Origin of the sequence: Bacillus sp. 17RED48, from assembly GCF_019837545.1 — a bacterium.
Taxonomy (GTDB): Bacteria; Bacillota; Bacilli; order Bacillales; family Bacillaceae_G; genus Bacillus_A; species Bacillus_A wiedmannii.
Window position 1 is genome coordinate 862346 of record NZ_JADAXG010000002.1, and the last position, 113930, is coordinate 976275.

Genomic DNA, 113930 nt, shown 5'->3' on the forward strand with positions numbered 1-113930 from the left:
GCTACTGATACGGCAGCTGTACATAGCTCGTCTTTCTTTTGAAAATACGATTGATTGTACCCTACTGCTTGAACATGCCTTTTTCGTATGATTCCTGTATATTTGGCAAGGCCGCGGTATACCATGACTAATTGATTGTCTCGTATCAAATATCCGCCACTTTTATACCGAGCGTATGCAAGTAACGTAAATATGATAAATAGTGGGATTAAAGTAAATAACGCCATATTTTGCTTAAAATATATACTCGCACCGATGATCAGCACTGCGAGTATCGCACTTGTAATCCAGCCCATTATGACGTAACGACGTAATGCAGCCTTCGGTAAATGAACGATTTCCTCTTCCATTTCATACGGTAACTGCAAATATGTAAGTAACTGCTGGACATCTTTCTTTTTCATAAAAGGATGTAACATCACTTCATTTCCAGCTGCTTCTATACTTTGAATAACTTCTACTTCGACAGAGCAATAACCGAAAGGCTCGCGGAGAATTCCTTCTTTCACCGTAATTGCTTGAATGCGATGTAATTTTAAAACAAACTCTTTCTTATCAAATAACCCTTGCACGATGCGAACTTCATTTCCGTTTCGCTCTATTTTAAAGTTTGCATATTTTAACGCATAGCCAGCTGTCGAAACGACCCACGAAACCGCCATTAAAATCGCGGCCATAACGATTAATTCATATACACCGTTATCCATCACATACGCTTCCACTTTATTTATGAGCCATTCTGGAAGAAATTGATTAAACTCTGTGTAAATAAGAAGTAATCCTGAAAAAACTAATCCGAATCTACCAGACGTAATGGCAGCTGCTAAAATCTCTTTCATCGTTAACTGATAAATCGTCTTACTTTCTTCTGGCATGGGTACTTCTTCACTCGCAGCGCTTCTTTTTTTATTTAATAAAGCAATCAGTTCCTTCGCTTCATCTTCTTTAATACCAGCTAACATCACATCTGGCTCACTACCGCCGCCCGCTACTTCTATATTTAATTTCATCAGTCCGAGCACTTGATAAATGATGTTAGAAGACGTACTAATATTTTGCACACGTTCTTTATTTAAGTAGCTTTCTTTCTTAACGAACACACCATGCTTTATATGTACAATATTATTTTCAACCCAGTACACTTTGAAATACCATTTTATAGCTGAGAAAATTGCCATAATAAATAATACAAATAAAAGAACAAGATGTAAGAGATACCAAGGTTTCACTTGACCATCAGATTGAAATAAAACAAGAAAAATAAAAGGCAACAAAGTCGCAACTCGAATACCTAATAAAATTGTGATCGGATGTTGCCTCTTATACATCCTCATCACTCACTTTCGCAAGTTCTCCAATTTGTCTTTTCAGCTGCTCTGCTTCTTCCTTCGTTAAGCCTGGAATACTATGAGAAGTTGCCGCTGTTGAAATATGTAATTCTGCTAAATTATACTTTCTCATAATTGGGCCCTGTTCAATCGTTACGTGCTGCACACGCATCATCGGAATAAGTACGCGTTTTACAATGAACATTCCCTTTTGAATCTCAATCTCTTCTTCATTTAATCTGTAACTATAATAACGTTGACGTAAATTTGGAAACACAAAATAATCAAGCGGGATAAATGTAATAGCTCCTGTTACTAGCAAGCCAAACAACCAGCCCCACCAATTAAAATTGATCATAAAAAAGAAATACGCAATTACGACTGCTAGTATAACCGCCGCCCCAATTAAAGCGTGGATTCGCCACACTCTCAGCATATTAGAATGAATCTCCCTTTCTAACGGTTGCATTTCATCACTCCAATTATATGAATTTATTAATTATATATTAGTTGGTATATACATATTTGTAAAATTATAGTTTTTATATCGTATCGATTATTTCTTTAAAACTCCCTTCATTAATCGAATGCACTTGAAACTGAATGTAATCTATTTCATTCCTATTCGGACGGGCATATGGCAAAATGTTAAATTTAGAAGCAGATCTTCCTAACATATCTACAATCATTAGAGAAACGTCAATATATTCGAAATCTACACGGAATACTACTGCTTCTCCCGTAAATTCATAATCTTTAATCGCATCATAAGACTTATTCGCACTAATTAACATCACTTTTAATAGTTGGTTCAAATTTTCTGGTTTAAAATTAATCATATACGCAGCTCCTTTTTTAATAAAACACTATGAAAATAGTGTAATCTTACACTTTCATGGCTTTACACTTCAATTATATAAAAAATAAAGCTAGTTTTTTATAAATTTTTTGATATAATTACATACGGGAAACGGGAAGATATTTATCTTCCCTTGTGTTTTTATTTGCATCTAGTACTTTTGCTAGATGCCTTTTTTTATGCTAAAAAAGGTACCCTCACATACTTTGAGGATACCTTTTTCATCGATTTATTGCATTTCAATAATTGTACCATCTTCGAATACTTTCAATACGCCAGTAAATCCTGCTCCAGCTGCGCCTTCTATTTTATATGTCGTACGCACTCTAATTTGATAATACTTCTTTCCATTCTCTACTTGCGTATTCTCTAGCGTGTAATCATATTCTTCTTTATATTCATTTTTAATATATTCTTTCGCTTTCTCAAAAGTAAATGCATTTTGATTCTTTCCTGTCTCTACTTTTTGGTTCTTTTCTGCCTCAGTTTTTTGAGTCTTTTCTGTTGCTACTTTTTGATTCGTTACTACATTTGTTTTTTGTGCCTTCGCTGCCGCTTCACTCTTTGCAGTTTTTTCCTCTTCATTCATTTTAGTAACTAATCCTACCGCTTTTTTATTATATTCTTCAAGATTCTTGTTATCTTTTGTTTCTGCAACTAGCTTATTTACTATCTCTTTCGCTTCTGCATAATTTTTCTTACTTATTAACTCTTCACTTTTCGCCAATTGCTCACTATACTTCTTTTTTTGTTCTAATACAGCTAGTAATGCTGTTCGTTCTTCCTTTGCCTGCTTTATAAGTGTATTATTCCCATCCTTCATGTTCTCTACTTTTTCAAATGACTTGATTGATTCTTCTACCTTTGTTTCTTCTTTTAACTTCACTGCTTCAATCATTATTTTCGTTTGTTCTACAAGCACCATTACATCTGAATCGTCTTGTTTCTCATCTAGCGCTTTTTCAAATGATGATAAGGCATTTTTATATTCTTTATTCGTTAACGCGGTCTTCCCTGCATCCATTTCTTTTTCAAAATCTCCATTACTACATCCAGCTAACATTAAAAATGTAATTCCAATTACCGTTAATAACTTCTTCATTCTTTCTCCCCCTATATGTTCCTAAAACAATAACTTCATATGTATAAAGGTCTGTGTAGTAATTAGACTGAAAATAAAGATGTACTTTGTGTGTGGGAAAGGAAGTACATTTCATTTACTATCATTACTTAAAACTCCTAAATAGTTGGTAGTTGGTTTTCTTCTTTTAAGACAGAAAGGAATTTTAATCATGTGCGTAAAGTTCTCACCAGGCTCTTTACTACACACACTCTTATACACATAGAAAAACTATTTTTAGTTTGCTATTTTTTCAGCTTTACATATTCTTGGTTGATTGGATACGAACCACAATTCGTAACATACCGAAAAACAAAAGAAAAAAAACTGTAATATAAGTTACCTTTCGTAACTCCCCTGTAACATAAATGTAACATAAGGTTTTTATACATACAATAGTTTTTTTACATTATTTTCCCCTATCTACATTTTAAGGTGTTAATACAGTGCTAAAACGAGTTTCATCTCCCACCTGCTATTGGACTATCATCCTTTGAATACTTTAGGAAAAAGCCCTCTTTCTTAAAGTACTCAAATTAATTACATAGATAACTCTTTTTTCACCCAAACATTACGAAGACCTTTAACCTTTTACTTTCACATTAAATATATATAGCTAACTTTTTTGATATAACCGCATTAAGAAAATAGGACGAACTTTGTCTTCCTTTTTGTTTTTATTTGTATCGAGTTCTTTTGGTGCTACCCCTTATTGAAGAATTAGATTTTACACATCTGATATAGTACGTGAAATTATATAATAGGGGGCACTATACCTAAAAAAGAAAATTGTATGTTTAGACATAAAATTGACACCTTTTGATTTGTTCCCTGTAAGTTAAGGAATTAGTTTGTATATTTGAGGAGATGTACGAGACAGGTGTGAATTTAAGGGAATCCAATATTTTCTATTCAAATATGATAGAATAGAAGTATATCCAAAACGGAGGAACAACAAATGAACTCAAACACAAAACAGTTTATTTATGATATCCAGCAAAGAAAAAACAATTATATGGAAAATGTATTAAAGGCAATACAACACCCTAAAAAAGAGCATTCTGAACAGGTCATTCAAAATATAGTAGACAAGATGGATATGATGATCAGTTTAGTTATTACTTACATCGCTATTGAATCAGAATCTATAAAAGAATTAAAAGAACTTCAGGAAGAACTTATTCATGCCCAAGCATATATTCAAAAACGGAAATTTGAAGAAACACAGAGATAAAACACTGTGTTTTTATTTGGTCGTCTATGACGCCAATCTGTTATAAATCAAATTAAGGGATTGGGTACACTTACCATATTTTGTTCACTAAAGTCATTTCCCTCCAAATAACTCATTCTATAAGACTTCTTTCTCTTACTATATGATATAAATCTATAAATATGCTAGAAGGATAATTCATTATATGAACGAAAATAACATTTTAATAAGTTACGTTTTCTATTCCTAAATTATTTATATACGATTCTTTTTTTACTAGTTAATAGGTAATGATATAGGGATACTTTGCATGTACATCTAGGTTGTTCCTTTCAGGCTATGTATCATTTTAAATACGCCCTTTATTAGAATAGTGCTCATACTTTTTTTGAGATTCTTTCGTAATACGTGCGTTAAGTAAAATTGCTAACAACAAAAACACTCCATATGTTCCCCCTGTCGCTCCTATGATAACCACACTACTACAAACAAGTACAATTAGTAGTAGTAACGAAACTAAATAAATATGTTCATAGTTCTTTGACATCTTCTTGTATTTTATGCGTTCTTTCCTTGCATCCATCTAAATTCCTCCTTTACATTATCCATTTCACTATCAAATAAATCTCGCCCTTAAAAGGGAAAGAATATATCTTTTTAAATAATCAGCTTATTTTTTTATCAACTAATTTATATAACGTAAAAAGAAATCCTACCAATATTAAGCTTTCCACCATGATAATCCCGACCCTCTCCTTCCGTTTTAACTCCAGCACATCAGATAAAAGTAGCAAACAAAAAGGATCCTCCCTTCTTTTAAAGGTTGATCCTTTTCTTCATGCATTCAACTATTCTTGATTAATTAGAATAACAGCTGGTCCATCTACACGAATGCCACCAACTTCGATTTTTTCATAAGGCTCAACTGTAATAGAAATGATCCCTTCCCGCTTCTTTAATTCATTACTTAATTCTTTTGTTAACATTTTTTTCATGTGTGTACTCCTTTTTACTGCTTAATTTATTATTGTTATGTAAATGAAGTTAAAAATGGTTTCCTGGTCTGGAAACCATTTTTTTGTAGTTGACCATATGGTGTTACCAGTTCGTTTATCAATTTTACGTAAAGAAGAGATAAACAATTACCTATTCACTGTCTCAGTAGATATAAGGAATTCTTAAAGAGATAGCGGTGAGATCGATTGTTTTTTCTTCTAGAAATAATGACCTAGATAATATATTACCTAAAACAATGAAAGCCCTACCTCTCTTTCATCCTTACGGATCCTTGTCCGTGCCAGTGTGAATCAGGATTGCAAAAATCAAGTGACTATTTAATCGAGTTATTTGATGAAACTTCGAACGTTCGTAAAAGAAATTTAAAAATAAAAATGGATTAGATTGAAGTAATAACAAAAGAGGTTCCTACTCTAAAAGTGAGTTGAAGAAGTTGAATGTCTTTGAAATGATTTACTTTTAATAATCATCATATTCCCGAAAAATTCAGGATATTTTCGGGGGATGTAATACATTATCTATAATGAATCCTAACAGAAACTTTTTATTTGATTTTCAGTGATCCCTTTAATTAATCCTAGTTCACTAATCAAAAATTCATGTGCGTTATCCAACATTGTTTTTTCGCTTGTATTAAGTGCCTTTTCTTTCTTCATACGCATTAAATCACGTACAACTTCAGCACCTTCTTGTATTTCACCCGTTTTTATTTTGTCCGTGTTCACTTTATACCTTTGTTTCCACGTTAATAATCTATCTGATTCTCCATGCTGAAAAATGTGTATAATGTGTTTTAATGCAAGTATATCAGTAACCGGGCGTATACTCGAACTTAATATTTTCCCCATAGGAATCATGACTTTCATATTACTGATTGACATTTTTATAACATAATACTGTTGTTTTTTTCCTGAGAATTCTTTTTCTTCTATGGCTTCAATTATACCTGCTCCGTGCATTGGATAAACAATGTTATCGCCAATTTGAAACATATAATCCACCTCCATATATGGTAACCTTCTTAACTTTAACATATATGTGTTTTTTTATCAAATATTTAATAATATCACAAAGATATTTTTGTAGTCAACTACTTTTTAAAAAAATTAAATTAAGTAAAAAAGACCTCCAAAAATGATAGGGAGTGTGTCAGATTCCGCATAAAGGGAAGAGGAATTTCCCCGCTTATATTCTGAAATCTCTACATTTTATGTAGGGATTTTTCCATAAAGAAAAGACACCCTAAGGTGCCTTCCTCCGACTTGAACCACTTTAATTTTAATAATATGTATTGGACTCCCATCCAATTATTATTTTACCATGTTAAGTAATGTTGTGCATTGAGAAATACGGTACATTTCTTTATCTAAACGTAAAAAGCCCTAGAGGGGACTAGGACTTTTTGACAGAATGAAAATGATTCAAAAAAGGACTTATATAACGTAACATACGAATGTTTCATAAATGTATCGTAAAAGTGAACAAAATCTATATTTTGTTATTGGAGACGTTACTCCTAATTATAATACCAATTGCCGTTTACTTTTACTTTCACAATTTCCTTTTTCTTGCATGAGGTTAATTTGTTATAATTAAACTCACAAACTATATTGTACATACTGTCATAGTTCCACAAATAAGAGGGATGATTCTTTATATAATCTTTCCATTCATTACTATATGTACCTTGTTTTTTTAAATCTCCTTCTTCACCGAATGCTGCTGCAACTTCTTCGTAAGACATACCGCGACGTAAATTATTGAAAGTATCCATCATACGCTGCTGTCTAGCTTCTTCTTTTCGATTTTGTTCTTCTATCTTTTCTAACCTACTCTCTTCGGCAGCTAGCTGTTTGGCTTGTTCTTTTTCCATTTCTATAAGTTCTTTTTCGTAATCTGCATGAATTTGCGCACGTTCTTTTTCGTATTTGTAATCCGAATACTTATTCCATCCCATAACTCCAAAAGCAATTAAAATTAAACCACCTATTATAAAAATAGGCTTCCTCTTCTTTTTTACGATTCTCTTCTAATTTTTTCAGCTCATCAGCTTTTTGTTGTTCTTCTTTTTGTTTAGAAGCACCTTTTTTAGGTGTATCTTCTTTTTTCACCTCAGTGTTAGCGATTTTAGCTTCATTTTTATTGATTTCTTCTTTCGGAGACAGTGCGTAAAAAATCATCATTAACACAAAGCATGCTAATCCGGAAATGAAATACCTCTTTTTACTTTGGTTTTTCTTAGAAGCTTTAGTCATTAATATAAAAGAAACGACTGTAGCTATAAAGAATAATGACATTAATATTTGCATGTAATTACCTCTTTCGGTTGTTAAAATGTAAGATTTCTTATCTCATGGTAGTAAACAAGTTATTTGTATATTGTCATATTTTGTCGAATGAAAATAAAAATAGAGTCGCAGCTCTCAATGAAAATTAGAAGGATGCCTTTTTCTCTGATTTAAAGTTCAACTAGGATTTACAAATATTGAATAATGTTTTGTATCAAATCTATAGGAATATATGTTTTTACTGTGGATGGGAGCGTGTATCAAAAAGTGTACCTTTTGGGATTGTTGTTGAAGAGTATCCAATGTCATTATAAAAAGTGTATATTGGGGTAGCACCACATGCCCATCAAGCTAAGGATATCAAGAGGGTATATGTGAGTGTATTTTTTTGAAATTTCTACGGCTACACTAAAAATATGCATAACAAATAAACCTACCAAAAGGGTGTTTTGAAAAATATTATGCAACTTTGAAACCCTTTAACAACGTACACTCATACATAACGCCTAGGATATCAAAGACTGTTTTCTTTTCGTAACGGTGAGATTTCCGTCCGTTTTTCTCTAAAAGATTGAACAGACGTAGGAAAATCTTTGATAATTCTTGGGTGCCCTTTTGTAATCCTTGGTAAAACAATAGATAATAATTCTTTATCATATAAATGGATTTGTATTCACTTAACTCTTTCTTTTTCTTATTCAAGAGTAACTGACGCCTTTTAAACATGGTAGATGTACAGAGTAAAATGCTAATAAGTTGCCCATATAAATGGCATTCTAAGCGTTCTTTCTTAATTTCTTTACACTTGTGAATTTGAAAGAAAGATTTCCATGTTTTGAACAAAATTTCAATTTGCCAGCGTAAAGTTTCGCTAGAAATATAGTCTAGGATAAACAGTGTTTTTTCAATGCGTCCCATATATCCAGTTATATATATTCAAGTGGCTTTTTTCACAAAAGAATCATAAAAAACTCTATCTATAGATAGAGGGTATTCAAAAAAATCATCTTTCAGATAGATGTTCTAAAATATTAGGGATGTTACAATCCTCCAGTAAGTAAGCAAATAAACAATAAATTTATACTTTATGGGGGTTTTAATTTGAATACTCAAGCTTGGATAATGATTGGTGCATTTTTAACAATTGTATTATTAACACAAATCGGAAGGAAAGTATTTACAACCACAAAGGCTGTATTGCCATTTATTCTTTGTGGTATAAGTGTTTATTTATTCGTCGAGGAAATACCTACCTCAGGTTCAAATATGACCGCACTCATAATCATGACAATGGTCGGCATGATCATGGGAGGGCTAATGCTTTTTACAGTGAAAGTAGAATATGGTTCTGACAATAAAGCGTACGTAACTGCTGGTATTCCTTATTTATGTTTATGGATTATTGGACTTGGATGGCGTGTCGTATTAGCTTATGTAGCGACAGACTGGTATCCACAACAATTTGTAGATTTCATGGTATCGAATCATTTGGATTTTAATGTTATAGCCCCTGCTTTCGTATTTTTTACAATTGCGATGGTAGTTATTCGTACTATTGGAATTGTGATTAGGATACAAAGATATAGAAAAAATCTAAAGCAAATTAAAGAAATAGGTTAAGAAAAACAACTTCTTTTGCATAATGAAGTAGGTAAAACAAACACACTATACTAACTACTTCATTATTCTTTTAATTTCAGATTTTAGATGATATGCATTAAAGGAATTTAACTCATCTATGAACTATTATAATTGGGAGTTGTAAATTTCCAGCCTTTAAATCAAGAAATTGATATTCATCTATAGCCAAAAAATATAGAAACTAAACAGTAAGGTTGGGAGGGAATAAGTACATGGAAAAAGTATTTTTAAAAATTATTGATAGTCATGCAGGAAATGCGATAGGAATCATCTTATTATGCGTATTTTTTTATCAAGGTTTCGCACCTCATGGTACCTTTGCAATATGGGTTTGTAGCGTTTTTGTAACAATTTATCTATGGATGTTATATTCACCAAAATCTTGGTGGAATGCAAGGAAGTACGCTTTATTTACGAGTATATTAATAAGCATATCATGTGTATTATATTTTTCTCATCCAAATTTTCCGAATTATGCGTTATGGCCACTCATAGTTTTTCTTGCCGCTGCAGAACCAAAGTGGACACGAGTAACGACAATTTTAGTTGCTATAACAGGGATAGTTATTATTCTATTTATACATGCGAATACGTTTCCTTATCAAGAAACATTAATTATTATCGGCCTCTATGTCTCGATCCGAAGTACATCCAAGCTAAGAGACGCATATCAAAAAAATCAAAAACAACTAAAAGAATTAGACGAAGCACATGCTGAACTACAAGAAACAACGGTATTTTCTATGCGATATGCAGCTTTTACGGAAAGAACAAAATTAGCAAGAGAGATTCATGATGGACTTGGACATCAAATGACCTCACTTATTATTCAATTACAGGCTCTTAAGATTATGTTAAGGAAAGATCCTGTTGCTGCCCAAGTTCATGTTGAAGAACTTTTAAAGGTGGCACGAAAAGGAATGGAAGAAATCCGAGTTGCTGTTAGAGAATGGACAAGTGATGAAAAAGATCTCGGGCTTACTTCATTAAAAGGATTGATTTCACAGGTTCAAGCGAATTCTTTATTACAAATTGAGTTCATTCAAGCTGGAAATATAACAGAGTGGACGATGGAGGAAAGTACAATTCTGTATCGCATTCTACAAGAGTCTTTAACTAATGTCTTACGACATTCTAATGCAGATTCTGTTATTGTAAACGTAACAGAAATAGACGGAGTAGTAAAACTCACAATTGATGATAATGGTATATATACAGGGGATAAGCCATTAGAATATGGCTTTGGACTCAATGGTATGATAAAACGCTGTAAATCAGTTGGAGGTAATTGTTCCTTTTTTCTAAATGAACCAAAAGGACTTCGAGTTGAAGCCACTATTCCAATTCAGAAAAATGGAGGAGAAATATGACAGAAAAGATTCGTATTGTGCTAGCTGATGATGAACCATTTGTTCGAAAAGGCCTATGCTATATTATTGAAATGCAAGATGATATGGAGATAGTTGGGGAATGTAAAGATGGGAAGGAAGCAATTAAAGTTGCCTTAGAAACTGCACCAGATATGGTAATTATGGACATTCAAATGCCTGATTTATCAGGTATTATGGCTACCCAAAACATTATGAGTATATTACCAAATACAAAAGTTGTTCTATTGACGACTTTTGATGTACAACAGTATGTCTTAGACGGTATTCGAGCTGGTGCAGTGGGTTATATATTAAAAGATACTGAAACGGAGGAAATGTTAGATAGTATTCGATCTATGAATAAAGGGGCAATGATTTATAATAGCACGACAGCAAATCAAGCTTTTACACAATTTATAAAACACGATAATAATGATTATAATTTAGTTAGCGAAGAACTTGAACATACGGAAACTCTAACTAAGCGGGAGATTGATGTTTTACAATTATTAGCTTATGGAAAACAAAACCATGAAATAGCTAAAATCCTTTATGTTTCCGAAGGGACAGTCAAAACTCATATCCACAATATTCTTCAAAAACTAGATGTAACAGATCGTACACAAGCAGCTGTAATGGCAATTCGAAAAAAAATTGTAAAGTGATATCTGCTGTATGTAGTAAAAAGAATAAAATTTTAAATTAACATAGTGTTTTTCTAATTGAAATTAAACAGATCATAATAAAAAAGAAAGAGAGTATAGCATGGATAATACAACTGGTCTTATTATTTTAATTCTTATAATTCTCCTTCAACTAAAAGAAAGGGAATTGAAATTTCAACGAATGTGGATTGCTCCTGTATTAATCGCATACTATACATTTACTCATGTATTTAATGATCTCACATTAATCGAAACTGGTTTATTTGTAGTATTACTTGCTCTTGGAGGAATTGTAGGAGCTGTGCGTGGTTCTACAACTATAATACGAATCGATAAAAGTAATGGGAAGGTTTATGCTAAAAGTTCTTATATCGCCTTAGGTATATGGGTTGTTGTATTTATTTTACGTTTTATCGTAACGTATATTTTTAAAGGTTCAAGTCAGTATGCGCTAGGCTTAGTAACGAATGGTATTTTTTGCCTTATTGCGGCGAGTGCGTGTATAAAAAGAGTGATTCTATACTTAAAAGCAAAAAGTTTGATGCATTCAAAACATTAAGTATTGCTAAGGGTAATTTTTGTAGTGTAGCAAATTTCATTGTTTTTCTAACACCAACACATTGCTATCAAGCTAAGAAAAGCAAATACCCCAGAGCGAAAATTTTGTGCATTTTGCTCGTACTTATTGTTTTGGGGTAATTCGTACTTTTAGCTTGATGGGCATGTGCTGCTACCCCTTTTGCTAAATGTTTTTTTATGCCAAATAAAAAAGGTATCCTCCAATACTTTGAGGATACCTTTTTCATTTTTATTATCTCTGCTGTTTTCTACCTAATACGAGCAACCCAAAACTCATCATAATAAGAAGTGCTCCCATATATGGTTCCACAGGCATTTTCTGTCCTGTCTTCGGTAATTCTTTTTCAGGCTTCTCTGGATCTGTTGTTTCTGGTTTTTCTGGATCCGTTGTTACAGGTTTCTCTGGATCCGTCGTTTCTGGTTTCTCTGGATCCGTCGTTTCTGGTTTCTCTGGATCCGTTGTTTCTGGTTTTTCTGGATCCGTTGTTTCTGGTTTTTCTGGATCCGTTGTTTCTGGTTTTTCTGGATCCGTCGTTTCTGGTTTCTCTGGGCCTGGTGGTGCTAAAGAAGTCAATTTGTTTAATACTTCTAATTGAACTGGACTTATCATTCCTTTTGTAATTTCAAATGGAATTGGATTAGTTAATTTTTCATAACCCTTTGGTGCTTCTACTTCTACAAGTGTGTAGTGACCTACAGATAAGTCTGAGATTTTCGCTTTTCCTTCTTTATCTGTTTTTACTTTCGTTACTACTTTTCCTTTTTCGTCATGAACTTCAAACACTGCCCCTGATAATACATTCTTACTTTCAGCAGCCATTTTTGTAATTTCTACTGAACCTTTATCTAACTGTTCATTCTCTACTTTTAGTAATAAAACTTCTGTCATACCTTTTTTAATTTCGAATGATACTGGCTCTGTTAATTTTTTATAGCCTGGTAAATTCTCTACTTCTACTAGTTTGTAACTTCCTACAGATAGATCTGAAATGTTTGCTTTTCCTTCTTTATCTGTTGTCACTTTCGTTACTACTTTGCCTTGCTCATCTTGTACTTCGAAGACTACGCCTGCTAATGCTTTTTGACTATCTTTATCTACTTTTGTAATTTCTACTGAGCCTTTGTCTAACTGTTCATTCTCTACTTTCAATGATAAGACTTTTGTCATACCTTTTTTAATTTCGAATGATACTGGCTCTGTTAATTTTTTATAGCCTGGTAAATTCTCTACTTCTACTAGTTTGTAACTTCCTACAGATAGATCTGAAATGTTTGCTTTTCCTTCTTTATCTGTTGTCACTTTCGTTACTACTTTGCCTTGCTCATCTTGTACTTCGAAGACTACGCCTGCTAATGCTTTTTGACTATCTTTATCTACTTTTGTAATTTCTACTGAGCCTTTGTCTAACTGTTCATTCTCTACTTTCAATGATAAGACTTTTGTCATACCTTTTTTAATTTCGAATGATACTGGCTCTGTTAATTTTTTATAGCCTGGTAAATTCTCTACTTCTACTAGTTTGTAACTTCCTACAGATAGATCTGAAATGTTTGCTTTTCCTTCTTTATCTGTTGTCACTTTCGTTACTACTTTGCCTTGCTCATCTTGCACTTCGAATGTTACGCCTTCTAATAACGCGCCACTTTCTTTGTCTACTTTTATAATTTCTACTGAACCTTTATCTACTAATTCGTTCTCTACTTTTAGTGATAAAATTTCTGTCATACCTTTTTTAATTTCAAACGATACTGGTTTCGCTAGTTTTTTATATCCTGGTAAGCTCTCTACCTCTACTAGCTTATATTTCCCTACTGATAAATCTGAAACGTTTGCTTTTCCTTCTTTATCTGTTGTCACTTTCGTTACTACTTTGCCTTGCTCATCTTGCACTTCGAATGTTACGCCCGCTAATACTGCGCCACTTTCTTTATCCACTTTTGTAATCTCTACTGTTCCTTTATCTAACAGTTCGTTCTCTACTTTTAGTGATAAAACTTTCGTCATACCTTTTTTGATTTCAAACGATACTGGTTCTGTTAATTGTTTGTAACCTGGTAAGCTTTCTTTCTCTACTAATTTGTATTTTCCTACAGATAAATCTGCAATTGTTGCTTTTCCTTCTTTATCTGTTGTTACTGTCGTTACTACTTTTCCTTGCTCATCTTGTACTTCGAAGACTACGCCTGCTAATGCTTTTTGACTGTCTTTATCTACTTTTGTAATTTCTACGTTACCCTTGTCTAACATTTCATTTTCTACTGTTAAAGCAAGAGATTTTGTCATACCTTTTTCAATTTGGAAAGCAATCGGATCTACTAATTGCTTATATCCTTTTGGTGCTTTCACTTCTACTAGCTTATATGTTCCAACTGATAAATTAGTGACTTGTGCTTGTCCTTTTTTATCTGTCGTTATTTTAGCGACTACTTGTCCTGCTTCATCTTGAATATCAAATACTGCATCAGCTAAAGCATCTTTATTTTCTTTGTCTACTTTTGTAATTTCTACATTTCCTGTATCTACTAATTCATTTTCGACTGTTAGCTTTAATGCTGTTACTCTGCCCTTTTCAATTTCGAATGAAATTGGCTTTTCAAGTGGTTTGTATCCTACTGGTGTTCCTACTTCCACCAACTCATACTTTCCAATAGATAAATCTGAAACGTTTGCTTTTCCTTCTTTATCTGTTGTTACTTTTCTTACTACTTTTCCTTTTGAATCACGTACTTCAAATACAACATCTTTTAATGGTGCTTTACTATCTTTATCTATTTTTATTATCTCTACATTTCCAGTATCCATCATTTCATTTTCTACTTTTAATGATAGTATCTTGGTCATGCCCTTTGTAATTTCAAATGATACTGGTTTTTCTAGCTTTTTATAACCTGGTAAACTTTCTATCTCTACTAATTCATACTTGCCTACAGGTAAATCTGCAACATTTGCTTTTCCTTCTTTATCTGTCGTTACTTTTTTAACTTCGTTACCTTTTTCATCTTGGACAACGAACGTTACTCCCGCTAGCAGTGCTTTATTATCTTTGTCTATCTTTGTTATCTCTACATTCCCCGTATCTACCATTTCATTTTCTATTTTTAATGATAAGATCTCGGTCATGCCTTTTGTAATTTCAAACAATACTGGCTCTATTAATTTCTTATATCCTGGTAAGCTTTCTTTTTCTACTAATTTGTACTTTCCTACTGATAAATCTGAAATTGTTGCTTTTCCATCTTTATCTGTTGTTACTTCTTTTACTACTTTATCTTTTTCATCTTGTACTTCGAAGACTACACCTTTTAATACTTTCTGGCTGTCTTTATCTACTTTTGTAATTTCTATTGAACCTTTATCTAACTGTTCATTCTCTACTTTCAATGATAGGACTTTCGTCATACCTTTTGTAATTTCAAATGATACCGGTTCTTTTAGTTTCTTATAACCTGGTAAGCTTTTCGTCTCTACTAATTTGTATTTTCCTACTGAAAGATCTGAAACGTTCACTTTTCCTTCTTTATCTGTTGTTACTTCTTTTACTACTTTATCTTTTTCATCTCGTACTTCGAAAACTACGCCTTTTAATGCTTTCTGGCTGTCTTTATCTATTTTTGTAATTTCTACTGAACCTTTATCTAACTGTTCATTCTCTACTTTCAATGATAGGACTTTCGTCATACCTTTTGTAATTTCAAACGATACTGGCTCTGTTAGTTTCTTGTAACCTGGTAAGCTTTTCGTCTCTACTAATTTGTACTTTCCTACTGAAAGATCTGAAACGTTTGCCATTCCTTCTTTATCCGTCGTTACTTTTTTTACTACTTCACCTTTCTCATCTTGAACTTCAAATTCGACACCCGCTAATACTGAACCGTTTTCTTTGTCCACCTTTGTAATTTCTACATTACCTTTGTCTGTCATTGCATTTTTTACTGTTATTGGGAATATGCCGTCCCCTGTTACATTTACTTCGAACTCTGTTTCTTTTAATTGGTATCCTTCAGGCGCTTTCGTTTCTTTTAAAATATATTTCCCTGGCGCTAACGGTTTAGAGATTGCCTTACCATCTTTATCTGTAACAATATGCTCAACTACTACACTGTCTTTTACTATATCAAACTCTGCATTTGCTAATGGTTTTTCACCATTTTCCGAATCAATTTTCTTTAATTCGATTTGACCCTTTTGCAAAGTATTTTTGACTTCAATGGCTTTTGTTTCACCAGCTTGAAGCGTAACCTCTACTGGAATTGTTAATTTTTGATATCCTTCTGGTGCTACTGTTTCATAAATTTTATACGTCCCAGGAGCTAAAGTTTGAGGTATTGAAAAGCCGTTTTCGTCCGTTATCAGTTTTGCAACAACTTCATTTGCACTATTTCGAACTTCAAATTCAGCACCTTTCAACCCTTTGTTCGGATTCTCAGCATCTATTTTATGAATCGATACTGTACCTTCTTTTGGAGCTTCAGGCGGCGTAACAATTACTTCTTTCGATGTTAATGTTTTATCATCAAAATGTAATTCCGCTTTATTAGGAATCTTCTTATCTACGTAAGAAGATAAATCTGCATTAGCTTTAATTTTCGCCTTAATGCTGAGGTTAATTACCTGGTCTTCATATGACTTATAGTCAAAATTCTCACCAAACGTAAATGTTACTTCACTTCTTTGTTTATCTATATTTAACGTTCCTTTAGAAGTAATATCTTGACCATTTTGATCATATACTTTTGCCTCTAATACTTCTAAAACATCTTCTAAATCATCACTAATTACCATTGACGTATAATTAGGTGAATTTTTCGGTATATGTGTACCAACTTGGTATTGAATAGCTTGATCCATTTGTGTTAACTGCTGATTCTCTACAAGCTTACCATTCTCATCTACTATATTTTTTTCAATGCTAGGTGGATTATCGTCACCTGAACCGGTTCCTCCCCCACCACTTACGAATACTTCTCCCACTTTTTCTTCAGTTACAATATTTTTACCTTCTAATTTCACTGTATTTTTATGAGGCTTTGCAGCAGGATTAGTAATCTTTGTTTTATATCTTAAAATATAACCTTTTGAGCTGTCTGGAAATTCAATTGTAAATCCAGTTTTCATCGCATTAATTTTAATTTTAGATAAATCTGCTGGCTTAACATTTGTTGGTGCATAGCCATCTTCAAATACAGCCTCTTCTAATACTAAACTATTTGTAATTAATTCATGCCCAGGTCCTAATGTGTCTGTTAATTTAAGATCTTGCATTTCTGTTCCAGTTGCATTTACATATACCGTCCAGTCTGCAATTGAAGGGTCTTCCTGATTATAAGAACCCCATTTCAATAGATTATCTGTATTGGGCTGTGGCTTCGGTCTCTCTGTTGTATTATTTACACTTACTTCTTTATTTACGATTTGACCATCAACGTTAAATTCTAATGGGATTTTTTTAATACCATCATATGCTTCTAGACCAAAATAAAATTCTACGAATAAAGAACCTTTAATGTTATTCTTTCCTTCTACGTAATCACCCATAGTACATGTCAATAGACCCTTTTTCATCTCACATGTACCAACTGTTTTTCCTTCAGCATCTTTTAAAGGAAAACTCATATTCATAAGATCTTTTCTGAATTCTTTTGGCATATCAATTGTGAATTGATCTCCACTTTTTATTTTTTCTTTAGCTGACCACTTCACTTCTACTTTCATACCATCTGAGGCTTGATATGGTTCAGACGTTGTACCATCAGTACGGGAGATATTAATCTCGTCCACTGGATTTTTTATCACAGCGGCTTGAATAACTGGAGCCCACACATTTAGTACTGAAAATAATACTAGAAAAACTAATGAAACCATCGAAATATGCCTTTTAGTACTTTTCATTTGCATAATTCCCTCCTATTTTTTATATTTATATAACAAAAAAAGACCGTCCGGTTGCATCAAAAATGTGCAACCAGACGATCTTAGTAACCAATATGTATTACCGTAGACTCTAAGCTTTGCGGCCTATCCTTTCGAATAGTGTGCTAAAAATATTTTTTATTCTTTTTTTGTTTCATTTTCCTCTTAAACCAAATATTACTATACCGTCTGGACGGTTATAATTCAATACTCTATAAAATTGTTCTATTTTTCTAATAAAAAAAATAATTCACCAGTGCATTAAATAAGCAATGGTGAATTATTTTACATTATATAGTTCGTATATTCTATTTATACGAATTATAAATAAGAGCTTGAATCACTTTTTCTCTTAATTCGGGGCTTAGTCTTCCAACCCCTAAATATTCTGAATACCATAATCCATCTGCCGCTAATCTAATAATTGTGGCACAAACTGAATCTATCTCATCATTTTCTATTTTATTTTGCAGTTGCTGAAATGATTGTTGTAACGGTTCAAGTAATTCAGGTTTTAGCATTAATGCTGCCATCATACTACTACCTAGCTCTTCTACTCTTCTCTCATTACTTAATCTTTCCTCTACAAAAGAGCGTACCCACCTTCCTTTCTTCTCTAAGTCCTCCGCTACTTTATTGTGAATAGCATCTTGATACTCCTCCGTCCCTTTGAGTATCATGCCCTCTATTAAAGCTTCTTTAGTTGAAAAGTGATACAACAATCCACCTTTACTTATCCCCGCCTCTTTTGCTACCGCTTCTAAAGTTAACTTAGCAACCCCTTTACATTGCACAATTTGAGAAGCGGCTGCTAAAATCTTTTGCCTTGTTATACTTATACTCATTCCTTTTTAAAACCCCCATTTCTACTAAATTTATATAAATACGTATCTTATTTTTAATATTGCTGAGTAATAATAAATATTTTCTGTATACAACAAAGGCTTCACTACCTTTGAATTGTTCGTTGCTTCTTCTATTAAAAATTTCCATATCATTCAATATGATAACATCAAACACTCACAATTGACTATACATCTATACATTTATATTCGTTGAAAATATATCCATAAACAAGAAATGCATACAAATTGATTATCCTTATATATTTAATCTATAATTTAAAGAGGTTTATATTTTCATAAAAATAAAGTGAAATTTTATAAGGATGATTCCATTGAAAAAATTTTCTATTAGTTATTTAATATGCTTACTGGTTTTTTCTATCATTGTGAACGTTTTACAGTATACACTAGTTCCAAATTATGCTGACTCCTGGGGACCGATTTGGGTATCTATTATTATGTTTTCAATTCTTGGAAGCATCCCTGTTCTTATCGGTTGTTTATTAGGTGAATTTTGTTATAGAAAAATAAAAAGAAGTCACGAATTAAAGATTGGAATTCCTTTATTTATATTGTTAGGTATTTCCTACAGTCATTTATTCTTTATGTGGTTTAACGACAGAGATTTTCTATCCTTTACTTTAGAAACCTTTCTGAATACTGGCCTTCCTATTACTGTATCATCTTTAATGTTTTATCTTATAAGACGGTGTTAATTCTTTCATCATTGCATAAAAAAATGTTATTACTCCTGATAAATTGAGTAATAACATTTTCCTTACTAAATTTGCTTCCAACTAGCATCCTTCACATCTTCACTAGTCGGCTTTCTAACTGATTTCACAAAGTATTCCTCGCAAGCACCAAATGCAATGAAATTTTTCTGTGCTTGTCTTAACGAAACTATATTCGCCCCGCCTTCAAAATCAGGATCGTTAAACTGAACCTCATTATCTTCCCAATAACATATATTACAAATTTCATATGTACCTGGTGGTTCTTCTTCTATTGTTCTATACCCGCAGCACGGACATGTGTATTTCATTCTGTCACTCCATTATTCATTTCTTTTTTCTCCCATATATTCCGGCCCACAAAGAATGTAATAGCGCAAATCATAGTTATTCCCATGAAAGAAACATTAGAATCTTCATATGTAGTTGGAATCCCAACCGTTACGGAAACAATACTACAAGCTAAAAGTAAATATAGTAATAAAGATATAATATAGCTGAGTTTAAATCGTAAAATGATACCTCTAAACAATAACTCACCAAGTAGACAGCCACCTAAAATAATAGGTACTCCGAAATACAATGTAAGGACTCCCATTTGCGCAGTAGATTGAATTATCTTACCAATTATGTTCGGCGAAACCAGCTCACTATTGTTTCCCATCCTATCATATAAATCAAGTGCTGTTGCTGAAATAAAGAAACTTAATATAGAAAATGAATACGGAATTAAAAACTTGCTCACTCTCATTCACCTCGCTTTTTTGTTTCACATATATTATTCATTATTTTCACATGAAAAAATAGCCCTCTATGCTAAAACATAGAGGGCCGAATTTTTATATAATAACCTATACCTTATCCTGAAGTGCTCCCCATAAACAGAACATCTAAACTATCTGTGCCTTATATTCTTTAGGGGATAGGTGGTTATTAGAAAGTAGTGTCTTCTTTTTTATAATATTCTTTTGAAATCTCTTCATAAAATGCAGCTGATGTCGTGTAGAAATACGGTACTAACCATAAGAAACCGATTCCTACAGTAAGAATACTTAAAATGAACCAACCTAAGAAGCTTAAGCATAGTAAAAAGTAATCCATTTTATGTCCATTCATCATACGACGACTTTCAGTAATCGCTTGATTCGCTGTATATTCTGGATGATCATTCAAAATAAAATATGTCATAGAATAAGAAAATGATTTAATAATACCTGGAATAATAAGAAGTAATGTCCATAGAATCAAGTACACATTCATTAGTAAATATGTTAAAAACGATTTCATAAACTTACTTCCATCGTTAAACCATCTAAATATATGACCGATACGAGCATTAGTCCCACGAATTACATTTAAAACAAAATAAGAAGCACCCACTGTTAACGGACCGATAATAAACATTGCAATAATAGTTACTGTAAGTGACTCATTTGCTTCTTCCCAACCCCAAAACATCGAGAAAATACCTGTGGTTAGCATTTCAACAGCTCCAATAAGGATTCCGACTAATAAGGTTGCCCCTACCGCTAACCCCCATTTTCCTTTTAATGCATTAAGTGCTGCTCTTTTTAACTGACTTATCATATATAGCCTCCTAATATTTTTTCTATATTAGTATACCATTTATATGAAAAATTCCACAGATTTCCCTGAAATAGAAGTATACTACTTTTTCGATATATGTGCGCTGTAGCTGTACTAATATATGGATTAAGCCCCTCATTTTCCTATAATAAAAAAAGCCTGCCTTTCATAATAGGCAAGCTTTTTCAAGTTAATTCTCACTCATTCTCTTCTTATACCAATTCTGCATTCTCTCCGCATCTTCTACTCTCGTATGCTCTAGTTTATAATTCGATGATGCGTTAGAGAACTTATACGTACATAAATCCGCTCGGCGCTGGAAATATGATTGTGTTTTTTCCATTGATTGGACATGTCTTCTTCTAACAAGCCCTGTATATTTTCCGACGCTACGATATACAAGCGTAATTTGCTCCCCGTTTACACTGTAACCATTTGTTTTAAACGTTCCGTATCCAAGTGTAAAGATAAGGATCGCGAGTGGAATCAACGCCCACATGATGTAATACTTTTCAAAGTATATACTTATTCCAGTAAGCGGGATTGCTAGCATTGCGAAGAATATAAAACTATCAATTAAGTAACGACGTAATGCTGCTTTTGGTAATGAAATAATGTTTGTATTCAGTTCGTATGGTAATTGTAAATGTGCAAGTAACTGTTGTACGCGATCTTTTCGAATGATAGGATGCAGTGTAACTTTTTCTTTCTCGTCACCCAGTCCTTTACTTTGAATGACTTCTACTTGCACAGCACAATAACCGAATGGCTGACGTAAAATACTTTCTTTTATCGTAATACCTTGAATACGATGTAACTTTAGGACGAGTTCTTTTTTCTCAAGTAATCCTTGCAAAATGCGGACTTCATCATTTCTTCGATTCACTGTGAAATCTCCATGTTTTAACGCATAACCGATTGTGGATATCATCCAAGAAATGACAAGTAAAATAGCTACCATGTAAATCCAGCCGTATATATCATGATCCATTACATATGACTCTACTTTATTTTTTATCCATTTCGGAATGTATTCATCCACTTGATTATAAACGAAGAATATTAAAGAAAATAGCAATCCAAACTGCCCAGATGTAACAGATGCTAATAGAATTTCTTTCCAAGTTAATTTGTATTCTGTCGCTTGCTTTTCCTCTGTAACGATTTCTTTTTCTACTACTTCTTCTGATATTTCTTCTGCTTTCAATTCTCGAGTTGGCTCATTTAGCATTGCGATAAGCTCGGTTGCTTCTTCTACTGTAATGCCAGCTAAGCTAACTTCTGCATCATCGCCCCCACCAGCTGTTTCAATCTGAATTTTCTTTAAACCAAGCATTTGATATAGCACGTTAGAACTTGTATTAATCGTTTGCACACGTTCTTTATTTAAGTAGCTCTCCTTCTTCACAAAGAGCCCTTGTTTCACATGTAATACGTTATTTTCAACCCAATATGTTGTGTAATACCATTTTTCAAACGCTGAAAAGATGGTAAGTAAACCGAATGCAGCGGGAATTAAATACCAAAACGGGAACTTTCCGTTTAAACTAAACATGAAAATAATGAGTGGTATAAAATCTGTTATTTTTAATTCTAATAACATCGTAATGGGATGCTGCCTCTTATACATCCTCATCACTCACTTTCGCTAATTCTGCAATTTTCGTTTTCAACATTTCTGCTTCATACATCGTTAAGCCTGGGATGCTGTGAGAAGTTGCCGCTGTTGAAATGTGTAATTCTGCTAATCCATATTTCCTCATAATTGGCCCTTGTTCAATCGTCACGTGCTGCACACGAATCATCGGTACTAATACGCGCTTTACGACGAAAAGACCGTGCTGAATTTCAAGTTCTTCTTCATTTAGTTGATAGCTATAATAACGCTGACGAAGTTTCGGGAATACGAAGTACTCAAATGGTGCTAGTGCAACCGTTAAGCCGATTAACACGTACAAAATCCACGCCCACCAATCAAACTTTATCATGAGGAAAAGGTAAGCTAAAATGACAAGAATACCGATCCCTTCTTCAATTACAGCACGAACTTTCCACACCTTGACCATGTCAGGATGAATTTCATTTTTCAATGGATCCATGTAACCACTCCAAATCTAGTAATCTAATATACGAATACTCTCAAACTATATTTTACATAACTTTACAGAAAATTGTAATTTAATTATCTTTCTTCTCAGGGATAAAATATCCGAACCAAAGTAACCAAATGAAACCGATTAACTTCAGCCAACTTCCATCCGCTTGAAAAGCCTCTATTATACCTGGTATTTTATAAAGTGAAACTTTAATCAGTGGGGGTTTTGTTCATCCCCCACTGATTATTAGTTGAACCAATCAGGCTTTTACGGGCAGTTGATCCCCACCTAACTTCTTTGCTTTCGCTGAATTTTGAGGTGGGGGTCTTACTGCCCGTTAATGCGGGATAAAGCCCAATGAATCCAAGAAAACCGAGCCACCAGTTTTTTTGCATTTTCACTTTTATTCCTCCTTCATTACATTTTTCACATTTCGAATCCAAATTTCTTTATACTTTAACTGGAATCCCATTAACATGTAATTACTCATATTATCGATCACGAGCGCTAACGTATGTGCATTTTCTTCCGTTGCCTGTTGTGACACAACGTCAAGTTCCACACCTTTCTTCAATAAATCGTGGAAACCATTTAAAAAATCTTCTTGTATTTCAAATAAGCGTTTCTGATACTTTTCATTTCGCGATGCAGTTACGATGAATTCATTTATGACGCGTAGTATGCCTTCTTGTCCTTCATACTCAGAGAGCATATGTAAACCATCAGCGATTAACTTTTCTGCAAAATTTTCTTTCGTATATTGTTCTTTATTGAAATAACTCACGAAATGATACCCAGAAAAAATTTCTTCAAATAAAAAATCAACTAACGCTTCTTTAGAAGAAAAATGATAATAAATAGCCGGTTTTGAAATACCTACCTCTTTCGCAATCATGGAAAGGCTCATCTTCTCAATGCCGTGCTCTGCCATGAGTTTAAATGATGCTTCTACAATGTTTTGCGATGTTTGTAAATTCTTTGTCATACTGTACCCCACTTATTTTTACTTACCGGTCGGTAAATAAATTATAAAATGAAACGAAATGATTTGCAAGTTAGTTAGAGTAACAGAAGGGATTTATTGGTAAATGTAGAAAAGTATAAAGTAAAAGCAACCTATAACAATAAGGAGGATATTCCTATGGGAATTGGCGGTAAAGGCGGTAGTGGTGGCACTGGTGGCGGTGAAGCTGGACAAGATGGCAAGAGCGTTAGTAGTGGGTATATAGTACTCATTGTGCTCTTTATCGTATTGATTGTAGTCGGAGTTGGCTATAACGGCATTAACTTCTAAAAAAAAGCATCCTAAACCACAATTTAGGATGCTTTCTTTTTAATTTCTATTCAGTAATCGCATACGATAACAATTCATCGTCACTTCTCCGAGTCTTTGCAGTAGTTGATAGTTCGCATATGCGCCGACTGGGGCACCGATTATTGGTACGAGCTGAAGCATTTTTGCTAAATCGATATAGTCTCGGTACTCTGTTTGGAACTTTTCCCAGTCCATATGATTTTCTTCTTCTGTATCCCACGTTTCGATTGCTTTCCATATTTCTTTTCGGTAATCGTCACTTGAAAAAGCAAGTTGGAAAACGTGAAGGATAAAAAGGCGCTCTTCTTTATCGCTCGTATCAAATCCGTACAACGTTGCTGCATCGAATAAAAATTTAATTTTAATGCCAAGTAAAAGCGGAAAATCAGCAAGACCAAGGAGAATACCGCCAGCTCCCGTCCCTGCTCCTTCTGCCGCTGCTATTTTTTTGTACTCATCCATTTTTTTACGTACTTCGTCGTCTCTTCTTTGCAATGACCAGTTCGTCTCTTTTAATTTTGGCTTTATAAAGTTTGATCCGGCACTAATTGTTTGCACCATCATCCGAATCGTTTCTGTTAATACTTTTTGCACTTTCGCCGGAATAAGCTGTTGTACTTTCGTCTGCACTTTCTTAGAGAACCGTGTCATCATCGAAGAATCTTTCATGAATGTAGCTTTCCACTGTTCCAATTCTTTTATAACCTTCTCTTCGTATGTAATCATAGGTTCATTCCCTTCAATTTAAACGCTCAATACGTTTCACCCCGTATTGATAAACGAAACCGATACTAAATACTATGCTTACGACTAGTAAAATTCCCGTCATCATGAAATTTTTCGTCGCAAAGGCGAATATAACTGTAAATACAACGCTGCCGGTAATAAGGATCGTATTTAATAAGACAAGAAAATCTTTCTTCTTCTCTTCTCCCCCGACGGGATACAAATCAAGCCAAATCTTCATGCGGTGATGCTTCCATAAAGTTAATAGCTGATAACCGATTAAATATAGGAAAATAAGGCTTACGATAAATCGTCCATATAAAAATGGAATGAAGTAAAGAATAACTCCTCCAAGAGCGAGCAAACGCACATATAAACCGAAATAGTTACCAGATCGTAAAAACGTTCTTGTATATAAGTATAAATATGTACGCTTTTCACCAATCATTGAAAGAATGAAATCAAGCCATTTTCTACGTGCTACTCTTTCTTTTAATGCAGGTACATCAACGAACATATTCGCGATGCGGTACAGCAGCATCATCTTCTTACCTTCTTCAGAAATTAAATACTCCCAGTTTAGCGGCTTTCCCTTCACCATTTGATGTAGTACTACAAGGTATAACATCATGAGAAGGACGATTCCGCCAACAAAAATGACGGAAGTACGCTCTACAAGGAAGTATACAAATAATCCGTTTAAAATAAAACGAATGAACCAATCAGCTCTTTGTATATTTTGGTCTGTTAAAAATGATTTTTCCCACGCGACGAATAAGTTCCACGCTTTTACAATGACAAACGCGAGTACAATCCATATGTAAGCAGCTCCTGTTTGCTTCATTTGCTGGAAGTATAACGGGGCAAGCGCTGCCGCTACGATTGCGATTATGTATAACTGAATCATAAACGTAAAGAGAAATGCCTTTGTAAAATAAGGTTTTAACTTTTGTTCAACTGGCAGCAAGTAAACGAGATCCGCTTCTTTTAATAACGTTTGTATCGATCCGGCCGTTAATACGAGTCCAAGCAACACTGCCATAACGAGCGCTGTCGGAAACGACGGTGTTAACGTTTGTAACCATTGCTGGTAATAATACGCTCCGGCGCCGATGATGAATACGAAAATAAATTTCAAATGATCATTAAATACGTATTTACTATATGTACGAACTTCTTTTAGAAAGTGACGAAATCGTTCTTTCCATAATGCTGTGCTATTCATAATCTTCTTCCTTCGTTAATGCAATATAAATATCATCTAGCGTTGCACCTGGCATATTAAAATCGGATTGCAGTTCAGATAATGTCCCCTTCGCTCTTACTTCGCCTTGATGCAGAATAATAAACGAATCACAATAACGCTCTGCCGTCGCTAAAATATGTGTACTCATTAAGATTCCTGCACCGCTCTTTTTCATTTGATCCATCATTTGAAGAAGTGATTGAATCGCTAACGGATCAAGCCCAACGAAAGGTTCGTCCACAATATAAAGAGATGGTTCCACTAAAAACGCACTCATAATCATTACTTTTTGTTTCATCCCTTTTGAGAAATGAGATGGAAACCATTTTAAACGATTTTTCATGCGAAATTCTTGTAATAGTTGCCCTACACGTTCTTCATATTGTTTTTCATCGACACCGTACGCCATCGCTGTTAACTTCAAATGTTCTTCTAGCGTTAGCTCGTCATATAATACCGGTGTTTCTGGGATGAACGAAAAACTAGAACGGTACGCTGTCATATCATCACGAATTGTTTTCCCATTAATTGTGACAGTTCCTTTTTTCGGTTCCATTAAACCGATAATATGTTTAATCGTCGTACTCTTCCCGGCTCCATTTAAACCGATTAAGCCGACAAGTTCGCCTTTATTCACAGAGAACGAAACATCTTTTAGTACAGGTCGTTTCGTATATCCTCCTGTAACATTTTCTACACGCAATAACTCGCTCATACGACACCACTTTCTTCATTAGTATTCATTCTATATTCATCTTACCAAAAATAGCGCTGTACTACATAGTATCGATGCCCTCAAAAAAAATTTAAATTTGTTCGCATATATTTTTACGAAAGCGGACATCATAATTAGTGAAGAAGGAACACATTGAAAAAGCGACCACCAATTGATGAGTACAACAACATAGTGAAGTCATCATGAAATGGGGTGTCCATGTTGGACAAAGAAATTTACACATAACCAGATCATTTGTTTCATTTTAGAAACGGGGTGTCTCCGAAAGAGCATATACTGTTTTAAAAAATAAACAATTTCCTTTTATAAAGATTGCAATTCATTTCACTTGAAAATGGGGTGTCTACGGCAGAAACTTTAGCCGATTTACCGTGCATTTCTTAAATAAATGAGGTGTCTGCGAAACGTAAATTACGATAATGCTTTTTCAATCCCTCTTCAGAAAACAGGAAGCTGACTCAGCTTCCTGTTTTTCGTGTTTGTTCTCTTATATAATTATGGTAAAATACGGCTAAGGCTACTTGAAAGGATGAGATCAATGAACCATACAGCGGACAATTGTATTTTTTGTAAAATTATTGACGGGCAAATCCCTTGCTCAAAAGTATACGAAGATGAACATGTGCTTGCATTTTTAGATATTAGTCAAGTAACAAAAGGACATACTCTTGTTATTCCAAAAGTTCACAAACAAGACATTTTTGCGTTAACGCCAGAAATCGCATCACACATTTTTTCTGTCGTTCCGAAAATCGCAAATGCGATTAAAGCAGAGTTTAATCCAGTTGGCTTCAACCTACTTAACAATAACGGTGAAAAAGCTGGACAAACTGTGTTCCACTTCCACCTTCATTTAATTCCACGCTACGGTGAAAACGATGGTTTCGGTGCTGTTTGGAAATCACATCAAAATGAATACACAATGGAAAATTTACAAAACATCGCAAGTACAATTGCAAATAGTGTGAAATAATGACACTATAATAAGAAGTAATACATAACAAGCCACTTTCCTAAAGTGATTACATATTGCACGGCTTGTTTCTCCATTCAAGATACCAGGGAATGTGCATTGCACACTTTTCTTTCCCTCGTCTTAAAGATATGCATATTTTTTCACATCATGAATACGAACAAAAAATAAGGAGGTTTCCTTTTATGTCAAAAGCTAAATCCTTTATTACAGGTGTCATTTGCGGCGGAGCAGTTGCTGGATTAGCCGTTCTTTTCTCTACTCCTTCTTCTGGTAAAGCTATGCGCGGTAAGCTGAAAGAAAAAGGAACTGATATTAAAAAGACTTTAGCTGATATTACAGCTGATACAAAATTATTAAAACGTCAAATCGTTGAAACTGCTTCGGAAGGTAAAGAAGTGTTTCAAGAATTAAAAGAAGATATGCAAGACACGCTTTCTAACTGGAAGCAAGATATTTCTCAAAACAAACGACATATTGAGCAAGAAATTTTGGACATTCAAAAATCAATTGAGAAACTACAAGAAGCTGTTCCGGAAAAAGCGTAAACAAATTCCTGCTTAGTTTTTTGCATATAACAAATATTTTTTATATAAATTGACCTTAACACGGCATATCACACAGATATGCCGTGTTTTTATGCATTTACAATATATGTTATCACTTAACATGTAAGGACAACACATGTATTCACGACTCATAAAACGCTTCCATGCTTATGCATGATTTGTATAGAATGTCATTTTTCCGAAAAATTTTCACAATTCTCACAAAAAGACTTTATTAATTTTTACTTTACTGGCATAATAGATAGTAATGAAAAAGAATGTTAAAGTGGGTGAGTAAATGAAAAGTGGAGAAAAAGATTACTCGGTAAAAGAAGCGATGATTTTCAGCCAACGCATTGCTCAATTATCGAAAGCGTTATGGAAATGCGTAGAGAAAGATTGGCAACAGTGGATTAAGCCTTACGATTTAAACATTAATGAGCATCATATTTTGTCAATCGCTTATCATTTAAAAGGGGCTTCTATTTCTGAGATTGCTAAGTTTGGAGTTATGCACGTATCAACGGCGTTTAACTTCTCGAAAAAGCTAGAAGAACGCGGCTATCTTGTGTTCTCGAAAAAAGAAGATGATAAACGAAATACGTACATTGAGATTACAGACAAAGGGGAAGAATTACTACTTCGCTTAATGGAGGAGTATGATCCTGAAAATAACTCTGTATTTAATGGGGCTCTTGCACTTCGTAATTTCTATGGTAAGTTCCCAGAAAATATCGAACTTATCGCTATCTTGCGCAACATTTACGGACAAGACTTCATCGATATTTTTGAGAAATCATTAGAGAATATTGAGGAGAATTTTACGGAATCCGATCAGAAGTTAGTTAAGAAGTAACCTATTTATTTATTCTCAATCATGCTTAAGAATTCATTCATAAGCGGCTTAAATAAACCTTGTTTTGCTAGCGCTTCCGCAGTTTCGTGTACTTCGAGCTGATGTGGAAGCGCTTTTTCAAATTGCTCTAACAGCGCATCGAACAAAAGAAGCCCTTCTGCTTTCTCCACTACATATTGCTCGTTCAGCATTTCACAAAGATGTAGTATACGTTCAACATCTTTTTTGCGAGCTTTTTTCTTTATGATTAAAGAATAAAATGGACACTTTTCTTCATCAATCATTTTAAATAGTAGGTCTACGTAGTATTCAGCTTGTTCTAATCTTCTAACAACGTCCATTTTCTCCCTCACTTTCTAACACAAAGTCTTCTATTTCTGAATTTTATAACACGAACAAAATATCGTATGATACAATATATAAAGTATATGTATTTTAGCCAAAAGGAGGTCTCGCCTCATGACACTTATAACAGTTGTTTTTGTCGCATTCGCACTTCTTGTTATATTTTACACGAATTTTATGACACATACACTGTGTGAACGAAAACAAATAGCTGCGAGCCGCCAACCCGGTGTCTTTCGGGTTATCAATGTATGTATAACAATTTTATTAATTTCTAGTTATATAGAAATTATATTTCATGGAAAGTGAGGAAGGAAGCCCCTTCCTCACTTTTTTCCTCTATAAGCAAATTATACCTACTATAACCAATAAAATAAACAGTACAAGTAATAAAATAAGTTGAGAATTCATCCCCATCCCCTCCTCTTTTCTATATATGCGGCATGCGCCCAATACGGAACACCTTCAAAATCTGACACGTACTGGTTAAATTTTCTTTATCAATATGAAATTGAGTCGAAATATGATATATTAAATTTTGTACATATTGCTTATACTATGAAATAAATGACACGCATCTTAACTTTATCCTCAGCCTCGGTAAGCCCTGTTAAGCGCGCTTTACCAACGAAAAAAGCAAAAGTATCAGTGAGACTTAATCGGGCTCTTATGAACCAAAATTCATTGGTGTAGGATAAATTAAAAATACATAATAGTAGGAGTGTTTATCGAATGAAGAAAGCTATGCTTGCCTTAGCCGCAACAAGTGTAATCGCATTATCAGCATGTGGAACAGGATCATCATCAGACAAAATCGTTACATCTAAAGCTGGTGACATTACAAAAGACGAGTTCTACAATCAAATGAAGACACAAGCTGGTAAACAAGTACTAAACAACATGGTTATGGAAAAAGTACTTATTAAAAACTACAAAGTTGAAGACAAAGAAGTAGACAAAAAGTTCGATGAAATGAAAAAACAATACGGTGATCAATTCGATACACTATTAAAACAACAAGGTATTAAAGAAGAAACTTTAAAAACTGGTGTGCGTGCTCAATTAGCTCAAGAAAAAGCTATCGAGAAAACAATCACTGATAAAGAATTAAAAGATAACTACAAGCCTGAAGTTAAAGCAAGCCACATTCTTGTAAAAGATGAAGCGACTGCGAAAAAAGTTAAAGAGGAACTTGGACAAGGTAAATCTTTCGAAGAGTTAGCGAAACAATACTCTGAAGATACTGGTTCAAAAGAAAAAGGTGGCGACTTAGGATTCATCGAACATGGTAAAATGGTTAAAGAATTCGAAGATGCTACTTATAAACTGAAAAAAGATGAAGTAAGCGAACCTGTAAAAACACAATTCGGTTACCACATCATTAAAGTTACAGACATTAAAGAGCCAGAAAAACCATTCGAGCAATCAAAAGCTGACCTGAAAAAAGAGCTAGTTGCGAAGAAAGCACAAGACGCTGAATTCATGAACGATCTTATGATGAAAGAAATCAAAAAAGCTGACGTAAAAGTTGACGATAAAGATTTAAAAGATCTTTTCAAAGAGCAAAAAGCTGACGATAAGAAAGAAGAAAAGAAATAATGAAGTGAAAAAAGCTTGGGCTTCGGCCCAAGCTTTTTTTGTATGCTCTCTTCTCGTGATACATTACGTGTAGATTGGATAAATGAAATTATATGATTACTTCCCCGATTCTACAGAAAGGTTAACATCTTTTTCGTTTTATGGATCGTGTAAAATCTTAGTTACTTATATATTTACATAATCTTCGTTAACAGAAGTTGATTTTGTCATTCATTTAACTAAAACCATCTTTTATGCATTTCACTTAAAAACATTTCTGTGATTTTAAATCCAGAGCTTTCTCCGATAATAGCGTCAATCCCACAATGCGGACAAACTGCTGTGTTATCATCATCCCACCACTCTGTAATTTTGCCTGGATTGAAAATTTCCAAACAATAAAAACAACCACATACAACATCTTTTTCTAAATGTTTTCTATTACGAGAACAAAAGCGATGCGCTTCCTCAAAATGTTTTTCCATCAGTATCCCCTATTCCTCATTTTCTTTTATGCTTTACTTAAGTTCTCCTCGACAAAATTTCAATTCTTTCTTAAAGAAAAACCAAAAACCTTGATTCCATCACACACGGAACCAAGGTTTATCTTATTATCATTGATTAAATTAAAAAACTATGTTAAATTAGTACAGAAACACGCTTTAGAAAATACACAGAACGTATTTATCCGTATCTTAATTGTACACCAAAACACATCTTCAGTCAACCTCTATTTTTCACTTTTAAAGGAGTGCTTACCGTATGAACAAAAAACTTGATTTAGAGCAAAAACGATTGGATACCGTAATAGAAACGATTACGGCGCAAATTGATAAACTGGAAAACGAAACTGGCAGACGCCGGGCAGAAGTAATCCATATTCGTAAACACTTTTGGGATGACGTAAAAGTGAATACTGATACTTTTGATGATTATCTTGAAACAGTTATCAACTTAAGACAACAAGCTCAGTCACTAGCTGTCACACAAATTACCCATAAGCACACCTTTAATCGACTTGCTGCACTACGACGTATGCATAAAGCACCTTACTTTGGACGAATTGATTTCAAAGAAGAAGGAGAATCTGCTGCGGATCAAATTTATATCGGCGTAGCTACACTTACTGATGCAAGCGGAGAAAACTTCCTTATATATGACTGGCGCGCACCTATTTCGAGTGTGTACTACGATTATCCACCAGGACCGGCTGAATACAGTACACCAGGCGGCGTAATCCACGGTAATGTGGAGAAAAAATTACAATACATTATCCAAAATGGCGAGATTGATTCTATGTTCGATACGAGTCTTACAATTGGCGATGAAATTCTGCAACAAGCGCTCGGAAAAGGTACGAACAAACATATGCAAAGTATCGTTGCTACGATTCAGCGCGAGCAAAATGAAATTATTCGTCACGATGAAGGCCGACTACTTATCGTGCAAGGAGCTGCTGGTAGCGGGAAAACGTCAGCTGCCCTACAACGAATCGCCTACTTACTATATAAATATCGCGAATGGTTAAAAGCGGATCAAATTATTCTCTTCTCCCCTAACTCTATGTTCAACAGCTACGTTTCTAACGTACTACCTGAACTCGGTGAAGAAAATATGCAGCAAGTGACATTCCAAGAATATTTAAACCATAGACTAAGCAAGTCATTTGACGTTGAAGATCCTTATGAACAATTAGAATATATGTTAACTGAAACGGATAGCCCTACCTATAAAACGAGAAATGCGAGCATTCGATTTAAAGCATCCACCCAATTTTTCGAGATGATTCGAGCGTACAGACAATCTCTTGAATCTTCAGGCATGCTATTTAGAGGAATGAAATTTAGAGGAAAGTTAATTGCTTCTGCTAAAGAAATTACAGAGCAGTTTTACAATACTGACTCCTCCCTCCGCTTCCATAATCGAATTGAAAAGTTAACGGATTGGCTAAATAAACAAATAGATGCAATTGAAAAAACAGAACTGAAAAAGCCTTGGGTAGAAGAGGAAATTGAATTACTTAGTAAAGATGAATACCAAAAGGCTTATAAATATTTACAGAAAAAAGGCGAGTTTGACGACAACTCCTTTAATGATTTTGAGAAAGAAACGAAAGTACTTGGACGTATGATTGTCCGTAAAAAATTGAAGCCGCTTCGTAAAGGTGTTCAAACATTGCGCTTCATCAACTTCACAGGCATATATAAACAACTCTTCACAGATGCATCATGGGTTGCTGAGGAAAAACCGAAAGAGTGGGATGACATTTGCTCATTAACAGTAAACATGCTCGATGAAGGAAAGCTATATTATGAGGATGCGACTCCATTCTTACTTTTAAAAGAATTAATTGAAGGCTTCCAAACGAATAGATCGATTAAACATGTACTCGTAGACGAAGCACAAGATTATTCGCCGTTTCAATTTGAGTTTTTAAAACGTCTCTTCCCTGCTGCAAGAATGACTGTACTTGGAGACTTTAACCAAGCGATATTTGCCCATGCGAGTGAAGCAGTGAATTTCAATACACTTACTAGCTTATACGGACCAGATGAAACGAACGGTATCAACTTAACTCGTAGCTATCGCTCAACAAAACCGATTATTGAATTTACACGTGCTCTCGTACCGGAAGGAGAGAACATTCACGCCTTTGAACGTGACGGTGAGAAACCTACAGTGACGAAAGTATCGAATGACAGCGAACTGCACGAACATATTACTGCCAAAGTTGCTGAACTACAAAAAGAGCAGCATAATACGATCGCAATTATATGTAAATCTGCAGCTGAAAGCGCCGCTGCCTACGAAGCACTTAGTCATATCGAGAATATTAAACTCGTGAAAAGTAACTCAGCCGAGTATGAGCAAGGCATTGTCGTGATCCCTGCTTACTTAGCGAAAGGTATCGAATTTGATGCTGTCATTATTTACGATGCTTCTAAAGATGTGTACAGCGATGAGAGCGTTCGTAGATTGTTCTACACTGCTTGTACGCGCGCGATGCATGAACTGCAACTTTATAGCGTTGGCGAGGTTAGTCCTTTTATACTTCGGGCTGATTCGGAGAGTTTTGAGCTTATAACGAAAACACCTTGATAATTATCAAGGTGTTTTTCTCATGCTAAACGACATATCTTTACGTCGATATACACTTAACACGATCCCTATTAAAAGCGCATGGAATACAGTTGGTGTTAATCCATAACTAATAAAAGGCAACGATATAGAAGCAATCGGTAATAAACCTAAAATCATGCCCACGTTATAAATAAACTGGACTACGAAAAGAGTCATTCCTCCAACGAGAAGCAATTTACCATATCGGTCATTTATTTTATAAGATATGATTACTAATCTTGCTACAAAAAGAGAAAGAACGGAAACAAGAATTAGCGCAAGCACATACCCATAATAGTAAGTCAAACTTGCAAACACAAAATCAGTATCCGCAGCAGGGATGAACTTTGTATCTCCAGATGTACCAAACCAACCAGCCGACGACATTACCTCTTTTAAACGTATATACATAAATCCTGCGCCACCTGCATCACTCTCAGGATTTAAATACCCTAAAACTCTATCTAAGTGGTATCCTGAAGACCAGGATACCGATGCCTTAATAATAAATAAACAAATGGGTACAATCGTAATAATCAACGCCGTTTTCTTTCCTAACTTACTCCACCAAAGCATAACGAATACCATTGTCATATAAACAAAAATTGACGAAAGGGTGGATACAATTAAAAATAAATACAAAGAAAATAAATATAAAACCACAAGATGTATAACCTTTAGCCTATTATTATTGAAAAAAGAAGCCCAAGCTAGAAAAAAGAAAGGTACTGCCATTAAACAGTCAACTGCAATTGGACCAATTTTTATTAACGGTTCTCCAATCATTGAAGCGTTTGGAAAACAGTATAGCATTAACAGGACAACTACTCCGATTGTGTAAAACAACAATCCCATTCTCTCTAATTTCCGATAATCAAGTAACATCATCCCAATCGCTGTTATAACACCGAGAATAACAAATATCACCTTATTCATTATTACATCATTCGTATATTCAAAAGCTAAAACTGGCAAAAACCCTAACCCCATAGCAGCCACTAATAAAATAAGTAAGAACCAATCCACCTTTGGCTTATGTAGTTTGTTAAGCTCCTGCCCTAATTTAATCGGACTTCCCATTTGTTCCACAGCTTTATTTTCAGCGACTTCCTCACTTAATCCTTTTTCTATCCATGTGTTCTTCGCCTGTTTTAAGTGAAAGTCTAGTTCAGTTGCTACAAAGCTCTTTGCTTCTTTTGATTTAATATGGTTCGTAACTTCGCTTACAAAACGCTCCCCTTTTTTATTCAATTTCGCCTCACTCCTGTACTAAGCCTTTTAATATAAATTGTACCTTCGTAGCATTTTTCTCTGCCTTTCGCAGCATCTTTCTTCCTTTATCATTTAATTGATAATATTTCGCTCCTTCATGATCCCAACTTGATTGAATAAAACGATTCTGTTCTAGACGATGTAATACGGTATATAAAAACCCTTCATTTCCTTCGAATTTTCGAATCCCTCTCCCTCGTAGTAACTGTGACAATTCGTATCCTGTTTTTTCATTACTGAGGAGTTGTAAAATTGCTAAAGAGATGTCCTCTTCCTTTTCGTTTAAAGCATTGATTTTTTCGCGCACCTGCTTTCGATGTTGATCGGAAAAACTCAAATGTTTAAACGTTGTATTCTCCATTGATTTTCGCAGGCCTTTTAATCGATCTTCCATTTGATTACTCCTCCAATCCTTTCTTCAAAAGCTCCTTCGCTTTTTTCAGTCTCGTTTTTATCGTGTTTTCTTTCACGTCTATTACAATGGCAATATCTTTAATTGGTAATTCTTCATAATAAAATAGATAAATGACTTCTCGATATTTTATCGGTAAATTCATTACTGCAGAAGCGAGCTCACGGTCCTCCGCATTTTGAATGACAGTTTGTTCGACACTATCATTTTGAACCCCAATATAAGCCGATTCATCCTCTGTCACGATCACCTTTTTGTTATACCAACTTTTTACATAGTCCTTACATTGATTAATCGCAATTCTCCATAACCACGTTTTCACATTCGACTTCCCTTTGTATGTATGAAGAGATTTATAACATTTCACAAATATATCTTGCGTTACATCCTCAGCAACCTCTTTATTATTCACATATGAATACACAAGCTGTAAGACTTCTTGTCCATACTTATTCATGATTTCATCGATAAGGAGTTCCTTATCTTCTATTTCAAACGCTTCTACCGTTAATTCATCCACACCATTTCCTCCTCCCCATATATTAGACGACGCACCGTATGGAAAAGTTTTATTAATTTATAAAAAAATACGGATGATAGTGTCCGTATCGTTTTTTAACTTTAATTTTTCTTCACTAAGAGTAAACCTTTTATTGTGATACAACACTTTAATCGAGACTTTAGCACATTCATAATAAAACAAAAAACCACCTAAAGGCTCCCCTTCAGGTGGTTCTCTATTTTACGCTAATGCAGCTGCCTGCTCTTGTTGATCTACAGGAATTACAGCGTCTGTTAATGCTTTTTCTAGTTCAGCTGTGTATTTCATTTGCTCTTCTTTGCTCCAGCCTAGTTTCGCAGCCATGTAGTTGATTACTGCTTCTTTCCACTCATATACCCAGTGGATGTTGAAGAATACAGCGCCTCTACGTCGTACGAAGAAGTCAACTGGTTTTGCTGTCATTTCGTAATCCATTGCGTATACAAGTGGGATTAGAACGTCTAGTGGCATGTTGTATTCTTTCGCTTCGTCTTTATGTTTTTTCGCTAAGTCGAACAGTACGTCTACGTTAGAGCCGTAGAATTTCGCGAATTCTTCTGCTTGTGCTTTCGTTAAACCAGATTTCGTACCTTCGTCTGCTTTTTTCGCAACGAATGCTGGGAATCCGTGTGAACCACTTACATGTCCACCAGAGATTGGCATATGTTTCGTGTCGCTCTTCGGATATGCACTATGACCTTCTTTTTGTAATAGGTTTGTTACGTAGTCTACTACCATTTCAGCCATTTTACGGTATCCTGTTAATTTACCACCTGCGATTGTAATTAAGCCAGATTCAGAAGTCCAAATTTCATCTTTACGAGAAATTTCAGATGCATTCTTACCTTCTTCATAAATTAATGGACGTACACCAGCCCAGCTTGATTCTACATCTTTTTCTGTAATTTTTACACTTGGGAACATGTAGTTAATCGCATTAATGATATATGTGCGATCTTCTGTTGTCATGTGCGGTACAGCTGCGTCTTTATCATAGAACGTATCTGTTGTACCTACGTATGTTTTTCCGCCGCGAGGAATCGCGAACACCATACGTTTATCTGGTGTATCGAAGTAAATAGCTTGCCCTAACGGGAAACGTTTTTGGTCAATTACTAAGTGGACACCTTTTGATAACTGAAGTACTTTCCCTTTTTTCGAGTTATCTTTTTCACGAAGTGTATCTACCCAAGGGCCAGCTGCGTTTACAATTTTCTTACCGTACACTTCATATACTTCGCCATCTAGTAAATCGATTACACGTACACCGCATACTTTTCCATCTTTATATAAGAAACCGTCTACTTTTGCGTAGTTAACAGCTTTTGCACCGTGTTCAATTGCTTCTTTCATTACTTCAATTGTAAGACGAGCATCGTCTGTACGATATTCTACGTAGTAACCGCCGCCTTTTAATCCTTCTTTTTTCACAAGAGGCTCTTTGTTTAATGTTTCTTCACGGTTAAACATTTTTCTGCGCTCGCTTCGTTTTACGCCTGCTAAGAAGTCGTATACACGAAGACCAATTGATGTACTGAATGATCCGAACGTACCGCCTGTATGGAACGGAAGTAACATCCACTCTGGTGTTGTTACATGGGGACCGTTCTCATATACGATTGCACGCTCTTTCCCCACCTCTGCTACCATTTTCACTTCAAGTTGTTTTAAATAACGTAGACCACCGTGTACAAGCTTCGTTGAACGACTTGATGTACCTGCTGCAAAGTCCTGCATTTCAAACACAATTGTTGATAACCCGCGTGTTGCTCCATCTAATGCAATACCAGAACCAGTAATACCTCCACCAATTACGATCACATCTAACTCTTGTTTATTTACTCCGTTTAATACGTCTTTACGTTGTTTACTTGAAAATTTCATGGTAATTCCTCCCTTTGATAACGAAAAAAGAGACCACGAACTCCGCTATAGATTTCGCCTCTATAGCGTGTTGTGGTCTCTCCAAATCTCCTACCGAATTATTAACTTGTCACCATTATAACACTGTTTATGATTATTTGAAAGCTTTTGTTGCTTCAATTGCTTTTTTCCATCCAGCATATAGCTCTTCGCTTGTTTCCGCTTCCATCGTTGGTTCAAAGCGTTTGTCCATATGCCACTGTTCTTTAATTTCATCTTGGTTTTTCCAATATCCAACTGCAAGACCAGCTAAGTACGCTGCCCCTAAAGCTGTCGTTTCATTGATCACCGGACGCTCTACAGGAACATCTAAAATATCACTTTGGAACTTCATTAAGAAGTTATTTTTAACTGCTCCGCCATCAACGCGTAATGTTTTCAGTTCAATACCTGAATCTGCTTCCATTGCGCATAATACATCTTTCGTTTGGTATGCTAAAGATTCTAGCGTTGCACGAATGAAATGCTCTTTCGTCGTACCGCGCGTTACACCAAACATAGCGCCGCGTACTTCACTATCCCAGTACGGTGTACCTAAACCTACGAATGCTGGTACAACGTATACACCTTCAGTTGATGCAACGCGTGATGCGTATACTTCACTTTCGCTTGCATCTTTAAACATACGCATTCCGTCACGTAACCATTGAATTGCAGAACCTGCTACGAAAATACTTCCTTCTAATGCGTAGTTTACTTTACCATCTATTCCCCATGCAATTGTTGTTAATAGACCATGCTCAGAAGCTACTGCTTTTTCACCTGTGTTCATTAACATGAAGCAACCAGTTCCGTACGTGTTCTTCGCCATACCTTCACCGAAACAAGCTTGTCCAAATAATGCTGCTTGCTGGTCACCGGCTACGCCTGCAATCGGTATATTTTGACCGAAGAAGTGATAGTCGATTGTTTCGCCATAAACTTCAGATGATGGACGTACTTCTGGAAGCATGCTCTTTGGTACTGTTAACATGTCTAGAAGCTCATCATCCCACTGTAAGTCGTGAATATTAAACATTAATGTACGTGATGCATTTGAGTAATCCGTTACGTGCGCTTTTCCACCAGATAGTTTCCATACAAGCCACGTATCAATTGTTCCGAATAATAGATCGCCGTTTTCTGCTTTTTCTCTTGCACCTTCAACGTTATCTAAAATCCATTTTACTTTCGTACCAGAGAAGTATGCGTCAATTAAAAGACCTGTTTTTTCGCGAACCGTTTCGCTATAACCTTTTTCTTTCAACTCATCACAAATTTCAACTGTTTGACGAGATTGCCATACGATTGCGTTGTAAATTGGTTTTCCAGTCGTTTTATCCCAAACAACCGCTGTTTCACGTTGGTTCGTAATACCGATACCAGCGATTTGTTCTGGTTTTACATCAGCTTCGCTTAAGCAAGTTGCGATAACTGCTAAAATAGATCCCCAAATTTCTTGTGCATTATGCTCTACCCAACCTGGCTTTGGAAAATGTTGTGTAAACTCTTTTTGAGCTGAATGAACAATTTCACCTTTTTTATTGAACAGAATTGCGCGTGAGCTAGTTGTTCCTTGGTCTAAAGAAAGAATATATTTTTTCATATCGGTTTCCCCCTATGCTACTTTTCTACTATTTGTATTGCTTTCACTTTTTTTACTTGTCATATAAGAGATTGCTAGTACAATCACAGTTGCAATAATCATATAAATAAGTGCTACATTTTGTTTTCCTTCAAATACAACTTGATGGAATAATCCTGCAAGTGATCCACCTAAAATTGGACCGACTACTGGAATCCATGCATACTTCCAGTTTGAACCGCCTTTTCCTGCAATCGGAAGGAAGAAGTGTGCGATACGCGGACCTAAATCACGAGCCGGGTTAATCGCGTATCCTGTTGTTCCACCTAATGATAAACCAATACTTACGATTAAGAAACCTACGATAAATGGATTTAAACCATCTGCAAATTTATTTGCTCCAATTGCTAATATACCAAATACTAAAACGAATGTTCCAATCATTTCACTCAAAAGGTTTGTAAATGTGTTCGGAATTGCTGGACCTGTTGCAAATACACCTAATTTTGTTCCTGGATCTTCTGTTTCTTTCCAGTGTGGTAAGTAATGTAAATATACAAGAACTGCCCCGATAATTGCCCCAATCATTTGTGCTGCGATATAACCTGGTACGTCACTCCATGGGAACGCTCCCTTAAATGCTAGTCCTATCGTTAAAGCTGGATTCAAATGTGCCCCACTAATTGATCCAACCGCGTACGCTGCAACTGCTACCGCTAAGCCCCAGCCCATTGTAATGACAATCCAACCTGAATCTTTTGCAAACGACTTCTTTAAACTTACACCAGCGCAAACGCCGCCACCAAGTAAGATTAACAATGCAGTCCCTATTAACTCCCCTAAAAATGCTGACATAAAATCCCTCCACAATCAATTTAAATGCGTTCAAATGTGATAGAGGTAAAATGAATGGCCATTCGTTTTTTCAAAAGAAAAAGATCCACAGCTTACATGCTTCTATATAATATATAGAAACAATAAAATGTGGATCTCTTCTTTTCTCCGTCACGTTTATTAACTTGTCTATAATGTTAACCTTTCATGAAAGCGGTGTCAACAGAATTTTTTCACATTTTCGTCACTTTTTTTGGTAATGTTTCCATAGTTCTTTTTTTGATGTCGTAATTGCTGTCGCACCAGCATTTAAAGCTCTTTCAACATCTTCCACAGTACGAATGAAACCACCCGCTAAAATCGGGACACCAGTACGCTCTTTCACTTCAGCAATCACATCCGTTAGCGCACCAGGAAGCACCTCTATATAATCCGGCTTCGTCTTTTCTAGCAAATTACAGCTCTTTTCCATCGCGCTAGAATCAATTAAAAAGATGCGCTGAATAGAGACGACACCCTTTTGCTTCGCCTTCATAATCACGCTCGCCTTTGTCGAAAGTAACCCGTACGGTTTATATTCTTGGCATAAAAACTCCGTCGCATGCCCATCACTTTGTAATCCATGGATCAAATCAACATGTAAAAACACCTTTTTACTATGCTGCTTCGCAAGTGACACAACACTCTTCAATTGACCAACATGAATATCTAAAATAACAATATACTCATACGAACTATGTAATAGCTTTTCCAAATCTTTAATTTGCCTCACTGCCGGCAAAATCTTCTGTTCATGAAATTCCATTCTAAATGTCCCCTTCTTTATGTCATCCTATCCTTTATAGTACACAATTTGAGTAGAAAGAACAGCTAGTGCGGTGGAATTATTTCCTCTATCTATATATTTTCTTCAACTTATCAGAAGCCGTGCCACCTATAACCATTAGTATGAGGGGTAAAAAATTCATTACATATGGTGCATCTGCTACAAGTGTAATGCTTGCTCCGGCAAACTTATTTAACATCCATAAAACGATTTTTGTAATAAACAAAAATACGCCCATCATAAATAAACTATCGAAAAACACCTTCCATTTTGGATATGCTAACTGTTTACTATCTTCAATTACTTTCTGCGTCAACTCTTCGTCACTCCTTAATAATTCATCAATCGTAATACCGAACAGATCGCTTAAATGAATAATAATTTCAATGCTCGGATAGTTCTTTCCCGTCTCCCATTTCGAAACAGACTGCCTACTTACATGAATTTTTTCAGCCAAATCATTTTGCGACCAATTTCGTTTCTCTCGTTCTTGTTTTAAACGTTCACTAAAAATCATACTGTGTTTATCACCTCTCTACGTCTAGTATGGTCAAATAACTGATGAAGAGTAAAGCGAGTTGTCGTTGCGTTAGCTGTGCAACTTTTACGTTACAGGTTGTAATGGCGCTATGTAGTGTGTATATTTCATATGATATGCTCCTATAATAATTTCCCGAACAATAATATAACGAACAGATACTAGTTAAGACTAGATTAAGCATAAAAAATACGCCATCCTTTCTTATCATTCTCCAGAAAGAATAACGTACAGTTTCATTTTTAAACATTTTCATCACAAAGAAAAGAAGCTAACCATAAACTGTTAACTTCTCAGCTGAAAATAAAATATTATCTTTCCTTATCTTCTAATATCTAGGTTGTGATTGAATATTTGTAAGATGAACATCAAACATATCAATGATTTCAAGAAATCTATCAGCTTCACGGAAAACATGGTCTGCTAATAACGGATGAATGATACTCTTTATTTTACATTGCTCAATTAAATCACGCGCTGTTTTCTTAAAATCCCGAAGAGATGTAACCGACACACGATTTTGATCTAAAAATTGATCTAAAAGAGGGACTGTTTGGGATTGTGGCTTCATAGATTCTAAGTCAATTGCTTGATACATCAATTCATCAAAATCATTACTAAAATTCCGAGCTGTATCTACAAGCTTTCTTTCCGATGGATCAAGAAGATGACCAATAAATTTAGCGTGATCTGCCATAATCCTTAAAAAGAAAACATTTTCTTTAATAATAGCATCAGGAAGAGCATCTAATTTCCCTTCATTTAATTGTATTAAACGTTTTCTAAAATAATCAGCTTCCCTACTTGTATGGTCAACTAACAGTGGAAAGTTATTTTGTCCTGGCAATTTACACGTGAGAATTAACCCTAAAATTTTTCGTTTAAATCCCCAAATATTAGTTGCGGCTTGTTGTACTTCTGAATTAAATCTTTTTATTTGCTCAGGATCTGTTTCATTTGTATAGGAATGCGCTATTTGTTCGATATGTTCAAACAATCGATAAAATTGATTAGCCTCTTCGATTAGTTGCGTATCCTCACATCTAAACCCTAAGCGAAGAAAAAAAGAATGCTCCTTCATGATTCTAGACCAAAAACGAATTTCATTTAATGAACGCTCAACAAACATTACAGATGTAACACCTGTATCAGGATGTAATGTTGTTTCATCCCCATGCATTGTTAATCCCCCCTGTAGATACTGCGCTATTTCCATTCTTATGAGTGAACATATATATAAATACCATCAATAAAAGTTCATGATGAATATCATATACATGTAGAATTAAGCTTATATAAGCTTAGCTTGATGAACATATACTGCTCCAAAAAAAGAAAAAAGGCTACCACCTAGATGTAAAGTTCTCCTAGTTGGTAGCCTTTCAAAATGTCTATTAAAGCAATACCGAATCTTTATCACTATCCTGATTCCGTTTCTCTCGCTCTTCTTCTAAACGCTTCATATACACTTCGCCTTCTTTTTCGATAAACTCATTATCCATCTCTTGCTCTTTTTTTGAAGTATATAAAACCATGTAGCCACTTAATACGATCCCGACGATTACAAGATACACCCACCATGGTAAAGTTTCCACTGTACTTCATTCCTTTCCTTAGACAAGCCTTATTAGTTTCACTGTATGAGGAAAGAAGTGGATTTATGCTTAAAATTTATTGCGGATTCTTCGCGAAGAACGCTTGTACATATTCCATAAACTCTATTGGTTCCTGACGAAACGGTGCGTGGTATCCTTTTTCAATGATATGAAACGTACTATTTGCAAATAGCTCATGATACAGTTCACCATTTTTCCAAGAAACGCTCTTATCGTGTCGTCCCCATATAATTAAAGTCGGCACCTTAATTTTATCGGCTTCCATCGCAATGCGGCGCTCTCTCATTTTCGTCAGTTGATCATAATGCTCTTTATCATCGCGACTATTTTTCACTGCATTTTTATTATAATCTGTAATCTCTGTTACAGTTTGTAAGTCCGTTGATAGCGGTGGCACTTCATAGCTTTCTTTTTGCTGGAAAGACTCTATCCCTGTAGAATCCGCTAAAACGAGATGCGTTACTGCATCCGGATATAAATACGCTAAATTTAGAGACATCTCTCCGCCCATCGAATGACCCAGTACTGCGAATTGATCGTATCCGAGTTTCTTCATTAACTTATAATATAAATTCACTTGCGCAGGAAACGAATACTGAAAATCAACCGGCTTCGAAGAACGTCCAAATCCTAAAATATCAACCGCGATAATCGTATGGTCCTTTACAAGTTCCGGATAAATATCACTAAACCCATCTGAAGAACCACCAAACCCGTGAAGCATAAGTAAAGGCGGCTTCCCCTCACCAATTTGCTTAAAGTAAATCGTCTGCCCATCAATTTGCGCCATACTCTCTTTCGTATGCAGCTTCATCACAACAGTATTTTTCACTTCTCCAACCTTCGCAATCGGCTTATCAACGAAGTTACATACAATTAACAAAACGAGCACAATACCGCTAATGAAATAAAATTTAAACCGTTTCAAAATTCCCGTCTCCTTTCTCAAGTTGCTACTTAAAGTTTTTACATTATTTGGTTGTTTTATGATTATTTTTAACTGTAACCACGATAGTTACAATTATACTAAAAAAATATTACTCATTGCCATTAGTGATGGTTACTTCGTAACTATTATAGTTACATATTTAAAGTAAGTCAATTTTTTTTACGACCAAAAAGAAAAGGGACCTCGTTATGAGGTCCCTTCACTTTATTATTTAATTTAAAAATGGTCAGCGTGTGAGTCTTGCTTGCTAATACCGCCACCGTCACCTTTATTGAAGTTGGCCGGTGCTCCTCCATCGTCTCTATTATCTGCTGGTGCTCCACCTGTCTCTCCAATGTTAACGTAGTCTGGTCTTGCTGGTGCTGGAACATCACCGTGCTCCGCTTGTTGTACAAAAGAACTATTTAAACCGACAGATACAATACCAACTAACACTATACCAGTTACAGCCATACCTATTTTTTTTAACATTATTTTAATGCTCCTCTCTCTATCTTCTTCTCTTTTGCCTGTAATGCTTTGTAAAAATAATCACTTGCTTTCATGTAATTAGCATCCTCACGAAACTTTATTGCAAGTTTTTCCACATATTCCTGAGTGTAACTATATAAAGATTCTTTATCAAAATAAGTAATTCCTTTAAGGATAATCTGCTCTAATTCTTTAATAGGAACATTACCATTTACTGCTTTTAAAATACTAAAATGATGTATATACTCTTCATTTTCTAACTCCATACAAATATTTAATCCTCTATCAATTAATTCTTCAGCAATGTTTGTTTCTCCCAGTTTAAAATGTTCCCTAGCTTGTAGGAAAATCGCTTTGAAATGTGCTGGGAATTTCTCTGTTACTTCCGAAAGATGTCGAATAGCTAGTGCAGAAAGGTTTTGACTTGCGTATAGCCATCCTAAATTATGACGTACCCTTAAAAGCAATATAGCGTTATCCTGTTTTTGTAGAATATCTATCGCTGAATTTAGACACTCTTCTGCTTGTTCATATTGCTTTATTTGTATGGCAGTTAGTCCTAAAAGATTTTGAGATAAAGCAATATTCATATCTTGTCCTGATTGTTTTGAAAAAATTTCTTTAGCTTTATTTACATATTTCATTGTATTCATTGGTTGCCTTGTATTGTAGAAAAATGCAGAAAGACGATAACAGAATTCCCCATATTCTAATTCATCAGGAATATATTTTATTAGTGTTTTGGCCTTCTCATAACATCTACTTGCATCATTGTAATTTGATATTAGAGTTGCATGCATTGCCTTAAAAAAATAATAGTAATATGACAAACGATTTTCAGACGTTTTATAAATTTCATCAATTTTATCAAAACTATTTTTAGTAATTTGTAAGCCATCCGCCAGCACTTTATATCTAAAATCTAATAAAGAGTAATATAGCCATAAATCCCCATCCTCTTTTACATTAGAAAATTCACTCTCAATATCTTCCTTCATTTCCCTAGCTTTCTCTATATCTTGCTGCAACATTACACGATACCAATCATCTAAAGGATGTTTCATTTGCTCCCGTGTTACTACATCTGCTCCCATACACTCGCATCCCCTTTTCTCCAAACTTACAAAATTAGGATATTTATACAATTATTCAAATTGTATATCACCACCTCTTTTCTATGTATTGAAAAACAATTGTCAGAAAATTTATAATTTAAATGAATTATACCAAATATTTCTATTTATAAAATTTGAGAAACATTTTTCAGAAAATTTTATAGCCCAAATAAAAAAGCAAGCAGTTCCAGCGATCCGCTAAAACTACTTGCTCTCCTACTTATTATTTCTATTTTACTCTTTAATAAATTCCTTCGTACTTCTTACTGTATCAATTGGACGAACTAATTTTTCAATTTCTTCACGCTTTGGCTCTAGGAACGGAGGTAATGATAACTTTTCGCCAAGTGTTTCGTATGGCTCATCCCCCATAAATCCTGGGCCGTCTGTTGCAAATTCAAATAAAATTTGTGGTGCTACTCTTGCGTATAATGACTCGAAGAAGTGACGATCTACATATCCAGATGACGGAAGTTGGGCGCTACCGATTCTCTCAATCCACTCTTCTAATACAGCGCGATCTTCTACGCGGAATGCAGCATGGTGCACTGTACCAAAGCCTTGTTGTGCTTCCGGAAGAACCGTATTATGTTCTACAATGACAGAAGCACCGTTTCCGCCTTCGTTTACTTCAAATAAATAGAATTCTCCTTCTTGCGCAATCTCTTTAAATAATAGAACTTTTTCTAACACTTCTTTGAAGAAACTAAAGTTTGCGATACGAATAAATACAGGGCCTAAGCCAGTAATTGCATATTCTAATGGAACTGGACCGTTTTGCCATGGTGTACCTGATTCGATCCCTTTATCTAATTCATCAGAGATTAATTGATAGTGTTGATCATCGAAATCAACGAAAGAAAGAGTTTTCTTACCAAATTGCTCTTTAATGCCTGTATGTTCTACTTCAAGACGGTCAAAGCGTTTTACCCAATATGCTAACGCTGCATCAGTTGGCACTCGGAATGAAGTTTTTGAAATTTCATTTGTACCGTGTACTCCTTTTGGAATACCTGGGAAGTCAAAGAATGTCATATCTGTTCCTGCACTACCTTTATCATCTGCAAAGAATAAATGATACGTTTGAATATCATCTTGGTTTACTGTTTTTTTAACTAAACGCATTCCTAAAACGTGAGTGAAAAACTCATAGTTCTTTTCTGCACTACTTGTAATTGCTGTAACGTGGTGAATTCCTTTTAATTGGTTCATTTTATATTCCTCCAATGGTTTTTAATTTTATATTTTCTCTTCAATAGGTGCTAATTTCGCTTCAATTTCTGCTCGCTGATCTTCTAAGAACGGCGGTAAATCAAGTTTTCCTCCTAAATGTTCTACATCTCCATCAACTGTAAATCCTGGTCCATCTGTCGCAATTTCAAATAGGATTCCGTTTGATTCGCGGAAGTATAAGCTTTTAAAATAGAAACGATCGATAATGCCAGAAGAATGGAAACCTTTTTGTATCACCTGTTCTTCCCAATAAGCTAGCTCTGCATCGTTTTTTACACGAATTGCTAAATGGTGAATGCTACCGCGGCCCGGCTTTTCAGTAGGACCATCTAAATATTTCACAACGATTTCTCCGAAGGCTTCTCCTTTAATAGACTGGAAAACCGCTTCTTCATCGCTTCGGCTAACTTCTGTATAACCAAATATATCTGTTAATGTATTCGCCAGTTTATCAAGTCTACGCACTGTCATTTCCACAGAACCCATTCCTTGAATTTGATGCTGTGCAGGAACTTCGGATTTCTCCCACGTTTCCCAGTGCTCTACTTTTTCTCCGTTTGAAACGAGTAGTACGAGACGAAGACCTTCCGCATCCTCAAATTGCAAAGCAAGACGATTTGCATATGTTGTTATTTCACTATGTTCCACACCAAGTTTCTCAAATCGTTCTTTCCAGTAATGTAAGCTTTCCTCTGAAGGAACGAGTAATCCGATTCGAGTAATTGCATTCGTACCACGGTACGTTTTTCCTACTAAAGGCATTTCAAAAAATGATAGTTCCGTACCTGGACTTCCTGTTCTATCTCCGTAAAATAAGTGATACATGGATGGATCATCTTGGTTTACCGTCATTTTCACACGGCGTAAACCAAGTACGTTTTTATAAAAATGGTTATTCTCACTTCCGTTTTTTGTAACCATTGAAATGTGATGATGCCCTTTAATTTCATACATTGTTTATTCCTCCGTTTCATTTTACTAATCAAGTGATAACTAAAAAATAATATTTCCAACAAATAATATGGTTATTAACTTTTCAATTTATGCTTATTATGTTTTTGTAAATTCATCTTAGTTTTTACTGAATAAGTTACTTCGTTTTTTTAATCGAAAGCAATTGAGTGTATGTTTTTCATATGACTCAATCGCTTTCGTTACTATCACTTTACAACTCAAGTGATTAAAAAGCAAGTTATTTATCTCAAATTCGAGATATTTTTTATTGCATAAAATTTCGGACTAAAAACACAAGAAATTCTTGGTTTGGAGACATTATAAAATTCATAAGTTGATGGATGTAGGATATCGCCAGCATTCAAAAAACACGCTAAGAGTATGCAAGGTTTTTTACAGTTTTTCAGCTAATTCAGTAACAAACAGAAATCTTAAAATCCCCTTCAGGATAGAAATGTATAAAAAAATGTATAGATTCATAGAGCAGAAAAAGAGGGTTCCCTTGTGAGAGCAGGCTTCTCCTTTTTCCTTGCTACCGATAATGAGACGTTATGTTAACCTCATATGTATAGAATATACAGTTAACTAAAAATGAAAAGTTTACATTTGAAAATGAACAATAAAAAACAGTAGTGTATAAAATCACTACTGTTTTTTATTGTTTCTTATAAGTGAATTATTTGTATTCCTGTCTATATAATTTAAACGAATAAATAGCTCCAACGAAGAATACAAAGGCTTCAAATAATATAAAGATTTGACGGAAATTCTCGATATCTTTACCAACTAAAGAAATAAATATGCAATTCATTAGAATTTGAGTAGTAAACATACAAGAAATAATTTTAAAATAAATAGCATTTGTTCTTTCATCTGGTTTACCAATTTTTTTATAAATAATAATAAGTGCAATTACTGAACCCAAAAATAGAAGTGCTGTAAGTCCTACAACGATATTGAAATTGCCTGTACTTTCTAACATCCATTTGTTTAATAGATCAATCATTATTATCTTCCTTTCCTACATAAGAGAATATTTCGTTCTTCTTTTTCACTATAATAAAAAAAGAAAAAGGAAAACATCGAACTTTCTTACAAACATTCGTGTATTCTTACAGTTTTGTCATTTTGTAAATATATTCACCGCCTTGCCTTTCGCTAACTGGCGGTTCAGCTTGGCGAAAGCTAAAAACCCGCCGAAAATAAGAGCCAGGAAATGAAATTTATATTGCCTAATGCTTAAAACTACTTCCTATATCGAAAATTATGTAAATAAGCTGCCCATATGGGCAGCTTATTGTATTTTTTGCTTAGCATATTTTTCTGAAATGCTGGCGGTACTCACCTAAAAAGTTGCTATGCTCCCATTCTAGTGGCAAGATATGTTTTATTAGTTCTTCGTTACACCCATGCGTACTTCTTAACTATTTTATTTCATTTTCAATAAAAAACAGCCTCACTAAGCTTATTAACACTTAATGAGGCCATTTGATTCACATTATTAATTATGGAACGTCGGTTTATAGAACGAACGATTATCAAGTGCAAAGACACGCTCTGTGTATTCGCCTGGTTTTGTGCGTCCTAATGCGCGGTCCATCATGTTCATTTTTGCATCTAAGTTATCGATGTAGTGCAGAATTTCTGCTTCTTTTACTAATGGTGGTTTTGGGCTACCCCATTCTGCTTTTCCGTGGTGAGAAAGAACGATGTGTTGAAGAATTAATACTTCTTCTGCATCGATGTTCAGCTCATCTGCTGCTTTACCAATTTCGTTCACCATAATAGAAATGTGGCCTAATAAATTTCCTTCTAACGTGTATGTTGTGGAAATTGGACCAGATAATTCGATTACTTTACCAAGGTCGTGTAAAATAACGCCCGCATATAGTAAGTCTTTATCTAACGATGGGTATAAAGCCGCAATAGCTTTCGCTAAATCAAGCATCGATACGACGTGATAAGCTAGTCCAGATACGAACTCGTGATGGTTCTTTGTCGCTGCTGGATATTCTAAAAATTCGTTTTGGTGCTTATTTAACAAATGTCTTGTTAGACGCTGAATGTTTGGGTTTCTCATTTCAAATATGTATTGCGTAATTTTTTCGACCATATCTTCTTTTTTCACTGGTGCTTTTTCTACGAAATCTGAGATGTCCGTTACTTCATTTTCATTCGCAACTCGGATTTGTTTCACGCGTAATTGAATACGTCCTTTGTAGTTTAAAATATCACCAGCTACTTTAACGATTGTTTCTGCTACATATTGTTTCTCAACTTCTGGTGATACGTCCCATAGCTTCGCTTCAATATCTCCACTTGGATCTTGTAAGATTACTGTTAAAAACGGCTTTCCATTGCTTGCTAAACCTTTTGTCGCTGTTTTAATTAACAAGAAAACATCGACTTGTTCACCAACTTCATATTCTGCAATTTTCTTTTTCATTCGAATTCCTCCACCAAATCAATTACTTTTAGTATAGCATACTACAACTCATTTTCTTTACGCTTATGCGTTAATTTTATAATCTGTTTTTCTGTAAAATACGTTAGTAAATGCACATGGCATGTAAAGAAGATTACTTGTCTATCTTGCGCAATTTCCTTTATTAGTTCAATTGTGCGATTTGTCCTTACCCCATCAAAATGTACGAAACTATCATCAATAATAAACGGATAGTCATGCTCAAATGTTTTCGCTAATGCAAATCGTAACGATAAATATAACTGCTCCGCTGTCGCTTGGCTTAGTTCATGACTGTAAAAACGCATACCGTCGTTACGCTCAACGATGAACGGTTCCGCCTCTGACGGTGAAAAGATTTTACTATATCGTCCGCCTGTTAAATAGACGAAATACTCTTCTGATTTTTGTAAAATACGAGGAAGATGTACTTCATGATAATATTGCTTCGTTTTCGTTAACACTGTCTTTGCGGCCGCATACGCAGCCCACTTCTTCACTTGTTCACGTACTTGCGCTTTTTTCATTTCCCATTCATGCAATAAATCACCGTACGTACTACCTTCTTCTAAATTCGCAATTTCCATACGATGTTTCGCCATGCGCTCTGTCAGTTCTTTCTCTTTCGTAAGACAGTTTTGTGCAACTGTCAGTTCTTGCTTTAATTTTTCCTCATAACCGTCAGCCTCATAATGTTCAGCTAATGATAAACTCGTTAAACGCTGTTCTAACAAATCAATTTGCGGTAATAAACGCCCTACTTGCTTCTCAGCATCTTCACGTTTTTCCGATAGTTTACCTGCTTCTAAAAACATCTCTTCATCAGTTGAATGTGCGATATGCCATAAACTATCTCGCTCTACTAACAGTTGTTTCAATTGCTCTTGCATGAACTCATATTCTTCTTGCCATTCCGCCAGCTTCTCTTTTCTCTGCTTACAAGTTTGGCGCTTTTCTTTCTCATTTTGCATACGGCTTTGTGCCTCGTGCAGCTTACTATACTCCGCACTACCGATAACAGTTTCTAGTTTATGTTCAAATTGCGAAATCATTTCATATAATGAAGATTTACGAGCGCCTTGTTTCTCTAACTCACGATATAATTGCTGCATTTTTTCCATACGCTCAAACGCTGGCAATATGTGTGCATACGTATAAAATTCAGGGAACATATAGCGCATTTTATACACATCTACTTGTTCGCTAGTGCGGAACGTTTCTCTCTCCCATTCCTCATACGATGAAACGACTTTATCATACGCTCGTTCCATTTGTTGTAACTTATACGACTCGCGCTCAAATAGCTTCCGAATCTCTTCATCTTTTTCTAACTGATAGCGAACAGACATCGCTTCTTCACTTTGTCTCCCGCCAGCACTTTGCTGAAGAGTAAGAAACTCTTCTTGTAATCCACTTGACGGATCTTTATATAAAACGAGGGCCAGAACAATCCCTACAAAAATAATGACACTAATAAATAAGAGTAGGCGGTTATCTATAAATAAACTCGTGAATAAAACAAGCGTGTTAATAATAAGTAACAGAAGACAAACTCTTTGCCACTGCTTTTTCTTTTGCATAGCTGCTCCTGCTTTTTCCTCATACTTGCGCTTCATTCTCTCTGCGCCCATACCGATAAACGCCGCATCTTGGAACGACTTCTCTTTCTCCGCTAACGTATTTCGCTCTTCCTCCGCTAACATTTGTTGCTTAATCTGTCTTATGTTTTCTTCTTGTTCTTCTAATTGCTCCTGCGCCACTTTAAAACGGTCATCGAGCTGCGCTTTTTGCGTTTCTAGTTCGCGCGCCTTTTGCACTGCTTGGGTAATTAACTCTTTCGTTGCCAAACTCATATCAAACGAAAGAACTGTTTCTTTTTCAAAAGTAGCACCGATTTGTTGCTCTAGCTCCGTAAGTTCTTCTTTTATATTCGTAATCGTTCCTGTCATATCACGCATTTCTTGGCGTGCATTTTCGTAAGACATGTGCTGCATACGAAGTTCTTCTACATAACTTTCTTTTTGTAAAAACTCTTCATCTATTTGAATCGATTCCATTTCCGATTGCACATTCTCTATTTTTTTATAGAGCGAATCAACTTGTAATTGGAGCGGCTCCATCTTCGCCTTAATCGCTTCATAACGCGCCATCCCGTTTACAGGAAATTGCCCGCTCTCGTTTTGTAACACTTTCTCATGCGCACGCTTTTCAATAACGAGAGGCTCAAGCGCAGCTAATATTTCATAATCTTGCTTTCGCTTTTCTGCACTCTCTTTTTCCACGCGAACAGCAGCAAGTTTCTCTTCACTTTCTTTTAACTGCTCCACTTGCTTTTCATACGTGCCAATTTTCCCTTGCCACTCTTTCATCTTCTCTTCAAGCTTCTTCATCTCTTGCAGTGACACGTTAATTTCTGGTTTACGACCACTCGGCTTAAAGCGCTGATCCATTTCTTTTTCTAGCTTTTTATCTAGCTGTAATAACGCATCACTTCCGACTGCACTTGCCGAAAATAAATAATTGCCGATATCCGCTTCGCCTAGCTGGTGAATATTTTGAAGACCGTGCATATCAAATGAAAAGACAGATTCAAATAAACTTTCATTCATCCCGCTTAGTATGTCCTGTAAAATTTCTTCGCCGCCCGTTTTTCCGTCTTCAAAATAAACGGTCACCTCACCAGCTGCCGTCTTTGGCAATCGTTCAATTTTCAAACGACCGTACTTCTCTGTTTGCACAGTCATCGCACCGCCATACTTGCCGCCTTCTTTCGGCTCATAACGGCGCTGTCCTCTCGTCGGAAAACCGAATAAAATACTTTTCATAAACGAGCGAATTGTCGATTTCCCCGCTTCATTTTCACCGTACAGCACCGTCAGCATTGAAAGATCCATTTCCACATTTTCTAATTTTCCGTACCCATAAATATGGAGTTTTTCAATTCTCATTTTTTATCCCTCTCTTGCTGGAATAATTGCTCTAAAATAATATTTTCCGCTTCCTTTTGAATCTCTTTCTTCTCTTCTTCTGTAAAAGATTCAATACTATTACGCGCTACAGGAGATGTCCAAATCGTGCGCAACACACCGTCCATATTAGTGAACGCTTCTAACTCTTTTAGCACACTACCGACGAAATGATTTTCTTCTTTCAAACGCTCGATTTCCGCAAAAGAAACCGTCTCATTTTTCCACTTCATCGCATATACGAAATCTTTTCGCTCTTCTCCCGCTGCTAAAATATGAAAAATCTCTTCCGCGCGCTTGTCATCACGTAAATAAGGAGAAAGTGGGCCCTGCCCTGTAAATATGACAGTTAATAGTGTCCCTTCTTCTTCTCTTCGGCATTCATTCATCATGGTTGATATCACCGTCATAAGTTCATCAACAGTTTCCAGTCCATCGATACTCACTTCTACCTCATCCCACACAACATCCGCTGTATGGAAAAATGAACATTGCGTTCCCTGTTTCGTAAGTTCAATAAGATACGCGCCCTTCTCTCCAGTTTCCTTACGATGACGCCCTTGTATATTCCCTGGATAAATAATGCACGGCTCTTCTAATAAAATTTCACGTTTATGTATATGACCAAGAGCCCAATAATCAAACTGCTTTTCTTTCAGCTCACGAATTTGAAACGGTGCATAGCGATTATGCTCTGCATCTCCTTCCACACTTCCGTGAAGCATGCCAATATGAAAAGGTGCATCACTCATTTTCATATACTGCGCTGTCATATTATCCGTTACCGCTTGCTGTAAATAACTAAACCCGTAAATAGAAGCGAATAGCTCACCATTTTTATAAAATGATTTCTCTTCTACATAAGGCTCCGTAAACACATGAACATTTTCCGGAAACTCAATTGCTGCCCAGCTTCCCCCTAAATGATCGTGGTTACCGTGAATAATAAAAACAGGGATATCGTACTGCGACAGTCTCTTCATTTGCTCGCGCACAAACACTTGCGCCCTCAAACTTCTCGTCTCCGCATCATACAAATCCCCGGCTAGTAATACGAAATCAACGCGCTCTTGAATCGCTTTATCAATAATACGTTCGAACGATTCAAACGTACTTTGTTTCATTCTCTCCCAAACAGACTGTGGTACATTCATCTCCATCCCTTTAAACGGACTATCCAAATGCAAATCAGCCGCATGTATAAACTTCACTTGTTTCACAAATAACGATCCTTTCTATATTTCAAAAGTTTCATTTTATCAATATTAAAATTGCTGAAAACTTTAATAAGTAGGCATGAATAGACTCCCCAATAGTTACAGTTTCACCTTACCCCGTATTAACGGGCAGTAGACAAAGAAGCTTATCTGAAAGTTAACTGCCCATAAATACCCGATTGGTTCAACTAATAATAAGCAGGGGATAAAAAACTCCCCTGCTTATTAAAGTTTCACTTTATTGTAACACGCAATGTCATATATTTCTTTGCATATTCTAGTGATTTATGCCAAAATAGTTATAAGATTCTGATTTTTATTATTGGAGGGAATTTTCATGGGAGTATACGTTCTAACAGTCTTTGAAAAAGATGGTTCAAAAGCATTAGATGAATCATTCGAGGCGGCAACTGAAAAAGAAGCGAAAGCAAAAGGTGAATCTATTTTACAAGAAAAAGGATTGCACGAAAAAACACATCGCTGTACATCTTCTGCAGGTAAGCTCGTTTTATTCCAGCGCTAAAAAAGAAGCGTCATCCGCTTCTTTTTACTCTACTATATCTTCGTCACACCACGTAAACACCACATCTAGAATGCGATTACCGATACGTACGCGCTTATTCCATTTTCCTGTTTGGATCTGATGTTGCAATTCTGCTTTCATCTTTTCCGTCCAGTCGTGAATCGTTTCACTACCGGCGTACGGATATACGCTCGGAAACTCTTCCTGCAGTAGATGCAAGCTCTCTGCATCAAAATGAAAATGGAAGAAGTAGTTTGCTGTAAGCGATGGTTCTTGCAATCGTAAAAAATGATCATCAACTTGCTTTCTATTCCTATAGAAAGTAAAGATATTCACTTTACCGCTCGTAATTTGGTCAATTTGAATTTCGTGCTTCTCTATAATCACGTCTTGTCCACCTCGTTATATACTATCCTTAGTATATATGTCTTTTGCAACAAAGTTAACCATTTTCGCGCGAAATTCATTTCCTTCATTAATACCCGTACCTCCAAGTATGATCAGAACAAACAAAAAACAAAGTTGAAGGGGAGCGATCACATGTATTTCGGAAGCAAAGGTTGGTATGTAAAAGAACTTAAAAAATTAGGTATTCGTACTTACGAAGGTAAAAAACTAGAATCATATCGTACGCATGTGTTATCTAGTTTACTTGAGAGAATGAAGAAGGCTTCGGCTTAATTGATGTAGGAAGCAACTACGGTTGCTTCCTTTTTATTTAGTAAATAAAAAGAAAATCATCATACCTTAACTTATTAACTTTACCGTTATACTTCCTTGATAGAAACCACCCATTATCAACTGAATCTCTAGTACCAAATACTCTTCCAGATAATCATTTGTATATATTTTAAATTCTCCATACTTATTAACTCGTCCGCTTCCAACATACATATCACCACTTGTTATGATAATTGTTGAATGAGGTTCTGCACGGCCCCATATACGACTATTACTATAGTCCAAAGCATCCACATTTATTTTTTGATGAATATTATTAACTGAATCTCTACATTTATTTTCACACAAATTAACATTGCTTTCTTCCGCCCTCGAAAGTGCTCGATTCCTGCTAGTCTTTTCTGAAGAGAAAGCAACATTCCCCAGCCAATTAAACCTATCAAATATAGTAATAGGTAAAAACATCTAAGTTAACTCCCCCCATTCTTCCAATACGTTCTTCTCATTTTTATGAACTTATAACAATACATTTTATGTTGGGATAAAAGAAAACAGCTTTGATTTCCTATTCAATTTCGCACTGTTAATTTGTACAGAACACATAGAATACTGTTTTTCACCCCAGATGCCATGACAACACTACATAAAAGAAACCACGGTCCATTAAATGTAAATCCATCTTCAAATATATTAATAATAATTATGTTGCCAATTATTAAGAGAATCCATGAAATGGAATACTGTTTTCCATTTGTAATATATAAAATTCCATCCTCATAACAGACTGTAATTCCCCCACCTTGCCAAACACCAATAGCGAAAGAAAAAAGCATAACTGCCAATAACTCTGCTTGTAAATCTCTAGTCATTGGTTGCGGCGCCGTATAAGTAATAATCCCTATCATCATGAGAAAAGTAATAATATGTATCCAGTTTAATTTTGTTTGTTTGCTTTGCAGCCAAATAAAGAAAATTACTACAGAAATTAAAAACAAAGTTGCCATTTAATTATTCTTCTTCCTTTCCCACATTAAAAACGTCTGTGTAACGCAATTAGAGCGTTCTTAAATCTCTCATACTTTCTAAAGCATAACATGAGAAAGAAATAAAAAAATCGTACAAAAGGGCAAGCCTATAATGTACGATTGGGCATATATAATGTTTTAAAAATGAATTAATTTCCTTTCAATAGATACAGCTACTGCTTCTGACCTTGAATTAACACCTAATTTATTGTATATATTTGTTAAATACGCTTTTACCGTTCGCTCAGCTATTCCCATATCGAATGCAATTTCTTTATTCTTATTTCCACGCGCAATAGCTTTCAACACAAACAATTCTTTTTCTGTTAAGTTATTTTCTTCAACCATATTAGCATGTATTTCTTTCCTTTTATAATTCACTATCTTTTCCATAATATTGGGTTGTAGTAATATCTCACCTCGAATAGCCGCTTCCAATGTTCGAAACAAATTCTCACGATCCGTATCTTTTAGCAAATATCCTTTTGCCCCTAACTCAATTCCCTTTAACATTAATTCATCTTCGTTATAAGTAGTTAATATAATAATCGGCGTATGGTTTTGTTTTTCATTCAAAGCCTCAATTGTTTCTAAACCACTCATTTTAGGCATATTCAAATCCATTAAAATAACATCAGGTTTCTTTTTTTCTATGAAAGAAAGGGCTTCTTCTCCGTTTGCAGCCTCACCTATAATTTGAAATGAATCACTCGTTTCTATTATTAATTTCAGACCTTCTCTTACAACGAAATGATCATCCACAATTAATACGTTATACTTCATGGCTATCTCCTTCATGATTGATAGGTACTTGAATATACACTTTCGTACCCTTCATCTTTTCACTCAATATATGTATTTCTCCATTCATCAATCGAACACGCTCATTTAAGCCAATTAAGCCGTAATGTCCAGGATTCTTACCGATATCTCCAGTGTCAAAACCAATTCCATTATCTTCAACTTCAATAGTAAGTTTTTCAAGATCATCGATATATTCAACTTTTAAATTTACCTCTGTTGCCTGCGAATGTTTTGCGATATTCGTTAAACATTCACTAATTACATATAAGCAGTGCTCTTTTACTACGCTTGAAATATGCGGAGGGCTTTGAATAGTAAATCTCACGTGTATAGACGTAGCCTCAGAAAAACGTTGAACTTCTTCCTCTACTGCTTTATTAAATGAATTGGTAGTATGACGCAAATCATCAATAACCAGCCTTGCATCATGTAAAGTTTGTCTCGCTCTTATCATAGTTTGTTTCATAATCTCTTGAGATCGCACTGTATTCCCTTTTTGCATATGGGCATCTATTGCTTCCAATTGCATAATTAAGCTCGCTACACCTTGCGCTAACGTATCATGTAAATCTCTTGCCATTCGCTGTCTTTCATTAGCTAATGTCAATTCTTCCACTCTCATATATGCAGACTCTAACTCTTGAATATAACTCTGTATACGATTACGTGCATCAAATTGCTGCTTATTAATATAAGAAAAAGGAATAATAATTGCTAACACTAAAAGAAACATAGAAATAAGAATAGCTAATTTATTCACACCATAATTTATACTAATTGCAGTACAAAATATGGCGTACATAAGAGTAAAAACTGCTATTACTTTAAATATATTGTGATAAACATATAGACTTTGGGCAATTAAAATAGGTGTTAATCCAACAAAAATTGCTATCGAAGCATTTGGTACAATAAATGCAGCCAAAAACACAATGAAAAGTTGTACAAAAAAGAAGTATAACAATTGCCTATTCCTTAATGAACTAGCATACCAATGAAAAACAGTATGAATAACAATGACTATTGTAAAGAAGAAACTATCCATTGAGAGAATACTATTACGAAATTCTAAAAGCATTGAAGCTATATATACGAGTGTAATCCATAAAATAATAAACCTTCTTGGAATAAATACCGCTTCCAATACATTTTTATCCAAATCTATATTTGAATTTATTTTTTTCATATTCGACCTCCACCATTATATTATACAAGATACAGCTTACATTTTGATAAAGTGAAGGCTTTTACATACAGCCCGACTCCCACAAATAGCGGGATAAGTCACTTATTCCTCTTCATCCTCATTACCAAATACAAATATTAATTATTGTATATCGAAATGCATTGATATTTATGTAAGATTATTATTCAGCAATGCTACATAATTAATGTATATTTTAAAAGTTTGCACAATCAAAATCTCCTCAAAGTATAAACGACGACTTTCTGTTCCCTTTTACTTAGTGCTAATGAAATAATCATTTAAACTGAAAATGCTATAATAAACCCAATCAAACTAAGGGGGCACATTTATCTTGCACGGAAAACACATTCGATTTCATGAGTTTGGGAACCCAAAAGATGTATTACAAGTTGAATATAAAAATATAGAACCATTAAAAGATAATGAAGTTTTAATCCGTATGTTAGTTAGACCGATCAATCCATCTGACTTAATTCCCATAACCGGAGCGTACGCTCATAGAATCCCTTTACCTAACATACCTGGTTATGAAGGTGTTGGTATTGTCGAAGATGTAGGTACGGGCGTTACTAGAGAGCTTATCGGTAAACGTGTTTTACCGTTACGAGGCGAAGGTACTTGGCAAGAGTATGTGAAGACATCAGCTGATTTTGTAGTCCCTATTCCTGATTCCATCGATGATTTCACAGCGGCACAAATGTATATTAATCCACTTACGGCATGGGTTACATGTACAGAAACGTTAAACTTACAGCGTAATGACGTTTTATTAGTGAATGCTTGCGGATCCGCTATTGGACATTTATTTGCACAGTTATCACAAATTTTAAACTTCCGATTAATTGCTATTACAAGAAATAATAAGCATACAGAAGAATTACTACGCCTTGGTGCTAAGTATGTAATTGATACTTCCACTGCCCCGCTTTATGAAACAGTTATGGAATTAACAAACGGGCTCGGTGCGGATGCTGCGATTGATTCTATCGGAGGACCAGATGGAAATGCATTAGCTTTCTCCTTACGTCCAAACGGGCACTTTTTAACGATCGGTCTTCTATCAGGAATACAAGTGAACTGGGCAGAGATTGTCACGAAAGCAAAAGTGCACGCGAACATATTTCACTTACGACATTGGAATAAAGAAGTGTCACCATATAAATGGCAAGAAACGTTTCATCACTTAATTCGTTTAGTAGAAAATAAGCAATTACGTTTTATGACGGTACATTCTACGTATGACTTAGCGGATGTGAAAGCAGCAGTTGATGTCGTGCAGTCTGCTGAGAAAACGAAAGGGAAAGTGTTTTTGACGAGTTATTAAATGCAATTGAAGAAGTCTTTTTGATTGACCTTTTAAATAGACTAAATAATACGTTTAGAAACATATAATTATAAACACCTGGTATAATTCCATTAAAAGGTAAAAGGAGATTTTCACATGTGGTTCATTTCGGCAATCGCGCCTGTTGTAATAGTTGGTGGAATTGTAGTATTTGTAATGAAAAGATTGGAACATAAATATAAGAACGGAAAATTAGGTAAGAAAAAATCTCAAAAAGCTCAACTGTTATTAAATAGTTTCATACCTATGGGAATGCTTGTTGGCTGTATGATCGGTTTGATTTTCGGTATGTTTTTCCCGGACTTCTCCCTGCTTTCAGTTAGTTTAGGGGCCGGAATAGGCTATTTATTTGGTTATTTCGCCTATGAAATTTATAGTAAGACAGGAGATGATTTTTCATAATCCAAAAAGAATAATCAGGACAGTACATAGTAGTCATATACAATATGTACTGTCCTTTACTTTTGCATCAATGCTATCACCTTGCCTTTCACATCCTATACACCTTTTTTATTGATTTTCCTCTCCTCCCTCTTTTGTATATCCACTTTTTTATTTTCATTGGATCTATACCCATAGTAAAGTAGAGCACATGTAATAACTGAACCTACAATATATCCTAAAAAACATCCTAACCAAAACATAATGTGACTGCCTCCAATGCTTTATAAATTTTATGTAATACAACGCCTTACATGCTCAATCGTTTATTTCTATAAACTATACACCCTCTAAAGTTATTCATACCATTATTTCTCCCCTTACCTCAAATAACAATTTTATTATTTATCATAAAGTTAACACTCTCATTATACATATATAAAGATTGTTGTACTTCTTACTTTTCTCCTTGAAAACAATATATACTACATTTGAAATAAGCGGATACGTCTGCTTATTATCTAAATTCCCGTGCAATATCCCCTCACGAAATGCTAGGAGCAATCCTAGCATTTTATACAATAACGTTTGACGAAAAAGTTTTGGCCACTTTAAACATATGTAAATTATAGTTTCTTTTCAACTTTATCACTTAAACGGTTATATCATTTGAGTAAGCTAGTACATTCGCCCTCATCTTATTTTTTCCACTTATAAAAATCCATCCTCTCTTCTTCATTTTAACTTTAATCATGAAACAAAAAAATCCCCTCAAAGCATCAACTTCAAGGGGGAGCCTGTTTTTCATTTACTTATATACGTACAGCTGTACCACTGACAGCAACCATTAACATTCCATCACGAACAACCTCGTAATCTACGTCAATACCAACGATAGCGTTCGCACCTTTTTGTTTTGCAAGTTCTTTCATTTCATCCATTGCGATATCACGAGCTTCTTTTAGCTTGCTTTCGTAAGAACCAGCACGACCACCGACAACATCACGAACGGAAGCGAATAAGTCGCGGACAATATTTGCACCCATAATAGCTTCACCATTTACAATATCAATATACTCAATAATTTCTTTACCTTGAATTCCAGACGTTGTTGTTACAATCATGACTGACACTCTCCTAATAAGTTGTAATTTTTTAATGCGCTTTCTTATGTCTTTATTATGACACGGAAAAAGTATCTAATCTATTGAATTACCTTACAGGAGTGTGACAATTTTGTAAGATTAAAGCGCCTATTATGCTTAATAAATTGCTTTAACATTCGGATACATAAATGATTCTCTATTTTCTTTCCAATCCTTTTCTACTTCTTTAAAAGTTGGTCGCCCTACTTCTTCCTTGTTTTTCTGTTTATGAAACCATTTCTTTACATACTTCTCCCCATTTTGATTTTGAACTGTACAAAGGAAACTATTACTACTATCCTTTACTATTTTTACAATCACGAAAAGACACCTCTTCCCTTTTTAATATCATAATAGAACTTGATCTTTTACTATAAGCCCTTCCTCTCTTATAGTCATACGACTCCTCGGCCGCGCCAAAGTTGTAAGATCAAAAAACGATATTCACTATGTTTATATTTTGCATCATTGATATGTGAAGTAAATATTATTTAAAGAAATCAGAGTTATAAGCATTATGCTTATCAAATATTTTATAGATTTCTAACTTATCATCTAATTTTGCATCTACTAAAATTAATATATTTCCATCGTAAATGTATTCTTCATATTTCTTAGCATGTTCTTCGGGAATTCCTAATCCGATAAATGCTCCTATTAAACTTCCAGCTCCTCCGCCTATACCGGCCCCTCCAATAGCTGCTGCGATAGGTCCCGCTGCTACGATTGGACCCATTCCAGAAACGGCAAGTATACCAAGACCTGTTAATAAACCACCGAGTCCGCCTGCTACTCCTCCTGCCACAAGCCCTGTCGCTGAAAAGATATCCGCTTTATGTGCAGTTTCATGATTCACTTTTTCACCCGATTTTTCTTCCAGATGTTCAATTTCCTTTTGATCCTTCGCAATAGCTGAAATATTATCCGCCGAGTATCCTTTATCATTTAATTCATTAATAACACATGCCGCATCATCAATTGTTCTAAAAACACCTACTATTTTTCTATCTACATTCATAACTATTAACCTCCTAAAATTTTATATAGTGTATCTTTATCTTTCTTCATTTCTGTATACACTAATCTTCTTATTAACATAACCATTTACGAAAAAAGCGAATAATAAAAGGATTACAAGCGAACTACTTAACAAGTAAATTAAATCAAATGTAATATCAATCATCATTTCATTCATGTATACCAGACTCCTTTTTATTTAAAGTAAAAGTATATTTTTATAGACTAGAAATCTTATAATTCATCTTCAGTCAATCTCTTTGTAGTATATGTATACCCTTCGTAACCCTTTCTAAACCTAAAATACTATAATTATATTTTTTCTTATTTATATGTTTAACATTTTTTAAAACGGGTATGTTTATATTGTTATGCTTACTATATGGAAGGGAATATTTCGATGAATGCAATCCAATCTACTACTATTCTTTATAATGAAACACCTACAATAACGCAGATTCATCATTTTTATGCTTTAATGACAACATTTCAAACTAATTTATTTATAAGTAAACATGGAACACTTACTTCTATTAAAAGCTTAAGCACATTAATATCCTTTTTCCTTACTGTAAAAAAGAGAGAGCTTGTATTATTTATCTTTGAAGGAATAGATGCAAAAAAAGCTTTAAGCACACTCTTTCCTTCTTAAAAGTTTTATTATCCCCCGATTCCCTCGATCGTTACTTTTCATATATGTTTATATTTCAAAATGATTTCCTCTATTCAAAACGAGACCCCCTTATACAATAGGGGGATTTCTAGTTTGGCCTTATGAAAACTGATATAATATATATTACGTTTTTCATTCTTTACAATAGAAAACTTTTAATAACCTTGAAGGTAGGAATTTTTAATGAAATCGAAAGCAAAATTTAGTATTCGCTACAAAATTATGGCTGGTTATTTAGTTATGATTTTGTTCTTACTTATTTCTTTCATTATGTTAAACAATGAGATTTCCAATCTACAAAAATCTCGTAATTTTATTATTGATCACGATTTTAAAGTTCTTAATTTAACGAATCAAGTGGAGAAAGAATTGCTAACAATTGAAAATAAAGCGAAAGGATTTATTACTTCTAATGATGCAAATTACGTTCAATCCCTTAACACTGCGGAAAAGGATTACGAAAAACATTATCAAGATCTTTTTGCTCTATTAGAGGATAACCCCTCTCAGCAAGAAAAATTAAAACAGATTAATGAAAACATCAATAGTTGGATTAATAAAGAGATTCACCCATTCATTACAAATCACAATAGTAATAACATACAAGCAATCGACACGACTCAAATTCAGTCATTACAATCGCAGATAACTAACTTCCGTGGTGTAGAGGAGCAACTAACGAAAAAAAGAGCTGCACAATTAGATACTGAAAATAATAAATTAGAGATTTGGTTATACAGTTTATTGTTCTTACTTTCTTGTATTTCTATTATCATTTCACTCTATATTTCGAATTCCATTACAAAAACGATTAAAAATGTAATTCAAGCTATTAAATCCATTTCTTCTAAAGAAAAAATTACTGAAAGAATTCATGTAAACACGCGGGATGAAATAAAAGATCTTGCTCATACAACGAACCACCTACTAGACGAAATATCTAAAAGAGAGTGGTTACAAACCGAGCTTGCAGAATTAATTTTAATGTATCAAGGTGTACCTTCTATTGAGATGTTAGGTAAAAAAATTCTTAGTGGAGTTATACAAAAAACGCAAACCTCTTGCGGTGCATTTTATGTACGTGAAGAAATTGAAGAAACTGTCTACTATGTGAAAAAAGCTTCTTTCGCCGATCAAGGTTCTGATGTCGGAAAACAATCCATTAAAATGGGTGAAGGTTTAATTGGGCAATGTGCTTTAGAAAAACAAATCTTTATTCTTCGAGAAATACCAGAAGAATTTCGTTATGTCACTAGCGGCCTATTAGAAATACGCCCTCAAAACCTACTAGTCATCCCTATCTTATTTGAAGATGAAGTGATTGCAGTAATGGAGTTAGTAAGTGTAACTGAGATTTCAGACTTACATCAAGATTTAATTCAACAAACTGTTGATAACCTAGGTTTAACGATCCATAGTATTATGGGACGTATGCGAATTCAAACTCTTTTACATGAATCACAAGCAATGACAGAAGAGTTACAAGTTCAATCAGAAGAATTGCAAACGCAAGCTGAAGAACTACAAATGCAAGCCGAAGAATTAAGAACAACGAATGAACAACTAGAGTCTAGAACGGAAGAGGCCGAGCAAAAGACAGCTGACTTACAAATTACTAAATCAGAATTAGAAGAAAAAGCAAGTGAGTTATTACGTAGCTCAAAATACAAATCAGAATTTCTAGCAAATATGTCACACGAATTACGCACACCGTTAAATAGTATTTTACTATTATCTGAAATGTTAAAAGAAAATCATGATAATCATTTATCCGATGATGAAATTGAATTAGCGACCGTTATTCATTCATCAGGGAAAGATTTACTTACTTTAATTAATGACATACTAGATTTATCTAAAGTAGAAGCCGGAAAACTAGATGTGATTTTTGAAGCAACGAACATAAGTGACATGGCAGCAAATATGCAGCAAAACTTTTTACATATAGCTGCACAAAAAAATGTTGAATTTATGATTGAAGACAGTGATACGATTCCTGATTTGTTTTACACAGATGCAAAACGGATTGAACAAATTATTAAAAACTTATTATCCAATGCATTTAAATTCACGGAAAAAGGATCCGTCACTTTACATTTCGATTCGATAGAAACAACTAATTTGAGTCATGATATGCAGTATATAAGTAAAGATTGGATGACAATTTCAGTAAAAGATACTGGTATTGGTATTGCAAAAGAACAGCATCAACTCATTTTCGAAGCCTTTCAACAGGCAGATGGCGCAACGATTCGAAAATATGGTGGTACAGGCTTAGGGTTATCTATTTGTAAAGAGTTTGCTAGATTATTAGGTGGTTGGATTACGTTAGAGAGTAACGTAGGAGAAGGCAGTACTTTCACCGTATATATCCCTAACCTTCCAAATGGGTTAACTGATATACAAGTATCCAATTTAGAAGTCGCAGCAACGATAGAAGATGTTATTCCTGCTGAAGTTATTGAGGAAACTATTGTGACGGCAGAAACAAATAACGTCTTCCAAGAGAAAACTATTTTAATTGTCGATGATGATCATCGAAATATATTTGCATTACAAAATGCATTAGAAAAACAACATGCCAACATTATTACTGCACAAAACGGCATAGAGTGTTTAGAAATACTAAAAAACAATACAAATATTGACCTTATCTTAATGGATATTATGATGCCGAATATGGACGGTTATGAAACGATGGAACATATCCGAATGAACTTACGGTTACATGAAGTACCTATTATCGCACTAACTGCTAAAGCAATGCCAAATGATAAAGAAAAATGTTTATCTGCTGGCGCTTCAGATTATATAAGTAAACCATTAAATTTACATCAACTCTATTCAGTAATGAGTGTATGGTTAATAAAATAAGTGAGGTTTAGTTTAAGTGGAAAATAAGTATTATAATTTTGACCCATCTGTAGATATGGATAAGCGCACGAACTTAGAAATTGAATTACTATTGGAAGCGGTATTTAAACTATCTGGCTTTGATTTTCGCCAATATGCTCGCACATCTATTTATAGAAGAATTTGTAATAGAATGCAGCTCTCTAATATCCCTACCATTTCAAAATTAATTGAAAAAGTAATTCATGAGGAAGGGTTTTTAGAACAGTTATTAAATGATTTCTCCATTAACGTAACTGAAATGTTCCGTAACCCTGCTTTTTTTAAGGCACTAAGAGAGCATGTGATTCCTGAATTAAAAAAGTATCCTGAAATTAGAATTTGGCACGCTGGATGCGCAACCGGTGAAGAAGTATTATCAATGTCCATCTTACTTCACGAAGAAGGATTAAGTGAAAAAGCTGTTATTTACGCAACAGATATGAATACAAATGTGTTAGAAAAAGCAAAACAAGGCATCCTTCCGTTAAATAAAATGCAAACTTATACGAAAAACTATTTACAAGCTGGCGGTACACAAGCATTTTCTAACTATTATTCAACAGATAGTCGTTTTGCTTATTTTAATCCATCCCTGTTACAAAACATTATTTTTGCGCAGCATAATTTAGTAACCGATCAATCTTTTAACGAATTTCATATTATACTTTGCCGTAACGTTTTAATTTACTTTACAGGTAAACTTCAAAACCAAGTACAGCAACTATTTTATGAAAGTTTAGGCCACAATGGATTCCTATGTTTAGGAAATAAAGAAACTCTTCGTTTTTCACATATAATGCCGCATTATATCCAGTTTAATCCTAACGAACAAATCTATCAAAAAATACAATAAAAAGCGTATGAAATCCTCTGTTTGGATTTCATACGCTTTTTATTTCGCATTCGTTTGTATCATAATTAGGCACATATCATCTGATTGTGTTTTCTTCTGTTCTTCCTTATAAAACCCTTCTATCTCTTCTTCTAAATCTCCCCATTTTCTTTCTGTAAAAGCACGTAATTTCTCTTCAGACTCAAATTCATCATTTGCAATTGCTTCAAGAACACCATCTGTAAACAGTGCGATTTGAGCGTTCTTCTCAAAATGTATAACTGTCTTTTCAACTTTTATTTCATCAAAAAATCCTACCGCACAACTCCCGCGATTTAGTTCCACTACATTCGCTTCATCAACTAAAACGTACCCAGAAGGATGTCCTGCATTTACATATTCAATTGTTCTCTTTTCTGTATCCACTACTAAGTATATCGCTGTAAAATAATATGGGATATTGTCATTTTCATTATGTAAAAGGGTCATATATTTATTTAAGTCTTTAATGACAAGTTCTGGATCGATTAAACATTTAATCGATTCACGTAATGCAGACGAGATAAACATACAAACTAATGAAGCAGATACACCATGTCCCATCACATCTAATAATATAATACCATAGCGGTTTTCATCGATTTTATACCAATAATACATATCTCCAGCTAGTTTGAATGAAGGTAAGTAACTTGCTTCAATTTTTATATGATCTTCTCTTAATGGGCTACTTAATAAGTTTCTTTGTACTTGTGTAGCTAAATCTAATTCATTACGAAGGTTTTCTTCTTGTTCTTTATGCCAATTTAATTCCGATTTCAAGCGTAATGCTACACGCATACGCGCTAACAATTCAACTTTATTTATAGGTTTCGTAATATAATCCATTGCGCCTATATCAAGCGCTTCAGCTAATTTATTCGCATCTTCTAAAGCTGTTACAAAAATAATAGGAATATCTTTACACTTCTCCTCATTTTGTAATCGCCTACAAACTTCAAGTCCGTCAATTTCAGGCATCATAATATCTAATAGTATTAAATCAATTTCATTATGCCTGGAAGAATCTTTTCCAAAATGGATGTATTCGAAAAGCTCTTGTGCAGAATTAAGCGATACAAGATCCTGATATCCGGCTTGTTTTAAAATTTTTTCAATTACAAAAATGTTAACCGGATTATCATCGACAATTAAAATGGACACAAGTTATTTCCCCTTTTCTTATTTAAAATGTAAATCTATTATCATTTTCTATTTTTCTAGTATTGCATACTCAGTTACAAAATGAAAATTTCCTACTCAAACATATTTATACAGCAAAAGAACAAACCCCCTAGAAATGAGGGTTTGTTCTTTCACTCTATAAAGTGAAACTTTAATCAGTGTGGGGTTCTTCATCCCCCACTGATTATTAGTTGAACCAATCGGACTTTTATGGGCAGTGGATCCCCCACCTAAATTCTTTGCTTTCGCTGCATTTTGAGGTGGGGGTCTTACTGCCCATTAAAGTGGGGTAAATTTCCACTATTAATTTAACACCATCGCTTTGTCTTTTAAAAGACGATCTAATTCTTCCATATGATTTGTTTCATCTGCGATCATATCTTCTAACTTTACAACTAACTCTGTCATATTTAATTTCGCTGCCTGTTCTTTTCTCGTTTCATAGCGCTTAATTGTTTCATATTCTGCTTGTCTAGCTTCTTCTAACATTTCTCTAACATCTTCTACTTGTTTCACTGGTAAAGGGATCGTAGTAGGTGTACCACCTAGCGTCTTAATTTTCTCCGCTAAATATAAGGCATGTCCTTGTTCATCACTAATTTCAGATTCAAAGAAAGGCTTTAACACTTGTCTATATATACCAGAAACTGTAGCTGCATTATGGTTATACATTATAATTGCCGAGTATTCTCCTGCTAAATCTTCATTCAATCCTTCGATTAGTTCTTTCACATCGTGTGACATTTTAATATCTCCTCCTATACTTAATAACTACCCCTTTTCTCATGTTTTAAACATAATTTTTTAAAATTTTTATGTATCTAAAAACGCTGCTTGCTTCAATTTATTTATCGCTTGTCTTTTAATACGAGAAACGTGCATTTGTGAAATACCTAACCGTTCTCCTGTATCCTTTTGATTTAAATTTTCTCCAAATATATAATGAATGACACTCTTTTCCGTATCATTTAATACGTTAAAAATATCCTTTAAAACGAGACGTCTTTCTGTCTCTTCATATCCTTGCTCTACTTCACCTACAGATTCAATTCTCGCTACCGAACTTCCATCAGATGAATTTTCAACTACATCATCTAAGGAAGATACTCGATAATTATTTTTCGCATCCATAATTTCTAGCACTTCCTCTTCGGATAGTCCTAAATGATCTGCAATCTCTATAATCTTCGGTGAACGTTGCAGGTGATCTGTTAGCTCCTCTATCGCAAGTTTAATTTTCCCGCCTAAATCTTTAATTCGCCTTGGAACATGAATACCCCAAGTTTTATCACGTAAATACTTCTTTATTTCACCTACTATCGTAGGTATTGCAAATGGCTCAAAAGCATTCCCTATCGAATAATCGTACCTTCTTATTGCGCCTAAGAGCCCTAACATTCCTACTTGTATAATATCCTCATGCATCGGCCCACCTTTTGAATAGCGATATGCAATGGAATATACGAGATTTTTATAATGATTAACCAATCTTTCCTGCGCTTCATCACATTGGTTTTGTTGGAATTCTGCAATTAGTTTAATAACGTCTTCTTTAGTAAGATTTGTAGGTTGAGATTGGATTTCCATCATTCTCCACCTGCTCTCTTTGTATATATTTTGTCATTAAAACTGTCATGCCCTCATCATGCATAATTTGTATATCATCCATTAACGTATTTATTAAATATAAACCTAAACCATTTTCCGGCAAATGTTCTACTGGTTTATTAATATCATACGGACCAACTTTACTTTTTAAGGTGCTAAAATCAAAGCTAACTCCATTATCCGCAACCATAATTTCTAATCGATCTTCATATAGACCAAAGACAATTGTAATTTCTCCAACGTCCTCTTTATATGCATGTTGTACAATGTTTGTACATGCTTCACTAATAGCAATTTTCATATCTTCTATATCGTCATAAGCAAAGCCCATTCGATTCGCAACACCAGCCATTGTTAAACGAATAATAGCCACATATTCTGCTTTTGCAGGAATTTTCATTTCTATCTTTTCAAATTTCTCCATCATCCCTAGTCACCTTCTTTCTACTTTTTCAATATCTGAATTCAAATTTAATATTTCTGTTAGTCCTGTAATATCGAATAATCTTTTTAACCTTTTAGATACACCAATAAACTCTAGTTTTCCATCATTTTTCTTAATTGCTTTTAATAGCGCTATAAAAACGCCTAAACCTGTACTATCCATATAATCTACCTTATTAAAATCTACTACTATATAAACTTCTTTCTCACTTGCAATAGGCATTACCTTATTTTTTAAATCTGATGCTGTATACGCATCAATCTCACCATTAAGTTGTACTGTATAACCTAAATCATTTTGCAAAATATTTATTGCCAAATTCATCATTTCCGCCCCCTTATCTCAAACTACTACTATTTAATTACCCATAAAAATTAGTTTTAAACATATTTTTTCATTTTAATTATAAATAAATTTTCTACACCTTTCTCAGCTTAACACTAAAAAAATACTACCAAATGTTTAAACCTTATAAATTTGTGTATGTATAATGTATAAACATTATTTTTAGGGGGATCTATCTATGGAAGAGCACAACTTTAAAAAGGGAGATTTCGTTCAATTTTCTTATCGACACGATCATGCTACAAAATTAATTGGTTCCATTATTAACATACTAACGAATACAATTGTAGTTGATATAGGCAATAGCGATGACTTATCTCATATAGAACCAAGGCAGGTCGTAAGAATAAATAATTGTGAAAAAGTAACAATGGTTTAATACATAATAGAAATTGTAATTTCAATGAGTGGGGGTTCTTCATCCTCCACTCATTCCTATGTAAAATACATAAAAAAAGCATCCAAATTAGTTTAATTGGATGCTTTTTTATGTATATTTATCAGTTCGTTAACCTTATAGCTATATATAACAAACTTAAGATTACTATTCATTATCATACTTACGCTTTCCGTAGCATTCTAGAAAAGAATGTAACGATTAAAATAAAGACGATTGCACCTAATAAAGCTGGAAGAATAAAGATACCTCCCCATTCAGGGCCCCAGTGACCAAATAAGGCACTACCTACCCAAGATCCGATTAATCCGGCAATAACATTACCAACTATACCTAAAGGAAAGTCTTTTCCCGTAATCATTCCAGCTAACGCACCAATAAGTCCACCTACAATACACGTAATAATAAGTCCCATAATTAGACCTCCTATATTATTTTTATAATGGATTTATCAAGCTTTGGCGTTTAACCAAAGCTTGATAAACATGTATTATTCTTTGTTATCCAATCCATCACTTATCTTTTGTTTCACTTTTCCGACTTTTTCTTTTACAGTTCCCTTCGTCTTCTCCCACTTCCCTTCATTTTTCAACTCTCTATCTTCTGTAACTTCACCAATTCCTTCTTTTACTTGCCCCTTTTTCTTTTCAACTTTACCGGTAATTTGTTCTTTTAGCCCGCTCTCACTCATATTTCCAATCTCCTTTTCGTAATAGATTTATAGATTTAAAGGATACAAATTTAAATAGAATACGTGCATCTTCTTTCTTGTAACCATTCACCGATTCTTTCTAAATCCTTAACGAATAACAAGATTTTTCCTTCATCCAGTTTTTCTTCATAAAAGTTAGCTTCTTCCTCATTAAGTCCTAACTCTTGCATCTTATTTCTTAACTGATCTCCCGTTTTTTGAAAGACGTTAATAATGCTTGTCCCAAGTCCCTCCTCTTTTATTCCAATTGTATTCACGTCTGCATTGTCTGCGATTCTATCTGTCCTTTCTTTCTCATGTGTTAATACGTAAATATCTTTTTGGTCTATCCCTTTCTTCACTAGATCATTCGCCGCATTCATGACCTCTTTCTCCGTAATAAATTCATATACAAAAGGTTTACTATACTTCGTTTCCATCTTTAACTTCCTCCTCTAAAATGAATTATTTGTTATATTATATGTAGTACACCCATTTTCGAAATGTTAAACATAAAATATGAAAAAAGTTATGTGAATTTTTTCTATCCTAAAACTAGTAGAACAAATCTACTTACAATAACTACCTGAATTAACAGAAAATTGTTATAATTTAAGGTAAAGGGGGATACTATGAAAAAAATCATATCTATATGCGCTCTAACCGCTCTATCTTTCACTTTAATAGGATGTACAAGTACCTCAGCTACAGATAAAGCTTCACAAGCTAAGCAAGAACATACACAAACTACCTTTCAAATAAACTCCGCAAATATTACAGATATTGAAATACTTAGCACAATAAATAACAACGTTTCAAAATCTCAAACAGACAACGAAGAAATGATACAATCTATCGTTTTAGCAGTTCAAAAAGGCACACCTAAAACAATCACACTAGATCAAAAAAAGAGAGAATCAGCACATTCTACTATTACCGTTACATATAAAGATGACGCAAAAGAAGAGTTTCTTGTGTGGGTTGATAATAAGAAGCAAATTACGATTGCTAAAGATGAGAAGAAAGATAAGGTTGAAGGTGTGATATTGAATATTGAGGATGTTAAAATGATGAAGGATTTCTTTAAGAAGGCACCTTAGAAGATGTCTTCTCTTTGCACATTAAAAAGACCCACCTATTTCCGTAGGCGGGCCTTATCTTTATTACACAATAAGAAAGTATACTCTCTTTTCCTCGGAATTTTTATGTAATTATACATATTCACGACAATGTATGTGGTAAATTCTAAATTACGGGCATGCTCCGTGCCCATCAAGCTAAAATTTTAAAATATCCCAAAATAAAAAATGAGCGAAATCCTTCTACATAGCTATATAAAGTTAATGTGAAAGCTAATAAATAACAGGATAATAGTAGAGAAAGTACAAATAAAAGAGGAGTGAAATCTCACTCCTCTTTTATTTATAGACTTTAATAAACATTTGATCGCTATTATAAAATTGTGAAGTTAAGCTTATATCTATTTTAAGATTATTTTTTTCTATCATAAGCTTGTGTGTATCTCCTACATCATATTCATCTTTTTCTACATTAGAAGCTAATCGTGTATCAATTTCTTTACTTAAATCTAAGTTCGGATTTATCATGCTAATCCATTTTTTGGCTAACTCTATTAATGATTTGTCATCTTTAGCGTTATCAATTACAAACATGACCAAAAAGTCATTTTCATTATTACCACGTACATAGAAATTGCTACCGAAATCAGCAAATCCTCTTAAGTTAGGAGTTTTTAAAAATACTTCTGAATATGGACCTCCTATATCACTGTACTTTAAATTCACATTATATTTTGCATTAATTTCAGTAACAAGATTTTGCGCTTCCTTAGAGATAGATTTTTTTAATACAGATGATCCATTCATCCAATAATCTTTGTCATAATAAATATCATCGTCTGCTAAATCTTGCGGAATAACAGTAGGCTTTGACTCAGGCTCTTTTTCTGGTTTTTCGGATTTAATAATAGCATTGTATAAGAATTGTGCATACTGCTCACGAGTTACGATACTTATAGGTTCAAACATATTATCATCCGTACCAGTAGAAATTTTATTTTCTTGTAATGCACTAATAGCATTTGTTGCCCAGTAATTTTTATCTACATCTTTGAAAGTCGTAGTAGATGTTGCTTTGAAGTTAAAAGCCTTGGTTAATACAACCGCTAATTGTTCACGTGTTAAAACATTATCTGGACCAAATTTCCCATTACCAAATCCGTTCATAATACCAGCTTTATTAAGAACTAAAATTTCTTTTTCAAACATATGACCTTCTATATCTGTGAAAGAGTTTTGTGTATTAAGTTCATCTACCGGCTTCAAGTAGGCATATATTAGTCTAGCTACTTGTCCTCGTGTAATATTATCACCAAAACCAAACATTCCGTTTCCATAACCAGCTACAATATTTTTCTCTTTTAAATCCCTAATCGCTTTATAAGACCAGTGATTTGCAGGAACATCTTTAAATCCTATCGTGTTTTCTGCTTGTACATTTGTTAGAGGAGTTAGTGTTGTTGATGCAATAACCGTCCCCACCAAGATTAGTTGTTTAAAATTCATAATTGAATCCCCTTATCCTTAACATAGCGTGTTCATAAAGAATATTGCACATACTTTTTAATGTTAATATATAAAGATATTAAACGTAGGTTAATTTTGGATATTTTAAGTGTATTATTCCATTGGATACTATTTATAAAATGATAATCATAATAACTTGTTTCCAATGCGCATTCTTTCCCTTTATCCATTTTAAAAAGATACCATTTACGAACTCAAAAAATCCCCTCAAAGCGTCAGCTCTAAGGGGATTTCTCCTATCATCTTCTCTCTTCATACAACCGATTTGCTTTATAAGAGCAAACGAAAAACATACATGTCGCAACGGGGATAAACGTCAAAAAAAGTCCTCTCATTAATGCAAATGGCGTTTCAAATAAGAATGACCATAGAAATGATACGCCTTGCTTATCCCATAATCCAGGCGTCAAATATAGTTCTTTCGGATTTACAAACGCTCCTAAATTCATCGTATTACTATACATAAATAGAAATAATATCGGTAAATAACAGATTGCTAATTCTAAAAATGTTTTAGATAGACGTTTATACTTCCCTGCTCGTGACATTTGATCTGAAAAAATGTCATCTTCACTTTCTTCATTTATCTTTTTAAAATAGTACGTACCTGACCACCGATTACCAGCTATATGCTCCCAGCCACTATCTTCAAATAATGTGCAGTAATTCATAAAATCACTTTTTCTACTAAATACCCTATGGTCTATTCTAATCGTCGCATCTTCCGGCTCTGTATATCTAAATGTATAACCAAATGTATTGCTTTCTAGTTGATAGCCTTTCCAAGCCATCTCTTCTAACCATTTTTCCTCTTTCTCAAAGTCTAAAAAGAATTTCAATCTCCACATCATCGTTTCCCCCTAACTATACGTGTAATAAACTTTTTGTAACCTCAATAATGTGCTGCATTCTCATAAAGTCTAAGTTCAATACTTCTTTCCCACGTTCCGTAATGACATATACTTTTCTTCGTTTATCTTCACTTTTTACCGATTCAATTAACCCTTGTTTTAATAAATTTTCAACCGCACCATACAATGTACCCGCTGCGATTTTTACTTGATGATTACTCAGTTCTTCCACCTTTTGCATAATTAAATATCCATGAGCTGGCTCTAATAACGCTAAAAGAACGTAATACGTTGTTTCCGTTAATGGTAAATTTTTATCTCTATTCATAAAGACCTCCAATGTAACGATATATATATCTAAACTATATAGTTGAACTGTATAGTTTGATTTTATACAGTTTGACTGTATATGTCAAATACAGAAATAACTTTATGCTTCATAACAAAAACGCTACCTTTTTAAAAAGATAGCGTTTTTGTATTACCCTTGCTTATTCTTTGCTTTCATTTGCTCTTCATAAACAAACTTTGCGGTCATAAAATCGTTAGGAAAATCTCCCAATGCCTTCTTCATCACGTTCAATTCTTCTTGTGATTTGATCTCTACTCCGTTTAAGAAATCAAATGCTTTTGATTGTTCATCCGCAACAAAGTTTTGCGTCATATAATCATCTTGAAAGTCTTGCTTCGCTTTTTCTTTCACTTTGTTCATTGCATCTGTTTTATTTATACTTTTCACAGGGTTTGCGAATGCCCCTGTAGGCTGTTCTTGTTTCGGCTCTTCTTTCGTTTCCGGCTGTGGAGCTGGGGCTGGTTGTTGCTTAGGTTGTTCTTGTTGAACTGGCTGTTGTACTACTTCTTGCTCTTTTTTCGCTAATTCATCTTTTAACTTCTTAACTTGCGCATCAAGAGATTTTTTTTCAGTTTCTAATACACCCATATCACTTTTTAACTTTTGCATTTCTTCATAATGTTCATCTACTAATTTATTGTATTCTTTCTCAGTGTACATTTTTTCACTAGTTGATGTCGTTTTTCCCTTCGCAATAACTACATTAATAATTACAAGTAACACTATGATTCCTATTAACGCAGCTAAAATCTTCTTTTTGTTCATTATTAATCCTCCAAAATGTAAAATTACCAAAGTCATCATAACAGATGTAGCTATGTTCCTTTGTCATATTTTGTCGAACTAAAATAATAAAAAAGCATCTGAAACAGATGCTTTTTCTCATTCTCACTACATAAACGTAATCGTCACTAAAGAATATCCTTCTTTCGCATTATACGGCTCAGCTTTATAAGAAACACGGTTCGCCCCTTGTGGATAACCAATTTCTCCAATTACTTTTTTCACATCTTGCAATGCGCCATCCATTGATTGTTTATAAAGAATTTCAATCTTTGGTGACTTTTCGTTATAACGTTGCTGCATTTTATTTTTGAATTCATTATAGTTGTTTGCGATGTATTCATTTCCTAAATAATTTAACTTTGTATCTTTTAATATTTGCTGATATGCAGGGATTTTCGTACTACCTGCCGCAATTTTATTTGTTAATGTACTATAATAATTTGTTGTAGCTTGCGGATAATCACTTCTGTTCCACTCATGATTTCTTGCGATTTGCTCATCTGATAAGTTGAAATAAGAATATGTTACGCGGCCTTGTTCATCTGGTATTGGATCATCGAATGTTGTATCAAGGTGATACCATTTGTTTTCGATTTTCACCAAGTTCCAAGCATGAGGCTGACCGTCTCCAGTTCCTACTACAAAATGATTCTCAATCCCAGCTTCTTTTAATAATTGATAGGTTAATAGTGCGTAACCTTGGCAAACCGCAGAACGATTTACGAGTGCTTCATATGCTGTGTAAGCTTTATAAGACGTATCGTAAGAAATATGCTTTACGACATAATCATGAATCGCCTTCACTTTTTCATGATCATCCATTCCAACTTGCGTAATAGAAGAAACGATTGCCTTTGCTTGCTTCATTACATATTCCGTTTGTTCTTTCGTTTCACGATATGTAATCTTTAACGTAAACGTATAATTTCCAGGTGATCCAGAAATTCCATATGAAACATTCGACCTATTATAATTTGTATACTCATTTTTACTTGCGACTTCTTTATAGGCGTTGAAAAGTGTCTTCATTACTTCTTCATGATTACTATTTTTCGTTTTATATGGAAGTGTAATATTCGTTTCATACGCATTAATACGCTTTTGCACTTCATCTTTAAATGCTGCTAATAACGCTGCATCTCCTGTATCTTGCACCGCAACTTCAGGCTTTTTATATTTCAAAGTATTATATAAAAACTGTGCATATTGTTCACGTTTTACCGTGCTATATGGCTCAAATCCCCCTTCGCCTGTACCAGAAGCAATCCCGTTTGATTGCACCGCACTAATTGCATTTTCACCCCAATAACCACTTGGAACATCATTAAATGTATGCTTTTGTTTCGCAGAAAGATGGAAAGCGTTTGTAAGAATTTGTGCCATTTCTGCGCGGCTAACAGAGTCTTTCGGTCTAAATCCACCGTTTGCATCACCTTTAAAAACCCCTAATTTCGTTAACGTTAAAACCTCTTCTGGAAACAATGTTGAACCTGAGCGAATATCTCGATACGGATTATTTAAAGTAGATCCATCTTTTAATACGTAACGAGCACCTTCATTACTGAACGTACCACCTTGCTTATTCGGTACTAACACACGATAAATTAAAGCTGCAACTTGCTCTCTCGTCGCAACATCTCCAAAACCAAATATTCCATTTCCATAACCGGAAATAATATTTTTACTCGCTAAATCTTTAATCGCGGGATACGACCAATGCGATGTAGGAACATCAGAAAAAACACCTGCCTCAGCAGCTTTCACATCACTGCCATTTGTATATAATAAAGCGCCACCAATAAGTGTTAATGATGTAATTGATTTTAATAGTTTTGTGTACATAATTCCTTCTCCCAATACGTTCTCTATTTTTATATTTTGTCGAAAAATCTAAAATAATATGACAAAACATATTATACTATTAAAATTTTTTGAAGGATATATTAAGTTTCGAAATATGCAAAAACTCATATTATTATATTTTTCCGTATTAATATTATGTTGTTTTACTTGCGGATATATAAAAGGGTCTATTGTATCATGTCGAAAATATCATTTATAACCAAATTGCTTTACTTCTATCCTAATTCTTTCTGTAGAATCATAGGAAAAGATGGCGTTTTTGTATGTCTATTTCTGTATCTGATGAATTACAACTATTTGCTCAAGAAGTACCACATCAAAATCTGTATATTCTCTTCTCCTCGGGCTATTGATAAAGAAAAGGCATTCTTATGAATGCCTTTTCTCTCTTATATATGCTCTTCTTAATTAAATTTGTGATAAACCACTGGACATTTAATTATAAAAAAGTACCAATAACAAAAAAAGTTAAAAATAATGATACATATCCAAGATACATAAAACGTTTATCGTGTGTTTTAAAATATAACGTAATACACAGTAAAGTGACCAGTAAAAAAACTGCTGTAGACACCATGAACATCAATGTTTTTTAATTCCTCATTACTTTATACTGCTAAATTAGGCATTTCTTTTTTTAATACTGAATTCATAACGATATCTATTATTCTTAAGTTAATTATATTACGTTTAAGTAATATTAATTTTATATTAATACACCTTTTGAAAAAATTCTTTTTTCTTGATTAAATTCCATTTTTCACTCTAAAATACAGCAGAACCCACCCACTTACCTACAATGTAACCAATATAAATAAGCAGAGCCCCTGTTAAGATATAAAAACAAGATTTAAAATACATACTCCTTTCAATCGCATCACCAATTTTATGAAACATGTTTGACATAAAGAAAACACCACCTTTTTATAATTATTAGAGTAAAACACACAGAGATATTATCAGAAAATAACTAATTAACACAACGCTTATTGGAATAATAATGTATAAAATAATAACAGCGTTAGCAAAAAATTAAAATTTATGAAATGAATTACTTTAGAGTTAATATTTAGAATTCAAAAGGTTTATTAGGTAAAAAACACTTTATATTACCACTAATTATTTCTATTTAATAAATCCCCTAGCCTTTATGACAACGCTTGAACATACCTTTCTATAAAGTTGATTAATAATAGGATTGAATCATATTGCTCAATGTCCCATATTGTTTAACATAATAAAATAATATTCAATCGGAGGAAAGAACCTTTGAGTGCCTTTTTTATGGAGAATCAGTTTAAAAACTAAAAATAAAAGAACCTCAATAAATGAGGTTCAAAAAATCTACTATTTTAAATTACCTTCGTAAAAAGCAACTCCATTTTGAACATGTTTTAAATACCACGTAATCGTCCCGCCACAAACATTTTCATTAAAACTATTAGCATATACTCCATTTGAGTAATAAAGAGTTCTTTTGAATTTACCATTAGAATACTCATAAGGAATTGAGCATGCTGCTTGCTTCGGAGAGTTCACAGCTTTTTGCGTATCAGCCGAAGCTGCCCCAATTCCTCCTGTTAATGCAATACCAGTTGCTAATGCTCCCACTACTAATTTCTTGAACATAATAAATCCCCCTTTAATAGTTTTTATAGCTTACAACTTAAATGTATCACTTTTGTAATTTATGTAAATATCTTGAATATGTAGAAATATTTATTTGATTTTTGGTAATATTGGGATTTTATTTTATCAAATGGAAAATAGAGGTAATAAAAAAAGTATGTAACAATGCATAATAAATCAATCGAATATTATGATATACTCACAAAGAGCTGATACAAAATTTCTTTAGATTGGAAAACTAAAGTCTTATCTACCTAACAGGAAGGCGCCTAATGGCGTCTTTTCTTTATTTTCAAAAGGACCTGCTCAATTCATTCTTTAAAACATAAGGTAAAGTGAACCCGTTAAAATCTATGGAATGAACCCTAGTTTTACCCTCTTATCTAAAGGAGGCACTATTGTTATGGGATATGGTGGTAGTTGCGGCGAAGGCTGCGGTTTCGCTGGAGGATTTGCTTTACTAGTTGTATTATTTATTCTATTAATCATTATCGGATGTAGTTGTTTCTGCTAAAAAACTATTAGAAAAGGTACCTATATATGGGTACCTTTTCTTTATGTGCCTTATTCATTATCTAGTTCCAAACTTTTATCACGATTGGATTCGTGTTTTTCATTTTTCGCATTCGTCATACCTCAAATATGAATCGATTTAAGACATGAGCTTTTAACTAAAAGAATTTGGGACCATTTTCTCCCACAAAGGAAATACCTTGTTGAAAAACTCTATTATTTTTAATAAAAAATAAGTTCATATAGATGCTATTTATAATATCCAAGAATAGATAATCGTATAAAAAACACCATTCCGGTGAGGCTCTTTTTTAAGTCAGGAATAAGTTTTTACTGCGGTACATATGAAAATAAATCATCTGATTATAAAATAAAAAAACGCTCATTTGAGCGTTTCATCTATATAATACCTAATAATTACTTTTTCTTCACTTTGATCTAACAACTCTTTATACTTCAATATTCCATCAGCCCCACGGCTCTCCATGCGTATATTGTATAACGTTTGTTGTATTAACCTTTGATTGGTCTGTTGGAGCATTTACTCCATTTAATAGTATGACCGTAATTATTAATCCAATTGAGCTGCTTATGATTCTTTTCATTTTAAAGCCCCTTTCTGAAAACCTTTTTCTTTTTCTTTATATCCTAAATAGAAGTATTCACTAGATTTTATTGAATTTCCTTCTTTATGATATTTAACCGCTAACTTTTCAGCATATTCCTGGACATATTGCCATAAACCTACTTCATTAAAGAAAGAAATTCCTTTAGAAATAGCTAACTCTAATTCTTCAGCAGAAACATTCTCATTCATTCCCTTTAGAATTTTAAAATGATGTTCATATTCTTTTTGTTCTAGTTCATTACAGATTACTAATCCTTTTTCAATTAAAGACGCTGCAAGCTTTGTTTTTCCTAACTTTAAATTCTCTCTAGCTTCCAAAAAAATCGCTCTAAAGTGATTCGGGATTTTTTGTGATACTTCTGATAAATAACGAAGTGCTAAATCAGATAGGTTTTGCTCTGCATACATAACCCCTAAACTATGTCGAACTCGTAACATTAACTCCTCTTCATTTTGCTTTTTCAAAATATCCAGAGACGACATAAAATAAACTTCTGCCTGCTCAAATTCATTTAGCTTTACACATGCTAACCCAAGAACATTGTCACATGCTGCGACCTTCCTACTATACCCGTACAGCCCTTCAAATGTATTTCTTGCTCTAGTTGCATATTGAATGACTAAAATAGGCTGGCAAACATGATAATAGTAGCTGGATAGCTTAAAGTTAAATTCTGCTTTTTCGATTGGATCCTGAATATTTTCCAACAAAGATTCTGCTATTCCATAATGCTTTTCAGCCACTTTAAAATCACCGTTTACCGTAGCATGAGAAGCCTTAAAGAAATGGTAATAATATAATAGAGATTCATCTGATGGCGCTTCATTTAACTTCATTTTTCTTAGATCATTCTTAGATATGTCAGATTGATGGGGATAAAACTCTGCACTCAACATTTTAAATCTAAAATCTAAAAGTGAATGAAACTCTGTATTCTTTTGATCTTCTTCCATACTATTAATTTTTGTATCAATACTTTGTTTTAATTCCTTTGCCTTAACGAAATTCTGTGAACGAATTTCTCGATACCACTCATGTAAAAGTAAAGTGATTTCTTCCTTTTTTATTACATGTACACTCATATAGATCCTTCTCCTTTGTCTATAGATTACTAACATAATAACAAAAATAAGCCCAGAAAACATTTAATTTTCTGAATATTATTGTTTCAAAAAAATTTCTCAATACACTTTCACCATTTCAACTCTTTAAACTTATAACTTTTTCTGTCCCTTATTCGTTTCTATATAAAAAATAAACATATAAATCAAAGATACTATAATTTTTTATAATTCTTGATTTCTCACTCTTCATTGCATGATAAATTTCCCCATACTAATTAACAACTAACATTAAAACTATTAATCCAATAAACCCTTAGAAAAAAATGGTTATCTATACACTGAATTGGTTAAATGTGGATATTCTAAAAGGGATAAAAAGAACTAATCCCTAAAAGAGATTAGTTCTTTTTATCGAGAGTTATTATTATAGTACATAGTTTTATGAGCAAACGTTATATAATGTTGTATGGGATACATAACCTGTCATCCCTTTATATGTAACTTTTAACCACTGTTTAGAATTACTGTAATGACCTTGAACATATTCACCAGTTACCCATGTTCCAGTAATTTTCGCACCATCATTAAATGTATGTAAGACAGGTGATCCAACAGTGTAACCACTGCGCATCTTTGCACCATATACACCTACCGTACCTCCCTTTGCACAAGCTGCTACTACAGTTTTATTTTCAGTAGTATTCGTAGCCGCAAAAGCAGAGCCGTTAAATGTAAACAAAGTAAACATAAAAGCTGTTAATAAAGTACAAATAGATAAGCGACGTAACAAAATAAATTCCCCCTTTTTTTATAATATATTGCTTCATAAATGATTATCTTAAATATTCTAACTATTTTCAATATATTAATGTTGAGAAATATTAGTTGTAGTTTTGAAATAAGATTTTATCAAAAATATTAACAAACTCATATTTTACAGAGAGAGCCCGAAAGTAGTCTTCTACCAACTATATAAAAGTCCCTCCGCCTTAAGACAGAGGGACTTTCTAATTTCTATTTCAAACTACCCGCAATCTCCGTAAAGATAACTCCAAGTGCATGTGCACCTGCATCTGGGTAGCCTAAACTTCTTTCACCAACTGTACCGGCGCGGCCCATGCGAGCAACGATTTCTTTCGTGTACTCTGCTCCTTTAACTGCTGCTTCTGCTCCTTTCTCAAAGGCAATTTTCATATCTTCTTCGTTTGAAGCGCTAGCTAACCAAGAGTCTACACATGGAGCAAGTGCGTCAACAAGTGTTTTGTCACCAACTACTGCTCCTCTACCGAATGATCTTTCACCGATAGATTGTATGCCTTGCAGTGCTGCTTGCAACACTTCAGCGAATTCTTTCACTGTTAACTCACGTTTTTCGCCTGCTGCTTTACTAGCTGCGCGGAATGCTCCGCCCCAAATTGGACCAGATGCGCCGCCGCAATGTTCCATAATAATCATTGAACAGCCGTCAAGGAATGATCCGATCGTTACGTTCTCTTGATCTACAATAGAATGCCACTCACGTTTTAGTTGCTTAAATCCTTTTGCAACACTCATTCCGAAGTCGCCGTCACCCGCATGTGTATCTAACTCACAGAACGGTACTTCGTTTTTAATAATAACGTCACTCATTTTATCAACGAGATAGATCATGTTGTTTAATGTAATGACATTATCTTTTATAACAGCATGCTCTTCCGCTGTTTCTATTTCGAAGGAAACTTCTTTCTCTTCTACATCTTCAAGTACATTCACGTACTCTACACTTTCAACTGGTCCATCTACTTTAAACGCTGGTGTATTACATTCTTTCGATAGTAATGTTTTTAGCTCATCATCTAGTTTCATTACTGTTAAAGACATACCAGCCATATCGATACTCGTCATATAGTTGCCAACGAATACTCTGTTTATTTTAATGCTTCTAGCAGCTAGTTCTCTCGTAACTGCGTTGTTAAATAAGTAAAGTTCTTGCAGTGGTGTTCCGCCAAAACCGTTAACTAAAAGCGCAATTTCTTCGCCGTCTTTTACTCCTAAATCTTTCATTAAATCATTTGTCATACGGTTAGCTAATTCATCCGCTGACAACATTTTTTCGCGTTTAATTCCTGGTTCGCCGTGAATACCTACGCCGTATTCCATTTCATCTTCCGCAAGTGTGAAAGTAGGTGATCCGCTCGCTGGAACTGTACAAGACGTCAACGCTAAACCGATTGTACGCACGTTAGCCGCTGCTTTTTCTGCGACAGCTTTCACCGCTCCTAAATCCATACCTGCTTCTGCTGCTGCGCCAGCAATTTTATGAACGAGAATAACGCCCGCAACGCCGCGGCGTCCTACTGTATATAGACTATCTTCTACCGCAATATCATCATCCACTTTTACGTAGTCAACTTCAATTCCATCTTCCGTCGCTAAATGTGCTCCGTTTTTGAAATTCATAATATCGCCGCTATAATTTTTAATAATTAATAACGTACCTTTTTTACTAGTTGTCTCTTTAATCGCTTGATACACCTGAATTTGTGAAGGCGACGCGAACACATCTCCGCACACTGCCGCATCTAACATTCCTTTTCCGACTAATCCTGCATGTGCTGGCTCATGACCACTACCGCCGCCACTAATTAACGTTACTTTATTTTCGTTCATTTCTTTCTTCTTAATGACTTTATATTTTTTCAAAAGCTCAAGCTCTGGATGAGCCATAACCATTCCGTTGCACATTTCCATTACTAATGTTTCTGGTTTGTTTATAATCTTTTTCATTGTGATTCTCCCTCAATTCCTTTAATATATTGTGATATATTTGAAATCTTCTTCTTACTATCCATGTTAAAATGAAAGCGTTTTATAGTAAACGGACAAAATGGACAATCTGTCTAAAGACACCGCTCTCATTTGTAGGTAGGATTTTCATATTACTAACATTCTAGGGATGATTCAGATGACCTCTTCTATAATTTCTAAAAAGATAATCGCAAATTCATTGAAGTATTTAATGGAAACAGAGTCGTTTCATAAAATATCAGTGAGCGATATTATGTTACACTGTCAAATGCGTAGGCAAACTTTTTATTATCATTTTAAAGATAAATTTGAGCTATTAAGCTGGATTTATAGAGAAGAAACGAAAGAAAACATTATCGACTTTCTCGACTATGAAACGTGGGAAAATATTTTCGATTTATTATTTGATTACTTTTATGAAAATCAAAAATTTTACCGAAATGCTTTTAAAGTCATTGAGCAAAACTCGTTTAATCACTATTTATTTGAGCATACGAAAAACTTATATATGAAGATTATTGATGAATTATCTGTGAGCTGTGGATTCAGCCTTTCTGATGAGACGAAAAATACGATTGCCTCTTTTTATAGTCACGGCTTCGTTGGCACGATTAAAGATTGGATTGAAAGCAAGTGCGAAGTAGATCCATCCATTATGTCTTCTCTCATGAAAAATATGATAAACAATCAATTACTACTATTACTGGAGCAATCAGCAAAGTAATTAAAGGGTGGCAAAAGCAATGAAAAAGATTATGAATGATGTACAAAATATCGTTCAAGATATGATGCATGGCTTTTATTTTGAACATAACGACAAAGTAAATTACGACGAAACAAATAACATCATTTATGTGAAAGATATCGAAAAAATGAAGCAAAACGTTGTCATCATAAGCGGCGGTGGTAGCGGACACGAACCAGCTGATATTGGTTATGTAGGAAAAGGTATGCTTACGGCGGCAGTAAACGGCAGTATTTTCACTCCACCTACAGTGGAACAAATTATTGCAGCAACTCGCCTCATGCCAAAAGATAAAAGTATTTTATTCATCATCAAAAACTTTAAAGATGACGTAGCAAATTTTCTAGCAGCAGAACAAATCGCGAAAGAAGAAGGAAGACAAATTGACCACATCATCGTAAATGACGACGTTTCAATTGAAGATGATGCTTCGTTTAATAAAAGAAGACGCGGCGTCGCTGGTACTGTTTTCGTTCAAAAAATACTCGGTGCGGCCGCTCTTGCAGGTCACTCTTTAGATGAACTAACAACACTCGGCCATTCTATCGCCGAAAACTTACACACTTTAGGCGTCGCCCTTTCACCTGCAAACGATCCAGTGAAAGGAAAAGCTTCATTCACATTAAACGACGATGAAGCCTTTTATGGCGTCGGTATCCACGGCGAAAAAGGCTACCGTAAAGAAGCACTATCCTCTTCTGAAATATTAGCGATCGAACTAATGAACAAACTAAAAAGCATTTATCGCTGGAGAAAAGGTGACAACTTCGCCATTCTCATTAACGGACTAGGCGCAACTCCATTAATGGAACAATACATTTTCGCAAATGATATTCGCCGTTTATGTGAGCTGGAAGGATTACAGATTACATTCGTAAAAGTTGGTACGCTGCTAACTTCTTTAGATATGAAAGGTGTTTCGCTCAGTTTGCTTAAGGTAGAAGATTTGGATTGGGTGAAGTGGTTGAAGGAAAATACGGAAACTGCTAGTTGGTAATACAAATAAAAATAGGATGGCTTCAATGGGCCATCCTATTTTTGTATGTAATTCAGCTATAAAAAAAATTCTGTCCTCAATATTACAGCAAATTTATATCAAAAATGTAAATCCTCATTTCCTTCGTACTTTCCTTTATTAAATCTTTTTCTTATGAATAATTCTGCAACAATTAAATTGGGTACCCACGCTAACCAAGCAATAATAGCGTAACTAAGTTCAAACCGCTCTATTCCAAATAGAACGATAAACAACGGTAGCCAAATTCTTAATGTAACTGCTCCAAAGGTTAAAGAATAATTTCTAATCATCCAATTCCGATGCTCTTTAATTTTTTTATTCTTAACTCTATTTAATGCTTGATATGCTGATGTTAGCCAAAATACGGATAACAAACCGAAACCTAACTTCGCTACCAACCCTCCCGTAGCATAAAAGGATAGGTACAGTCCAGAAACGCCTCCTAATAATATACCAAACATATAGATTCTCCCAACTATTCGATGACGGTTGATATTCTTTTCTCTAAATTTAGTGGATAATGTAAAAGGGCCAGTTACTAATGCTACTATACTAGTTGTAATATGTATAAATAGCATCATATACCAGAACGCACTTAATTTAGATCCAAACATAAGCTTCGCTTTTACAAGCCCTGTTTGAAATCCATCCATAATAAAATATTGGACAACAACATAGCCAGTTACTAAAAGAGCAAAAAAAGTAAATACAAACCAAATTTTACTGCCTCCTTATTACATTAAGTAATTAGATTATACATTACTGTTCATTCTAGGGAAAAATAGAAAAGCATTCTTCATACATAAAAACCCTCAAGTATATCGTTCTATACTTGAGGGTTTATTCATTTATTCCTTCTCGTCTCTCATTTTCTTAAATCAATAATTAGCTCATCTGTAATCTGCTCAAGATGGAAAAACCTTTTTATATAATAGGTATCAGACCATTTCTCTTCTCCACCAATAATAAATAATTCTTGCGCATCATACATAAATGAAAAGCTTGGATAGAAACTGTCCGCTTTTATTTCAATCCCACCAGTACGATTACTGACAATCTTACAGTCTGCTGAATAGCTTAATAGCGTATAGAGAGAATCTTGTGCTGATTGGAAGAAATACTAGAATCATTTTATAAACGAGATCGCAACCATCTTATTGGAAGCTTACAGGTCTCCAGGATAATAAATGAACATCGCACCTACAAATGAACACACTAAACAAAAAATAGCTTCGTATTTTATGACTAAAGAAGAGTTCGTATCAAGCTTTTTTCCCTCTCTTTTACATATCATTTTAAACATTTTAAATAAAACTCTATATATTACATACCCAACAATTGCCCCGAGGGTATTCGTAAATAGATCATCAATATCTGTAATTCTATTATTTAGTAATTGATTTAACTCAATTGCCAATGAAAAAAAGAATCCTGCACATACTGTGTTTTTCATTTTTCTAAACTGTGGCCAAATAGCCGGTAATAAAAAACCGAACGGCATAAACAGTACAATATTCAAAAGATACGTCGTACTACCTGCCGTATCAAATAGAGTCAAGTTAATTTGATTTACACGAATCCACGTTTCATATCTACTTATATCCCATACAGTCGCGATTTGCGTCACCTTATACACTAGCGAAAGGTAGAATAGAAAAACATATACCCATAGAAAATGCAGAATAGATATATTGTTTTTCGCTTTAAAATAACATCCAATTTGAAACACAATACAAAACATAATAGTAAAGAAATAAGTATACAAATAACTCATCCAAACTTCTGTATGCATGTGGAATCCCCTAACTTTACAATTTCATCTATGACTTTGTCGTTTTTAGTATCCTTCTTGATGTAACTTGTTTATAGGATAGGAAAAACTTTTAAAATAAAAAGTGGGGTAAATATAAAATTTTTCTTAAATCTTCACATGCAACCCTTGTAGTATATAACCATGTGAATCGTTTGTTCAGTTAAAACATGAAATTAAGAAATATATGAAGTACTATAATCACTCTTTCTATCAATAGAATGTAAAGAAGATGACTCCTGTTTGCATACAGAAATCATCTTTTTTAGGTTGCCTAACTTTTTTAGAATGTCCTTTACAAAGGGTACAGATCAAGAGCACCTTATTCCTATTCAAGGGGATCAACTATACCTTATTTCCTTAAAATCACTAAAACCCATTTACAAATCTATAAAAGTAGATATAATATCCTTATGGAACCTTTATTAATTTATAAAGCATTGTCAAATGAAACAAGATGTCAAATTTTATCATGGTTGAAAAATCCAGAAAACCATTTCGATGAAAAACCTTATCTAGAACAAGGCCTTAACTTTCAAGTTGGCGTATGTGTAGGAGATATCCAGCTTAAAACTGGCTTAGCCCAATCGGTTATTTCTAGTTATTTATTAACTATGAAAAAAGCAGGCTTACTAGAGTCTGATCGAATTGGAAAATGGACCTACTATCGTCGAAATGAAAAAACAATACGAAAGTTTTCTGAATACGTCCAAAACGAATTATAAAATGAAAGCTAATAATCAACATACTAATTGATTATTAGCTTTCATACATTCTGCTTTTTACAGGTATCCAATGACTTTTGTATAAATTGCACTGCCTATAAAAGCAAGAAACATCGAAAGGAGAAATTTTTTTAACATATCATATCTAGTTATTTAGATATCTGTTATTGTATTTAAAATTACATACGCCTGATCATATTGGCATCCAATCATGCTTATAATAATGCTTCTTTGTTAATGAATTTACTTTCAAAATACTGATACGAATGGAGAGTTTTATAAATGAAAAAAGTAAATCCTTTACTTATTCTGACACTCGCAATAGGTGTGTTCGGAATTATTACTACCGAGATGGGTATTGTCGGCGTATTACCACAAATCACTGAAAAATTCGGAATTTCAACTACACAAGCTGGATTTTTAGTAAGTATATTTGCACTAGTTGTTGCTATTTCTGGTCCGTTCTTAATTCTGCTCGTCTCTAGTATGAATCGCAAAATAATTTTATTAACAGCAATTTTCATATTTGTTATTTCAAATTTAATCTACGCTTATACAACGCAATTTGAAATCATGCTTATTTTTCGTATTTTACCGGCAGCGCTTCATCCACTCTTCTTTTCAATCGCTCTTGTAACAGCAGCTAAACTTGTCCCTCCAGAAAAGAGCGGTCAAGCGGTTACAAAAGTTTTCATGGGAATTACTGTTGGCTTTGCTTTAGGTGTACCACTAACCTCTTACCTTGCAGACCAATTTTCACTCGAAATGGCTTTCTTATTCGGAGCATTCGTTAACACTGTTGCATTCATTGGAATACTACTCCTACTTCCTTCTATGCCTGTTAAAGAAAAAATGTCTTTCGGCAAACAAATTCGTATACTCGGCAAACCAGGATTATGGTTAAATATTTTAACCGTCACATTCCTTTTTGCAGCCATGTTTTCCGTATACAGCTACTTCGCTGAGTACCTTGCAAAAGTAACTTCCATGAATGGATCTCTCATCAGTATCATGCTATTCATATTTGGTATAGTTATGATTTTAGGTAATCATTTATTTGGTGGTCTTCTGCAAAAAAGCATAATAAACACTGTAATATCATTCCCTATTCTATATTCTATTGTTTACATATTGGTTTATTATTTAGGTTCCTACCTTGTTCCCATGATTTTTATAGTATTCATTTGGGGAATCGTACATGCTGGTGGATTAATTGTTGGTCAAACATGGTTAATAAGTGAAGCTAAAGAAGCACCCGAATTTGGTAACAGTCTATTCGTTTCGTTCTCAAATCTCGGAATTACTTTAGGAACTACTATTGGAGGCTGGTTCATTTCAAACTTAGGTATTCACCAGCTTATTTGGTGCGGATTTATATTCACACTACTCTCATTTCTATTAATTATAATAAAACTAAAATTTTTCAATTCTAATAGCCAGGCTTCATTATCAAGCTAGTACATTTTCAGTTCCAAATTCGATAAAAAACATTATAAATTCTTCTTATTAGATTTTATTAACTAAAAAGTATAATGCTCAAAGCCTTTAGCCATAATTACGACTAAAGGCTTTTTTGTATATAAAAATAATTCTAAAAGGAGCTAAATTTATGGAACATAATCAAAATGGAGTACTTGCTTTAATTGTTTTATTTTTAGGATTAGTGTTTTTTGTTAGTGGAATGGTTTATCATTTATGGGGTTCTTTTTAATGGTATGATTGTAATCACTCATAAAGTGAAACTTTAATCAGTGGGGGTTTTCTTCATCCCCCACTGATTATTAGTTGAACCAATCGGACTTTTATGGGCAGTTGATCCCCCACCTAAATTCTTTGCTTTCGCTAAATTTTGAGGTGGGGGTCTTACTGCCCATTAAAGCGGGATAAAAACCCTCAAGTATGTCGTTCCTTTATTAATTTCAACGTTTAGACAGATACATAATTCAAAAACTAAAACGTGTATTGCAATTATCGATATGAAATATTTCCAAAAACAACTTAACATGGTAAAATAATATTCGGACGGGAGTCCAATATTATTAAAATTAAGATGGTTCAAGTCGGAGGAAGGCACCTTAGGGTGTCTTTTCTTTATTTTCAAAAGGACCTGCTCAATTATTGTGTAAAAAACATAAAGTAAATTGAATCCATTAAAATACATGAGTGACCCCTTGTTTTCCCCTCTTATTAAAGGAGGAACTATTATGGGATTTGGTGGTAGTTGTAGTAGTAATTGTGGCGGCGGCTTTGCTTTACTAGTTGTATTGTTTATTTTATTGATCATTGTTGGAGCTTCTTGCTTCTGCTAAAAAACTATCGGAAAAGACACTCTTATATGGGTGTCTTTTCTTTGTAATAAAAAGCTCTCTATAAAGGAAAGTTTTCACATCCAAATTAGTGATTTACACAGCACTTTATTCCTTCGCATCCCTCATACTGTAATAACCTAAATTAATAATAATTAAGAAATACCCACTCATAATTCCAGCTGCAAATGTCCACATGAATTCATGGTGTTCAATTTCATACAACACAAAAGCTATTGAAATAGCTACTTTCCTTGCTTTTAAAAACGCTGATAAAGTCTTTTGCGTTGTCGGTATTCGTGTTGAAAAAGATTACTGTAAAGAAGCGCTGTCCTCTTCTGAAATATTAGCAATCGAACTAATGAATAAACTAAAAAGCATTTATCACTGGAGAAAAGGGGACAACTTAGCCATCCTCATTAACAGACTCGGCACAACGCCATTAATGGAACAATACATTTTCGCAAACCATATTCGCCGTTTATGTGAGCTTGAAGGATTACAAGTTACATTCGTAAAAGTTGTTACCCTTCTAACTTCTTTAGATACGAAAGGTGTTTCGCTCAGTTTGCTTAAGGTAGAGGATTTGGATTGGGTGAAGTGGGTGAAGTCCGATGCTGGAGTGGGTAATTGGTGATAAAACAAGGTGGGACTCTAGGTTCCCATCTTGTTTTTTATATGCACCTAGTTAAAAAAATCCTAACAACCACACAAAACGAAATTCTGATAATATAAAATAGATAATCATTTCTATATGGAATTTTTTTCATATACATAGCTATCTTATTTAAGGGGGATAAAGAAAGTTGAAAATTTTAGTAACACCTGAGCTATTAGAAGAAACAGCAAATAAATTTAAAAGTGCACAAGAGCAATCACAACAACAACAACAACAACAACAACAACAACTGGAAATATCTATTTTAGTAATAAAACAATCATTGGATATCAAAGTTTAAATGGTATTACCCATCAAATACAAAAAATAAACAATGAGCAATTATATGTAGAATCAAAGACTCTTTTACAACTTACAATTAAAGAAGATCATTTGCAAAATAAAAAGTATGGATCAATATCTACTGACTTAATAAAAAACATTCAAAAACTAATAACACTACCCTCTCAAGAAAGTATTAAAATTTTAACTGCTCATGATTTTGATATAAAATCTGCAGAAAAATTCCTACAAGACCTAAAAACAACAAAAAATATATATAGCGTAATAAAACTTGAAACAAAAGATAATAAAGAAATTACTTCTGATAATGGCTTCTTTATTATTGAAACCAAAGGAAAACAATGGTTATTTTCTCAAAATGAACAAAATGATGGAACATTATCATTAACGAACCTCAATGATGTCCTGTTTGAGCAAAAAATAAATCAATTACTTAACAATCGCTGAAATTAAATTGGAGCTGATTTTTATTCATGAATAGACAAAATTCTTCTAATAACAAAGGTGATTCCTCAAATAAAATTGCTGCTTTTATTGCGGCGCTAGGAGCTCTATTAGTAAGTGTAGAAGTATTATCTAATTTTTTTATAATTTTTTGGTTAATGATAATAGCAATAACAAATTTAATAGTTATATTTTATCTTCAAATTAGTGTTTTTAGTTTAGTAACAACAATCCTTTTTGTAATCTTTTACTTTATATACAAAAAGTTATTTGCACATTCTAAATTCGTAGAAATCTTTTCAAAATATAATATGATTATTACAATAGTTTCTTTATTAATTTTAAATGTTTTATACATATATCAAAAAATGTTTAACGGTGCATTAATTACTCCTGTGGTAATCATTATTACATGGTTAATTTACAAATTTATGTTTAAAAAAATAAAAAATAAGAAGAGCTAGTTTTATAGAACATACTCAAAATGGAGTACTTGCTTTCATTGTTTTATTTTGGGAGAAATTTATTGTAAGTGTTAATAATCCGCCTCAAGTATATCTTTCCATGCTTGAGGTGGAGGTTAATTTCTAATTTAAAATATACTAATCTATTTCTCCGCATCTCTCATACTATAATACCCCAAATTAATAATAACCAAGAAATACCCACCCATAATTCCAGCTGCAAATGTCCACATGTACTCACGGTGTTCAATTTCATACATAATAACTGCGCCGAGTATGGCGGCTGCAAACCGATTCATCATGCCAAGCATTGGTGCTTTTTCTTTTTGTACGATGCTATTTCCGAACTTTTCAATACGCCTTCCTAAGATCCAGGCGCAGTACATACTAACTAAAAGGCCAACGCTTATCCCTACAAACTGGGCTGAAAAAGGTGTCAGCAACCATCCCAATAACATCACGCCTAGCAAACAATATATTTGTATGTTGAATGATCTTAATGCGATACGAATCATGTTATGCTCCTTTATCTTTCTCATTGTAATACCGTATCATCAATCCCATCTTTCGGACTTCAAACCTTCCGATATATCCTTTTTAAAATGGGGGAATTTGATTTTGCTCACCATTAAATAAGCGAGTACGCATGTGCCCAATACCACGGAAACTGGATTATGTAGGAGGCATAAAATGAGGAGACACATTGCCGCAAATGGAATGGGCATTCCGATGAATGTTGGGAGTTTGCTTTGTTGTGTATTAAATCTCGCAAGCCGCAGCATTCCGCAAATACTATACGCAAGGGCACCTATCATCCCAATAAACTGCAAATCTTTTAAAGCGACACTATATGCAAGAATAGACGGTGCCACACCAAAGGTCACTAAATCCGCAAATGAATCTAATTCACCGCCCATTTCCGAAACAGAATCTAGTTTCCGAGCGACCATACCATCAAACAGATCAAATACCATACCTGTAATAATGAACATAACTGCACCATACATATCATGAACGAAAACAGCGTGAATAGCCAAAAGCCCACACACAAAATTTGCTATCGTAATCATATTTGGTATGTAACTCATCACACGCTTCTCCTCCTTTCTACTAATTGCTTCATCTTGCTTCTTACTCATTAGACTCAAGATCCTTCTGCTTTTCTTCCAATATCACTTTATTTATTTTTGTTAACGTATCCGTCATTTTCTCTAAGGCATTGATATCAATTTTTGAGAAGTATTTTTCAATTAATACATCATCTAACTTTGCCAATTGCTCTATATACTTACTACCGTTTGGACCAATTGTAAGGAAATACTCCCTTTTATTGTTAGGATTAACTTGTTTTGAAATCATCTGTTGCTTTTCCAATTTCGATAAAACTTGGCTCACCGCACTTTTCGTTATATTAAACGTACTCGCAATGTTATTTGCTGTCGTATTTTCATTTAAATGAATATGAAATAGCATGCTCTCTTGCTGCCCAGTAAGACCGAACTCATCCTTTAAATCTTGAAATAGTAAAATGTAGAGTTCCGTGTAGGCTCGATTCATTTCATTAATTACTTCTTTATACGATTTAGTCATAGCATTCTTCCTCCATGCTGTTATTTCGTTTTCTAATAGTTTAGTTCACTTAACTAAACTATATTATACCTTTATGTTCGTGTAAAGGGAAATGTCGCTCCATCATTCACAATGAAAAAAAGAAGACATCCATTAAGATGTCTCCCTTTCATACTTAAGACTCCAAACTCTTACCATTCGTCTTAATTACTTCCTTATACCAATCAAAACTTTTCTTCTTCGATCTTTTTAATGACCCTTTTCCTTCATTATCTTTATCAACGTATATATATCCGTAACGTTTTTTCATTTCTCCAGTAGAAGCACTTACAAGGTCAATTGGGCCCCAGCTTGTATATCCAATAATATCTACTCCATCTTGGATTGCTTCGGACATTTCAATCATATGCTTTTGCAAGTAATCAATACGGTATTCATCATTCACTTCGTCTTCACTATTTAATTGGTCAATTGCACCGAGACCATTTTCAACAACAAATAACGGTTTTTGGTAACGATCATACAGTTGGTTCGCTGTAATACGGAAGCCTTTCGGATCAATTGTCCATCCCCACTCTGATTTTTCAAGATATGGATTTTCAACAGAACCGAATACATTCCCACTCGTTATGCTTTTTAACACTTCTGGATCTGTACTTGTTGCTCGGCTTGAATAGTAGCTAAAGCCAATATAATCAACTGTATGCTCTTTTAAAATTTCCTCGTCTTCTTTTTCCATTTCAATTGTTACATTGTTATCTGTAAAGAAGCGTTTTGCGTATCCAGGATATGCTCCTCTTGCTTGTACATCAATGAAGAAGAATGATTCACGGTCTTGTTCCATCGCACGAAGAACGTCATCTGGATTACATGTGTACGGATACGTTGCACCCGCAGCAAGCATACAACCGATTTTTGCATCTGGAATGATTTCATGACATGCTTTTACAGCTAACGCACTTGCGACAAGTTGGTGATGCGCTGCTTGATACTGAATTTGTTTTTTGTTATCCCCTTCTTTAAACGCTAGACCTGCTCCCATGAAAGGTAAATGTAAAAGCATATTAATTTCATTAAACGTCATCCAATATTTCACTTTATCTTTATATCTATTAAAAATAGTTTTTGCGTACGTCTCGAAGAAGTTTACAAGTTTTCTACTTCTCCAACTTCCATACTTTTCTACTAAATGAACAGGTACATCGAAGTGAGCCATCGTAACAACTGGTTCAATACCGTGCTTTAACAGTTCATCAAACAAATTATCATAAAACTGTAATCCTGCTTCATTTGGCTTTTCATCTTCACCACTTGGGAAAATACGCGTCCACGCAATCGATACACGTAACGCTTTAAATCCCATTTCTGCAAAAAGAGCGATATCTTCTTTATAACGATGGTAAAAATCAATCGCCTCATGTGAAGGGTAAAACTCTCCTTCTACCGGTGTAAAGGAATGAATATTTCCTTTCATAATATCCCAACGGTTTTCACCAGTTGGTAATAAATCAACCGTCGTTAACCCTTTTCCGTCTTCTACATATGCGCCTTCAACTTGATTGGCTGCAGTTGCTCCACCCCATAAAAATCCTTTTGGAAAATTAACTTTAGACATATAGAAAAACTCCTTTATATAAGAATGAACGAAGAAAGCTATTGTAAGTTTTAAAGAATACCTTTCTTCGTTTGAACCTGTATGAAATGTAACTACTATTTAACTCCTAACTTTAGTAAAGAATCTCCTGCTTGAATCTTTTCTATTTCCGTTTTTTTGATGCTATATTTATCATAATTTGTAACAACAACTGGTGTTGTCACAATATAACCCGCCTTTTGAATTTCAGCTATATTAAACTCAATCAGTAATTGCCCTTTTTCTACTCTCGCTCCTTGTTCAATACGAGAAGAGAAAAATTCACCATTTAATTTCACAGTATCCATCCCAATATGGATTAAAATTTCAGCACCTGAATCCGCCGTAATTCCTACTGCATGATTCGTCGGGAACAGCGCAGCAATCGTACCTGAAACTGGTGAAAACAACTTTCCTTCTGAAGGCTCAATCGCAACTCCTTCACCTAGCGCACCTGATGCAAATGCAGCATCGTCAATGTTTTGAAGCGGCATAACGGCGCCATGGAAAGGACTAAAGATTACTTCATCATCGTTTGATGCAGCAATTTTATTACTTGTTTCCTCTGTTTCTGTAGATGTTTTCTTTTTCGTAAAACCAAATAAGTAAGTCAGAATAAAACCTACTATTAAAGAAACAACCATTGAAACAATTGCTCCCCAAAATCCAGCACTAATCCCATCTTTCGGACTAATAAATGTCGGAAGCGTAAATATACCAAGTCCGCCTGTCATATAAACTTGTGTACCAAATACGCCAAGTATTGCGCCGCCAATTCCTCCCGCAATACAGCTCATAATAAACGGCTTTTTAAGAGGTAGTGTAATGCCATAAATCGCCGGCTCTGTAACGCCGAAAATACCTGAAATAAAAGCTGGAATGCTAAGTGTTTTTAATTTCTTGTCTTTCGTTTTCATCCAAACGCCAAGCACAGCACCAATTTGAGCAAATGAGGCAGCAAATATAAGCGCTAATATTGGATCAACACCGTTTACTGCTAAATTGTTATAGCCAATCGGAACAACGCCCCAATGAAGGCCAAATATGACAAGTACTTGCCAGAAAGCACCGAGTAAGGCACCCGCTACTAATGGACTTGCATGATACACCCAAAGCGTCGCCTGTCCTAAAAACTGACCTGCCCACGTCGCGATTGGGCCAATAACGAGAAATGTAATTGGTACAACGATTAATAATGTGAAGAATGGTAATAAAAATGTTTTCACAACATCCGGAATCACTTTCTTTAAAGACTGTTCTACTTTCGCTCCAAAATAAGCAGCGAGAATAATTGGAATAACAGATGATGCATAGTTCATTAAAATAACTGGTATTCCTAAAAACGTAATATGAATTGGTGATTCAAACATCGTCCCTGCAAATAACGTATATAATGGCTCAGTTGCTTTTAAACCGGATAAAGCTGGATAAACTAAAGCTCCCCCAATTGCCATACCGATGAATGGTGATCCCCCGAATTTCTTACTTGCTGTATATCCTAAGAAGATCGGGAAGAAATAAAATAACGAATCGCCAACTGCATTTAATATTTGATACGTTCCTGACTGTGTACTTAACCAGCCTAACGCTACAAATAATGCATTAAATCCTTTAATCATCCCAGTTGCAGCTAACACTCCTAAAATAGGAGTGAAAATGCTAGAAAGAATATCTATAAGACTACTCTTTTTCTTCTCACTCGTATTTTCTTCCTCAGCTTCTTGAAACCCTCCAGCAACAATAACCGCTTTATACACGTCGGATACATGGTTACCAATTACAACTTGATATTGTCCGCCGCTTTTCATAACAGTCACAACATCTTCCATGTTTTTCAGTACTTCTGTATTTGCTTTCCCCTCATCTTTTAACTGAAATCGTAAACGAGTTATACAATGTACAACGCTATGTATATTTTCTCTCCCGCCAACATGTTTCAGTATGTCTTTTGCTAATTTTTCATACTTCATAGTAACTTTCCCTCCCTACAATCATCCCATTTATTATTTTTTATAAAAGAAAAAACCTAAACTAACCGTAACGGCGTGATACATACGAATCACTCCATTACAAGTCAATTTAGGTTTTGCCTGCCAAACAGTAACAATCCCGTTTATTCAATTACATAATTCATTGCGTTTCGTTACACGATGAATGTGCAACGTTACGTACACTTTTTCATCTTTTGAAAGATGACTATTATGCGCTTTTCGTAAATACGCTTCAATTTTTTCTGTACAACAATATGCCTCTTCATACTTACTTTTCACTTGCTCGTATAAAAAATCATCATCGGCCGAGTTCAATTCCTTCTGCATTAAACGCTGCGCAAAATATCGTAAATGCGTTACAAAACGACTATAATTAAATGAATTCTCATCTAAGTTCATCTTATAGTGGTACTTTACAACATTTAAAATATCTTGGACGATTTTCGTCATCGCTACCGTTTGTTGCATCGCCGGTTCTCCTTGCTGCGCATTAACGAAATGTAGTGCAATTGACCCTGCTTCATCTTCAGAAAGTCTAAGCCCAGTCTCTTCTTCAATTATGTTCAAAGCTTGTAGACCAATTTCAAACTCTTTCTGATAGAACCTCTTAATCTCCCAAAGCAAAGTATTTTTAAGATCCATTCCTTCTTTATGCCGAGTTAAGGCGAAACTTAAGTGATCCGTTAATGTAAGATAAATATAATCACTTAAAGTCCCCGGCAAAGCGTTCTTAGCAAACTGAATAATTCTCTCTGTAATCTCTAAATTTTCTACAGGAATTTCAGTTAGCAACCTAGCGAGTTTCTCTGATAATTCTTTTGTTTCTAGCACAAAGGTCTTTTCTACCTTAGATTCATCAATCGTATCGCCTACTTTTTTCTGAAATCCCAAACCTCTGCCCATCAGTACAACTTCTGTCTCAGTATCCTTCATCGTACAAACAACATTGTTATTTAAGATTTTATGGATTCTCATATTGTTCCGCCTTCTTCTTCTTAAAGTCACAAAAGGTATAAAAAAAACCTAAACTGATTCCAAAAGCCACACTACACCCGTAGCCTCTAGATCAATTTAGGTTTTGCCTGCCGAACAGTAACAATCCTTTTACTTATTAACTTACCTTTATTATACACAAAGAGTAAGCGGTTGCAATGATAAATTATTGAATATTTTTTTACAAAGAAAAATACTATCCGTTAATCAGCTGTTGCTTACATTCATTACAAGACTAGTTATGTACACAATTATATTTTACAATTACTATAGGTAACACATACCTTTCACTACATGTACCATTCTGAATAATCAAACATAATTATTAATAAAATTCCATATAGACCCATTAATGGTTAAAATGTTATAATAAAACCACCCTACATAGTTACTCATATTTAGATTGAGGAACTAGCGTCTTATTAAGCAATGCGCATAACTCAAATAAAAAAGACACTTTACAGTGTCTTTTTTATTTATTTTCATAAGAATTATCTCTTTTATAAAGTGAAACTTTAATCAGTGGGGGTTTTCTTCATCCCCCATTGATTATTAGTTAAACCAATCGGACTTTTATGGGCAGTTGATCCCCCACCTAAATTCTTTGCTTTCGCTGAATTTTGAGGTGGAGGTCTTACTGCCCATTAAAGCGGGATAAAGGCACCTTAAGGTGTCTTTTTTTATTTTTAAAAGGACCTGCTCACGTTTATGCGTCAAAACATAAAGTAAATAGAATCCGTTAAAAAACATGAGTGACCCTTTGTTTTCCCCTCTTATTAAAGGAGGAACTATTATGGGATTTGGTGGTAGTTGCGGCGGAAGCTGCGGTTTTTCTGGAGGATTTGCACTATTAGTTGTATTGTTTATTTTATTAATCATCGTTGGAGCTTCTTGCTTCTGCTAAACAAACTATCGGAAAGACACTCTTATATGGGTGTCTTTTCTTTGTAAACTAAAAAGCATGAGAATAAAAGCCTTTGGTCGTAATTACGACTAAAGGCTTTTTCTATATAAAAAATGAAACATAGTAAAAATAATATAATTACTTATATTGTTTTTCACTTTACAAACTATATCCAAAAAGTTGGATAGCTCCTTTTACTACTCATATTATTAATAAATAAAGCAATAACTACAATAACAAGGGAACCAACTAAAACCGGTGTTACTAAATAACTCCAACTGTATGCTCCTAAAATAACGACAATGGGATCAGCCCCTGCCGGAGGATGCGTTGTTCTCGTTAACATCATAATAGCAATCGACATACCAACTGCTAAAGCAATTGTCCAATATTCATTCCCAAACAAATGATATATTGATAGACCAATGAAAGTTGAAATCAAATGTCCTCCAATAATATTACGCGGCTGAGATAGCGGTGCATTCCAAACTCCAAACGCTAATACACAACTCGCTCCAAATGGAGCCATTAGTAATTCTGTAGAAGTTATACTCGTTAAATATGTTAAGGTGAGAATCGTTAAAAATCCTCCCAATAATCCCGTTAAAGAGTCCTTTATATTTACTTGTAATGGACTTCTTCCTTTCCCTTTCATTTTTGCAAAATATCGTACACTTATTGGTTGATCCTCTTTCTGCTTAGCTGCTGTTATATTACTCATCATTCTCCTCCTTTATTTACCAATAATTATATCCCGAACGAAATAACCAGTCAATATCGATTTTAGAGGTTAGTTTAAAGATGCAGAAAAAAAAGAATCAACTGTTATAAGTTGATTCCCTAAACTTCTTCAGATTTTCGAACCTGAAATTTTGCTACCTTTTTTCGGTTCCCACATATTTTCATAGAACACCATTTTCGCTTTCCACTTTTATCTATAAATAATAAAACACAGTCAGGGTTTGAACACCTTTTAAGAGAAATAAGCTCATTTTCTGCTATTAACGTTAAAGCATCAAATGCAATTAACGATACAAGTACATCCTCAATTTTTCCAACTGGAATAGGTACTAAACTCTGTTCAATAACTTTATATGTAAATGGTGCCTTCTCAATTTGTTTTTCTAAATACGTAATAAAATCATCAGAAATTTCGTGCTGATCAGCAATTGCCTCAAACTGTTTTCTCAGTAATTCTCTTAGCTCTAGTATGCTAGATGTAACTTGATTCATTCGCTCTTGAATTCCTATAAGTGTTTTTTCGTTCCAAAAAGGAAGATTAACCTTTATTACATGTAGCCATTCTAATACATCTTCATCTGTTATTAATAAATCATAACGTTGTCCACGCCTAACTAACTCTGTATTCACTAAATCTAATGAGAGATTTCCAGATATAAGCGGGAATTGTTTTCTTTCCTGCATGTACTCATCACCTACTCTTTAAACAATCATATTCCAAATTAATACAGAAGTGCAACTTTTTTATAAACTACAAAGTATGAAGAGCAAAGCCTTTAGCCATAATTACGACTAAAGGCTTTTTGTATATAACTCAAAGAGGAGCTAACTTTATGGAACATAATAAAAATGGAATGCTTGCTTTAACCGTTTTGTTTGTAGGACTAGCATTTTTTGTTATCGGCATGGTTTATCATTTATGGGGAACAGCTTAAAAATTAATAGTAATCCATTTAGAAGAAATTCAGATACAACATCCGGGTCTTCATCTCATTAAGCACCAATAATCTTTTTCCTAGTCATGAAACCCCTCATAATGCTTCAGGGGTTTCCACCTTAAAACAATTATAAAAAAAGGCCCCATCAATGGGGCGCTCAAAAAAATAATATAAGTAAATGAATTAAAACAAATAACAGACAACTAAAATATATAAGATTAACATCATATAATCTATATATATGCAATATTACATAAAAAATCTTTATTATTACATGCTATACTAAAAAAGGAGTCGACAATCGTTATTTTCTTCTTATTTTTAAAGCAATATGGATATACCTTCTTAACTCATTTGGATTGTACAAGCAAAAGAAGACATCGTAATCGATGTCTTCTTTTCTTATATTTTTATGAATTCTTTTGAGCAGATGCTCTCCAAGCACGAAAAGATGTCGGGTGTCCAGAATGAGCTCTTTGCTTTGCAGCAGCAACAGCTGGTTTTTCTTCAATAGTCGTTGGTTTCTCTTCCACAATCGCTGATTTTTCTTCAAGAGTAGTCACAGCTGTTTGTATTTTTTCCAACTGCTCTTTTAAAGCTTGCTGTTCAATCTTTAAATCCGTAAGTAATCGTAAAATCATTTCAGAATTGGCCATAAAGATCCTCCTTCCCCCAATACACAGAATAAAATACAATATGTCATCAGCATAATACCCGTGACAAAATAAGGTCGTCAATTCTTATAAAATCTAAGCATCTTTTATTTTTCAAAAGGACCTGCTCAAGTTTATCCGTAAAAACATAAAGTAAATTAAATCCATTAATTAAATGGTCTTTATGGAAGGAGGAGTTAATATGGGATATGGCGGTAGTTGTGGTGGAGGCTGCGGTTTCGGTGGCGGATTCGCTTTACTTGTTGTACTCTTTATCTTATTAATCATCGTAGGAGCTAGCTGTTGGGGCGGCGGATTCGGCTGCTAATAAGAGGCACTCTTGAGAGTGTCTTTTTTTTGTGTTTTTTGATGTACACCCCCTTCTCATTGGTAGTTTATCAACGGCAATAGTTAGAAAATAGTATCCTCGAAATTCGCACATTTTAAAATTGACATAGCACTTCATACACCATATACTGTTAACAACAGTATACTGTCATTAACAGTATAAATTCTAATTCATTCAAGGAGGTATATCCATGAAACATACAGGAAGACATACAGGTGCATTTCTTTTGTTATTTTTAGCAGAAGGTGATAACTATGGCGGGCAATTATTGCAAAATTGTGAGGAAGAACTTCCAGTTAATCCAATCGATAGCGCCATTTTATATCGCACGCTAAAAAAATTAGAGAACGAAGGTGCAATCGAATCTTATGTAAGTACAGATCATCAAGACAAACCGAGAAAGATGTACAAAATTACGCCTGCTGGAAAGGAACAATTGGCAGATTTTCAAATGGATATTGAAGAGAAAATGAAGAACTTATCTTTTTTCTTAGATAAATATAAAGACTTAAAGGAATCTGATCATGATTAACGGCGTGATCCTTTACACTTTAGCCATTATTCTTACGGGGATTTCTTTTATGAAGGACCGCACGAAAACGAAAGAAGCTCTAATGAAGTCATGGAAAATGTTTCGCAATCTTCTACCTGCCATGCTTTCCATCATGCTATTCGTTGGCTTATCGCTTTCTATATTAACGCCGTCTTTCATCTCTTCCATCATTGGAGAACAGTCCGGATTTATCGGCATTGTTTATTCAGCGATACTCGGCTCCGTTGCACTTATTCCAAGCTTCGTCGTATTTCCTCTCGGTAATACATTAATTCAACACGGCGCAGGCCTTCCTCAAGTTGCAGCACTTATGTCTACACTCATGTCAGTAGGGCTTACAACATTACCGATGGAACAAAAAATATTCGGACGAAGCTTTGCTTACGCACGTAATGCATCTGCTTTGCTCATGTCTCTCCTATTCTCCTATATCATTTGGGTGGTGATGGTATGAAGGAACTAAAAAAATATCGCTTCTTTTTCATCTTACTACTGGGGCTCATTGTATTAACTTTTATAAATCAATCTTTAGGATGGAGCGCATTACAATTAACAGGGAATAGCATTTTAGATATGTTGTTTCTACTCCCACCTGTCCTACTATTTGTAGGATTACTTGATCAATGGGTGAAGAAAGAAACGCTTATGAAATATATGGGCAAAAATTCCGGCGTATACGGAATCTTATTCTCTTTATTATTAGGCGGCATTGCAGCTGGTCCTCTCTACGTTGCCTTCCCGATTGCAGCACTACTCTTACAAAAAGGTGCAAGCATTCGGTACATCGTATTTTTCTTAGGCGTTTGGACAACTGCGAAATTGCCAATTCTCGTGTATGAATTTTCTTCATTTGGAACTACTTTTACACTCATTCATATTGGTTTCGGGCTAGTATTCTTTTATGTAATGGGGCTTATTTTTGAGAGGTTTTATGATCAGGAGCAGTTGCTAAAGTATGATGTTACAAAAGAAATGTAAAAAGACATCTTTATCTCTTAAAGATGTCTTTTTTTATATGAACCTTAATTCTCGTTCTGTAAAACCCTCGCTGTCTCTACTCCCTCTTTCTCTTCTTTTAAAAACAACGATACGATAAATGCAATAATGATAAAGACTAACCCTAGTGTAAACGCACCTTGGAATCCAGATGTTAAACCGTTTAACTTCTCTACTGGGTCCAGTGGGTTTGCGGAGCTTTCCATATAGCTAGTTGTTCCTGAAGACATTTTCGATATGAATATAGCCGTACCAATTGCGCCAGCTACTTGTTGTAACGTACTAAACAGTGCTGTTCCGTGCGGATATAAATCTGGTGTTAATTGATTTAAACCGTATGTTTGTGCTGTCATGACAAACATGAGTCCAACCATTAATACGCTATGCATGACAATAATTTGTACCATTGATGTATCAGGAGTAATGCCTTTAAATAAGAACATTGCAATCCCCACTAACACAATACCAGGAACGATAATAACTTTCGGACTAAATTTATCAAATAGTTTACCTGCGATTGGTCCCATTATGGCGCTAATAACACTTCCCGGAAGCATGATGATTCCTGATTTAAAGGCTGTAACGAGTAAAACTGTTTGCAGGAACATCGGTAATAAAGTCATCGTTGAAAATAACGACATCATCACAATGACAATTAATCCAACTGATAATGTAAACATCGGAACTTTAAATGCTCGTAATTCTAAAATTGGATTCTCAATTTTCAATTGTCGAACGACAAAAATACATAATGAGATAAGCCCAACAAGTAAAGTGCCATACACTTTGGCATCAGACCATCCTAAATCACCCGATGCACTAAAGCTATACACAAGTCCGCCAAATCCTAATGTCGATAAAACGATAGATGGATAATCTACTTTTGGCCTTGTTAACTCTGAAACATTTTGAATGTACTTCATACCAATCATAATGGAAATAATCACGATTGGAATAACAACATAGAATAACCAGCGCCAATTTAATGAATCCACAATTACTCCAGATAATGTAGGACCAATTGCCGGAGCTGCCATCATCACAAGTGCGATTAATCCCATTGTCGCACCCCGTTTTTCAGGCGGACAAATGATTAAAATCGTATTCATTAATAACGGTGTAATTAATCCCGTCGCTACAGCTTGGACGATACGGCCGACTAATAAAACGGAAAATGTCGGTGCGAATCCCGCAATTAATGTACCGCCTAAAAACGTTACCATAGCGATCAAAAACATTTGTCTCGTTGTGAGCCATTGCTGAAGTAACGCTGTAATTGGAACTAAAACACCAACTACCAACATGTATGCTGTAGAAAGCCATTGAATCGTTGAAGCCGTTACGCCAAATTCTTTCATTAATACAGTTAACGCATTACCAAGTAACGTTTCGTTTAATAATGCAACCATTGCCCCTAAAAGTAATGCAATTAAAATCGGGGTATGTTTCATATTAGAAGTATCAACTTTGCCACTTACAGGGCTCTTAGTTGTCATATCCATTTGCAAATTCTCCTCCTATTTCTTACTTAAAAAGCTTTAAATAAACCCGAACACATGTAATATAATATACATATGTAGATTAAAAAGGGAGAATCAATTTTCAGCCATTGTATATTTAATCTACAAAAAAGGAGAATTGTAGATGAATGATAATGAAAAACAACTTGATTTACGTATTAGACGTACACATAAATTATTGTGGGATTCCTTATTTGAATTAATGACGCAATCAAAACAGAAATATAGTTCCATCACGATTAACCAAATTTGTGACCTTGCGATGGTACACCGAACAACCTTTTATAAGCACTTTGAAGATAAAGATGCTTTATTAGCATTTGGATTTAAACGATACAGCAAGATAATTGCGGGAATACCGGTTTCAGATCGATTAAGTAAACCATTTCAAGTAATGGAGCAATTTCTACATCATGAAGAGATCGGTAAAATATTAGAGACACAAATGTCTGATGAACAATTTATTAGCCGGACACAGTATTTAAGTCACGAAACGAGAAAACAAGAAATAGCAGCGTTACATCAACTTTGCAAAAACCATACGATGCCAAATGATTTAATCATTGAATTTTATTCCGGGGCAATTACCTCATTAAGCGCATGGTGGTTTAAAAATGAAAGAAAAGTTTCTGCGGCTGAAATGGACCAATATCTCCACCAACTTATTAATCGGGATATTTTTCAGTTTGAAGAGGAATAACTTTACCATCAAAAAACGCCTATATGAAATAGGCGTTTTTTTGTACACACTACTTACTGATCTTCTTCAAATCCGAACTTTCAATAATCGAATGAGAATGTCCGTCTTTCCCAACTCGCACCATTGCTCTTCCTAATTGTTCTGAAGTAATTACACTACCGAATTTCTTCAAAAGTGGATGAAAAGGCTTCATCAATGAAATAAAACGTCGATAAATTTAAGTTACAAATATTCAGAATTAATATTAAAATAAAAAATGGGGATAGGGGTATGGGATTATAAATTTTATACATAACGAGGGAATAGAAATGAAACTACAATTAAAAGCGGATTTAGGGCTACTACTAGTTACATTCTTTTGGGGTGCATCCATCTTACTTACAAAGGTTGGACTTGAAGGCATCGAAGAATACAACTTAATTGCATTACGATTTATCATCGCCTTTCTTTTATCAGGTTTAATATTTTACAAACATTTATTCAAATTCGATTTTAAAACGGTAAAATATGCATTTATACTCGCTTCTGTTTTATTTATCGTTTACATTTTCGCGACATTCGGCACAAAGTATACGAGTGTTTCTAATGCTGGTTTCTTACTATGTCTCACAGTCATTTTCATTCCGATCTTATCAGCTATATTTTTAAAACACATTCCGGAAAAGAAAGTGATAGTAGGAATCTTTTTAACGATAATTGGAATCGGCTTATTAACATTAACGAGCGAATTCAAGATCGGTAATGGCGATATATTTTGCATATTGTCTGCCTTATTTTATGCGATTCACGTCATCATTACTGGTAGCGTAACAAAACATGTGAACTCCATTGCACTTGGAGTCATACAACTCGGTTTCGTCGGCCTATTTAGTCTTATTTTTTCATTCATTATCGAAACGCCAAAACTGCCTAGCACAACCAACTCATGGCTCATCATCCTAGCCTTAAGCATATTTTGCACCGCAGTCGCATTCATCGTGCAAGTAATCGCCCAGCAATACACGACGCCTACACATACAGGACTTATCTTCTCATTAGAACCTGTCTTTTCCGCAGGCTTCGCTTTCGTTTTCACAGGTGAAACGCTCACTGGAAAAGGATATTTAGGGGCGACGCTTATATTAGTGAGTGTATTGATTGCTGAGGTGGATTTTAAGGGGTTGTTGCGGGTTAATTATAAGAAGAATATGGAATAGTTATTTCGCTAAAGTACATAAACATACCCCGAAAATATTCGTTTGTATTATTTTCATCCTCTTACCTTAATTTTTTTAGATGCTATCTTTGAATAAGGTAGCATCTAAAATATGTTACAAAGAATTATTATATTTATGTAGCCTGCATAGCTAACCTTTTCTACATTACTTACTGCACATAGTCATACAGATTTTTCGCTAACAATAAACAAGTTACTGTAATGAAAAGAGCACGAACATACCCGCTTCCTTTTTTTATAGCAAATTTGGAGCCAACGACTCCTCCAGCAATTTGAGCAATCCCCATTATAAAACCATACGCATAGTTTACTTGCCTACATACATAAATATTAACAATGCACCAACATTACTTCCTAAATTAAGAAACTTCGCATTACCTGCTGCTTTTAAAAAATCATATCCAATAAATAAAAGAGCGAACATTAAAAACGAACCTGTGCCAGGCCCTAGAAATCCATCATAAAAACCAATAGCAAAAATAAAAAAGGTAAAAATAATGACGTGTCGACCAGATAATTTCTTATGAGTAGAAATACTACCCCAATCCTTTTTGAATATCGTATAAATAGCCACCGCACCAAGCATTACCAGCATCAATGGCTTCAGTACTTCTGGGTTCATTAAATGAACGGTCCATGCACCTACTATAGAGCCTATAAAAGTGATTGGAAATAATTTCAAAGCCGATTTCAAATCAAGATTACCAGAACGATAAAACACAATATTACTAGTTGCACTCCCCATTGTTGATGCTAGTTTATTCGTGGCTACTGCACTTGCTGGATTCAGTCCTGTAAATAATAAAGCTGGTAAGGCAATCAATCCACCACCGCCTACAACTGAATCAATAAATGCAGCCACAAACCCAAAAACAATCAAAATAATTAATATAGATGGGTCTAAATACAAATCCATACTAGTAGCCTCCCCCCTTTAGTCACTATTGTAATAGTAACTATCAATTTGCTAAATGTAAAGAGTTATTGTAACGTTGAAATATAAAGTGAAACTTTAATCAGTGGGGGGTTTTGTTCATCCCCCACTGATTATCAGCCCTCACCAATCGGGCTTTTACGGGCAGCCCGCCCCCCACCTAACTTCTTTGCTTCCGCTGAATTTTGAGGTGGGGGTCTTACTGCCCGGCAAATAGCGGGATAAAAGCAAACATCGGAGGACGAAAAAAGTGGACTACATAGTACAACAGCTTAAAAAAATTGGTTTTAATGAATATGAAGCTAAATCTTATGTATCTCTTGTGAAACAGGGGCCTGCTACAGCCTACCAAGTAAGTAAGGATTCAGGGGTCCCAAGAGCGCGAATTTATGAGATTTTAGGTAACCTTGTAGAAAAAGGAATCGTCATGAAGGAAGAAATAAATGACACCACTCGCTATTCACCTCTACCTGTTGAAATCTTTTTACAGAAAGCTCAATCAGAATGGCAGTCTACTTATGAAGGAATCAGTGATTCATTAAAAAAACTCGAAACTTCCGAGGAAAAAACGGATAATCGAGTGATTACTTTAAAAGACGACAAAACAATCATTAGCTATTGTCAGGCATTAATAAAAAAAGCTGAACACCGTATTGTCATTTCAATGTGGGATGAGATGTATGAAGCGTTAAAAGAGGAACTATCTGAAGTAGCTGATAAAATTACAGTACAAGGTATTACCCTACATGTTGAAAATCCAATTAAAAATCTAGAAGCCCATCGTATAACACCTTATACAGAAACCCTGTCTACAGAACATTGGTTTATTTTATCGATAGATTCTAAAGAGATGATTTATGGACCATCAATTGAAGAGCGTAATATTGCTTTTTATACAGATGACCCCGTTCATATATACTTACTAGAGGATTATGTATGGCATGATGTTTTAGTAAATCGACTTGTCCGACGTAGCCAAGATGATTTGCAGCAATGGATCACTGCAGAGAGAAAATCCTTCTTTATGGGGAAATAAGAAGTATATTGAAAGAATCAAAGAATAAAGCATAAGTTAATGAAATGAAAAACTTATGCTTTATTTGCAAAGTCATACTCAAGTCTTTCAACTATTTCCCCTCCACAAACCGCCCAAACTCCTTCAAAAACCTCAGCTTAAAACTCCCCACCGGCCCATTCCGGTGCTTCGCCACATGAATCTCCGTCATCTCTTTCTGCATCGTTTCCTTATCGTAATAATCTTCGCGATACATAAGCATAATGACATCCGCATCTTGCTCAATTTGTCCTGTCTCTCTCAAATCAGATAAAAGAGGACGCTTATCCTGACGTGCTTCTACGGAACGAGATAATTGCGATAACGCTACTACACAAACATTTAATTCACGCGACAATACCTTAAGCTTACGTGAAATTTCACTAATCTCTTGAAATCGATTGCCCTTATGTTTCGGATCGCCCGTAATAAGCTGCAAGTAATCTACAATAACTAAAACCTTCTTATCATCGTGCTTCCTCTTTAACTTACGAGTTTGCATCCAAATATCTTGCACCGAAATGCCCGCATTATCATAAATTTCAAATGGTAATTCCCCGATTTCCGCAAATGCCTTACTCACCTTCTCCCAGTCCTCTATCGCAAAACGATGCTTCGGATTTTTCAGTCTTCCTCCTGACACTTCACCTACGCAAGACGCCATCCTTTTTAACAATTGCTTGCTACTCATCTCTAACGAAAACAGTCCAACCGCCGCTCCAGCCTTCGCCGCATGCAGTCCAACATTTAACGCAAAAGCAGTCTTCCCCATAGAAGGGCGTGCACCAAGGACGACAAAATCACCTTCCTGCAATCCGCACGTCATTTTATTGAGCGATATATAACCAGTCTCAATACCAGTAATCTCTTTCGCATCTTGATGAAGCTCTTCATATAAATCAACTAGCGCATCCTTCAAATCAAACTCACATACACAATCCTTTTCCTCTAACTCACAAAGTGCCGTAATCGTCTCACCAATAATCTTCTCATTCTTCTCCGCAATAAGACGCTCTCCCATCTTATACCCGAGAACACCCGCCTGATACATTTTCCAGGCACCTCGAACAAGCCCCTCATAATAAGAGAAGTTGGCAGTTGTAGGCACACCATCCATTAACCCTATAAAATACTCCATTCCCCCGATCCCCTCTAAAAACTTCGGATCTATCCTAGAAATGAACGTCACAAGATCAATCGGTTGCCCCTCTTCTTCCATTTTTCGCATTAACTGAAATATAGACTTATGCACTGACAGAGAAAAATACTGCTCCGTCAAACGGCACTCCTTAATAAGCTCTCCATCAAGTAATAGAGAACCTAACACCGTCTTTTCCGCCTCCACATTTTGAATACTCATGGACGCCACCCGCGCTCCGCTAAAAAGCGCTGCAACTCTTCCTCAGACGGCGCATTCTTCTCCCACTCCTCACACCTCGCCAAAAACTCCTCCGTCTCCCCCGTACTAACAGACGAATCCTTCTTCCGAAACTTAGCCGTATCAGCCTCCACCTCACACACTTTCGTAAAACCTTTCCCGTGCCACCCTCTCAAAATGCCCTTCACATAAGCAACCGTCCGCTTATTATTCTCAAACGCAATTTGAAGAGCCTTCAGCACAAGCTCCTCTGACAAATCTTCCATCCACGCACTCAGTTCCTCCACCGTATGCGGAGACAAACTACCGAAATGCTGCTCATAAAAAGAAAATACGCGACTTCCCGTTTCCTCCTCTATAACCTCTTCTTCCTCTGCCTCCTCACAAACTGGATCTGGATCAACATCATCCACAGCCAAATCACTCGGCATACAGAAATGCGCTAAAAGCATCGGAACATTCAGCTCCTCCTCTACGCACTTCTGAAGAAACATATGTACAAACTCCTTATTCTTCACACCCTTAAGCTCACGAAGCACACACTTCTCCACATTCGTATTCGTCACCGGATTATAACGAAGCCAATTTAAAACGAATAACTCCCGCGTCGCCGCATCATAAAGAATCTTCCCATAATCAATGAAGCGCTGCACAAGCTTATCAACAGTCTCTCGATTATAACCCGTCTCCATCTCAGCTAACCGCTTCGGAAAAGGAAAAATCCCACACTGCGTCGTCTTCGAACAAGTTAGCAAATACACATAAAAATACCGCTCCTCCGGCGTCAAATCCAAAACAAAATCATCCTGCCAAAAATTCACCTGCACAGTACGATACACCGCCATCCCAATTCCTCCCGTCCTAATTCAAAAATGAAAATTTCCTCTTTGTACTATATATAGGAAGGAGGGCCGGGTTTTTGGCGTGTTATTTCAAAATTTTTTTCGACTACTACTACGGTGTTTGTTGGTGTTTTTGTTTTGTTGTGTTTTTTCTTAGTGATTTATTACTTGGTAGGGGCTTGTAAGGGGCTTATGAGGGGCTAGTTATCGGTTACTTCGATTAGAAACACTCGATCTGAGAAGCCGCCTCTTTCTTCTGCTTTCTTTTTACGGATGTTGTTGATTTCTTCTAGTGTTGTGCCTTCGTGTTCTGCTAGGGCGTTTATTATTTCTAGTAGGTCGGATAGTTCTTCGAGTTTATGTTCTTTTGTATCTGCTTCTAGGTATTCGGTTAGTTCTTCTTGTGTTTTTTTGCAGATTTCTTTTATGTATTCATCTTGAGGTAGGATTCTTGTTGTAGGTGTTTTTCCGTTAGCTTTTATGATTTGTGGGATTTTATTTCGGACTAGTTTGTTGTAGGTTGGCATGTGGGTTTCCTCCGTTTGGTTTTTCTTCTATTATAATGGAAAAGCAGTTTAACTAGG

General features: G+C 34.6%; 127 protein-coding genes, 6 pseudogenes and 1 riboswitch (2 of these 134 running past the window's edge). Of the genes and pseudogenes, 41 read left to right on the plus strand and 92 right to left on the minus strand.

The genetic code is table 11. The features are described 5' to 3' along the window. The 4 genes from ILT06_RS11235 to ILT06_RS11250 all read right to left on the minus strand — a co-directional run. A protein-coding gene (locus tag ILT06_RS11235) for a PH domain-containing protein (protein ID WP_222655102.1) crosses the window boundary here: on the minus strand, nucleotides 1–1328 show its 5' portion. Its footprint begins 91 nt before the window's first position; the window shows 1328 of its 1419 coding nt (coding positions 1–1328); it begins with the start codon at nucleotides 1326–1328; its stop codon lies beyond the left edge, outside the window. Beyond that, complete coding sequence (locus ILT06_RS11240; RefSeq protein ID WP_088092249.1) at nucleotides 1321–1797, minus strand: PH domain-containing protein; 477 nt, start codon at nucleotides 1795–1797, stop codon at nucleotides 1321–1323. Before ILT06_RS11240 ends, ILT06_RS11235 begins: the two co-directional genes overlap by 8 nt. A 73-nt stretch (nucleotides 1798–1870) precedes the next feature. Further along, entirely contained in the window at nucleotides 1871–2167 is a 297-nt protein-coding gene (locus tag ILT06_RS11245) for a hypothetical protein (RefSeq protein ID WP_064476886.1), read from the minus strand. A gap of 249 nt (nucleotides 2168–2416) precedes the next feature. Then, nucleotides 2417–3289 carry a COG3014 family protein gene (locus tag ILT06_RS11250; protein WP_064476887.1) on the minus strand — a complete coding sequence of 291 codons (873 nt, stop codon included), beginning with the start codon at nucleotides 3287–3289 and terminating at the stop codon, nucleotides 2417–2419. Between the two features lie 976 nt (nucleotides 3290–4265). Here ILT06_RS11250 and ILT06_RS11255 point away from each other — a divergent pair. Further along, on the plus strand, nucleotides 4266–4541 hold the full coding sequence (locus tag ILT06_RS11255; RefSeq protein WP_064476888.1) for a hypothetical protein: 276 nt from the start codon (nucleotides 4266–4268) through the stop codon (nucleotides 4539–4541). Between the two features lie 328 nt (nucleotides 4542–4869). Here the strand turns inward: ILT06_RS11255 and ILT06_RS11260 are convergent, their stop codons facing one another. The 6 genes and pseudogenes from ILT06_RS11260 to ILT06_RS11285 all read right to left on the minus strand — a co-directional run. Beyond that, a complete protein-coding gene (locus ILT06_RS11260; protein WP_000340042.1) occupies nucleotides 4870–5103 on the minus strand; it encodes a hypothetical protein in 234 nt (77 codons plus the stop codon). A 265-nt stretch (nucleotides 5104–5368) separates the two neighbouring features. Beyond that, a complete protein-coding gene (locus ILT06_RS11265; protein WP_000738547.1) occupies nucleotides 5369–5515 on the minus strand; it encodes a BC1881 family protein in 147 nt (48 codons plus the stop codon). 552 nt (nucleotides 5516–6067) lie between these two features. After that, nucleotides 6068–6529 carry a CarD family transcriptional regulator gene (locus ILT06_RS11270; protein WP_000486311.1) on the minus strand — a complete coding sequence of 154 codons (462 nt, stop codon included), beginning with the start codon at nucleotides 6527–6529 and terminating at the stop codon, nucleotides 6068–6070. A gap of 524 nt (nucleotides 6530–7053) precedes the next feature. Then, on the minus strand, nucleotides 7054–7494 hold the full coding sequence (locus tag ILT06_RS11275) for a hypothetical protein (RefSeq protein ID WP_222655103.1): 441 nt from the start codon (nucleotides 7492–7494) through the stop codon (nucleotides 7054–7056). After that, nucleotides 7481–7846, minus strand: a complete 366-nt coding sequence (locus tag ILT06_RS11280) for a hypothetical protein (protein ID WP_222655104.1) — start codon at nucleotides 7844–7846, stop codon at nucleotides 7481–7483. The genes ILT06_RS11275 and ILT06_RS11280 overlap by 14 nt, the downstream gene beginning before the upstream one ends. 438 nt (nucleotides 7847–8284) lie before the next feature. Next, nucleotides 8285–8692, minus strand: a pseudogene (locus tag ILT06_RS11285) (transposase); the annotation flags it as partial. 234 nt (nucleotides 8693–8926) lie between these two features. Between ILT06_RS11285 and ILT06_RS11290 the strand changes: the two are divergent. The 4 genes from ILT06_RS11290 to ILT06_RS11305 all read left to right on the plus strand — a co-directional run bounded on the left by ILT06_RS11290 (nucleotide 8927) and on the right by ILT06_RS11305 (nucleotide 12060). Further along, nucleotides 8927–9445: a hypothetical protein gene (locus tag ILT06_RS11290; protein WP_064476891.1), complete on the plus strand. Its 519-nt coding sequence runs from the start codon at nucleotides 8927–8929 to the stop codon at nucleotides 9443–9445. 233 nt (nucleotides 9446–9678) lie between these two features. Then, nucleotides 9679–10836, plus strand: a complete 1158-nt coding sequence (locus ILT06_RS11295; protein ID WP_064476892.1) for a sensor histidine kinase — start codon at nucleotides 9679–9681, stop codon at nucleotides 10834–10836. Next, nucleotides 10833–11501, plus strand: a complete 669-nt coding sequence (locus tag ILT06_RS11300) for a response regulator (RefSeq protein WP_064476893.1) — start codon at nucleotides 10833–10835, stop codon at nucleotides 11499–11501. The genes ILT06_RS11295 and ILT06_RS11300 overlap by 4 nt, the downstream gene beginning before the upstream one ends. Nucleotides 11502–11601: 100 nt before the next feature. Beyond that, on the plus strand, nucleotides 11602–12060 hold the full coding sequence (locus tag ILT06_RS11305; RefSeq protein ID WP_064476894.1) for a CcdC protein domain-containing protein: 459 nt from the start codon (nucleotides 11602–11604) through the stop codon (nucleotides 12058–12060). A 252-nt stretch (nucleotides 12061–12312) separates the two neighbouring features. Here the strand turns inward: ILT06_RS11305 and ILT06_RS11310 are convergent, their stop codons facing one another. Both ILT06_RS11310 and ILT06_RS11315 read right to left on the minus strand, forming a co-directional pair. Then, nucleotides 12313–17976, minus strand: a complete 5664-nt coding sequence (locus ILT06_RS11310; RefSeq protein WP_222655105.1) for a SpaA isopeptide-forming pilin-related protein — start codon at nucleotides 17974–17976, stop codon at nucleotides 12313–12315. Nucleotides 17977–18035: 59 nt separating this feature from the next. After that, nucleotides 18036–18128, minus strand: a riboswitch (cyclic di-GMP riboswitch). Nucleotides 18129–18299: 171 nt separating this feature from the next. After that, nucleotides 18300–18836: a TetR/AcrR family transcriptional regulator gene (locus ILT06_RS11315; protein WP_000028006.1), complete on the minus strand. Its 537-nt coding sequence runs from the start codon at nucleotides 18834–18836 to the stop codon at nucleotides 18300–18302. 332 nt (nucleotides 18837–19168) lie between these two features. Between ILT06_RS11315 and ILT06_RS11320 the strand changes: the two genes are divergently transcribed. After that, nucleotides 19169–19552: a hypothetical protein gene (locus ILT06_RS11320; protein ID WP_098102747.1), complete on the plus strand. Its 384-nt coding sequence runs from the start codon at nucleotides 19169–19171 to the stop codon at nucleotides 19550–19552. Nucleotides 19553–19617: 65 nt separating this feature from the next. On the opposite strand, the gene ILT06_RS11325 is transcribed toward ILT06_RS11320, so the two are convergent. The 7 genes from ILT06_RS11325 to ILT06_RS11355 all read right to left on the minus strand — a co-directional run bounded on the left by ILT06_RS11325 (nucleotide 19618) and on the right by ILT06_RS11355 (nucleotide 24238). Continuing rightward, nucleotides 19618–19881: a CPCC family cysteine-rich protein gene (locus ILT06_RS11325; RefSeq protein ID WP_098102748.1), complete on the minus strand. Its 264-nt coding sequence runs from the start codon at nucleotides 19879–19881 to the stop codon at nucleotides 19618–19620. Further along, a complete protein-coding gene (locus ILT06_RS11330) occupies nucleotides 19878–20321 on the minus strand; it encodes a hypothetical protein (RefSeq protein ID WP_098102749.1) in 444 nt (147 codons plus the stop codon). The genes ILT06_RS11325 and ILT06_RS11330 overlap by 4 nt, the downstream gene beginning before the upstream one ends. A gap of 182 nt (nucleotides 20322–20503) precedes the next feature. Next, nucleotides 20504–21157 (minus strand): DUF975 family protein, encoded by a 654-nt coding sequence (locus ILT06_RS11335; RefSeq protein WP_222655106.1) that lies wholly within the window; start codon nucleotides 21155–21157, stop codon nucleotides 20504–20506. 190 nt (nucleotides 21158–21347) lie between these two features. Next, entirely contained in the window at nucleotides 21348–22787 is a 1440-nt protein-coding gene (locus tag ILT06_RS11340) for a PH domain-containing protein (protein ID WP_098102751.1), read from the minus strand. Beyond that, nucleotides 22780–23256, minus strand: coding sequence for a PH domain-containing protein (locus ILT06_RS11345; protein ID WP_064473826.1), 477 nt, complete (start codon nucleotides 23254–23256; stop codon nucleotides 22780–22782). Before ILT06_RS11345 ends, ILT06_RS11340 begins: the two co-directional genes overlap by 8 nt. Nucleotides 23257–23462: 206 nt before the next feature. Beyond that, on the minus strand, nucleotides 23463–23648 hold the full coding sequence (locus tag ILT06_RS11350; protein WP_064473836.1) for a hypothetical protein: 186 nt from the start codon (nucleotides 23646–23648) through the stop codon (nucleotides 23463–23465). A gap of 8 nt (nucleotides 23649–23656) precedes the next feature. Next, nucleotides 23657–24238 carry a TetR/AcrR family transcriptional regulator gene (locus tag ILT06_RS11355; protein ID WP_064473825.1) on the minus strand — a complete coding sequence of 194 codons (582 nt, stop codon included), beginning with the start codon at nucleotides 24236–24238 and terminating at the stop codon, nucleotides 23657–23659. A gap of 156 nt (nucleotides 24239–24394) precedes the next feature. Here ILT06_RS11355 and ILT06_RS11360 point away from each other — a divergent pair, with 156 nt between their 5' ends. Further along, nucleotides 24395–24547: a sporulation protein YjcZ gene (locus ILT06_RS11360; RefSeq protein WP_103656032.1), complete on the plus strand. Its 153-nt coding sequence runs from the start codon at nucleotides 24395–24397 to the stop codon at nucleotides 24545–24547. A 39-nt stretch (nucleotides 24548–24586) separates the two neighbouring features. Here the strand turns inward: ILT06_RS11360 and ecsC are convergent, their stop codons facing one another. The 3 genes from ecsC to ecsA are packed head-to-tail and all read right to left on the minus strand — an operon-like array spanning nucleotide 24587 to nucleotide 27255. Then, the gene (gene ecsC, locus ILT06_RS11365; protein WP_064473824.1) at nucleotides 24587–25294 is read right to left on the minus strand and encodes an ecs operon protein EcsC; all 708 of its coding nucleotides are present in this window, start codon (nucleotides 25292–25294) and stop codon (nucleotides 24587–24589) included. 13 nt (nucleotides 25295–25307) lie between these two features. Next, entirely contained in the window at nucleotides 25308–26519 is a 1212-nt protein-coding gene (gene ecsB / locus ILT06_RS11370; protein ID WP_098102753.1) for an ABC transporter permease EcsB, read from the minus strand. Then, complete coding sequence (ecsA, locus tag ILT06_RS11375; RefSeq protein WP_071711167.1) at nucleotides 26512–27255, minus strand: ABC transporter ATP-binding protein EcsA; 744 nt, start codon at nucleotides 27253–27255, stop codon at nucleotides 26512–26514. The genes ecsB and ecsA overlap by 8 nt, the downstream gene beginning before the upstream one ends. 559 nt (nucleotides 27256–27814) lie before the next feature. Here ecsA and ILT06_RS11380 point away from each other — a divergent pair. The 3 genes from ILT06_RS11380 to ILT06_RS11390 all read left to right on the plus strand — a co-directional run bounded on the left by ILT06_RS11380 (nucleotide 27815) and on the right by ILT06_RS11390 (nucleotide 29653). Beyond that, entirely contained in the window at nucleotides 27815–28249 is a 435-nt protein-coding gene (locus ILT06_RS11380) for an HIT family protein (protein WP_001016840.1), read from the plus strand. A gap of 185 nt (nucleotides 28250–28434) precedes the next feature. Next, on the plus strand, nucleotides 28435–28797 hold the full coding sequence (locus ILT06_RS11385) for a YtxH domain-containing protein (RefSeq protein ID WP_000030297.1): 363 nt from the start codon (nucleotides 28435–28437) through the stop codon (nucleotides 28795–28797). Between the two features lie 298 nt (nucleotides 28798–29095). Further along, entirely contained in the window at nucleotides 29096–29653 is a 558-nt protein-coding gene (locus tag ILT06_RS11390) for an HTH-type transcriptional regulator Hpr (protein WP_000834920.1), read from the plus strand. A 5-nt stretch (nucleotides 29654–29658) separates the two neighbouring features. On the opposite strand, the gene ILT06_RS11395 is transcribed toward ILT06_RS11390, so the two are convergent. Further along, nucleotides 29659–29994, minus strand: coding sequence for a DUF1878 family protein (locus tag ILT06_RS11395; protein WP_064473821.1), 336 nt, complete (start codon nucleotides 29992–29994; stop codon nucleotides 29659–29661). A 118-nt stretch (nucleotides 29995–30112) separates the two neighbouring features. Between ILT06_RS11395 and ILT06_RS11400 the strand changes: the two genes are divergently transcribed. After that, complete coding sequence (locus tag ILT06_RS11400; RefSeq protein WP_000172690.1) at nucleotides 30113–30307, plus strand: hypothetical protein; 195 nt, start codon at nucleotides 30113–30115, stop codon at nucleotides 30305–30307. A gap of 30 nt (nucleotides 30308–30337) precedes the next feature. On the opposite strand, the gene ILT06_RS32875 is transcribed toward ILT06_RS11400, so the two are convergent. Next, nucleotides 30338–30451: a hypothetical protein gene (locus ILT06_RS32875; protein ID WP_002007073.1), complete on the minus strand. Its 114-nt coding sequence runs from the start codon at nucleotides 30449–30451 to the stop codon at nucleotides 30338–30340. 279 nt (nucleotides 30452–30730) lie between these two features. On the opposite strand from ILT06_RS32875, the gene prsA reads away from it, so the two are divergent. Beyond that, complete coding sequence (gene prsA / locus ILT06_RS11405) at nucleotides 30731–31597, plus strand: peptidylprolyl isomerase PrsA (RefSeq protein WP_064473820.1); 867 nt, start codon at nucleotides 30731–30733, stop codon at nucleotides 31595–31597. Between the two features lie 218 nt (nucleotides 31598–31815). Here prsA and ILT06_RS11410 read toward each other — a convergent pair whose 3' ends face one another. Further along, nucleotides 31816–32061, minus strand: a complete 246-nt coding sequence (locus tag ILT06_RS11410; RefSeq protein WP_064473819.1) for a hypothetical protein — start codon at nucleotides 32059–32061, stop codon at nucleotides 31816–31818. Between the two features lie 277 nt (nucleotides 32062–32338). Here ILT06_RS11410 and helD point away from each other — a divergent pair, with 277 nt between their 5' ends. After that, the gene (gene helD, locus ILT06_RS11415) at nucleotides 32339–34675 is read left to right on the plus strand and encodes an RNA polymerase recycling motor HelD (RefSeq protein ID WP_064473818.1); all 2337 of its coding nucleotides are present in this window, start codon (nucleotides 32339–32341) and stop codon (nucleotides 34673–34675) included. Between the two features lie 6 nt (nucleotides 34676–34681). Here helD and ILT06_RS11420 read toward each other — a convergent pair whose 3' ends face one another. The 19 genes from ILT06_RS11420 to ILT06_RS11510 all read right to left on the minus strand — a co-directional run bounded on the left by ILT06_RS11420 (nucleotide 34682) and on the right by ILT06_RS11510 (nucleotide 55594). Beyond that, the gene (locus ILT06_RS11420) at nucleotides 34682–35947 is read right to left on the minus strand and encodes an FtsW/RodA/SpoVE family cell cycle protein (protein ID WP_064473817.1); all 1266 of its coding nucleotides are present in this window, start codon (nucleotides 35945–35947) and stop codon (nucleotides 34682–34684) included. Nucleotides 35948–35954: 7 nt separating this feature from the next. Then, nucleotides 35955–36362: a PadR family transcriptional regulator gene (locus tag ILT06_RS11425; protein ID WP_088047883.1), complete on the minus strand. Its 408-nt coding sequence runs from the start codon at nucleotides 36360–36362 to the stop codon at nucleotides 35955–35957. A 4-nt stretch (nucleotides 36363–36366) separates the two neighbouring features. Next, a complete protein-coding gene (locus ILT06_RS11430; RefSeq protein WP_064473815.1) occupies nucleotides 36367–36900 on the minus strand; it encodes a sigma-70 family RNA polymerase sigma factor in 534 nt (177 codons plus the stop codon). 222 nt (nucleotides 36901–37122) lie between these two features. Beyond that, nucleotides 37123–38805 carry an aerobic glycerol-3-phosphate dehydrogenase gene (gene glpD / locus ILT06_RS11435; protein ID WP_064473814.1) on the minus strand — a complete coding sequence of 561 codons (1683 nt, stop codon included), beginning with the start codon at nucleotides 38803–38805 and terminating at the stop codon, nucleotides 37123–37125. 133 nt (nucleotides 38806–38938) lie between these two features. Next, nucleotides 38939–40429, minus strand: a complete 1491-nt coding sequence (gene glpK / locus ILT06_RS11440) for a glycerol kinase GlpK (protein ID WP_064473813.1) — start codon at nucleotides 40427–40429, stop codon at nucleotides 38939–38941. A 12-nt stretch (nucleotides 40430–40441) separates the two neighbouring features. Next, nucleotides 40442–41263, minus strand: coding sequence for a glycerol uptake facilitator protein GlpF (gene glpF, locus ILT06_RS11445; RefSeq protein WP_222655107.1), 822 nt, complete (start codon nucleotides 41261–41263; stop codon nucleotides 40442–40444). Between the two features lie 223 nt (nucleotides 41264–41486). Beyond that, on the minus strand, nucleotides 41487–42047 hold the full coding sequence (gene glpP / locus ILT06_RS11450) for a glycerol uptake operon antiterminator GlpP (RefSeq protein WP_000394295.1): 561 nt from the start codon (nucleotides 42045–42047) through the stop codon (nucleotides 41487–41489). A gap of 88 nt (nucleotides 42048–42135) precedes the next feature. After that, nucleotides 42136–42585 (minus strand): helix-turn-helix domain-containing protein, encoded by a 450-nt coding sequence (locus ILT06_RS11455; RefSeq protein WP_064473811.1) that lies wholly within the window; start codon nucleotides 42583–42585, stop codon nucleotides 42136–42138. Nucleotides 42586–42934: 349 nt separating this feature from the next. After that, nucleotides 42935–43786 (minus strand): DUF2935 domain-containing protein, encoded by an 852-nt coding sequence (locus ILT06_RS11460; protein ID WP_088047884.1) that lies wholly within the window; start codon nucleotides 43784–43786, stop codon nucleotides 42935–42937. Between the two features lie 214 nt (nucleotides 43787–44000). Then, nucleotides 44001–44201 carry a sporulation YhaL family protein gene (locus ILT06_RS11465; protein ID WP_000449229.1) on the minus strand — a complete coding sequence of 67 codons (201 nt, stop codon included), beginning with the start codon at nucleotides 44199–44201 and terminating at the stop codon, nucleotides 44001–44003. A 76-nt stretch (nucleotides 44202–44277) separates the two neighbouring features. Then, entirely contained in the window at nucleotides 44278–45150 is an 873-nt protein-coding gene (locus tag ILT06_RS11470) for an alpha/beta fold hydrolase (protein WP_064473809.1), read from the minus strand. A 237-nt stretch (nucleotides 45151–45387) separates the two neighbouring features. Further along, nucleotides 45388–45642, minus strand: a complete 255-nt coding sequence (locus tag ILT06_RS11475) for a Phr family secreted Rap phosphatase inhibitor (RefSeq protein WP_222655108.1) — start codon at nucleotides 45640–45642, stop codon at nucleotides 45388–45390. After that, nucleotides 45642–46736 (minus strand): response regulator aspartate phosphatase, encoded by a 1095-nt coding sequence (locus ILT06_RS11480; protein ID WP_064473807.1) that lies wholly within the window; start codon nucleotides 46734–46736, stop codon nucleotides 45642–45644. The genes ILT06_RS11475 and ILT06_RS11480 overlap by 1 nt, the downstream gene beginning before the upstream one ends. A gap of 255 nt (nucleotides 46737–46991) precedes the next feature. After that, the gene (locus tag ILT06_RS11485; protein ID WP_064473806.1) at nucleotides 46992–47969 is read right to left on the minus strand and encodes a ring-cleaving dioxygenase; all 978 of its coding nucleotides are present in this window, start codon (nucleotides 47967–47969) and stop codon (nucleotides 46992–46994) included. A 27-nt stretch (nucleotides 47970–47996) separates the two neighbouring features. Next, on the minus strand, nucleotides 47997–48944 hold the full coding sequence (locus ILT06_RS11490) for a ring-cleaving dioxygenase (protein ID WP_103656028.1): 948 nt from the start codon (nucleotides 48942–48944) through the stop codon (nucleotides 47997–47999). A 676-nt stretch (nucleotides 48945–49620) separates the two neighbouring features. Beyond that, a complete protein-coding gene (locus tag ILT06_RS11495; protein ID WP_000566281.1) occupies nucleotides 49621–49950 on the minus strand; it encodes a hypothetical protein in 330 nt (109 codons plus the stop codon). Between the two features lie 495 nt (nucleotides 49951–50445). Beyond that, nucleotides 50446–51390: a 3'-5' exoribonuclease YhaM gene (yhaM, locus tag ILT06_RS11500; protein ID WP_064473804.1), complete on the minus strand. Its 945-nt coding sequence runs from the start codon at nucleotides 51388–51390 to the stop codon at nucleotides 50446–50448. Between the two features lie 41 nt (nucleotides 51391–51431). Next, on the minus strand, nucleotides 51432–54356 hold the full coding sequence (locus tag ILT06_RS11505) for an ATP-binding protein (protein ID WP_098111552.1): 2925 nt from the start codon (nucleotides 54354–54356) through the stop codon (nucleotides 51432–51434). After that, nucleotides 54353–55594 carry a metallophosphoesterase family protein gene (locus ILT06_RS11510; RefSeq protein ID WP_064473802.1) on the minus strand — a complete coding sequence of 414 codons (1242 nt, stop codon included), beginning with the start codon at nucleotides 55592–55594 and terminating at the stop codon, nucleotides 54353–54355. Before ILT06_RS11510 ends, ILT06_RS11505 begins: the two co-directional genes overlap by 4 nt. Before the next feature lie 334 nt (nucleotides 55595–55928). Between ILT06_RS11510 and ILT06_RS11515 the strand changes: the two genes are divergently transcribed. After that, nucleotides 55929–56114, plus strand: coding sequence for a YhzD family protein (locus ILT06_RS11515; protein ID WP_000539550.1), 186 nt, complete (start codon nucleotides 55929–55931; stop codon nucleotides 56112–56114). A gap of 24 nt (nucleotides 56115–56138) precedes the next feature. Here the strand turns inward: ILT06_RS11515 and ILT06_RS11520 are convergent, their stop codons facing one another. Further along, nucleotides 56139–56501 (minus strand): hypothetical protein, encoded by a 363-nt coding sequence (locus ILT06_RS11520; RefSeq protein ID WP_000582796.1) that lies wholly within the window; start codon nucleotides 56499–56501, stop codon nucleotides 56139–56141. 153 nt (nucleotides 56502–56654) lie between these two features. Between ILT06_RS11520 and ILT06_RS11525 the strand changes: the two genes are divergently transcribed. Beyond that, a complete protein-coding gene (locus ILT06_RS11525) occupies nucleotides 56655–56795 on the plus strand; it encodes a YflJ family protein (RefSeq protein ID WP_000273536.1) in 141 nt (46 codons plus the stop codon). 66 nt (nucleotides 56796–56861) lie between these two features. Here ILT06_RS11525 and ILT06_RS11530 read toward each other — a convergent pair whose 3' ends face one another. The 4 genes from ILT06_RS11530 to ILT06_RS11545 all read right to left on the minus strand — a co-directional run bounded on the left by ILT06_RS11530 (nucleotide 56862) and on the right by ILT06_RS11545 (nucleotide 59810). Further along, nucleotides 56862–57260, minus strand: a complete 399-nt coding sequence (locus tag ILT06_RS11530; RefSeq protein ID WP_064473801.1) for a hypothetical protein — start codon at nucleotides 57258–57260, stop codon at nucleotides 56862–56864. 104 nt (nucleotides 57261–57364) lie between these two features. After that, nucleotides 57365–57799 (minus strand): hypothetical protein, encoded by a 435-nt coding sequence (locus ILT06_RS11535; RefSeq protein ID WP_064473800.1) that lies wholly within the window; start codon nucleotides 57797–57799, stop codon nucleotides 57365–57367. Between the two features lie 159 nt (nucleotides 57800–57958). Further along, nucleotides 57959–58603 (minus strand): response regulator, encoded by a 645-nt coding sequence (locus tag ILT06_RS11540; protein WP_064473799.1) that lies wholly within the window; start codon nucleotides 58601–58603, stop codon nucleotides 57959–57961. Further along, complete coding sequence (locus ILT06_RS11545; protein ID WP_098103373.1) at nucleotides 58593–59810, minus strand: sensor histidine kinase; 1218 nt, start codon at nucleotides 59808–59810, stop codon at nucleotides 58593–58595. The genes ILT06_RS11540 and ILT06_RS11545 overlap by 11 nt, the downstream gene beginning before the upstream one ends. A gap of 349 nt (nucleotides 59811–60159) precedes the next feature. Between ILT06_RS11545 and ILT06_RS11550 the strand changes: the two genes are divergently transcribed. Both ILT06_RS11550 and ILT06_RS11555 read left to right on the plus strand, forming a co-directional pair. Further along, on the plus strand, nucleotides 60160–61155 hold the full coding sequence (locus ILT06_RS11550) for a zinc-dependent alcohol dehydrogenase family protein (protein WP_064473797.1): 996 nt from the start codon (nucleotides 60160–60162) through the stop codon (nucleotides 61153–61155). A 117-nt stretch (nucleotides 61156–61272) separates the two neighbouring features. Further along, nucleotides 61273–61578: a hypothetical protein gene (locus ILT06_RS11555; RefSeq protein ID WP_222655109.1), complete on the plus strand. Its 306-nt coding sequence runs from the start codon at nucleotides 61273–61275 to the stop codon at nucleotides 61576–61578. Nucleotides 61579–62369: 791 nt separating this feature from the next. On the opposite strand, the gene ILT06_RS11560 is transcribed toward ILT06_RS11555, so the two are convergent. From ILT06_RS11560 to ILT06_RS11575, 4 genes are all read right to left on the minus strand, one after another. Next, nucleotides 62370–62681 carry a YbjQ family protein gene (locus tag ILT06_RS11560; RefSeq protein ID WP_000637510.1) on the minus strand — a complete coding sequence of 104 codons (312 nt, stop codon included), beginning with the start codon at nucleotides 62679–62681 and terminating at the stop codon, nucleotides 62370–62372. A 138-nt stretch (nucleotides 62682–62819) separates the two neighbouring features. After that, a complete protein-coding gene (locus ILT06_RS11565; RefSeq protein ID WP_064473795.1) occupies nucleotides 62820–63023 on the minus strand; it encodes a DUF4028 family protein in 204 nt (67 codons plus the stop codon). A 166-nt stretch (nucleotides 63024–63189) separates the two neighbouring features. Continuing rightward, entirely contained in the window at nucleotides 63190–63720 is a 531-nt protein-coding gene (locus tag ILT06_RS11570) for a general stress protein (protein WP_001100080.1), read from the minus strand. Nucleotides 63721–63756: 36 nt separating this feature from the next. Then, the gene (locus ILT06_RS11575) at nucleotides 63757–63897 is read right to left on the minus strand and encodes a hypothetical protein (protein ID WP_001004564.1); all 141 of its coding nucleotides are present in this window, start codon (nucleotides 63895–63897) and stop codon (nucleotides 63757–63759) included. Between the two features lie 222 nt (nucleotides 63898–64119). Here ILT06_RS11575 and ILT06_RS11580 point away from each other — a divergent pair, with 222 nt between their 5' ends. The 3 genes from ILT06_RS11580 to ILT06_RS11590 all read left to right on the plus strand — a co-directional run bounded on the left by ILT06_RS11580 (nucleotide 64120) and on the right by ILT06_RS11590 (nucleotide 68140). Further along, the gene (locus ILT06_RS11580) at nucleotides 64120–64371 is read left to right on the plus strand and encodes a hypothetical protein (RefSeq protein ID WP_002011075.1); all 252 of its coding nucleotides are present in this window, start codon (nucleotides 64120–64122) and stop codon (nucleotides 64369–64371) included. A gap of 204 nt (nucleotides 64372–64575) precedes the next feature. Then, the gene (locus tag ILT06_RS11585; RefSeq protein WP_098103371.1) at nucleotides 64576–67266 is read left to right on the plus strand and encodes a response regulator; all 2691 of its coding nucleotides are present in this window, start codon (nucleotides 64576–64578) and stop codon (nucleotides 67264–67266) included. Between the two features lie 16 nt (nucleotides 67267–67282). Continuing rightward, nucleotides 67283–68140 (plus strand): CheR family methyltransferase, encoded by an 858-nt coding sequence (locus ILT06_RS11590; RefSeq protein WP_064473792.1) that lies wholly within the window; start codon nucleotides 67283–67285, stop codon nucleotides 68138–68140. Nucleotides 68141–68179: 39 nt separating this feature from the next. Here the strand turns inward: ILT06_RS11590 and ILT06_RS11595 are convergent, their stop codons facing one another. The 5 genes from ILT06_RS11595 to rsbV all read right to left on the minus strand — a co-directional run bounded on the left by ILT06_RS11595 (nucleotide 68180) and on the right by rsbV (nucleotide 71723). Then, entirely contained in the window at nucleotides 68180–69322 is a 1143-nt protein-coding gene (locus ILT06_RS11595; RefSeq protein WP_088047891.1) for a fused response regulator/phosphatase, read from the minus strand. A gap of 324 nt (nucleotides 69323–69646) precedes the next feature. Continuing rightward, a complete protein-coding gene (locus ILT06_RS11600; RefSeq protein ID WP_064473790.1) occupies nucleotides 69647–70087 on the minus strand; it encodes a ferritin-like domain-containing protein in 441 nt (146 codons plus the stop codon). A 69-nt stretch (nucleotides 70088–70156) separates the two neighbouring features. Further along, a complete protein-coding gene (sigB, locus tag ILT06_RS11605; RefSeq protein WP_149173366.1) occupies nucleotides 70157–70933 on the minus strand; it encodes an RNA polymerase sigma factor SigB in 777 nt (258 codons plus the stop codon). Next, a complete protein-coding gene (rsbW, locus tag ILT06_RS11610) occupies nucleotides 70896–71378 on the minus strand; it encodes an anti-sigma B factor RsbW (protein WP_000970215.1) in 483 nt (160 codons plus the stop codon). The genes sigB and rsbW overlap by 38 nt, the downstream gene beginning before the upstream one ends. Before the next feature lie 6 nt (nucleotides 71379–71384). Further along, complete coding sequence (gene rsbV / locus ILT06_RS11615; RefSeq protein ID WP_064473788.1) at nucleotides 71385–71723, minus strand: anti sigma b factor antagonist RsbV; 339 nt, start codon at nucleotides 71721–71723, stop codon at nucleotides 71385–71387. Nucleotides 71724–71919: 196 nt separating this feature from the next. On the opposite strand from rsbV, the gene ILT06_RS11620 reads away from it, so the two are divergent. Continuing rightward, complete coding sequence (locus tag ILT06_RS11620) at nucleotides 71920–72120, plus strand: methyltransferase (RefSeq protein WP_076535866.1); 201 nt, start codon at nucleotides 71920–71922, stop codon at nucleotides 72118–72120. A 181-nt stretch (nucleotides 72121–72301) separates the two neighbouring features. Here the strand turns inward: ILT06_RS11620 and ILT06_RS11625 are convergent, their stop codons facing one another. The 3 genes from ILT06_RS11625 to ILT06_RS11635 form a co-directional block, all read right to left on the minus strand. After that, nucleotides 72302–72553, minus strand: coding sequence for a GlsB/YeaQ/YmgE family stress response membrane protein (locus ILT06_RS11625; protein ID WP_000522902.1), 252 nt, complete (start codon nucleotides 72551–72553; stop codon nucleotides 72302–72304). 75 nt (nucleotides 72554–72628) lie between these two features. Beyond that, nucleotides 72629–72829: a CsbD family protein gene (locus ILT06_RS11630; RefSeq protein WP_000004264.1), complete on the minus strand. Its 201-nt coding sequence runs from the start codon at nucleotides 72827–72829 to the stop codon at nucleotides 72629–72631. Between the two features lie 50 nt (nucleotides 72830–72879). Next, entirely contained in the window at nucleotides 72880–73269 is a 390-nt protein-coding gene (locus ILT06_RS11635) for a YflT domain-containing protein (RefSeq protein ID WP_000448807.1), read from the minus strand. A gap of 192 nt (nucleotides 73270–73461) precedes the next feature. On the opposite strand from ILT06_RS11635, the gene ILT06_RS11640 reads away from it, so the two are divergent. Next, nucleotides 73462–73929: a hypothetical protein gene (locus ILT06_RS11640; protein WP_098111555.1), complete on the plus strand. Its 468-nt coding sequence runs from the start codon at nucleotides 73462–73464 to the stop codon at nucleotides 73927–73929. 318 nt (nucleotides 73930–74247) lie between these two features. Here ILT06_RS11640 and ILT06_RS11645 read toward each other — a convergent pair whose 3' ends face one another. The 7 genes from ILT06_RS11645 to ILT06_RS11675 form a co-directional block, all read right to left on the minus strand. Then, a complete protein-coding gene (locus ILT06_RS11645) occupies nucleotides 74248–75414 on the minus strand; it encodes an S-layer homology domain-containing protein (RefSeq protein WP_098111556.1) in 1167 nt (388 codons plus the stop codon). Nucleotides 75415–75674: 260 nt separating this feature from the next. Further along, a complete protein-coding gene (locus tag ILT06_RS11650; protein ID WP_098103365.1) occupies nucleotides 75675–76286 on the minus strand; it encodes a DUF2812 domain-containing protein in 612 nt (203 codons plus the stop codon). A 13-nt stretch (nucleotides 76287–76299) separates the two neighbouring features. After that, nucleotides 76300–76614: a PadR family transcriptional regulator gene (locus ILT06_RS11655; protein ID WP_098103364.1), complete on the minus strand. Its 315-nt coding sequence runs from the start codon at nucleotides 76612–76614 to the stop codon at nucleotides 76300–76302. A 153-nt stretch (nucleotides 76615–76767) separates the two neighbouring features. Further along, complete coding sequence (locus ILT06_RS11660) at nucleotides 76768–77403, minus strand: hypothetical protein (protein WP_064473785.1); 636 nt, start codon at nucleotides 77401–77403, stop codon at nucleotides 76768–76770. 126 nt (nucleotides 77404–77529) lie between these two features. Then, a complete protein-coding gene (locus tag ILT06_RS11665) occupies nucleotides 77530–79266 on the minus strand; it encodes an S-layer homology domain-containing protein (RefSeq protein ID WP_098103362.1) in 1737 nt (578 codons plus the stop codon). A gap of 786 nt (nucleotides 79267–80052) precedes the next feature. Then, a complete protein-coding gene (locus ILT06_RS11670; protein ID WP_170957612.1) occupies nucleotides 80053–80193 on the minus strand; it encodes a hypothetical protein in 141 nt (46 codons plus the stop codon). A 441-nt stretch (nucleotides 80194–80634) separates the two neighbouring features. Next, nucleotides 80635–80916 carry an LCI fold-containing protein gene (locus ILT06_RS11675; RefSeq protein WP_064473783.1) on the minus strand — a complete coding sequence of 94 codons (282 nt, stop codon included), beginning with the start codon at nucleotides 80914–80916 and terminating at the stop codon, nucleotides 80635–80637. A gap of 403 nt (nucleotides 80917–81319) precedes the next feature. Between ILT06_RS11675 and ILT06_RS11680 the strand changes: the two genes are divergently transcribed. Beyond that, nucleotides 81320–81430, plus strand: a complete 111-nt coding sequence (locus ILT06_RS11680) for a YjcZ family sporulation protein (protein ID WP_000540371.1) — start codon at nucleotides 81320–81322, stop codon at nucleotides 81428–81430. A 466-nt stretch (nucleotides 81431–81896) separates the two neighbouring features. On the opposite strand, the gene ILT06_RS11685 is transcribed toward ILT06_RS11680, so the two are convergent. The 4 genes from ILT06_RS11685 to dhaK form a co-directional block, all read right to left on the minus strand. Next, entirely contained in the window at nucleotides 81897–82034 is a 138-nt protein-coding gene (locus ILT06_RS11685; protein WP_000821340.1) for a Phr family secreted Rap phosphatase inhibitor, read from the minus strand. Then, nucleotides 82031–83140 (minus strand): response regulator aspartate phosphatase, encoded by a 1110-nt coding sequence (locus tag ILT06_RS11690; protein WP_098103361.1) that lies wholly within the window; start codon nucleotides 83138–83140, stop codon nucleotides 82031–82033. The genes ILT06_RS11685 and ILT06_RS11690 overlap by 4 nt, the downstream gene beginning before the upstream one ends. Before the next feature lie 421 nt (nucleotides 83141–83561). Beyond that, nucleotides 83562–83912 carry an SH3 domain-containing protein gene (locus tag ILT06_RS11695; RefSeq protein ID WP_000946188.1) on the minus strand — a complete coding sequence of 117 codons (351 nt, stop codon included), beginning with the start codon at nucleotides 83910–83912 and terminating at the stop codon, nucleotides 83562–83564. 224 nt (nucleotides 83913–84136) lie between these two features. After that, complete coding sequence (gene dhaK / locus ILT06_RS11700) at nucleotides 84137–85888, minus strand: dihydroxyacetone kinase subunit DhaK (protein WP_222655110.1); 1752 nt, start codon at nucleotides 85886–85888, stop codon at nucleotides 84137–84139. A gap of 178 nt (nucleotides 85889–86066) precedes the next feature. Between dhaK and dhaS the strand changes: the two genes are divergently transcribed. Both dhaS and dhaQ read left to right on the plus strand, forming a co-directional pair. Next, entirely contained in the window at nucleotides 86067–86633 is a 567-nt protein-coding gene (dhaS, locus tag ILT06_RS11705) for a dihydroxyacetone kinase transcriptional activator DhaS (protein WP_000204220.1), read from the plus strand. A 19-nt stretch (nucleotides 86634–86652) separates the two neighbouring features. Next, nucleotides 86653–87651, plus strand: coding sequence for a DhaKLM operon coactivator DhaQ (gene dhaQ / locus ILT06_RS11710; protein ID WP_088047899.1), 999 nt, complete (start codon nucleotides 86653–86655; stop codon nucleotides 87649–87651). Nucleotides 87652–87749: 98 nt separating this feature from the next. On the opposite strand, the gene ILT06_RS11715 is transcribed toward dhaQ, so the two are convergent. The 3 genes and pseudogenes from ILT06_RS11715 to ILT06_RS11725 all read right to left on the minus strand — a co-directional run bounded on the left by ILT06_RS11715 (nucleotide 87750) and on the right by ILT06_RS11725 (nucleotide 89464). After that, nucleotides 87750–88325, minus strand: coding sequence for a DUF2306 domain-containing protein (locus ILT06_RS11715; RefSeq protein WP_261784493.1), 576 nt, complete (start codon nucleotides 88323–88325; stop codon nucleotides 87750–87752). A 212-nt stretch (nucleotides 88326–88537) separates the two neighbouring features. Continuing rightward, a pseudogene (locus ILT06_RS11720) lies at nucleotides 88538–88792 on the minus strand (hypothetical protein); the annotation flags it as partial. A gap of 45 nt (nucleotides 88793–88837) precedes the next feature. Further along, nucleotides 88838–89464, minus strand: coding sequence for a VanZ family protein (locus ILT06_RS11725; RefSeq protein WP_064473778.1), 627 nt, complete (start codon nucleotides 89462–89464; stop codon nucleotides 88838–88840). Between the two features lie 160 nt (nucleotides 89465–89624). On the opposite strand from ILT06_RS11725, the pseudogene ILT06_RS33275 reads away from it, so the two are divergent. The 4 genes and pseudogenes from ILT06_RS33275 to ILT06_RS11745 form a co-directional block, all read left to right on the plus strand. Beyond that, nucleotides 89625–89702: pseudogene (locus ILT06_RS33275) on the plus strand (TetR family transcriptional regulator); the annotation flags it as partial. Nucleotides 89703–89895: 193 nt separating this feature from the next. Then, nucleotides 89896–90207, plus strand: a complete 312-nt coding sequence (locus ILT06_RS11735; protein ID WP_064473777.1) for an ArsR/SmtB family transcription factor — start codon at nucleotides 89896–89898, stop codon at nucleotides 90205–90207. Between the two features lie 282 nt (nucleotides 90208–90489). Then, a complete protein-coding gene (locus ILT06_RS11740) occupies nucleotides 90490–91665 on the plus strand; it encodes an MFS transporter (protein WP_064473776.1) in 1176 nt (391 codons plus the stop codon). A 746-nt stretch (nucleotides 91666–92411) separates the two neighbouring features. Then, nucleotides 92412–92516: a YjcZ family sporulation protein gene (locus tag ILT06_RS11745; RefSeq protein WP_075310385.1), complete on the plus strand. Its 105-nt coding sequence runs from the start codon at nucleotides 92412–92414 to the stop codon at nucleotides 92514–92516. Between the two features lie 105 nt (nucleotides 92517–92621). Here the strand turns inward: ILT06_RS11745 and ILT06_RS11750 are convergent. After that, nucleotides 92622–92741, minus strand: a pseudogene (locus ILT06_RS11750) (ATP synthase subunit I); the annotation flags it as partial. A gap of 37 nt (nucleotides 92742–92778) precedes the next feature. On the opposite strand from ILT06_RS11750, the pseudogene ILT06_RS11755 reads away from it, so the two are divergent. The 4 genes and pseudogenes from ILT06_RS11755 to ILT06_RS11770 all read left to right on the plus strand — a co-directional run. Continuing rightward, nucleotides 92779–93150 (plus strand): annotated as a pseudogene (locus tag ILT06_RS11755) (dihydroxyacetone kinase subunit DhaK); the annotation flags it as partial. Between the two features lie 169 nt (nucleotides 93151–93319). Continuing rightward, nucleotides 93320–93472, plus strand: a complete 153-nt coding sequence (locus ILT06_RS11760; protein ID WP_222655111.1) for a hypothetical protein — start codon at nucleotides 93320–93322, stop codon at nucleotides 93470–93472. A gap of 92 nt (nucleotides 93473–93564) precedes the next feature. Further along, nucleotides 93565–93921: a hypothetical protein gene (locus ILT06_RS11765; RefSeq protein ID WP_081257056.1), complete on the plus strand. Its 357-nt coding sequence runs from the start codon at nucleotides 93565–93567 to the stop codon at nucleotides 93919–93921. Nucleotides 93922–93947: 26 nt separating this feature from the next. Continuing rightward, nucleotides 93948–94382 carry a hypothetical protein gene (locus ILT06_RS11770; protein WP_064473774.1) on the plus strand — a complete coding sequence of 145 codons (435 nt, stop codon included), beginning with the start codon at nucleotides 93948–93950 and terminating at the stop codon, nucleotides 94380–94382. A 143-nt stretch (nucleotides 94383–94525) separates the two neighbouring features. On the opposite strand, the gene ILT06_RS11775 is transcribed toward ILT06_RS11770, so the two are convergent. The 6 genes from ILT06_RS11775 to licT form a co-directional block, all read right to left on the minus strand. Then, the gene (locus ILT06_RS11775; RefSeq protein WP_064473773.1) at nucleotides 94526–94897 is read right to left on the minus strand and encodes an ATP synthase subunit I; all 372 of its coding nucleotides are present in this window, start codon (nucleotides 94895–94897) and stop codon (nucleotides 94526–94528) included. 39 nt (nucleotides 94898–94936) lie between these two features. Continuing rightward, a complete protein-coding gene (gene pssA, locus ILT06_RS11780) occupies nucleotides 94937–95521 on the minus strand; it encodes a CDP-diacylglycerol--serine O-phosphatidyltransferase (protein ID WP_222655172.1) in 585 nt (194 codons plus the stop codon). Next, nucleotides 95514–95972 (minus strand): MarR family winged helix-turn-helix transcriptional regulator, encoded by a 459-nt coding sequence (locus ILT06_RS11785; protein WP_222655112.1) that lies wholly within the window; start codon nucleotides 95970–95972, stop codon nucleotides 95514–95516. Before ILT06_RS11785 ends, pssA begins: the two co-directional genes overlap by 8 nt. 154 nt (nucleotides 95973–96126) lie before the next feature. Then, complete coding sequence (locus ILT06_RS11790; protein WP_098111562.1) at nucleotides 96127–97566, minus strand: 6-phospho-beta-glucosidase; 1440 nt, start codon at nucleotides 97564–97566, stop codon at nucleotides 96127–96129. Between the two features lie 95 nt (nucleotides 97567–97661). Beyond that, complete coding sequence (locus ILT06_RS11795; RefSeq protein WP_222655113.1) at nucleotides 97662–99554, minus strand: beta-glucoside-specific PTS transporter subunit IIABC; 1893 nt, start codon at nucleotides 99552–99554, stop codon at nucleotides 97662–97664. Nucleotides 99555–99701: 147 nt separating this feature from the next. Further along, nucleotides 99702–100550 (minus strand): BglG family transcription antiterminator LicT, encoded by an 849-nt coding sequence (licT, locus tag ILT06_RS11800; RefSeq protein ID WP_001219870.1) that lies wholly within the window; start codon nucleotides 100548–100550, stop codon nucleotides 99702–99704. Nucleotides 100551–101361: 811 nt separating this feature from the next. Here licT and ILT06_RS11805 point away from each other — a divergent pair. Further along, entirely contained in the window at nucleotides 101362–101472 is a 111-nt protein-coding gene (locus tag ILT06_RS11805; RefSeq protein ID WP_000505686.1) for a YjcZ family sporulation protein, read from the plus strand. A 166-nt stretch (nucleotides 101473–101638) separates the two neighbouring features. Here ILT06_RS11805 and ILT06_RS11810 read toward each other — a convergent pair whose 3' ends face one another. From ILT06_RS11810 to ILT06_RS11820, 3 genes are all read right to left on the minus strand, one after another. Next, entirely contained in the window at nucleotides 101639–102193 is a 555-nt protein-coding gene (locus tag ILT06_RS11810; RefSeq protein WP_000065737.1) for an HPP family protein, read from the minus strand. A gap of 119 nt (nucleotides 102194–102312) precedes the next feature. Further along, nucleotides 102313–102897 (minus strand): CGNR zinc finger domain-containing protein, encoded by a 585-nt coding sequence (locus ILT06_RS11815; protein ID WP_001158041.1) that lies wholly within the window; start codon nucleotides 102895–102897, stop codon nucleotides 102313–102315. A 664-nt stretch (nucleotides 102898–103561) separates the two neighbouring features. Next, nucleotides 103562–103807 carry a hypothetical protein gene (locus ILT06_RS11820; protein ID WP_000013675.1) on the minus strand — a complete coding sequence of 82 codons (246 nt, stop codon included), beginning with the start codon at nucleotides 103805–103807 and terminating at the stop codon, nucleotides 103562–103564. A gap of 199 nt (nucleotides 103808–104006) precedes the next feature. Between ILT06_RS11820 and ILT06_RS11825 the strand changes: the two genes are divergently transcribed. The 4 genes from ILT06_RS11825 to ILT06_RS11840 all read left to right on the plus strand — a co-directional run bounded on the left by ILT06_RS11825 (nucleotide 104007) and on the right by ILT06_RS11840 (nucleotide 105684). Then, entirely contained in the window at nucleotides 104007–104132 is a 126-nt protein-coding gene (locus ILT06_RS11825) for a YjcZ family sporulation protein (RefSeq protein ID WP_000540377.1), read from the plus strand. 211 nt (nucleotides 104133–104343) lie between these two features. Next, nucleotides 104344–104685: a PadR family transcriptional regulator gene (locus tag ILT06_RS11830; protein WP_098653138.1), complete on the plus strand. Its 342-nt coding sequence runs from the start codon at nucleotides 104344–104346 to the stop codon at nucleotides 104683–104685. Beyond that, a complete protein-coding gene (locus tag ILT06_RS11835; protein ID WP_098653137.1) occupies nucleotides 104678–105160 on the plus strand; it encodes a hypothetical protein in 483 nt (160 codons plus the stop codon). Before ILT06_RS11830 ends, ILT06_RS11835 begins: the two co-directional genes overlap by 8 nt. Further along, nucleotides 105157–105684 carry a permease gene (locus ILT06_RS11840; protein ID WP_141547078.1) on the plus strand — a complete coding sequence of 176 codons (528 nt, stop codon included), beginning with the start codon at nucleotides 105157–105159 and terminating at the stop codon, nucleotides 105682–105684. The genes ILT06_RS11835 and ILT06_RS11840 overlap by 4 nt, the downstream gene beginning before the upstream one ends. 44 nt (nucleotides 105685–105728) lie before the next feature. On the opposite strand, the gene ILT06_RS11845 is transcribed toward ILT06_RS11840, so the two are convergent. Next, on the minus strand, nucleotides 105729–107204 hold the full coding sequence (locus ILT06_RS11845) for an MDR family MFS transporter (protein ID WP_222655114.1): 1476 nt from the start codon (nucleotides 107202–107204) through the stop codon (nucleotides 105729–105731). 142 nt (nucleotides 107205–107346) lie between these two features. On the opposite strand from ILT06_RS11845, the gene ILT06_RS11850 reads away from it, so the two are divergent. After that, nucleotides 107347–107922 carry a TetR/AcrR family transcriptional regulator gene (locus ILT06_RS11850; protein ID WP_098720343.1) on the plus strand — a complete coding sequence of 192 codons (576 nt, stop codon included), beginning with the start codon at nucleotides 107347–107349 and terminating at the stop codon, nucleotides 107920–107922. A 49-nt stretch (nucleotides 107923–107971) separates the two neighbouring features. On the opposite strand, the gene ILT06_RS11855 is transcribed toward ILT06_RS11850, so the two are convergent. Continuing rightward, nucleotides 107972–108115, minus strand: coding sequence for a hypothetical protein (locus ILT06_RS11855; protein WP_261784494.1), 144 nt, complete (start codon nucleotides 108113–108115; stop codon nucleotides 107972–107974). A gap of 115 nt (nucleotides 108116–108230) precedes the next feature. On the opposite strand from ILT06_RS11855, the gene ILT06_RS11860 reads away from it, so the two are divergent. Next, a complete protein-coding gene (locus ILT06_RS11860) occupies nucleotides 108231–109118 on the plus strand; it encodes a DMT family transporter (RefSeq protein ID WP_098048612.1) in 888 nt (295 codons plus the stop codon). A 169-nt stretch (nucleotides 109119–109287) separates the two neighbouring features. Here ILT06_RS11860 and ILT06_RS11865 read toward each other — a convergent pair. After that, nucleotides 109288–110054 (minus strand): annotated as a pseudogene (locus tag ILT06_RS11865) (TSUP family transporter). A 268-nt stretch (nucleotides 110055–110322) separates the two neighbouring features. Between ILT06_RS11865 and ILT06_RS11870 the strand changes: the two are divergent. Then, a complete protein-coding gene (locus ILT06_RS11870) occupies nucleotides 110323–111108 on the plus strand; it encodes a TrmB family transcriptional regulator (protein WP_098251796.1) in 786 nt (261 codons plus the stop codon). A gap of 91 nt (nucleotides 111109–111199) precedes the next feature. Here the strand turns inward: ILT06_RS11870 and dnaB are convergent, their stop codons facing one another. The 4 genes from dnaB to ILT06_RS11890 form a co-directional block, all read right to left on the minus strand. Continuing rightward, nucleotides 111200–112486, minus strand: a complete 1287-nt coding sequence (gene dnaB / locus ILT06_RS11875) for a replicative DNA helicase (protein WP_142336907.1) — start codon at nucleotides 112484–112486, stop codon at nucleotides 111200–111202. Further along, entirely contained in the window at nucleotides 112483–113349 is an 867-nt protein-coding gene (locus ILT06_RS11880) for a DnaD domain-containing protein (protein WP_222655115.1), read from the minus strand. Before ILT06_RS11880 ends, dnaB begins: the two co-directional genes overlap by 4 nt. Before the next feature lie 197 nt (nucleotides 113350–113546). Next, nucleotides 113547–113873 carry a nucleoside triphosphate pyrophosphohydrolase gene (locus ILT06_RS11885; protein ID WP_222655116.1) on the minus strand — a complete coding sequence of 109 codons (327 nt, stop codon included), beginning with the start codon at nucleotides 113871–113873 and terminating at the stop codon, nucleotides 113547–113549. Between the two features lie 52 nt (nucleotides 113874–113925). After that, on the minus strand, nucleotides 113926–113930 hold the final stretch of the coding sequence (locus tag ILT06_RS11890) for a MerR family transcriptional regulator (RefSeq protein WP_222655117.1). The gene runs 739 nt beyond the window's last position; only the last 5 of its 744 coding nucleotides appear in the window; the start codon falls outside the window, past its right edge — the gene reads right to left on this strand; the stop codon is at nucleotides 113926–113928.

What these genes read in the sequence shown, in the direction of transcription:
- rsbW (WP_000970215.1), bottom strand. Translation starts at nt 71,378, where the DNA reads ATGATGGAGAAATTTGAAAAGATAGAAATGAAAATTCCTGCAAAAGCA.
- ILT06_RS11455 (WP_064473811.1), bottom strand. Translation starts at nt 42,585, where the DNA reads ATGATTTTTAGTGAACGTTTAAAACAAGAACGAGAGAAACGAAATTGG.
- ILT06_RS11485 (WP_064473806.1), bottom strand. Translation starts at nt 47,969, where the DNA reads ATGAACCAATTAAAAGGAATTCACCACGTTACAGCAATTACAAGTAGT.
- ILT06_RS11645 (WP_098111556.1), bottom strand. Translation starts at nt 75,414, where the DNA reads ATGAATTTTAAACAACTAATCTTGGTGGGGACGGTTATTGCATCAACA.
- ILT06_RS11575 (WP_001004564.1), bottom strand. Translation starts at nt 63,897, where the DNA reads ATGAATGAAATGATGATTGATATTACATTTGATTTAATTTACTTGTTA.
- ILT06_RS11390 (WP_000834920.1), top strand. Translation starts at nt 29,096, where the DNA reads ATGAAAAGTGGAGAAAAAGATTACTCGGTAAAAGAAGCGATGATTTTC.
- ILT06_RS11735 (WP_064473777.1), top strand. Translation starts at nt 89,896, where the DNA reads ATGGAACCTTTATTAATTTATAAAGCATTGTCAAATGAAACAAGATGT.
- dnaB (WP_142336907.1), bottom strand. Translation starts at nt 112,486, where the DNA reads ATGAGTATTCAAAATGTGGAGGCGGAAAAGACGGTGTTAGGTTCTCTA.
- ILT06_RS11295 (WP_064476892.1), top strand. Translation starts at nt 9,679, where the DNA reads ATGGAAAAAGTATTTTTAAAAATTATTGATAGTCATGCAGGAAATGCG.
- ILT06_RS11850 (WP_098720343.1), top strand. Translation starts at nt 107,347, where the DNA reads ATGAATGATAATGAAAAACAACTTGATTTACGTATTAGACGTACACAT.
- ILT06_RS11335 (WP_222655106.1), bottom strand. Translation starts at nt 21,157, where the DNA reads ATGATAAGTCAGTTAAAAAGAGCAGCACTTAATGCATTAAAAGGAAAA.
- ILT06_RS11340 (WP_098102751.1), bottom strand. Translation starts at nt 22,787, where the DNA reads ATGTATAAGAGGCAGCATCCCATTACGATGTTATTAGAATTAAAAATA.
- ILT06_RS11490 (WP_103656028.1), bottom strand. Translation starts at nt 48,944, where the DNA reads ATGTATGAAATTAAAGGGCATCATCACATTTCAATGGTTACAAAAAAC.
- ILT06_RS11715 (WP_261784493.1), bottom strand. Translation starts at nt 88,325, where the DNA reads ATGGATGGATTTCAAACAGGGCTTGTAAAAGCGAAGCTTATGTTTGGA.
- ILT06_RS11480 (WP_064473807.1), bottom strand. Translation starts at nt 46,736, where the DNA reads ATGGGAGCAGATGTAGTAACACGGGAGCAAATGAAACATCCTTTAGAT.
- ILT06_RS11670 (WP_170957612.1), bottom strand. Translation starts at nt 80,193, where the DNA reads ATGTCAAACATGTTTCATAAAATTGGTGATGCGATTGAAAGGAGTATG.
- ILT06_RS11580 (WP_002011075.1), top strand. Translation starts at nt 64,120, where the DNA reads ATGAATGCAATCCAATCTACTACTATTCTTTATAATGAAACACCTACA.
- ILT06_RS11855 (WP_261784494.1), bottom strand. Translation starts at nt 108,115, where the DNA reads ATGAAGCCTTTTCATCCACTTTTGAAGAAATTCGGTAGTGTAATTACT.
- ILT06_RS11255 (WP_064476888.1), top strand. Translation starts at nt 4,266, where the DNA reads ATGAACTCAAACACAAAACAGTTTATTTATGATATCCAGCAAAGAAAA.
- ILT06_RS11775 (WP_064473773.1), bottom strand. Translation starts at nt 94,897, where the DNA reads ATGATTCGTATCGCATTAAGATCATTCAACATACAAATATATTGTTTG.
- ILT06_RS11570 (WP_001100080.1), bottom strand. Translation starts at nt 63,720, where the DNA reads ATGAATGTAGATAGAAAAATAGTAGGTGTTTTTAGAACAATTGATGAT.
- ILT06_RS11530 (WP_064473801.1), bottom strand. Translation starts at nt 57,260, where the DNA reads ATGTTTTTACCTATTACTATATTTGATAGGTTTAATTGGCTGGGGAAT.
- ILT06_RS11655 (WP_098103364.1), bottom strand. Translation starts at nt 76,614, where the DNA reads ATGAATAGAGATAAAAATTTACCATTAACGGAAACAACGTATTACGTT.
- ILT06_RS11560 (WP_000637510.1), bottom strand. Translation starts at nt 62,681, where the DNA reads ATGATTGTAACAACAACGTCTGGAATTCAAGGTAAAGAAATTATTGAG.
- ILT06_RS11840 (WP_141547078.1), top strand. Translation starts at nt 105,157, where the DNA reads ATGAAGGAACTAAAAAAATATCGCTTCTTTTTCATCTTACTACTGGGG.
- ILT06_RS11830 (WP_098653138.1), top strand. Translation starts at nt 104,344, where the DNA reads ATGAAACATACAGGAAGACATACAGGTGCATTTCTTTTGTTATTTTTA.
- ILT06_RS11860 (WP_098048612.1), top strand. Translation starts at nt 108,231, where the DNA reads ATGAAACTACAATTAAAAGCGGATTTAGGGCTACTACTAGTTACATTC.
- ILT06_RS11600 (WP_064473790.1), bottom strand. Translation starts at nt 70,087, where the DNA reads ATGTCACACGATGTGAAAGAACTAATCGAAGGATTGAATGAAGATTTA.
- ILT06_RS11360 (WP_103656032.1), top strand. Translation starts at nt 24,395, where the DNA reads ATGGGAATTGGCGGTAAAGGCGGTAGTGGTGGCACTGGTGGCGGTGAA.
- ILT06_RS11400 (WP_000172690.1), top strand. Translation starts at nt 30,113, where the DNA reads ATGACACTTATAACAGTTGTTTTTGTCGCATTCGCACTTCTTGTTATA.
- ILT06_RS11355 (WP_064473825.1), bottom strand. Translation starts at nt 24,238, where the DNA reads ATGACAAAGAATTTACAAACATCGCAAAACATTGTAGAAGCATCATTT.
- dhaQ (WP_088047899.1), top strand. Translation starts at nt 86,653, where the DNA reads ATGAAAAAGATTATGAATGATGTACAAAATATCGTTCAAGATATGATG.
- ILT06_RS11635 (WP_000448807.1), bottom strand. Translation starts at nt 73,269, where the DNA reads ATGGAAACGAAGTATAGTAAACCTTTTGTATATGAATTTATTACGGAG.
- ILT06_RS11305 (WP_064476894.1), top strand. Translation starts at nt 11,602, where the DNA reads ATGGATAATACAACTGGTCTTATTATTTTAATTCTTATAATTCTCCTT.
- ILT06_RS11585 (WP_098103371.1), top strand. Translation starts at nt 64,576, where the DNA reads ATGAAATCGAAAGCAAAATTTAGTATTCGCTACAAAATTATGGCTGGT.
- ILT06_RS11620 (WP_076535866.1), top strand. Translation starts at nt 71,920, where the DNA reads ATGGAAGAGCACAACTTTAAAAAGGGAGATTTCGTTCAATTTTCTTAT.
- ILT06_RS11555 (WP_222655109.1), top strand. Translation starts at nt 61,273, where the DNA reads ATGTGGTTCATTTCGGCAATCGCGCCTGTTGTAATAGTTGGTGGAATT.
- prsA (WP_064473820.1), top strand. Translation starts at nt 30,731, where the DNA reads ATGAAGAAAGCTATGCTTGCCTTAGCCGCAACAAGTGTAATCGCATTA.
- ILT06_RS11665 (WP_098103362.1), bottom strand. Translation starts at nt 79,266, where the DNA reads ATGTACACAAAACTATTAAAATCAATTACATCATTAACACTTATTGGT.
- ILT06_RS11265 (WP_000738547.1), bottom strand. Translation starts at nt 5,515, where the DNA reads ATGAAAAAAATGTTAACAAAAGAATTAAGTAATGAATTAAAGAAGCGG.
- ILT06_RS11690 (WP_098103361.1), bottom strand. Translation starts at nt 83,140, where the DNA reads ATGAGTGTACATGTAATAAAAAAGGAAGAAATCACTTTACTTTTACAT.
- ILT06_RS11270 (WP_000486311.1), bottom strand. Translation starts at nt 6,529, where the DNA reads ATGTTTCAAATTGGCGATAACATTGTTTATCCAATGCACGGAGCAGGT.
- ecsB (WP_098102753.1), bottom strand. Translation starts at nt 26,519, where the DNA reads ATGAATAGCACAGCATTATGGAAAGAACGATTTCGTCACTTTCTAAAA.
- ILT06_RS11740 (WP_064473776.1), top strand. Translation starts at nt 90,490, where the DNA reads ATGAAAAAAGTAAATCCTTTACTTATTCTGACACTCGCAATAGGTGTG.
- ILT06_RS11885 (WP_222655116.1), bottom strand. Translation starts at nt 113,873, where the DNA reads ATGCCAACCTACAACAAACTAGTCCGAAATAAAATCCCACAAATCATA.
- ILT06_RS11640 (WP_098111555.1), top strand. Translation starts at nt 73,462, where the DNA reads ATGAAAAAAATCATATCTATATGCGCTCTAACCGCTCTATCTTTCACT.
- pssA (WP_222655172.1), bottom strand. Translation starts at nt 95,521, where the DNA reads ATGAGTAAGAAGCAAGATGAAGCAATTAGTAGAAAGGAGGAGAAGCGT.
- ILT06_RS11810 (WP_000065737.1), bottom strand. Translation starts at nt 102,193, where the DNA reads ATGAGTAATATAACAGCAGCTAAGCAGAAAGAGGATCAACCAATAAGT.
- sigB (WP_149173366.1), bottom strand. Translation starts at nt 70,933, where the DNA reads ATGATGGAAATCCAATCTCAACCTACAAATCTTACTAAAGAAGACGTT.
- ILT06_RS11505 (WP_098111552.1), bottom strand. Translation starts at nt 54,356, where the DNA reads ATGAGAATTGAAAAACTCCATATTTATGGGTACGGAAAATTAGAAAAT.
- ILT06_RS11460 (WP_088047884.1), bottom strand. Translation starts at nt 43,786, where the DNA reads ATGCATGGGGATGAAACAACATTACATCCTGATACAGGTGTTACATCT.
- ILT06_RS11630 (WP_000004264.1), bottom strand. Translation starts at nt 72,829, where the DNA reads ATGAGTGAGAGCGGGCTAAAAGAACAAATTACCGGTAAAGTTGAAAAG.
- ILT06_RS11880 (WP_222655115.1), bottom strand. Translation starts at nt 113,349, where the DNA reads ATGGCGGTGTATCGTACTGTGCAGGTGAATTTTTGGCAGGATGATTTT.
- glpP (WP_000394295.1), bottom strand. Translation starts at nt 42,047, where the DNA reads ATGGAATTTCATGAACAGAAGATTTTGCCGGCAGTGAGGCAAATTAAA.
- helD (WP_064473818.1), top strand. Translation starts at nt 32,339, where the DNA reads ATGAACAAAAAACTTGATTTAGAGCAAAAACGATTGGATACCGTAATA.
- ILT06_RS11820 (WP_000013675.1), bottom strand. Translation starts at nt 103,807, where the DNA reads ATGGCCAATTCTGAAATGATTTTACGATTACTTACGGATTTAAAGATT.
- glpF (WP_222655107.1), bottom strand. Translation starts at nt 41,263, where the DNA reads ATGTCAGCATTTTTAGGGGAGTTAATAGGGACTGCATTGTTAATCTTA.
- rsbV (WP_064473788.1), bottom strand. Translation starts at nt 71,723, where the DNA reads ATGATGAATTTGGCAATAAATATTTTGCAAAATGATTTAGGTTATACA.
- ILT06_RS11245 (WP_064476886.1), bottom strand. Translation starts at nt 2,167, where the DNA reads ATGATTAATTTTAAACCAGAAAATTTGAACCAACTATTAAAAGTGATG.
- ILT06_RS11330 (WP_098102749.1), bottom strand. Translation starts at nt 20,321, where the DNA reads ATGAGAGTGAGCAAGTTTTTAATTCCGTATTCATTTTCTATATTAAGT.
- ILT06_RS11525 (WP_000273536.1), top strand. Translation starts at nt 56,655, where the DNA reads ATGTATTTCGGAAGCAAAGGTTGGTATGTAAAAGAACTTAAAAAATTA.
- ILT06_RS11345 (WP_064473826.1), bottom strand. Translation starts at nt 23,256, where the DNA reads ATGGATCCATTGAAAAATGAAATTCATCCTGACATGGTCAAGGTGTGG.
- ILT06_RS11385 (WP_000030297.1), top strand. Translation starts at nt 28,435, where the DNA reads ATGTCAAAAGCTAAATCCTTTATTACAGGTGTCATTTGCGGCGGAGCA.
- ILT06_RS11425 (WP_088047883.1), bottom strand. Translation starts at nt 36,362, where the DNA reads ATGGAAGATCGATTAAAAGGCCTGCGAAAATCAATGGAGAATACAACG.
- ILT06_RS11785 (WP_222655112.1), bottom strand. Translation starts at nt 95,972, where the DNA reads ATGACTAAATCGTATAAAGAAGTAATTAATGAAATGAATCGAGCCTAC.
- ILT06_RS11790 (WP_098111562.1), bottom strand. Translation starts at nt 97,566, where the DNA reads ATGTCTAAAGTTAATTTTCCAAAAGGATTTTTATGGGGTGGAGCAACT.
- ILT06_RS11240 (WP_088092249.1), bottom strand. Translation starts at nt 1,797, where the DNA reads ATGCAACCGTTAGAAAGGGAGATTCATTCTAATATGCTGAGAGTGTGG.
- ILT06_RS11495 (WP_000566281.1), bottom strand. Translation starts at nt 49,950, where the DNA reads ATGATTGATCTATTAAACAAATGGATGTTAGAAAGTACAGGCAATTTC.
- ILT06_RS11835 (WP_098653137.1), top strand. Translation starts at nt 104,678, where the DNA reads ATGATTAACGGCGTGATCCTTTACACTTTAGCCATTATTCTTACGGGG.
- ILT06_RS11380 (WP_001016840.1), top strand. Translation starts at nt 27,815, where the DNA reads ATGAACCATACAGCGGACAATTGTATTTTTTGTAAAATTATTGACGGG.
- ILT06_RS11275 (WP_222655103.1), bottom strand. Translation starts at nt 7,494, where the DNA reads ATGGGATGGAATAAGTATTCGGATTACAAATACGAAAAAGAACGTGCG.
- ILT06_RS11300 (WP_064476893.1), top strand. Translation starts at nt 10,833, where the DNA reads ATGACAGAAAAGATTCGTATTGTGCTAGCTGATGATGAACCATTTGTT.
- ILT06_RS11310 (WP_222655105.1), bottom strand. Translation starts at nt 17,976, where the DNA reads ATGCAAATGAAAAGTACTAAAAGGCATATTTCGATGGTTTCATTAGTT.
- ILT06_RS11770 (WP_064473774.1), top strand. Translation starts at nt 93,948, where the DNA reads ATGAATAGACAAAATTCTTCTAATAACAAAGGTGATTCCTCAAATAAA.
- ecsC (WP_064473824.1), bottom strand. Translation starts at nt 25,294, where the DNA reads ATGATTACATACGAAGAGAAGGTTATAAAAGAATTGGAACAGTGGAAA.
- ILT06_RS11660 (WP_064473785.1), bottom strand. Translation starts at nt 77,403, where the DNA reads ATGAACAAAAAGAAGATTTTAGCTGCGTTAATAGGAATCATAGTGTTA.
- glpK (WP_064473813.1), bottom strand. Translation starts at nt 40,429, where the DNA reads ATGAAAAAATATATTCTTTCTTTAGACCAAGGAACAACTAGCTCACGC.
- ILT06_RS11805 (WP_000505686.1), top strand. Translation starts at nt 101,362, where the DNA reads ATGGGATTTGGTGGTAGTTGCGGCGGAAGCTGCGGTTTTTCTGGAGGA.
- ILT06_RS11545 (WP_098103373.1), bottom strand. Translation starts at nt 59,810, where the DNA reads ATGAAAAAAATAAATTCAAATATAGATTTGGATAAAAATGTATTGGAA.
- ILT06_RS11625 (WP_000522902.1), bottom strand. Translation starts at nt 72,553, where the DNA reads ATGGGACTTATTATTACGTGTATTGTAGGTGGACTTATTGGTGCGTTA.
- ILT06_RS11725 (WP_064473778.1), bottom strand. Translation starts at nt 89,464, where the DNA reads ATGCATACAGAAGTTTGGATGAGTTATTTGTATACTTATTTCTTTACT.
- ILT06_RS11845 (WP_222655114.1), bottom strand. Translation starts at nt 107,204, where the DNA reads ATGGATATGACAACTAAGAGCCCTGTAAGTGGCAAAGTTGATACTTCT.
- ILT06_RS11685 (WP_000821340.1), bottom strand. Translation starts at nt 82,034, where the DNA reads ATGAAAAGAATCATAAGCAGCTCAATTGGATTAATAATTACGGTCATA.
- ILT06_RS11410 (WP_064473819.1), bottom strand. Translation starts at nt 32,061, where the DNA reads ATGGAAAAACATTTTGAGGAAGCGCATCGCTTTTGTTCTCGTAATAGA.
- ILT06_RS11350 (WP_064473836.1), bottom strand. Translation starts at nt 23,648, where the DNA reads ATGCAAAAAAACTGGTGGCTCGGTTTTCTTGGATTCATTGGGCTTTAT.
- ILT06_RS11815 (WP_001158041.1), bottom strand. Translation starts at nt 102,897, where the DNA reads ATGCAGGAAAGAAAACAATTCCCGCTTATATCTGGAAATCTCTCATTA.
- glpD (WP_064473814.1), bottom strand. Translation starts at nt 38,805, where the DNA reads ATGAAATTTTCAAGTAAACAACGTAAAGACGTATTAAACGGAGTAAAT.
- ILT06_RS11795 (WP_222655113.1), bottom strand. Translation starts at nt 99,554, where the DNA reads ATGAAGTATGAAAAATTAGCAAAAGACATACTGAAACATGTTGGCGGG.
- ILT06_RS11475 (WP_222655108.1), bottom strand. Translation starts at nt 45,642, where the DNA reads ATGTTAAAAAAAATAGGTATGGCTGTAACTGGTATAGTGTTAGTTGGT.
- ILT06_RS11280 (WP_222655104.1), bottom strand. Translation starts at nt 7,846, where the DNA reads ATGCAAATATTAATGTCATTATTCTTTATAGCTACAGTCGTTTCTTTT.
- ILT06_RS11540 (WP_064473799.1), bottom strand. Translation starts at nt 58,603, where the DNA reads ATGAAGTATAACGTATTAATTGTGGATGATCATTTCGTTGTAAGAGAA.
- ILT06_RS11535 (WP_064473800.1), bottom strand. Translation starts at nt 57,799, where the DNA reads ATGGCAACTTTGTTTTTAATTTCTGTAGTAATTTTCTTTATTTGGCTG.
- ILT06_RS11825 (WP_000540377.1), top strand. Translation starts at nt 104,007, where the DNA reads ATGGGATATGGCGGTAGTTGTGGTGGAGGCTGCGGTTTCGGTGGCGGA.
- licT (WP_001219870.1), bottom strand. Translation starts at nt 100,550, where the DNA reads ATGAGAATCCATAAAATCTTAAATAACAATGTTGTTTGTACGATGAAG.
- ILT06_RS11745 (WP_075310385.1), top strand. Translation starts at nt 92,412, where the DNA reads ATGGGATTTGGTGGTAGTTGTAGTAGTAATTGTGGCGGCGGCTTTGCT.
- ILT06_RS11515 (WP_000539550.1), top strand. Translation starts at nt 55,929, where the DNA reads ATGGGAGTATACGTTCTAACAGTCTTTGAAAAAGATGGTTCAAAAGCA.
- dhaK (WP_222655110.1), bottom strand. Translation starts at nt 85,888, where the DNA reads ATGAAAAAGATTATAAACAAACCAGAAACATTAGTAATGGAAATGTGC.
- ILT06_RS11675 (WP_064473783.1), bottom strand. Translation starts at nt 80,916, where the DNA reads ATGTTCAAGAAATTAGTAGTGGGAGCATTAGCAACTGGTATTGCATTA.
- ILT06_RS11325 (WP_098102748.1), bottom strand. Translation starts at nt 19,881, where the DNA reads ATGAAATACACATGTCCGTGCTGCGGGTATAGAACAATAGAAGAAGAA.
- ILT06_RS11315 (WP_000028006.1), bottom strand. Translation starts at nt 18,836, where the DNA reads ATGAGTATAAGTATAACAAGGCAAAAGATTTTAGCAGCCGCTTCTCAA.
- ILT06_RS11250 (WP_064476887.1), bottom strand. Translation starts at nt 3,289, where the DNA reads ATGAAGAAGTTATTAACGGTAATTGGAATTACATTTTTAATGTTAGCT.
- ILT06_RS11680 (WP_000540371.1), top strand. Translation starts at nt 81,320, where the DNA reads ATGGGATATGGTGGTAGTTGCGGCGAAGGCTGCGGTTTCGCTGGAGGA.
- ILT06_RS11650 (WP_098103365.1), bottom strand. Translation starts at nt 76,286, where the DNA reads ATGATGTGGAGATTGAAATTCTTTTTAGACTTTGAGAAAGAGGAAAAA.
- ILT06_RS11395 (WP_064473821.1), bottom strand. Translation starts at nt 29,994, where the DNA reads ATGGACGTTGTTAGAAGATTAGAACAAGCTGAATACTACGTAGACCTA.
- ILT06_RS11260 (WP_000340042.1), bottom strand. Translation starts at nt 5,103, where the DNA reads ATGGATGCAAGGAAAGAACGCATAAAATACAAGAAGATGTCAAAGAAC.
- ecsA (WP_071711167.1), bottom strand. Translation starts at nt 27,255, where the DNA reads ATGAGCGAGTTATTGCGTGTAGAAAATGTTACAGGAGGATATACGAAA.
- yhaM (WP_064473804.1), bottom strand. Translation starts at nt 51,390, where the DNA reads ATGAAAAAGAAAATTGCAGAATATGAAGTTGGTGAACAAGTCGATGTT.
- dhaS (WP_000204220.1), top strand. Translation starts at nt 86,067, where the DNA reads ATGACCTCTTCTATAATTTCTAAAAAGATAATCGCAAATTCATTGAAG.